Source organism: Saccharothrix sp. CB00851, from assembly GCF_001905065.1.
Taxonomy (GTDB): domain Bacteria; phylum Actinomycetota; class Actinomycetes; order Mycobacteriales; family Pseudonocardiaceae; genus Actinosynnema.
In genome coordinates, this window is the sequence record NZ_LWLC01000034.1 from 261223 (window position 1) to 375669 (window position 114447).

A 114447-nucleotide genomic window follows, 5' to 3' on the forward strand; every position below is an offset into this window, starting at 1 on the left:
TACCTGCGGCGCAAGCTCGACGCGATGGGCGCGGGAGAGGTCGTGCGCACCGTGCGCGGCCACGGTTACCTGGCGTCCACGCCCGACCTCGACGCGGCGCTGGGCGCGGCGGGCACGACAGCGGGGACCAGGCGCAGGTGAACCTGCGCCGGTGGTGGCCGCGCCGGTGGTGGCTGCGGCGGACGCTGCGGTTCCGGATCACCGTCGTGGCGACCGGCGTGGCCCTGCTGTGCCTGCTCGCGCTCACCCTCCTCGCGCCGCGGCTGATCGGGTTGGTGCAGGTCAGCGCGGTCGACTCGGAACTGGCCAAGGCGGGCAACGCGCGCGTGCTCGACACCGCGGGCAACCCGCTCGACGGCGGGCCGCGGCCCGACCTGACCGCGGCGGAGATCCGGGCGCTCAAGGCGGGCGAACCCGTGCTGCGGATCGACGGGCCCAGCGCGCACCGCTGGATCGGCCGAGTCGTGTTCGCCGAGGACGGCACGCCCACGCTGCACGTCGCCGGTGACACGCTGGTCGGCTACCGCGAGGCCAACCGGCTGGGCACGCGGTGGCTCGCCGTGGCCGCGGTGCTGGTCGCGGGCCTGGTCGGGATCGCGACGTGGCTGGCCGTGCGGTCGTCGTTGCGGCCCGTGGAGCGGATGCGGGTGGCCGCGGCGGAACTGCCGCGCGGGCAACGCCTGCCCGTGCCGGCCGCGCGGGACGAGCTGCAGGCGTTGGCGGAGGCGTTGAACGCCCTGCTCGCCCGCCGCGACGAGGCCACCGAACGGCTGCGCCGGTTCACCGGTGACGCGGCGCACGAACTGCGGTCGCCCGTGACGTCCGTGCGGGCCCAGGCCGAGGTCGCGGTGGCGCACCCCGACCCGGACTTCTCCATCGAGGTGCTGGAATCGGTGGTGGAGGAGTCCGAACGGTTGTCCGCGCTGGTCGACGCGCTGCTGATCCTGGCGCGGGCGGACACCGGCGAGCTGCCCCGCGCCGAACCCGTGGACCTGGTGCTGCAGGCGCAGGCGGCGGTGGACCGGCTGGGGGAGACGGACCTGCTGGTTCAGATCGCCGCGCCGCTCAGCGCGTGCCTGATCTCGGCGGCGCGGACCGAGGTCGAGCTGGTGCTGGACAACCTGCTGCGCAACGCCGCCCGTTACGCCCGCACGTTCATCCGGATCTCCGTGCTGCCGGCCGCGCGCGAGGTGCGGTTGCTGGTGGACGACGACGGGCACGGCATCCCCGAGGAACACCGCGACAAGGTGTTCGACCGCTTCTACCGGGTCGAGTCCGACCGGGGACGGGCCACCGGCGGGTTCGGCCTGGGTCTCGCCCTCGTGGCCCACCTGGTCCGTCGGCGGCGGGGGACGATCCGGGCGGGGGAGTCGCCCGAGGGCGGCGCCCGGCTGGAGGTGCGCTGGCCGCTCTACCGGTGACCGTGCTGACAAGATGTGCGACCGTGCCCGCGCTGAGGAACACCACCCTGGTCGACGCCCCGCTGCGGACCGTCGCCGCCGCGCTGCTGGACGCCCGACTGCTGGCCCGGTCCGTGCGCGGGCTCGGGGTGCGGATCACGGGCGGTGCGCCGGTGCTGTTCGAGGGTGCTTCGCTGGCCGGGTCGGTGGGGCCGGTGAACGGGACGCTGGTCGTGACGCGGGCCGACACCACCGGTGTGTCGGCGGAGCTGGTCGGCGGACCGCTGCCGCGGTTCTCGCTGGTGACGGACCTGCTGCACACCGGCGGCGGCACGATGGTGGTCGACTCCGTCGAGTGGTCAAGCCCCGGCGGCCCGTTCGGACGCCTGGCCGACGTGCTCGTGGGCCGTGGCCTGGCCCTGAAGGTGCTCGAAGCGCGTGCCTCCGCCGTTTCGTCACGCAGCATCCAACTGCTCAGCGCACGCGTAGTAGTAGGTGCCGCGATCATCCACAACGGCCTTCTCCTGGCCCAGCAACGCAGCTACCCACCCGAAGCCGCCGGCAAGTGGGAACTCCCGGGCGGACGCGTCGAACCGGACGAAACCGACCACGCCGCCGTGGTCCGCGAGTGCGCCGAGGAACTGGGCGTCACCGTCACCCCCGGCACGCAGATCGGCCCGGACATCCCCCTGCGCCCCGACCTCCTCCTCCGCGCCTACACCGCCACCCTGGTCTCCGGCACCCCGACCCCCACCGACCACCAAGCCGTCCGCTGGCTGACCTCCACCGACCTGGCCACCGTCGACTGGCTCCCCGCCGACCGCGTCCTCCTCCCCACCCTCCACCCCCTCCTCCCCTAAACCCCCGCGAGTCGAACACTCAGGTCCCGCGTGTCCCACGTTCCCGTCCACCGTGTCCTACGTTCAGAACACCCGAGTTGAACACTCAGAACAGTCGATCTTGTTCTGAATGTTCAACTCGGGGTACGCGAACGTAGGACACGCGCGTTCTGAACGTGGGACACGCGGGACCTGGAGGTTCGACTCGCGGGGGTTCAGCCCAGGCCGGACATGCGGAGGGCGGCGTCGAGGCGGTGGGTGCAGCGTTCGCGGGAGCGTTCGGCGCCGTGGGCACGGGCCCGGTCCAGCTCGGCCGGGTCGTCCAGCAGGCCCTGCGTCACCTCCCGCACGGGCCGCAGCTCCTCGATCACCGCGTCCGCCGCGGCCTCCTTCAACTCCGAGTAGTCCTTCAGGGTGGACGCCAGCTCCTCCGGGTCCTTCGCCGTGCACGCCGCCAGGATCTCCAGCAGGTTCGCCACCCCCGGCTGCTCCTCCGGCGCGTAACGCACCACGCCCAAGTCGTCGGTCACCGCCCGCCGGATCTTGCGCCGCACCAGGTCAGGCGGGTCGAGCACGAACACCGTGCCCGCCGCGTCCTTCGCCGACTTGGCCATCTTCCGCGACGGGTCCGCCAGGTCGCGTACCCGCGCCGCGGTCGGCGGCACGACCGACCGCGGCATCACGAACACCTCGCCGTACGTGCCGTTGAACCGACGCGCCAGCACCCGCGCCAGCTCCACGTGCTGCCGCTGGTCGTCACCCACCGGCACCTCGTTCGCGCCCTGCAACAGGATGTCGGCCGCCATCAGCACCGGGTACGTGAGCAGGCTCAACCGGACCGACGACCGGCCCGCCGACTTCTCCTTGAACTGGATCATCCGCGCCGCCTCGCCGTACGTGCAGGTGCACTCCAGCACCCACGTCAACGCGCCCAGCTCGCGGACCAGGTCGGACTGCACGGCCACCGACCGCGGGTCCACGCCGGCGGCGACGAGCACCGCCAACTGCTCCCGGGTCAGCGACCGCAATCGTGACGGGTTGTGCGACGTCGTCATCGCGTGCAGGTCGCTGATGAAGTAGACGTCCTCTTCGGTGCCCTCGGCGGCCCACCGCCTGATCGCGCCGAGGTAGTTGCCCAGCTGGACGGGGCCGGACGGGGTGATCGCGGACAGCCTGATCATGGTGATCCCTTCGGGTGTGCCCGCTCGACGGGCCCCCGAAAGCACGAAGGCCGCCTCAGCGGGCGGCCTGCGTTCGTCTGACGCGCAGTTCTCAGGGCCGCCGGAAGGCGGACCACCAGAACGTGTAAAGAGTGCGCATAGCCGCGATTCTACCGTGTTACCCCGGTGTGTCGCGGGTCTACATTTCTTCCATGTACGTCGTGCTGCTGGAGTACACCGCACCGCTGGACGAGGTCGACTACGCCCTCCCGGACCACGTGGAGTGGCTGAAGAAGCAGTACGAGGCCGGGTACTTCCTGGCCTCGGGCCGTCAGGTGCCCCGCGTGGGCGGCGTGATCATCGCCCGACCGATGGTGCGCGGGAAGCTGGACGCGCTGCTGGCCACCGACCCGTTCGCCATCCGCAAGCTGGCGAAGTACCAGGTGGTGGAGTTCCAGGCCACCCGGACGGCGCCCGAGCTGGCCAGGGTGAACGAAGCGGCGATGGGCTAGCCCGCGGGCACGGACCACGTCCCACCCGGCGTCGGCCGGGCGGTCGCCCTCACGCGGCCACCTTCGCCCTCACGCGGTCACCTTCTTCTTGCCGTCCTTCTTCCCGGGCTTACCGACCTTCGCGGCCTTGCGCTCCTGCTTGGCCGCCTTCTTCGCGGCCTTCTTCGCCGCCTTCTCCCGAGCCTTGAGCAGCACGACCACCGGACAGCTCTTGCACCTCGGCGTCGATCGGCAGCACTTCTTCTTCACCTTGACCTTGCCCACGCGACGTGCTCCACTCATCCGGGTGTCCTCAGAGTAGGTGAGGCTGACCTCACCTGCCGTCCCTGTGTGGTAAAGGCACCCCGACCGGTAAGCTGTACTCAGGCTGCGCGCGATCCACCGTCCGGCGCCTGGCTTCCCTCGCACAAACAGCTCTAGGAGTTCCGCGTGCCCACGGCCACCGCGTCGATCAAGGAAACGCTGGTCCGCAACGACCTGCGCAACGTCGCGATCGTCGCGCACGTTGACCACGGCAAGACGACCCTCGTCGACGCCATGCTCCGCCAGTCCGGCGCCTTCTCCGAACGAGCCGAGCTCGTCGACCGGGTCATGGACTCGGGCGAGCTGGAGCGCGAGAAGGGCATCACGATCCTCGCCAAGAACACCGCCGTGCGCCGCCAGACGCCCGACGGTCCCGTCACCATCAACGTGGTCGACACCCCCGGCCACGCCGACTTCGGCGGTGAGGTCGAGCGCGGCCTGTCCATGGTCGACGGCGTGGTGCTGCTGGTGGACGCCTCCGAGGGCCCGCTGCCGCAGACCCGGTTCGTGCTGCGCAAGACGCTGGCCGCCGGCCTGCCGGTGATCCTCGTGGTGAACAAGGTCGACCGCCCCGACGCCCGGATCTCCGAGGTCGTCGAGGAAGCGCACGACCTGCTGCTCGACCTGGCCAGCGAGGTCGGCGCCGACGACTCGGTGCTCGACCTGCCCGTCGTCTACGCCTCCGCGCGCGCCGGCCGGGCGTCGCTCAACCAGCCCGAGGACGGCGGCCTGCCCGACGAGGAGAACCTCGACGTGCTGTTCGAGGTCCTGTTCAAGCACATCCCGGCCCCGATGGGTGACGCGGACGCGCCGCTGCGCGCGCTGGTGACGAACCTCGACGCGTCGTCGTTCCTGGGCCGCATCGCGCTGTGCCGCATCGAGGCCGGCCGCATCCGCAAGGGCGAGACCGTGGCGTGGTGCCGCGAGGACGGCTCCATCCAGAAGGTCCGCATCACCGAGCTGCTGATCACCGAGGCGCTCGACCGCGTGCCCGCCGAGCAGGCGCGGGCGGGTGACCTGGTCGCCATCGCCGGCATCCCGGACATCACCATCGGCGACACGCTCGCCGACGTCGACAACCCCGAGCCGCTGCCGCGGATCACCGTCGACGAGCCCGCGATCTCGATGACGATCGGCGTGAACACCTCGCCGCTGGCCGGTCGCGGCGGCGGCACCAAGCTGACCGCGCGCCTGGTCAAGACCCGGTTGGACTCGGAGCTGGTCGGCAACGTGTCGGTGCGCGTGCTGCCCACCGACCGGCCGGACACCTGGGAGGTGCAGGGCCGCGGTGAGCTGGCGCTGGCCATCCTGGTCGAGCAGATGAAGCGGGAAGGCTTCGAGCTGACCGTCGGCAAGCCGCAGGTGGTCACCAAGACCATCGACGGCAAGCTGCACGAGCCGTTCGAGCGGTTGACGATCGACGCGCCGGAGGAGCACCTGGGTGCGATCACCCAGCTGCTGGCCAACCGCAAGGGTCGGATGGAGAACATGTCCGGCCACGGTTCGGGGCGGATCAAGCTGGAGTACGTCGTGCCGTCGCGCGGCCTGATCGGCTTCCGGACCGAGTTCCTGACCGAGACGCGCGGCACCGGCATCGCGAACGCGGTGTCCGAGGGCTACGGCCCGTGGGCCGGCGAGATCCGGACCAGGCACAACGGCTCGCTCGTCGCCGACCGTTCCGGCCAGATCACCGCGTACGCGATGATCCAGCTGGCCGATCGGGGCACGTTCTTCGTGGAGCCCGGCGCCGAGGCGTACGAGGGCATGGTCGTCGGCGAGAACCCGCGGGCCGAGGACCTCGACGTCAACGTGTGCCGTGAGAAGAAGCTGACGAACATGCGCACCTCGACCGCCGACGTGATGGAAACCCTGGCCCGGCCGCGGAAGCTGTCGTTGGAGGAGGCGCTGGAGTTCTGCGCCGCCGACGAGTGCGTCGAGGTCGCGCCGGAGGTCGTGCGGGTGCGCAAGGTGACCCTGGACGCCAACCAGCGCGGCCGCGAGCGCAGCCGCAACAAGTTGCGGGGCTAACCGCTTCTCCTTATATATAGGGTCTGCCACGGGCACCCCAGGCTCCGGCCAGGGGTGCCCGTGGCTTTGGCCGCCGTTCCCCCCGTGACCACCGAACACGATCGGGTGAACATAGGCCAAAAATGTACGGAAACACCGTTACCGTCCCTCGGTTGGAACATGAGGAAACCGCGGCCGAACCAGGCCTCATGGGATGCGGGACACGCCACACCCCGCGATGGGTAGGCCGCCAAAGTGGCTACGGGGCGTGCGGGCCGCCGTGGGGGAGATGCTGGGCGCCGTGCGCAGCCGCGTGACCGGCGGGCGCGGTGGCTGGGGTGATCGGGTGGCTGAGGATCGGGTGGGCGGCTGGCGGTCGGCGGTTGCGGGTTGGCGGCGAGGGGAAGTGGCGAAGGGATGGGGTTCGCCTGGGGGTGCGGTGGCGAGGGTGGGCTGCGCGGGGGCGGGCTGTGAGGGGGTGAGCTGCGAGGGGTGCGTTGGGCGGGGAGTGGGTGGCGAGGAGCTGGGGTGGGTGGGGTGTCGTTGGGGTGGGAGTCGTGGGGTTGGGCGTCAACTGTCCGCGTCGTCTGGCACGCTCGTACCCATGGGGACGCGGAAGGTTCTTGCGGTGTTGGCTGCGCTTGTGCTGGCCGGTTGCACGGCTACGCCACCGCCGCCCCTGGTGCCTTCGACGCCGGGGATGACGGTCGTCCCGAAGGAGAAGCAGAACGAGGTCGTCGTCGGGATGGACGACATCAAGGGCGGCTACAACCCGCACACGCTGGCCAGCCAGAGCACGGTCACGACGGCGCTCGCCGCGCTGCTGCTGCCCTCGACCTTCCGGACCGATGCGGACGGCAGTCCGCGGCTCGACCTGGACCTCCTGGTGAGCGCCGAGGTGACCAGCGCGGACCCGTACACGGTTACCTACACGTTGCGGCGTGATGCCAGCTGGTCGGACTCGGCGCCGGTCGCGGCGGAGGACTTCGTGTACCTCTGGCAGCGGATGCGGGAGGAGCCCGGGGTGGTCGACCCGGCCGGGTACCGGCTGATCGACGACATCACCAGCCGCGAGGGCGGCAAGGTGGTCGAGGTGGTGTTCAGCAAGCCCTACCCCGGTTGGCGCAGCCTGTTCCGCAACCTCCTGCCCGCCCACCTGCTCAAAGACGCCCCCGGCGGGTGGGGTGCGGCGCTCGCGGACAGCTTCCCGGCCACCGCCGGGCCGTTCGCGGTCCGCACGCTCGACCAACCGCGCGGCGAGATCATCCTCGAGCGCAGCGACCGCTTCTGGGAGGCACCGCCCGCGCTCGACCGGCTGGTCCTGCGCCGCGCGAACCAGCACGACACGATCGAGGCGCTGAACACCGGTGACGACCAGGTCGCCCTCCTCCGCGCGGACGCCATCGCGACCAAGGACATCGCCGAACTGGCCAAGACCACGCCGCTCACCAGCGTCGTCGTCCCCCGCCCGGAAGTCGTCCAGCTCCTGTTCCGCCCCGCCTCGCCGCGCATGCAGGACGTCCGCGTCCGCACCGCCGTGCTGAACCTGCTCGACCGCGACGACCTGATCGACGCCGGCTCCCGCAGCGGCCCCAGCGAGAACCTCCGCGCGGACGCCCAGGTGATCCCCCCGAGCAAGCCCGGCTACACCCCGACCATGCCCCCCAAGTCGGGTGACCCCGCGCAACTGCTCACCCAGGCGGGTTACACCCGTCCGGAGGGCGGACAGTGGGAGCGGGAGGGCAAGCCGATGGAGTTGACCATCGCCGCACCGGCCGGGATCGAGCCGTACGTCACCGTCGCGAACCGCGTCCAGCGTCAACTGTCATTGTCCGGAATCGCTGTACGCGTCCTGACAACGCAGCCCAATCAGTTGTTCGCCCAAGATCTGTCGGATACCGCCGCTTCCAATGAGCCGGTGGACATTGCCGTCGTGCCGCAGGTCGACACCGGTGATTCCGCGGCCGTTCTGGCTTCCACATTCGGCTGCCGCCCGTCGCCGGACGACGGCGGTACACCCATTCCGGCGAATCTGTCCGGTTTCTGCGACCAGTCGGTCCAACCGGTGATCGAACAGGCCCTCAGTGGCCAGGTGCTGCTCGCCGACGCCCTGAAGACCATCGAGCCGGTGCTCTGGCAGCAGGCCGTCTCGCTGCCGTTGTTCCAGGTAGCGGACCTGTTGGTCGTCCTACCGGAGGCCGTGAACGTCACCGCCGGTGCTCCGTTCGCCGGTCCGCTCAGCACCGCGCGCACCTGGCGCCGGGAAGATCCTTGACAGTTGACTCGGACGAAACACTGGCTTCAAGATGCGTTCGAGGCGCAGTATTGACAGTATTCCCGTCGTCCGGTTAACGAACGCTCCCGCCCGGTAACGACGAAGTAGCGTGCTGCGACCAACGTGTCACCCTTTGGTCACGATCGGCCGATGGGCAGTGACCGTGCCGCGCACGGCTTCTTATCGTGCTGCAACGGTGTGTCGGTTCGGGGCGCGTTTGGCACATCACGGTTATGGGTGGAAGTCGGCCCAAACGGTCGCTCCAACCCAGTGCTAGGAGGGCACGTGTCGATGAGGAGATCAAAGGCTGTCTCGGCGCTTGCGCTGTTGACCGGAGCCGCGCTCGTGCTGAGCGCGTGTGGTGGCGGCGGCTCGAGCAGCGGCGACCAAGGCGGGCCGCAGGACCTCGACCCCGGTTCGATCGGTGGTCAGGACCAGCTGCTGAAGCGTCCGAAGGTAGAGGACATCGGCGAGATCGCGGTCGCCGTGGAAGAGGGCTTCCACAACTACAACAACAACATCGGCGCGACGAACAACTTCTCCAGCACCATCGCGCTGTCCAACGTGCAGCCCTCGCCCTACGTCACCGAGCTGGTCGACGGCAAGGTCGTGATCAAGGTCGACGGTGACCTGATGGAGTCCATCAAGGTCACGTCGAGCGACCCGCAGACGATCGAGTGGAAGGTGCAGAAGGCCGCCGTCTGGTCCGATGGCGAGGCCATCGACTGCGACGACTTCCACCTGAAGTGGCTGGCGGCCACGAGCAAGGCCACCACCAAGAGCGAGAGCGGCGAAGAGGCCTCGATCTTCGACTCGTCGCCCACGGGCTACGAGAACATCGAGAAGCTCGAGTGCTCCGACGGTGACAAGACCATCACCACGACGTTCTTCAAGGACAAGCCGTTCGCGGACTACCGCGGCCTGTTCTCGCAGCCCGGTAGCGACAGCCTGCTGCCGGCGCACATCCTGGAGCAGAAGACCGGCGTCTCGGACATCACCAAGGTGTCGCCGTCGCAGAACGACGAGACGGTCAAGAAGGTTGCCGAGTTCTACACCACGGGCTGGCTGGGCTTCGACCCGGCGGTCGCCCTGTCCGGTGGCCCGTACATCATCATTTCCTCGGACCTCAAGGACCAGACGGTCCTCGAGCGCAACCCGAAGTGGTGGGGCAACCCCGGTGGCCCGTCCAAGGTCATCCTGAAGACGAACACCGACGCCCAGTCCGCGGCTCAGCAGCTGCAGAACAAGGAAGTCCAGGTCATCGCGCCGCAGGCCGACCCCGCGGTCGCCCAGCAGCTGCGCGGCGACAGCGCGTTCGAGGTCTACGCGGCCGGTGGCCAGACCTACGAGCACGTCGACTTCAACATGGCGCGCCCGCTGTTCAAGGAGAACAAGGACCTGCGCCTGGCGATCGCCCAGTGCTTCGACCGTGAGTCCCTGGTCGAGAAGCTGATCGCGGACGTCGACCCGAACGCCAAGCCGCTGGGCAGCCTGACGTTCCAGCCGAACGAGGTCGGCTACGAGGACCACTACGGCGACGTCGGCAAGGGTGACGTCGCGGCGGCCAAGAAGACCCTCGAGGACGGCGGCTGGAAGCAGGGCGCCGACGGCATCTACACCAAGGGCGAGTTCCGCGCGTCGTTCAAGCTGGGCCACAAGATCGTCCAGCGTCGTTCGGACACGGTCCGGATCCTGCAGGACAAGTGCAAGCAGGCCGGTATCGAGATCGTCGCCGACCAGGCGGCGGACTTCAACGACAAGCGCCTCCCGGCGAGCGAGTTCGACGCCGCGCTGTTCGCGTGGGTCGGCCAGCCGCTGAAGGCCGGTGCGTACGGCAACTACGCGCAGAAGGCCAAGGGTGGTTCGGGCAACTACAACAACTACGACTCCGCCGCTCTGACGGAGAAGTGGGCAGCCGCGAACGCCGAGCTGGACTACCAGAAGCGCATCACCATGATGAACGAAGCGGACAAGATCATGCGGGACGACCTGCACAGCATCCCGCTGTTCCAGCTGACCGACTTCGCGGCGTCGAGCGCGGACATCGGCCCGATTTCGTACATCGGTGTCGGCGGCGGTGTGACCTGGAACCTCTACGCCTGGCAGAAGAAGTAACAAAGCCAGGACCGTGAGTCCAGCCAGATAGAGCACGACCCAACCGCCGGGGGGCCGGTGCCACAAGCACCGGCCCCCGGACGGTGTCCGCGTCCGGTAGGCTCCCACGCTTGCACGCGGGGGTGCCTAGGGAGACTAGAGACTCGTCATGTTCCGTTACATAATCCGGCGGTTGTTGATCTCGATTCCGCTGTTGATCGTCGCTTCATTCCTCTGCTTCGGTCTCGTCAACGCCATGGGCGACCCCCTTGGCGAGTGGAAGCTGCAAAAGCCCCGGACACCGGCGGAGATCGCCGCCGCTTACGAGCGGACGGGCTACAACAAGCCGTTCATGGAGCGCTACGTCGACTGGGCGGGCAACTTCGTGACCGGCGACTGGGGTGAGTCCGTCAACCCCGGCAACGCGGGCAAGCCCGTCAAGGACGACCTGATCAAGGCGTTCGGCGTGACGCTGCGGCTGATCCTCGGCGCGGAACTCATCGCGCTGCTGCTCGGTATCGCCGTCGGCGTCATCGGCGCGGTCAGACAGTACTCGATATTCGACTACACAGCGACCGGTATATCGTTCGCGATGTTCTCGATGCCGTTGTTCTGCGTGGCACTGGTGCTCAAGGCCGGTGGTATCGAGCTGAACAACTGGCTGGAATCGATCGGCGCCGACCGGTGGATCATCACGGCGGGTCCGCCGGGTGACGGTTTCGGTGGCAGCTTCGGCGAGCAGGTGTTCCAGTACTCCGGCGCGTACATCCTGCCGACCATTTCGCTCGTGGTCATCCAGTTCGCGCTCTACAGCCGTTTCCAGCGCGCCTCGATGCTGGAGACGCTCAACGCCGACTACGTGCGCACGGCGCAGGCGAAGGGCATTTCGGAGGCGCGGTCGATCTTCCGGCACGCGTTCCGCAACGCGCTCATCCCGATCATCACGGTCTCCTCGCTGAACATCGGCGCCGGCTTCGGCGGCGCGGTGATCACCGAAACGGTCTTCAGCTGGTCCGGCATGGGGAAGTTCATCGTTGACGCGATCACGGACATCGAGCCCTACCAGGTGCTCGGCTTCATGATGCTGACGGCCGTGTTCATCATCGTGTTCAACCTGATCGCGGACATCCTGTACGCGTTCCTGGACCCGAGGATTCGCCTTGACTGAGATCGGTTCCCCCGTGGCGCAGGCGCCCGCGCCCCAGTCGGGCGGCGAGGCGAGCACGTTCGACACGACCACGGCGCGCAAGCAGTGGCAGGTCATCCTGCGCCGGTTCACCCGGCACAAGGCCGCCCTGGTCGGCCTGGTCCTGTTCGTGGTCCTGGTGCTGTTCGCGTTCTTCGGCAGCCTGTTCTGGAAGTACTCCTACACGGACCTCGGCTTCAAGCGGTACCTGCCGCCCAGCGCCGACCACCCGTTCGGCACGGACCGGCTGGGCGGCGACATGGTCGCCCTGATCATCCGCGGCACGCAGTTCTCGCTCCAGATCGCGATCGTGGTGGCGGTGCTGTCCACCGTCATCGGCGTGGTGCTTGGCGCGGTCGCCGGGTACATGAAGGGCTGGGTCGACACGCTGATCAGCCGCTTCATCGACCTGCTGCTGGTGATCCCCAGCCTGATCATCGCGGCCGTGCTGGTGCGCAACAGCTTCGTGGTGTCGGTGGCGGGCGGCAGCGGCGGCAGCAACTGGCTGATCGTGGCGCTCTACCTGGGCCTGATCGGCTGGCTGTCGATCGCCCGGGTGATCCGCGGCATGGTGCTGTCGCTGCGCGAGAAGGAGTTCGTTGAGGCGGCCCGCGCGCTGGGCGCGTCCACGTTCCGCATCGTGTTCCGGCACATCCTGCCCAACACCGTCGACGTGATCATCGTGAACGCGACGCTGGCGATCGCGCAGGCCGTGCTGCTGGAGGCGGCGCTGTCGTTCATCGGCCTGGGCGTGCAGAGCCCGGACACGTCGCTCGGCCTGATGATCAGCCTGAACAAGAACGAGTTGACGCTGCACCCGTGGCTGTTCCTCACCCCGTTCGTGTTCATCGTGCTGATCTCGCTCGCGGTGAACTTCATCGGCGACGGTCTCCGGGACGCCTTCGACCCGCGGCAGAAGAGGGTGAAGGCATGAGTGAGGTGGACGTGATGGGAGCGCCTGGGTCGTCGGCGTGGGAGAACACGACCGGCAGCGGCGAGAAGCTGCTGCGGGTCGAGAACCTGTCGGTCGACTTCCCGACCGACGACGGCACCGTGCACGCCGTGCGGGACGTGTCGTTCACCCTCGGCCCCGGTGAGGTGCTCGGCATCGTCGGTGAGTCGGGTTCGGGCAAGTCGGTGTCGTCGATGGCGATCATGGGCCTGCTGCCCAAGACCGCGAAGGTCGGCGGGTCGATCAAGTTCAAGGACCGCGAGCTCGTCGGCCTGAACTACAAGCAGATGCAGCCGGTGCGCGGCAACGGCATCTCGATGATCTTCCAGGACCCGATGACGTCGCTGAACCCGGTGTACACGGTGGGCTGGCAGCTCGCCGAGGCGCACCAGGCGCACCACGACGTGTCGAAGAAGGCGGCGTGGGCCAAGGCCGTCGAGGCGCTGGAGCTCGTCGGCATCCCGCAGCCGGATCGCCGCGCGGCGCAGTACCCGCACGAGTTCTCCGGCGGCATGCGGCAGCGCGCGATGATCGCGATGGCGATCATCAACGACCCGGACGTGATCATCGCGGACGAGCCGACCACGGCGCTGGACGTGACCGTGCAGGCGCAGATCCTGGACACGCTGCTGCGCATCCGGGACGAGACGAGCGCGGGCATCATGGTCATCACGCACGACCTGGGCGTGGTGGCGGGCATGGTGGACCGCGTGCAGGTCATGTACGGCGGCACGGTCGTCGAGCAGGGCACCGTGGACGAGGTGTTCGAGGCCCAGCGCATGCCGTACACGGTCGGCCTGCTCGGCTCGATCCCGAACCCGAACATGCTGGGCAAGCGGCTCACACCGATCAAGGGCGCGCCGCCCTCGCTGATGAACCTGCCGCGGGGCTGCTCGTTCTCGCCCCGCTGCCCGTTGGCGATCGACGAGTGCCGCGAGACCGAGCCGCTGCTGCTGGAGACCGACCGGGCGGGCCACTTCGCGCGGTGCCACCGCTCCGCGCACCTGGCCACCATCGAGAACCCGCAGCGGCTGTTCGCCCACGAGGAGATCGGCGTGGTCGAGAACCCGGCTTCGCTGACCATGGCGAACCCGGACATCCCGGTGAGCGAGGACCTCGACGTGGTCGAAGCCCGGTTGCACGAAGAGGAGAAGCCGACGTCATGACCTCGACTGACGTGAACCCCCAGGCCGGGGGCCTCGACTCGGGCGGACGTCCGGGCGAGACCCCGCTGCTGGAGGTCAAGGACCTGGTCAAGTCGTTCCCGGTGCGCGGCGGCGGCATCATCCCGCGCACGGTCGGGCAGGTCCAGGCGGTGTCCGGGGTCAGCTTCGACCTGTACCCGGGTGAGACGCTGGGCCTGGTCGGCGAGTCCGGTTGCGGCAAGTCGACCACCGGTCGCGCCATCCTGCAGCTGCACAAGCCGACGTCCGGCTCGGTGAAGTTCCAGGGCCGCGAGCTCACCACCCTGCGCGGCAAGGGCCTGCGCGGCGTGCGCCGGGACATGCAGATCGTGTTCCAGGACCCGTACGCCTCGCTGAACCCGCGCTGGCAGATCAACGAGCTGATCTCCGAGCCGTTCAAGATCCACGGCATGCCCGAGGGCACCGGCAAGGACGTGCAGGCCCGGGTCAACGAGCTCATGGAGCTGGTCGGCCTGAACCCGGAGCACCGCAACCGGTACGCGCACGAGTTCTCCGGCGGTCAGCGCCAGCGCATCGGCATCGCCCGCGCGCTCGCGCTCAACCCGAAGCTCGTGGTGCTGGACGAGCCGGTGTCCGCGCTGGACGTGTCCGTGCAGGCGGGTGTGGTGAACCTGCTGGAGGAGCTGCAGGAACGCCTCGGCTTGGCGTACCTGTTCGTGGCGCACGACCTGTCGGTCGTCCGGCACATCTCCGACCGGGTCGCGGTGATGTACCTCGGCAAGATCATCGAGATCGGTGACCGCGAGGACATCTACGCCCGGCCCATGCACCCGTACACCCAGGCGCTGCTGTCGGCGGTGCCGGTGCCGAACCCGAAGGTCGAACGGCAGCGGCAGCGGATCGTGCTCACCGGTGACGTGCCGTCGCCGGTGAACCCGCCGTCGGGCTGCCGCTTCCGCACCCGGTGCTGGAAGGCGCAGGACATCTGCGCGGTCGAGGAGCCCAAGCTGGAGCGCCGCGGCGACGCCAACGGCACGCTCTCCGCGTGCCACTTCGCCGAGGTCATGCCTGCCCTGGTGGGTTGAGTTCGGCCGATCGGCCGCCGCCCGACCCGCGAGGTCGCGTCGATCGTTCGCGCCTCGTTTCCGGTGATCACGCTTTTCGATCGCCGGAAGCGAGGCGCGAGCGGTCGACTTCCGGGCGACCGAGCCGCCGCCTGCGGAGCAGCGGCAATCGAGCACCGATTAGTCTCTTCCGGTGACGCTCACCGCTCCACCACGGTTGCTGCTGGTACACGCACACCCCGACGACGAGAGCCTGTGGACAGGCGGCACGATCGCCCGCTACGCGGCGCTGGGCGTGCACGTCACCGTGGTCACCTGCACCCTCGGCGAGGAGGGCGAGATCATCCCGCCGGCCCTCCAGGAGCTGACCGCGGACAACGCCGACCAGCTCGGCGGGTACCGGGTCGCGGAACTGAGATCGGCGTGCGCCGCGCTCGGCGTGACCGACCACCGGTTCCTCGGCGGCATCGGCCGCTGGCGCGACTCCGGCATGGTCGGCGTCGAGGCGAACAACCACCCGCGCGCGTTCGTCAACGGCTCGTTCGACGAGCAGGTCGACGCCCTCTCCGAGATCATCTCGTCGGTGAAACCGCAGGTCGTCGTCACGTACGACGCGTTCGGCGGCTACGGGCACCCCGACCACATCCGCGCGCACCAGATCACCACGGCCGCGGCCACCGACGTGGACCGCGTCTTCCACGCCGTCACGTCCCGTGCCGCGACCGAGGCGGGCGCGGCGGCGTTGGCCGAGATCGGGGACCTGCCGTGGCGGCTGCCCGTCGAGGGCGAGCTGCCGGTCACCGACGACGCCGCGATCACCACCACGGTCGACATCTCCGAGCACCTCGTCGCGAAGCTGCGGGCGTTGCGCGCGCACTCCACGCAGATCAGCGTGTGGCAGGACGGCGCGGGCCGGGCGAGCTACGCGCTGTCCAACGGCATCGCGCAGCCCGTCGTGCAGGCCGAGTACTACGTGCTGGCCAAGGGGCCCGCGGAGGGCGCGGAGACGGACCTGTTCGGGGGGCTGGATTGAGCGATCGCCTGGTGCTCGCCGGGATCGCGGTCGCGGCGTTCGTGCTCGCGGTGCTGGAACTGTTCTTCCTGCCGCTGCGGCTGGACGGCACGCTGCTGCCGCGCGCGGACGACCTGCCGTTCCCGATCACGGTGCTGGTCGCGATCGTGACCACGCCGATGCTGGTGCTGGCCGCCTCACGGCACGCGCACCGCACGCTGGCGGCGGTGTCGCCGCTGCTGGTGTGGATCGGCACGCTGCTGCTGTTCGGCCTGTTCGGGCCGGGCGGTGACGTGGTACTCCTCAACGACTGGCGCACCCTGGTGCTGTTCGCCGGGGGCGCGTTGCCGGGCGCCATCGCGGTGGGCGCGCACATGGGGAGGGTCGCCGGTGGCCGAGACGATCACTGACCGGGACGTGGTGCGGGCGCTGCGCCCGTTCGTGCGGGCGACCGGCCCGCTGCTGGACACCCTGCGTTACGCGAACCTGCTCGGGCTGCGCGACCGCGAGGTCGAGCGGGACGCGGACCGCAAGCTGGTCGACAAGCTCTGGGACCAGCTGGCCGCCGTGAAGGTGCCGGGCACGGCCGCGTGGGCGCGCATGGACGTGCACCAGCGCGACGAGTTCTGGCTCAACCGGGTCGGCCGGGTGGTGAACCTGGTGGCGGCGCTGCCCGGCATCGGCGGCGTGCTGGCCGACCGGTTGCCGATCCAGTCCGCGCTGGGTGCCGCCGGGCAAGGGCTGCTGCTGTCGGCGCTCGCGGGGGAGCACGGGTTCACCTCGACCGAGGACCGGGTGCGGCTGCTCGCGCACGTGCTGTTCCAGCGCGAGGTCGACGGGCTGCCCGTGGACCAGCGGAAAGAGGACGAGCAGACCGCCGAGCTGACCGAGGAGCTGCGGCAGCGGTCCACGTTCCGGGCGATCGGCGCCACGATCTGGAAGCTCGCCAAGGTCCTCTGGAAGCTGGAGGACGAGCTGGACAAGCGCCCCCAAGGCAGGCTCTACCACCAGGCGCTGGGCATGCTGCCCGTCGTCGGCGTGGTGGGCGACTACTTCGGTGAGCGCTCGGCGTTGAAACGCGTCCGCACGGCCGCCTACGAGTGGTTCGACACCCAGTAGCGGTAGCGGTGGTGCTCGGTGCAGCCCAGCGACTCGTAGAGCGTGATCGCGGGCTTGTTGTGCTCGGCCACCTGCAGCGCGCACGTCGTCGCGCCGCGGTCGAGGCCCCACGCCGCCAGACCGGCCATGAGCGCGCGTGCCAGGCCGAGCCGGCGTGCCTCGGGGCGGACGGCGAGCCGTGCCACGTGGAGCAGGTCGCCGACGACGGCGCCGCGCACGGCGGCGAGCACCTCGCCGTCCCGCACGACCGCGCCGAAACCGACCTGGTCGCCGGACGCCAGCACGTGCCGCTGCGCCGGGGTGGGGTCCGGTTGGGCGGCCAGCTCCCACCATCCGGGACGCGGCACGTCGAAAACGACCACATCGGCGTGCTTCGGACTGGCGAACCCATCCAGTCGACCGGTCATCACCAGCGACTCGGCGCCACCCGGGTGATCCACGTCGACCCGCCAGCCCGCCGCCTCGACCTCGGCTTCGGAGGGTGCGCCGACGACCACGTGTGCGGCCGGTGCGATGCCGTTGGCGGTCGCGAAGTCGATCACCTCGGCGAGTGCTTCGCGGACCGGTATCCCCGGGTCTCCCGTGGTCAGGGCGCTGTTGGCCCGTCCGGTGAACCCGCCCGCGGCGCGCAGCCGCCACTGCCCGAGCGGCTGGTCGACCAAGGCCGGCCACGCGTCGGCACACCGCTGCTCCAACTCGGTGACTCCCCGCACCCCCGCATCGTGCCCCGCGCAGGTGGACGGCGGTCTGTGAGCTGAAGCACGGTGCCGTTAAGGCAAGCCTGCGCGTTGGACAATCGACTCCGCCGCGTACTCTCCGGCTTGCGCGGTGTGGACCAGAACAAGAGCAGGAGAGCGCAGTGACCTATGTGATCGCCCAGCCGTGCGTGGACGTGCTCGACAAGGCGTGCATCGAAGAGTGCCCCGTCGACTGCATCTACGAAGGCGACCGGATGCTCTACATCCACCCGGATGAGTGCGTCGACTGTGGTGCTTGCGAGCCGGTGTGCCCCGTCGAGGCCATCTACTACGAGGACGACGTCCCGGACGAGTGGAAGGAGTACACGAAGGCGAACGTGGACTTCTTCGCCGAGCTGGGCTCCCCCGGCGGTGCCTCGAAGGTCGGCAAGGTCAGCGCCGACCCGGCGTTCATCAAGGCTCTCCCCCCGCAGGCGTCGCACGAGTGACGTTCAGCAGGAAGCTCCCGGACTTCCCCTGGGACTCGCTGGCCGACCACGCCGCCAAGGCGCGCGCGCACCCCGGTGGCGTGGTCGACCTGTCGATCGGCACACCGGTGGACCCGGTCCCGGAGCTGATCCGGCACGCCCTCGGCGCGGTCGCCGACGAGCCCGGCTACCCGACCACGCACGGCACGCCCGCGTTGCGCGAGGCGGTCGTCGGCGCGTTGGCGCGGCGGCACGGCGTGGTCGGGCTCGACCCGGTGGCGGTGCTGCCGACCATCGGGTCGAAGGAGCTGGTGGCGTGGCTGCCGACGTTGCTGGGCCTCGGGCCGGGTGACGTGGTGGCCATCCCGGCGCTGGCGTACCCGACGTACGAGGTGGGCGCGCGGCTGGCGGGTGCCACGGTGGTGCGGCTGGCCGATGGCGAGCCGCCGCCGGCCGGGACGTCGCTGGTGTGGCTGAACTCGCCGTCCAACCCGACCGGTCGGGTGCTGTCCGAGGCGCGGTTGGCGCAGGCGGTGGCCGACGCGCGGGCGGTGGGTGCGGTCGTCGCGTCCGACGAGTGCTACCTGGCGTTGGCGTGGACGGCGTCGCCGGTGTCCGTGCTGCTGCCGTCGGTGAACTCCGGTTCGCTGGACGGTGTGCTGGCCGTGCACTCGTTGTCGAAGTCGTCCAGCCTGGCCGGGTACCGGGCGGGGTTCGTGACGGGTGATCCGGCGTTGGTGGCGTCGTTGCTGGAGGTGCGCAAGCACGCGGGGATGATCGTGCCGCGGCCCGTGCAGGCGGCGATCACGGCGGCCTTGAACGACGACGTGCACGTGGCCGAGCAGCGTGAGCGTTATCGGGCGCGGCGTGACGTGCTGCTGCCCGCGTTGACGGCGGCGGGCTTCACCGTGGACCACTCCGAGGCGGGTCTGTACCTGTGGTCGACCCGGGGCGGCGAACCCGCCTGGGACACCGTCGCCTGGCTGGCCGACCGCGGCATCCTGGCCGCCCCCGGCACGTTCTACGGCCCGACGGGCGACCGCCACGTCCGCATCGCCCTGACCGCCACCGACTCCGCCATCACCACCGCCGCCACCCGCCTCACCCCCTAACCCCCCGCGCGTGTCCTACACCGGGAACGCGCGTGTCCTACGTTCGGAACACCCGAGTTGAACGCTCAGAACACCGGTCCGGCTGTTCTGAGCGTTCAACTCGGGGTACGCGAACGTAGGACACGCGCGTTCGGAAGGTAGGACACGCGCGGCGGTTAGTCGTTGGAGTGGAGGGCGGCGTTGAGGGCGACGCCCTCGCCCTTGCGGGGCAGGACCTTGACCACGCCGGTGGTCGAGTCGCGGATGAACAGCAGGTTCGACATGCCGGACAGCCGGCCGGCCTTGACGACCGCGCCGTCGGAGCCGGTGACCTTGGTGCCGGCGGTGATGTAGAGGCCCGCTTCGACCACGCAGTCGTCGCCGAGCGAGATGCCCAGGCCGCCGTTCGCGCCGATCAGGCAGCGCTCGCCGACCGAGATGACCTGCTTGCCGCCACCGGACAGGGTGCCCATGATCGACGCGCCGCCGCCGACGTCCGAGCCGTCACCGACCACGACACCGGCCGAGATGCGGCCCTCCACCATGGACGCGCCGAGCGTGCCCGCGTTGAAGTTCACGAAACCCTCGTGCATCACGGTCGTCCCAGACGCCAGGTGCGCACCCAGCCGCACCCGGTCCGCGTCCGCGATCCGCACGCCGGACGGCACCACGTAGTCGACCATCCGGGGGAACTTGTCGACCCCGTACACGGTGACCGGCCCGCGGGCGCGCAGCCGCAGCCGGGTCTGCTCGAACCCCTCCACCGCGCACGGACCGAAGTTCGTCCACACCACGTTGTTGAGCAGCCCGAACACGCCGTCCAGGTTCGCGCCGTGCGGCCGCACGAGCCGCGACGACAGCAGGTGCAGCCGCAGCCACACGTCGTAGGTGGAGGTGGGCGCGTCGTCCAGCGACCCGATGCCGACCCGGACGCCGACGACCTCGACGTCACGTTCGGCGTCCACGCCGAGCTGCTTGGCGGCGGCCTCACCGAGCTCGGCCGAGACCTCCGCGGACGACAGCAGCGCCACACCGGGCTCCGCGGTCCCGAGCGACGGCGACGGGAACCACGTGTCCAGCACAGCGCCGGTAGGGGTGACGGTGGCGAGTCCGACGCCGTACGCGCCGGTGGGGTTTGCGGTGCTCACGGGTGTCAACGGTAACGTGCGCCGGGTGGCCGACACCTTGCACCTCGCCGCCGATCCCGTCGAGCTGACCGCCGCGCTGGTCGACACGCCCAGCGTCTCCGGCGACGAAGCCCTCATCGCCGACCTCGTCGAACGGTCCCTCAAGGAGCAGACCGCCCTGGAGGTCACCCGATCCGGCAACGCCGTGCTGGCCCGCACGAACCTCGGCCGCCCGTCCCGCGTGGTGCTCGCCGGCCACCTCGACACCGTGCCGATCAACGACAACCTGCCGTCCCGCCTGGCGGACGGCATCCTGCACGGCTGCGGCACCGTCGACATGAAGGGCGGTGACGCGGTGATGCTGCACCTCGCCGCCACCGTCACCGACCCGCGCCACGACCTCACGTTCGTCTTCTACGACTGCGAGGAGGTCGAAGCCGTTCGCAACGGCCTCGGCCGGATCGAGCGCGACCTGCCCGAGTGGCTGCACGGCGACCTGGCGATCGTGTGCGAGCCGTCCAACGGCACGATCGAGGCCGGCTGCCAGGGCACGATGCGCATCGACGTCCGCACCAAGGGCGTCCGCGCCCACACCGCCCGCGGCTGGATGGGCGTGAACGCGATCCACGCCATCGGTGACGCCCTGCGCCGCCTGGAGGCCTACGAGCCGCGCCATGTCGAGATCGACGGCTGCCTGTACCGCGAGGGCCTGCAGGCGGTGAAGATCAGCGGCGGGGTCGCGGGCAACGTCGTGCCGGACGAGGCCGTGCTGGCGGTCAACCACCGCTTCGCCCCCGACCGCACCCCCGAGCAGGCCGAACAGCACCTGCGGGAGGTGTTCGAGGGCTACGACGTCACGGTCACCGACAGCTCACCGGGCGCCCTGCCCGGCCTGACCGCGCCGACCACCCGTGAGCTGGTCGAAGCCGCCGGCGGCACCCCCGTGGCCAAGCTCGGCTGGACCGACGTGGCCCGTTTCGCCGCGCTCGGCATGCCGGCGGTGAACTTCGGGCCCGGCGACCCGACGCTCGCGCACACGCGGCAGGAGAACGTCCCGGTGAACCAGATCCGTCAGTGCGTGGAAGTCCTGCGCCGCTTCCTGAGCCACGAGACCGCACCCCACTAGACTCCGGCCAATGACGGACAGCGTGGACGAGCACCCCAAGGAGAAGCAGCGCGGACCGGTCGTCCTGCGCCGCGGGCGCCGCGACGAGCTGACCACCACCGACCAGCGGCTGCTGGACTCGCGCGGCCCGAGCGACTGGGTGCACACCGACCCGTGGCGGGTGCTGCGGATCCAGGCGGAGTTCGTCGAGGGTTTCGGCGCGCTGGCCGAGGTGCCGAGCGCGGTGACCGTGTTCGGGTCCGCCCGCACCGGCCGCGACCACCCCGAGTACGAGATCGGCCGCAAGCTCGGCGGCGCGCTGGCCGAGGCCGGGTTCGCGGTCATCACCGGCGGCGGTCCGGGCGCGATGGAGGCGGTCAACCGGGGCTGCTCGGAAGCGGGCGGGTTCTCCGTCGGCCTCGGCATCGAGCTGCCGTTCGAGCAGGGCCTGAACCCGTGGGTCGACCTGGGCGTGAACTTCCGCTACTTCTTCGTCCGCAAGACCATGTTCATCAAGTACTCGCAGGCGTTCATCTGCCTGCCGGGCGGGTTCGGCACGCTGGACGAGCTGTTCGAGGCGCTGACCCTGGTGCAGACGAAGAAGGTCACCAAGTTCCCGGTGGTGCTGTTCGGCAAGGCCTACTGGCAGGGCCTGTACGACTGGGTGCGCGACTCGGTGCTGGCCAGTGGCAAGGTCAGCGAGAAGGACCTGGACCTGCTGCACCTGACCGACGACATCGACGACGCGGTGCGCGTGGTGAACGACGCGCACAAGGCCTGGGCGGACGCGCATTGACCACGGTGACGGTGTACTGCGGGTCGTTGAAGACGGTCCCGGACAGCTACCTGGAGCTCGCGGCCGAGGTGGGCAGGCGCATCGCGGCCCGCGGCTGGTCGCTCACGTGGGGCGGTGGTCGCACGTCGATGATGGGCGAGGTGGCGCGGGCGGCCCGTGAGGGTGGCGCCCGCACCACCGGCGTGATCCCGCGCGCCTTGGTGGACCGCGAGGTCGCCGACTCCGACGCCGACGAGCTGCTCGTCGTGGAGACCATGCGGGACCGCAAGGCGTTGATGGAGGCGCACGGTGACGCGTTCCTGGCGCTGCCCGGCGGTATCGGCACGTGCGAGGAGCTGTTCGAGGTCTGGACCTCCCGCGTGCTGGCCATGCACGCCAAGCCCGTGGTCCTGCTGGACGTCGACGGCCACTACCGCGGCCTGATCGCGTGGTTGGAGGAGCTGCGCGAACGCGGTTTCGTGTCCCGGTTCGCGCTCGACTCGCTCGTCGTCACCGATGACGTCGACACGGCCTTGGACGCTTGCGCTACCTGACCTGGGCGCTCTCGAGGCCCCGTGCGGCGGCCAGCCGGGCGGCTTCCTCGGCGAACATGTCCACGTCCAGCGGCACGAACGGCGAGACCTTCACGTCCAGGCGCGGGCCCGTCACCCTGGCCTGCCACGTGCCCAGGATCTCGCCGTCCACGAGCAGCGCGCCCCGGCGCCCCAGGATCCGCCACACCTGCTTCTGGTGCGCCTTGTCCGGCACGAGCAGGTCGCGGTCGCGGGCGTTGAGGTAGGGGTCCAGCGGCGGCAGCAGGCGCACCACCTCGGGCTCCGGCGGGTCCTCGAACGCCTCGATCCGGTCGGCGGGCAGCCAGGCCCGCTTGGACACCGCCACCAGGTCGTCCGGCCACGCGTCCTTCACGTCCCGCACCGGCGCGTCGAAGTAGTGCGCCACCTCCGACGGCCCGGCCGGACCGTGCAGCCGCAGGTAGTCCGCGATCAGCCGCCCGAAGCCCTCGGTCCGGTCGGGCACCTCGCGCCTGCCCTCCAGCGGCACGAACGTCACCGTCCGCTCCGCCGGGTCGAACCGCAGCCCGGCCGGCAGCACCGCCAGGCGGAAGACGGGGTCGAGCACGTGCGTGGCGTCGCAGCCGCGGCACCAGCCGGTGACCTCGGGCCGCACCTTCGCCGTGAGCCGGGATGACGCCTCGCCCTTCGTCATCGGCTCGGTCACCACCTCGCGCAACGCCGTCGCGACCTCGCGCAGCACCTCACGCCCGTGCTCCACCGGCGGCCGGTTCATCCGGGCCACCGCGTCGGCGTCGCTCAACGGCCACAACCGGGCCGCGAGCGCAGGCACCTCGTCGGCGCGGTGCCAGTGCGGCGCACCCCGCTCGGTCCACGTCAGCGTGAGCGCGCCGAGGTCGGGCACCCGGTCCAGCCGGGCCGCGAGCGCCGGCACCGCCGACCGCTCGGAGTCCTGCAGCCCGAGGTCGAACACCCGCAGGTCGGACGCCTCGGTGACGGCGCGGTCGAACTGGTGCGCGGCGACGCGGTACGCGATCACCCGGTCCCGGTCAGCCAAGGTCGGCGTCCAGGGTGATCAGCTCGTGCTCCAGCTTGGCCGTGCCCGAGATGCCCGCCAGCTCGCCCGTGCCCGAGCCGGGCACGATGTGGCCCCAGAACCGCGCCTCGTCACCGTCCATGATCGCGCCGTGCTGGAGCACGAACGTCCCGGCCTTGCCGTCGAACGTGCCCACGAACCGCTCGGTGCCCACGTAGCCGGCCGATCCGTCCGACGGCTGGCACATGGTCAACTCGGCCGTGCTGGTCCCCTCCAGGACGCCGCTGTAGGCCTTGTCCACGACCGCCCGGCCCAGCTGCGGCTCCGCGGAGTCGTAGACGGTCTGGTCCCACCGGGTGATCTTGAACGTCGACTTGGATTCCATGCGGGTGATCCTCGCAGGAATTCCTGTCAGGTGCTGTCAGGTGCGCGGCAGCGCCGATCGGCCGCCCTGGTGTCCGGTAGCGGCCAAGCGCCGTTCGCGGCCGCGCGATGCCACCACGCTGGCGGCACTGGACGGATACGGGCGGGGAGGGCCGATGGGTGCCGGGGGCCACGTGCACATGGACGTCGCCGGCCTGCGGGACGCGGTGGGCGGGCTGGAGGAGCGCGGTCGTGGGCTCCTCGATTCCTGGCGGACCCGGCAGCAGGCGATCGGCGCGTTCGAGGCGGGCATCGGGTCGGACGTCCTCGGACAAGCGTTCCGGGGCATCTACACGGCGCCGAGCACCGCACTGCGCGCCGCGGCGGATGGCGTCCCCCGGGCGCTGGTCGAGGACGCGGAGATCGGCCGGCGGTGCGCCGAGGACTACCGCGCGGCCGATCGGAGCGCGGCGGACGCCTTCCGGTCGGCCGGTTCCTAGGAGCGACATGCCCATCGCGGAACCGACGAGCGCACTCGGGCTGTGGCCCCGTGTCCGGGCTGTCACGGGCTGGCCGGAAACCGACGAGGACGCCGTCGACAAGCTGGCCGCCGAGTGGGGTTCGGCCGGCGGGGAGTTCGCCGACGTGCGGCTGTTCGACCTCGCCGCGGTCGGCGCGACGTGGCAGGACCCGGCCGGCGGCGCGTTCTCCGAGCGGGTGCGCCGGCACCTGGAGCTGACCGGGCGGATCGGTCAGGGCATGTTCTCCGTGGCGGAGCTCGCGGCGGGCTTCGCGGCCGAGGTCATCGGGGCCAAGCTCGGCATCGTGCGGGTCATCGAGGGCGGCCTGGCCGCGTTCGGGATGCTCGCCCTGCTGCCCCCTGGGGTCGGCGAGTTGGCTCAACAGGCCTTCGTGGACGGCGTCGCGGAGATGGTCCTCGGGATCCTCCAGGGTGCCGCCGGTCGGATCTCGGGGCTGCTCGACTCCGCCGCGCTGCCCGACCAGGAGCCGGGGATGGCCGATCGCCTCTCGGCCGCGGCGTCGGTCTCGGGCGATCTCCTGGCCTCCCTCGGCGCCGCGGTGATGAACCGCCCGGAGCTGGTGCTGGCGGCTGCCGGTGGCGCGGCGCTGACGGCGGTCTCCAGCGTGGGCGTGCTCGCCGGCGGCGCGGCCACCGCCACCGGGGCAGGCGCGGTCCTCGGCGTTCCGCTCGCCGGGTTGTCGTACGCGGGCATGGCCACCGGGGCGGCGATCGCCGGCCTCTCCATCGCGGCCATCGCGCACGAAGCCGCCATGAACCCGGTCGACTCCTCCGGGTCCACCCCCTCCCGCAGCATCGAACGGCCCACGTCGCTCGAAGGGGCGACACCGGAACAGGTGCGGGAGACGATCCCGGACACCTGGGAGGAGAGGCCCGCGAAGAAGGGGGACGGGACCAGGTTCCTGAACCCGGACCGCCCCGGCGAGTCGATCATCATCGAGAACGGCTGGCCCGGTCACGCCGACCCCGTCCACCGCGGCCCTTATGTGAAGATCAGCAAGGACGGGCAGGTCACGCGCATACCGCTCGAGGGGAACCCGGCACTGGAATGACGGACATGGCAGAAGCTCGGCGCGTGGCCTTGTGGCAGGCCATCGAGGACTACTCGGGGCTGTGGGAGGTGGTGTGGGAGCTGAACACCCTCCACCCGGACGGGTCGGCCCGGTTCCACGGCGACTTGGCGAGGGCCGCGGTGGACGACCTGGTCCGCCGGGACTGGGTGGAGCTGTTCCACAGCCAGGAGCCCGACGTCGGTCTGGAGAAGGTCCGGCCGGAGGACGTCCCGCGGGTGCTGGCCGACCCGGCCAACTGGGAGGAGCCGGCGCGCGACGGCCGGTGCGTGCGGATGAGCGCCACCCCCGCCGGTGAGGACGCGTATCGCGCCCTCACCAGGCCGTCCGGACCTGATCCCGACCCGACGAGCTGATCCGCGCGCCTCAGCCGATCGGCACCACCAGCCGGGAGTCCGCGCCGAACGCCACCGACGAGCCCAGCGCGCTGGAGCCCCGGTACCGGGCGTCCACGGTGTCCACGACGAGCACCAGCCGGTTGCCCGCGGCCACCTGCCACACCACCGGTTCCAGGTCGAGGTCGAGCGTCCGGGCGCCGGCGCCGGTCAGCGTCACGGGCTTGTGCGTGACCAGCGCGCCCAGGCCGAGCGCGTTCACCTCGTACAGGTAGGCGTACAGCGTGGTCTTGGGTGCGCTCGGCGTCACGGTCAGGCGCACCCGCGGCGTGCCGCTCACCGTCATGGGGCTCCACTGCACCGGTCCGCGCCACACCGCCGCCGCGCCCCGGTCGATCAGCGGCGTGGACACGCCCACGGGCAGTTGCAGGAAGCCCTGCAACGCGCCCGACACCAGCACCGTGCCGCTCTCGGCGATGGTCGGCCACCCGGCCCCGATCCGGTCCGCGCTCAACGGCACGGTGTCCGAGCGCGCCGTCACCGCCGCCCAGGACGGGAACGACCGCCACCCGCCGCCGTTGTTCGGCTTCAGCTGCACGGGCTGCTCGCGGTCGATCCCGTTCGCCTCGCCCTTGAGGTGGTGGTCGAACCAGCGCCCCACCGACGCCCAGATCTCGTTCGGCAGCCCGGCCGCGCCGAACAGCTCGGCCGTGGCGTGGTCGCCCGGTGACAGCATCAACCGCTTCGGCCCGCTCAACGCCGTGAAGAAGTCGGTGAGCTGACTGGGCGGGAACAGCCCGTCGTTCCACGCGTTGCCGATCATCACCGCCGCGTCGATGGACGAGGAGAACGTGGCGGGCGACCGTTCCGGCGAGATCGGCAGCACGTCGGCGAACCGGCCGTCCCGATACGCCGCCTCCGCCTCCCGCAGCACCGGACCAGGCCGCCCGGTCAGCTTCCCCGCCGCCAGCAGCAGCTCCACCGCCTGCGCGCTGACCGTCTCGTTCGGGTACAGCGACCGGGCCAGGTCGGTCCACGTGCTCAGCGCCGCCACCGCCTTGATCCGCGGATCGCGTGCCGCGGCCAGCAGCGACTGCCCGGCCCCGTACGAGATGCCGCCGACGCCGATCCGGGCCGGGTCGCTGGCCGCGTTCGCCAGGCCCCAGTCGATCACCCGGCTCACGTCGGCCACCGTGTCGGGCCCGGCCACGTCGATCTCGCCCGCCGAGTCGTAGAAGCCGCGGGAGGTGTAGCTGATCACCGAGTACCCGGACTCGTAGGCGAACCTCGCCGCCGCGCCGACGTACTCGATGTTGTTCATGCCCCAGCTCGACGGCAGCACGACCAGCGGGAACGGCCCGCTGCCCCGGCCGGTGGGCGTGACGACGAAGGCCTTCAACGGCGTGCCGCCCTCGCCGGGGATGGTCCGGTAGGCCACCGCGAAGCCGGGCGCGGCCTGGACGGGCGGTGCGAGCACGAGCGCCACGAGGGCGGCGAGCAGCAGGGGGAGTGATCGGCGCACGAGGTCCTCCTTGACCGTGACCGGGATCACGCAGGGTGTTACCGGGCAGTAAACCCGAAAGCTACTCACTGGTAGTACTGCTGTGTGGTGCAGGTCACTGCGCGTCACCGCATGGCACGATGCGGTCATGCGGTTCGGTTCACGAGCAGTCGCCGGGGATCGCGCGCTGGTGATGGCGATCGTCAACCGGACGCGCGACTCGTTCTACGACCGCGGCGCGACGTTCTCCGACGACGCCGCCATGGCCGCGGTGGACCGCGCGGTCGCCGAGGGCGCGGACATCGTCGACATCGGCGGCGTCCGGGCGGGCTCCAAGGGCGAGGTGGTGGACGCCGCCGAGGAGGCGCGGCGGGTCGTGCCGTTCGTCGCGGCCGTCCGGGAGCGGCACCCCGACCTGGTGATCAGCGTCGACACGTGGCGGCACGAGGTCGGCCGCGCGGTGTGCGAGGCGGGCGCGGACCTGATCAACGACACGTGGGCGGGCGCGGACCCGGTGCTGGCGGAGGTGGCGGCGGAGTTCGGCGTCGGCATCGTCTGCTCGCACACCGGCGGCCTGGCACCGCGCACCGACCCGCACCGCGTCCGGTACGCCGACGTGGTGGCGTCCGTGACGGCGGAGCTGGTCGAGCGGGCCGAGCGGATGGTCGCGCTCGGCGTGCCCGCGGAGGGCGTGCTGATCGACCCGACCCACGACTTCGGCAAGAACACCTGGCACGGCCTCGAACTGCTGCGGCGGCTGGACGAGTTGGTGGCCACGGGGTGGCCGGTGCTGATGGCGTTGTCGAACAAGGACTTCGTCGGCGAGACCCTGGGCGCCGAGCTGGAGGACCGGGTCGACGGCACGCTGGCCGCGACGTCCGTGGCCGCGTGGGCGGGCGCGAAGGTGTTCCGGGCGCACCAGGTGCGGCAGACCCGGCGGGTGGTCGAGATGGTGGCGAGCATCGCGGGCACGCGTCCGCCCGCCCGGGTGCTGAGGGCGCTGGCCTGATGGCGGACTGGTTCGCGGCCAACACGTGGCAAAGTCCACACTGGACCGTTCCGGAACTGTTGACGCGCAAGGGAAGCCGCACGGTGAGCGTGGTCCTGCCCGCGCTGGACGAAGAGGCCACGGTCGGTGACGTCGTCGGCGTGGTGCGCCCGTTGCTCGGCACTCTCGTGGACGAGCTGGTCGTCATGGACTCCGGCTCGACCGACGACACCGCGGCACGTGCCGCCGCCGCGGGTGCGCGGGTCGTGCACCGGACCGACGTGCTGCCCGAGCTGGAGCCGCGTCCCGGCAAGGGCGAGGTGCTGTGGCGGTCGTTGGCGGCCACGACCGGTGACCTGGTCGTGTTCCTCGACTCCGACCTGGTGGACCCCGATCCGGACTTCGTGCCCGCCCTGCTCGGGCCGCTGCTGACCCGGGACGACGTGCACCTGGTGAAGGGCTTCTACCGGCGGCCGTTGCGGCTGGAGAGCACCGGCGGCGGCCGGGTCACCGAGCTGGCCGCCCGGCCGCTGCTCAACGCCCTGCGGCCCGAGTTGGCCGGTGTCGTGCAGCCGTTGGGCGGCGAGTACGCGGGCACCCGCGCGTTCCTGGAGTCGGTGCCGTTCGCGCCCGGTTACGGCGTCGAGATCGGCTTGCTGCTCGACGCGCACGCCCGGTACGGGCTGGACGGGATCGCGCAGGTCAACCTGGGTGTGCGCAAGCACCGCAACCGGGACCTGCGCCAGCTCGGGCCGATGGCGGCTCAGATCACGGTCACCGCGTTGCGCCGGTGCGGCGTGCCGGTGGAGTCGTCCACGTTGACGCAGTTCGTGCCGTTCGACGGCGAGTGGCTGCCGTCGCCGGTGGACGTGCCCGCCGAGGACCGGCCCGCCATGCGCTCGGTGCTCCAGCGGTCGCGGTAGTACCCGGGCACCTCCACCAGCTCGGCGTGCGTGCCGTCCTGGGTGAGGTGGCCGTCCTCGAACACCAGGACCCGGTCGAAGTCGACCAGCGGGACGAGCCGGTGCGTGACGAGCACGACCGTGCCGCGGGCGTGGTCCAGGACCCGGCGCAGCACGGCGTCACCGTGCTCGACGGCCAGGCCTTCGACCGGTTCGTCGAGCAGCAGGACGTCCGGGTCGGCCAGGAGTGCGCGGGCCAGCAGGAGGCGTTGCCGCTGACCGCCGGACAGGGCCGCCCCGTCCTCACCGACCACGGTGTCCCACGGCACGTCCAGGTCCACCAGCTCCGCTACTCGGTCCAGCTCCTCCCGTGACGCGTCCGGCCGGGCCAGGCGCACGTTGGCCTCCGCGGTGGCGTGGAAGACGTGCGCGTCGTCCAGCACGCCCTTGGCTCCGGGGTGCGCGGCGGCCAACGCCCGCAGGAACGTGCTCTTCCCCGCACCGCTCGCGCCCACCACCCCGACCCGGCCGACGGGCAGCTCGACTTGTTCCACAGGGCCCTCCACGGCCCGCAACACCTCCCGCACCCGGCTGACCGATCCCCGCACCTCAGCCCACCGCTGCCCGGCCGACGCCAACGGCACCGCCACTTCCAGCACCGCGACGGAACCGAGCACGACGTGCGCCGGCGCGCCGGTGCGCAGCAACACCACCGCCACCCCGAACTGCACCACCACGGCCACCGCCGCCACCGCCGCCGCGCTGGCACCGCCCCGCCGTTCCCGTTCGGCCAGCGCGTCGACCACCCGGCCGGTCGCGTCCAGCTCGCGGTCCAGCGCGCCGAACGCGGTCAGCTCCGCGGCACCGTCCAGCAGCACGACCGTCCGTTCCGTCAACTCCGACCGCAACGGTGCGAGTGCCTTCAAGTGCCGTGAAGCCAACGTGTAGGCGGCCCACGGGAGGAGGAATACCGTCACCACCAACCCGACCAGCAACGGCCACGCGAAGCCGGTCGCGACCAACGCCACCGCACCCACCACGACCGCCACCGCACCGGGCAACGCGCAACGCAACAACGCCTCCTGCACTTGGTCCACATCGGACACCAGGCGGGTGAGGGCGTCACCGCGGGGGAGGGGGCGGCGCAGCAGCGCGTCGTACACGCGGCCGCGAAGGTCCGCCAGGTGCCGCAGCACGGCGGAGTGCCCGGCCAACCGTTCCGCGTACCGCAGACCGCCACGCGCCAGGGCCAGCGTCCGCACCGCCACGATCGCCACCGTCAACGCCGACAGCGGCGGCTGCTCCGCAGCGCGCATGATGAGCCACACCGCCGTCGTCATGAGCCCGATCCCGGCGAGCTCGGCAGCCACCCCGGCCACCACCGCGAGCACCAGTCGCCTCATCGCCCCACTCCAGCCCCGCTGAACTGCACCACCCGGTCCACCTCACCGAGCATCACCGGCCGGTGTGCCACGACCACCGCCGTCCGCCCGGCCACGAGCCGCCGCGTCGCCCGCAACGCCGCTTCCTCGGTCCCGCCGTCCAAGCGGGACGTCGGCTCGTCCAACAGCAGCAACCGCGCGTCGTCCCGGACCAACGCCCGCGCCAACGCCACCCGCTGCCGCTCACCGGAGGACAACGGGTGTGACACGTCCACCAGGTGCCCCAACCCCATCTCCGCCGCCGCGGCCCGCACGTCACCGGAGGACCCCAGCGCGATGTTCTCGCCGACCGTGCCGGGGAACAGCGTCGGCCGCTGCGGAACCCACGCGACCTGCCGCAACCACGACTCCCGGTCGATCTCGCGCAGGTCCACCCCACCCACCAGCACCCTCCCCGACACAGGCGTCACGAACCCCAACAACACCGCCAACAACGTGCTCTTCCCCACCCCACTGGCCCCAACCAACCCCACCCGCTCACCGGCCCGAACCCGCAACGACACCTCCCCCAACGCCTCCCGCCCGGGATACCTGACCACCACCCGCTCCACCACGACCTCGGCGGACCGCAGATCCGGCACCCGCACCTTCACCACCGACCGCTCCCCGAGCTGTCCACAGCCCGCACCCACCTGACCGAGTTGTCCACAACCCGCCGCAGCCGACGCCTTTCTGTCGTCCCTTCCTGGCAGTATCGAATCCGGGGATCCCCCCGGCGGGGACGCCTGCGCAGCCGATCCCTCGGGTGGGGATGCGTGTGCGGGCGATCCGTCGGGCGGTGATGCGTGCGCGGCCAATCCCTCGGGTCGGGATGCGTGCGTCGCCGGTTCCACGCGCGGGGCCTGCCCCGCCCCGAACCGCCGCGCCGCCACCGCCTCCACCACGGCCAACCCCTCAGCCGACGCGTGGAACTGGGCGCCGGCGGCCCGCAGCGGCATGTAAGCCTCCGGAGCCAGCAGCAGCACCAGCAGCGCGACCTGCAGCGTCACCCCGCCGTGCAGCAGCCGCAACCCCACCGGCACCGCCACCAGCGCCACCGACAACGTCGCCACCAACTCCAACACCAACGCCGACAGGAACGCCACCCGCAACGTCCGCATCGTCACCGCCGCGTGCGCCCCCGCCATCGCCCGCACCGTCCCCGCCTGCGCCGCCGCCCGCCCGAACACCTTCAACGTCCCCAACCCGCGCACCACGTCCAGGAAGTGCCCACCGACCACCGCCATCCCCGCCCACTGCGCCCGCGTCCGGTCGCGGGTGTGCAGCCCGACCAACGCCGCGAACACCGGCACCAGCGGCAACGTCACCAGCACCACCACCGCCGACACCAAGTCGGCGAACGACAGCCGCACCACCACCGCCACCGGCACCACCGCCGCGACCACCACCTGCGGCAGGTACCCGGCGAAGTACGGCTCCACCGCGTCCACGCCCTTCACCACCAGCGTCGCCACCGACCCGGCCCGTCCGCCCGACCCGGCCGAGTCACGCAACACCCGCTTCCGCAACGAAGCCTTCACCGCGGCCGCGGAGCGCTGCGTCACGACCCGCCCGCCCCACACGACGAACCCGCGCGCCACGACCACCGCCACCAACCACCCCGGCGACCACCCACCGGCCAGCACCAACGCCAGCACTTCGGCCTGCGCCACGACCACGACCGCCGTGACGACCGCCAACACGGCCAAGACGACGACATACCGCCGGTCAACGTGCCGCACGGGACATCCGCCAAGTCGCCCACTGGAACACCAGCACCAACGGCACCACCACGACCGCCGCCCACGTCAACACCCGCAACGTCGGCCCATCGGCCATCACCGACACCGTCACCACCGACCGCGCCCCGAACACACCCAGCACCGGCAACGCGCAAACTGCAGCAGTGCAATAAAAAGCGACCAGATGCCGTCGCGCCCGCAACGCTGCCCAAACCCCGCCCAACAACCCCACCGCGACGACCCCCGTCACCCCGAACGCGGGCACCGGCACGGACCCGGCCGTCACCACCGCCGCCACCACGAACACCACCGACGGCAGCACGAGCAAACCCGCGATCCGCACCGCCCGTTCCCGCAACTCGCCGGACAACCGCCACACCAGGAACACCGCGCCGTGCAACGAGAACAGCACCGGCATCCCCGCGCCCCACAACCACACCGGCCCGCCGAGCACCCGCCCCAGCAGCACACCCCACCCCACCGCGACCACCAGCGCACCGCCCACCAACGGCAAGTCCCACCCGGGCGACCGCAACTGCACCGCGACCGTGAAGCACACCAACCCGGCCAACAGCACCACGAACACCGTGTACTGCGACGACAGCAGTTCACCCTCCAACCGGGGGAACGCCCCGAACAGCACACCCACCGCCGCGACCAGCCACACCTCGTTGCCGAGGAAGAACGGCGTCACCGCCCGCAACACCGCCCGCCGCGCCCGCTCGTCCCTCCCGACCAGTCGCAACAACACCCCGACCCCGTAGTCGAACCCGGCCAACGCGAAATAACCGCAGGTCAGGAACGCCAGCAGAAAAACCCAGACACCTTCCACGACACACACCCCTCACAGCACCGGAACAAGTGGCGACACCGGCGCCTCGTCGGATTCGGACGAAGCCGGCCCACGCCGCGCCAGCCGGGCGATCAGCACCCAGTCGGCGACCGTCAGCACCGCGAACACGCCCGTGAACGCGATGAACGACACGAGCACCTGATCGCGGCTGACGTGCGACATCGCGTCCTGCGTGGTCAGCACGCCCTGGACCAGCCACGGCTGCCGACCGATCTCGCGGAACAGCCACCCGCCGATCGCCGCGACGAACGGCAGCGGGATGCCGACCACCATCAGGTAGAGCGGGAACCGCAGCCGCACCACCCAGTCGCGGAACAGCAGCGGCACGGTCACCCAGCTCACCAGCAGCAGCACGAACCCGATCTGGATCATGAACCCGAGGCCCGCCCCGTCGAGCGCGCCGACCGTGTCGAGCTTGTCCGGCTGGTACCGCTGCACGATCGGGAACTGCCCGAACCCGAACCCGATCAACATCGGCGTGGCCAGCGCGGTCAGCACCACGCCCAGCCGCAGCGACCGGCGGAAGAAGTCGACCTCCGCCGTGCGCCGGATGAAGTGGTAGGCGCTCACGCCGGTCAGGAACACCCCGCCGACGGTCAACGACGCGAAGCACACGTGCAGGAACGCCGTGCCGAACGTCGGGTTGGTCACCAGTGCCGAGAAATCGACCATCCGCAGCACGCCGTCGCGCAGCTCGTGCCCGGCCGGGTTCTGCAGGAACGCGTTCGCCATCATGATCCAGAACGCGGACGCGAACGCGGTCAGCGTCACCAGCCAGATCAGCGCCAGGTGGACCCACTTGTTCAACCGGTCCCAGCCGAAGATCCACAACCCGAGGAACGTCGACTCGAGGAAGAACGCGACCAGCGTCTCCAGCGCCAGCGGCGCGCCGAACACGTCGCCCGCGAACGTCGACAGGCCAGACCAGTTCAGTCCGAACTGGAACTCCATGACGATGCCGGTCGCGATGCCGAGCGCGTAGTTCACCACGTAGAGCCGACCCCAGAAGCGCGTCATCCGGGCGTGCACGGGGTCAGTGGACAGCGTGGCCCTGGTCTGCATCACCGCCACCGACGTCACCAGTCCGAGCGTCAGCAGCACGAACAGGAAGTGGAACGACGTCGTGGTGGCGAACTGGAGCCGGGCCAGTCCGAGAGCATCCATGAGTAGGCACGTTATATGTAGGTAGACAACCTAACATCAGGGATGTCCCGGATTCCGGCCCTTGTCCTGATCAGTAGAGTGGCTACTCATGAAGTCCGACGCGTTGCGGGGCCATCTCGACGCGCTCCTGCTGGCCACGCTCGACGGCGGCCGGCTGCACGGCTACGCCATCATCGAGGCGTTGCAGCGGCGCAGCGGCGGTGCCCTCGACCTGCCCACCGGCACCGTCTACCCGGCCCTGCGCCGGCTGGAGACCGCGGGCCTCGTCGCCAGCGAGTGGAGCACCGTCGGCGGCAGGCAGCGCCGCACCTACCAGCTCACCAAGGCCGGTAAGCGCGCGTTGGCCGCCGAACGCACCGCGTGGCGCGAGTTCACCACCGCGATCGAGGGCGTGCTCGGAGGTGGGCCGTGGCCGGCGCAGGCGTGATCGACGACTACGTGACCGACCTGGACCGGCGGCTGCGTGGACCCGACCCGGTCAAGGACGACCTGCTCGCCGAAGCCAGGGACAGCCTCCACGACGCCGCCGCCGCGCACCGCGACCGGGGACTCGGCGAGGAGGCCGCGCAACGCCGCGCCGTCGCCGAGTTCGGCCCGGTGGCCGCCATCGCACGCGAGTACCAGGGGCTCCTCGGCCTCGCCTACGGTGCCCGCACGCTGCGGTCGGTGATGCTGGTCGTGCCGCTGGCGTACGTGATGTGGGAGCTCAACCGCAAGTTCTGGATCGGCGCCTGGAACGACTTCGACGCCCCACCGCCCGACTGGTACCTTACCATCGCCCGCCTCAACGACAACTCGGCGTGGTTCGTGGCCGGCGCGGCGGTCCTCGCGCTGCTCATCGGACGGCGCCTGGCCCGCACGACGATCAGCACGGTGACCCTGGCCCGGCTCGCCGGTGTCGTCGCCGTCGTGGCCGTCGGCGTGTCCCTGCTCGGCAACATCGCGATCCTCGCCGCCACCGCCTACCTGGACGCGGCGAGGCTGCTCATGTCGCCACCGGTGGCCGGCGCGACCGCGGTCTCGCTCGTCATCGCGCTGCGACTCGCCGTCCTCGCCCGGCGCTGTGTGGCGTTCTCGTCGGTTTGACCGGCGGGCATGTGTCACGATCGTCAGGTGACCTCAGCGCTCATCTACATCGTCGTCATGGCGCTCGTCGCGGCCGTGGTCTTCCTGCTGGCCGCGCTGGTGTTCGGGCGGGGCGAGGAACTGGCGCCGCTGCCGCCGGGCGCGTCGCCGACCCGCCTCCCGTCCGACGACGTGACCCCGGACGACGTGCGTGACCTGAAGTTCCAGCAGGTCCTGCGCGGCTACAAGATGACCGAGGTCGACTGGGCCCTCGACCGCCTGGCCGACGAGGTCGACCGGCTGCGCGCCCGAGTGGCCGAACTGGAGGCCGAACAGGGCGTCGACCAGCCGACCGCCAACCCCCAGCCCTCACCCGACCGGGAACCCGAACACGACCCAGCGTGACCTGCGCCGACGCCACCGTCGCGCTGCCACACCCCGGGACTCGCCCGGCGCTCAACCCAAGCACTCCGGAACCGGCGCACCACCCGCACCAGGACCTGCCCTGACCGCGACCAGCACGCCGACGCCCCTGGTTGACGGGCCGCCCACCCATCCGCGCCCGCCAGTACGGAGCCCGGCCCAGCACCGCGCCCGGCCCAGCACCGCGCCTGGGCTGAGCGCCGCTCCCGGACGGCCTCACCGAGCCCGGCCGACACCGGTGGACCCGCACCCGGACCTGGGCCTGTCCGGACCGCTCACTCCCTGCCCAGGGGCCCGTGGAACCCGCGCCTCCGCCCATTCGGCGCCGCCGCCCACCCATCGCCGCCGGCACCCACCGCCGCCGGCACCACCGCCGCCGGCACCACCGCCGTCCACCGCGTCACCGGTCCGTCTGCCCACCGCCGCCATCGCTCCACCGCCCACCGTGCCACGCCCCCACACCATGGCCCCACACCACGCCCCCACACCATGGCCTGACCGTCCAACAGCGCACGCACTTATCCACAGCCGAGGCCGGCCAGGCCGAACTTGTCGGTCCCTTCTGGCAGGATCAAAAACAGGGATCCCCTGGGCGGGGACCCCTGCGAAGCAGCGCCATACCGCGCCGACGTCGACCACAGCGCCAGGTCACGGCGGCCGCCCGTGGCCGGTTGCCGACGAAGCGAAACGTGATCGTCGGGGATCGGCGCGAGCGGTCGGCCTGGGGTGAGCGGGGAGATGTCGGGGCGGCGCGATCCGACACAGCCCGGGAGCACCCCGCATGACCGACCTCGTCCGCTGCCCGTGGGGCGACAGCACGCCCGACTACATCACCTACCACGACACCGAGTGGGGCGTGGAGCTGCGTGGTGAGGCGGAGATGTTCGAGCGGATGGCCCTCGAATCGTTCCAGTCCGGCCTGTCCTGGATCACCATCCTGCGCAAACGCGAGAACTTCCGGGCCGCGTTCGCCGGCTTCAAGCCCGAGCTGGTGGCCGCGTTCGGACCGGCCGACTTCGACCGGCTGATGGCCGACGCGGGCATCGTCCGCAACCGGGCCAAGATCAACGCCACCATCAACAACGCCCGCGCCGTCGCCGAGCTCGACGTGCCGCTGGACGACCTGCTCTGGTCGTTCGCCCCCGAGCACCACGAACGCCCCGCCACGATCGCCGACGTGCCCGCCGTCACACCCGAGTCGAAAGCGATGGCCAAGGAGCTCAAGCGCCGCGGCTTCGTGTTCCTCGGACCCACCACCTGCTACGCGCTGATGCAGGCCACCGGCATGGTCGACGACCACATCGCGACCTGCTTCCGCGCCACCTCCTAGCAGCTACAACCCGTGAGCAGGCACTACTTGCCGGTGAACGTCGGCTTCCGCTTCGCCACGAAAGCGGCCACGGCCTCGCGGTGGTCGGCGGTCGCACCCGCCTCCGCCTGCGTGCGCGCCTCCACCTCCAACGCCGCCGCCAGCTCACCGGAGAACGCCATCGCCTCCTTGATCTTGGCGTAGGCCGTGGTCGGCCCGGCCGCCAGCTGGCGGGCCAGCGCCTGCGCCGTCGACAGCACCTCGCCGTCCGGCACGACCTGCCCCACCAGGCCGATCCGCAACGCCTCCTCCGCACCCACCGGCTGCGCGAGCAGCATCATCTCCATCGCCCGACCGTGCCCGATCAACCGCGGCAACGTCCACGACGCGCCCGAGTCCGCGGTCAACCCCACGTTCGCGAACGCCATCAGGAACTTCGCCCCGGCACCCGCCACCCGCAGGTCGCTCGCGAACGCCAGCGACGCCCCCGCGCCCGCCGCCATCCCGTTCACCGCCGCGATCACCGGCTTCGGCATGCCCACGATCGCCTTGATCAACGGGTTGTAGTGCCGCTCCACCGTGTGCAACGGCGCCGGGTCGCCCGCCTCCAGCAGCGCGACGTGCTCCTTGAGGTCCTGACCGGCGCAGAACGCCCTCCCCGCCCCGGTGACGACCACCGCCCGCACCGCGTCGTCCGCCGCGGTCTCGACCACGGCCTCCAGGAACCGCTCCTTCAACGCCACCGTGAACGAGTTGAACGACTCGGGCCGGTTGAGCGTGAAGGTGCGAACACCGTCAGCGTCGTCGATGAGGAGTTCGGACACGGGGTGACCTCCGGTTAGTGGTGTGCGAGGCAGTCGTCGACGAACTTGGCCACCGCGGGCGCGAGGCGGTTGGTGTGCCGGTCGAAGAACTCGGCCGCCTCCGCGCCCGGCCAGTCGGCGGGCAGCAGCTCACGCGGCAGGCCGGGGTCGCGGAACAGGAACTTGCGCCACGCGTGCAGGAACCGCTGCGAAGCCGCGAACGCCGACGGCGGCGACGTACCGTCCACAGCGGACATCACCGGCTCCCACTCCGCCACGAACCGCGCGTAGTCCCGCCCCAGCGTGCCCAGGTCCCACGCCCGGCCCGCCAGCTCCGCCGGGTCGCCCTCGTGCTCGCCGAGGAACGTGCTCGCCCGCACGCCCTCGCCCGCCAGCACGTCCGCCAGCTCCGGCGACGAGCGCGGCGCGATCCACGTCACGGGCCCCAGCGCGCCGTAGCCGAGCAGTTGCAGCGAGGAGGCGAGCCGGTCGCGCGCCTCACGCGCGGGCAGCTCCTCCAGCACCACCACGTGCCACCGACCGTCCCAGGTGGACGGCCGGGTGCGGTAGATGCGGGCCGCCGCCTCGTCCAGCCGGCGTTCCGCGCGAGGTGTCATCGCGTAGCCGGGACCGTCCGGTAGGCGGACAGGTTCCAGCCAGCCCTGCCGCACGGTGCGCGACACGGCCGTGCGCACGGCGGGCGCGGCGAAGTCCAGCGGCTCCAGCAACCGGACGAGCGCGGCGATCGTCGCCGCGCCACCCCGCTCGCGGAGGTGGCCGCCGTAGACGTCGAAGAGCGCGGAACGGGCTCGCACGAGAGCCGAGTCTGTCAGGGCGACCCCGCGACACGCCACAGAGCCGAGATCGGTCACGACCAGGTGACGGTCGGCGGCCGGACCGGAAGTCGTTGGGGCACGGCGATCCTGGCGCTGATCTGCGACTTGGTGAAGATCGCCAAATGGTCACCGGGCGGCCGGAAAGATCGGTTCGGTTTCGCTGCCGAGTCCGCATAGGGGAGAATGGGCGGAGTATCCGGCCCTGGTCGGACGGGGAAGATGTTGACGGAGGGAGCACGCGATGGCGGCCATGAAGCCCCGGACCGGCGACGGTCCCCTCGAGGTGACCAAGGAGGGGCGCGGCATCGTGATGCGCGTTCCGCTCGAGGGTGGTGGGCGCCTCGTCGTCGAGATGTCGGCGGATGAGGCCAACGCCCTGGGCGACGCCCTCAAGGCAGCCGCCGGCTGACCAGCCGGACCGAGAAAGCGTCGACGCCCCGGTTTCCACTGTGGAACCGGGGCATCGCTACGTCGTGCCGCGCCCCGTGACGCGAGCGCGGGACGTGCCCTGACAACGTGCCCCGACCAGGCCGCTCACCTGCGGCTTGGCTCACCAGCCCCTGCCTGACGGCCCGATCCGGAGGTCCCCCGTGCGAGCACCCCTGCCCACCCCGCTGGTCACCGTCGAGGTGGCCGACACCCTCCGGCGAGGTGTGCCCGCGGTGCTCGTCGCGTTCACCGGCGACCCGGTGCGGCTGGGGCCCGGCGGTGAGGGCGTGGTCGACCTGGACGACGTGAGCGGCAAGGCCGGTGCGACGTCCAGGCAGGGGCGGGCGTGGGTCGTCGGCGTCGGCGACGGTGAGCCGGGTGACTGGCGCAAGGCCGGTGCGTCGCTGGTGCGGGCGTTGCACGCGGACGCCGAGAAGGCGGGCGGGACGACGTTCGACGTGCGGCTGCCGGAGGACGTGACGGCGGCGGCCGTGGCGGCGTTCACGCTGGGCGCGGCGGTCGGCGGGTACCGGTTCAAGGTCAGCGGCGAGGAGCCGCCGAAGCGGGTGAAGTCGTTGCGCCTGGTCGCCGCAGGTGCCGGGTCGGCGGGTGCCGGGTTGGCGGAGGCCGTGCGCAAGGCGAACACGCTCGCCGCGGCGACGTCGCTGGGGCGCGACCTGGCGAACACGCCGTCAAATGTGAAGGATCCGTCGTGGCTGGCCGCGGCGGCGGTCAAGGCGGCCCGGGCCGTGCCCGGTCTGCGGGTCGACGTCCGTGACGAGAAGTGGCTGGCCGAGCAGGGGTTCGGCGGCGTGCTGGCGGTCGGTGGCGGATCGTCGCGGCCGCCGAGGTTCATCGAGCTGACGTGGCCCGGCACCGACTCGGGGCTGCCGCACCTGGTCCTGGTCGGCAAGGGCATCACGTTCGACACCGGCGGCATCTCGATCAAACCGGCCGACGGCATGCACCTGATGCGCACGGACATGTCCGGCGGTGCGGCGGTCATCGCGGCCCTGGTGGGGATCGCGCAGCAGAGCCTGCCCGTCCGGGTGACCGGCCTGGTGCCGACCGCCGAGAACCACGTGTCCGGCTCGGCCTACCGACCGGGTGACGTGATCACCCACTACGGGGGCACGACGACCGAGGTCACGAACACGGACGCGGAAGGCAGGCTGGTCCTCGCCGACGCCCTCTCCTACGCCGTGCGCAACCTGCGGCCGGACGTCCTGGTGGACGTCGCGACGCTGACCGGCGCGATGAAGGTCACGCTGGGCGTGCGCACCGGGGGCCTGTTCGCCACCGACGACGACCTGGCAGGCCGCGTCGCCGACTCGGGCGCGAGGGTCGGCGAGTCGTGGTGGCGCATGCCGCTGCTGGAGGAGTTGGCGGAGGACGTCCGCAGCGACATCGCCGACGTCCGCCAGTGCCCACCGGGCCCCGGCGGCATCACCGCCGCGCTGTTCTTGAAGGAGTTCACCGGCGACGTCCCGTGGGCCCACCTGGACATCGCCGGCCCCGCCCGCGCCGACAAGGTCTACGACGAGGTGGTCGCCGGAGCCACCGGCTTCGCCGCCCGAACCCTGATCGAACTGGCCGAGACCTACACCCAGCCGAACACGATCGGGTGATCATGGCCCGAAAATGTACGGAAACACCGTTACCGTCCCTCGGTTGAATCGAGGAACCGCAACCCCCCAACGACCCCACCACCCAACGACCCCACCACAACGGCCACGGCGGTGACCCGCGACGAGCCCCAGCGACCGGCCCACCGACGGGCACCCACCGACGGGCACCCACCGACGGGCCCCGGGCGACGGGCCCCGGGCGACGGCGCCAGCGGCAGGCCTGAGCGACGGCGCCAGGAGGGCGGGACCCGCGACGGGCTCCGGCGCAGGGCCGCAGCGTGGGCTCCGGCGGCGGGACCCGGCGGCGGGACCGCAGCGGAGGTGGGGAGGCCGGGGGAGTTGCACCCACGTGCAGAGCGGCCGCAGGCGGACCTGGCGACCGGCCTGGCGCGCGGGGTGCAGGGAGACCCGGCGGGGCGGGCGCGCAGGTGTGAACGACCTGGCGGCGACCCTGGGCGTGTGGGTGCGGGAGGCCCAGCGGCCGGTGTGGTGTGACTGTGGGCGAGACCCGGCGGCGGGCGTGGTGTGCGGGTGTGGAGAAGGTTCGGCGGCGGGTTCGGTGTGCGGGTGTGGAGAAGGTCCGGCGGTGGGTTCGGTGTGCGGGTGTGGAGAAGGTCCGGCGGTGGGTTCGGTGTGCGGGTTTGGGCGAGGCCCGGCGGGGCGGGCCAGGCGCGTAGGTGCGGCGGAGGTCCGGCGTCGGGTGTTGCGTGTGGGTGCGGGGAGGTCCGCTGGCCGGTCTGGCGGGCGGGGGTGGGGAAGGTCCGGCGGCGGGCTGGGCATGGGTGTGGGGAAGGGGCGTGGCGGGCGGGGGTCGGTGTGGGTGGGTCAGGAGGAGGGTGGGAGGGAGAGTGCGTGGTCGCGGAAGGCTTGGACGGCTGGGGTGAGTGGGGTGTTGGTCGGCCAGGCGAGGGCGATCTCGCGGGACGCGCGTGGGGTGAGGGGGATTTCCGGCAGGCCCGAGGGTGAGTCGGCGTGTGGCAGGAGGGCGACGCCCAGGCCGGCGGCGACCAGGCCGCGGACGGTTTCGGTTTCTTGGCCCTCGAAGGCCAGGGTGGGGGTGAAGCCGGCTTCGGCGCAGAGGTCGTCGGTGATCTGGCGCAGGCCGTAGCCCGGTTCCAGGCCGACGAACTCCTCGCCCGCCAGCTCGGCGACCTCGACCGACGCGCGGCCGGCCAGGTGGTGGCCCGGGGGGACGACGAGGATCAGTTCCTCCTCGCGGATGACGGCGTGGGTGAACGCGCGATCGGTCGGTGGCGGTGAGACGAGGGCCAGGTCGACGACGCCGTCGGACAGGTCGGTGAGGATGTCCTGGCGGGAGTTCTGGACCAGGCGGAAGCGCACGGACGGGTGATGTTCGCGGAACGTGCTGACCAGGACCGGGACCAGGGACCTGCCCAGCAGGTGCAGGAAGCCGAGCGCGACCTGGCCACGTTCGGGTGACACTTCTTCGGCGGCGGCGCGGTGGCCGGCTTCCAGGGCGGTCAGGGCGCGGTCGGCGGCTTCGCAGAGTAGGCGGCCTGCCCTGGTCAGGCGGATTCGGCGACCCGATCGTATGGCCACCGGTGCGCCGAGCGATGCGCTCAGTGAGGCCAGCCAGCGGCTCACCGTCGGTTGCGGGACGCCTGCGACCTCGGCGGCGTGGGTGATGTGCTCGTCGGCGGCCAAGGCGCGCAGGACCGCCAGTTTCGCGACCAATTCATCCATCACCGCATGGATTCTGGCAAACTGGTGCATTGGACGCATGGATTAGCGTCGAAGACGTGCCAAGCCGCCTCACCACGTCCGTCGCCGCCACCGGCCTGGCCACGTTCGCGCTGCTCTACGCGCCGCAGTCGGTCCTGCCCGACATCGCGGCCGAGTTCGGCCTCACCCCGGCCGAAGCATCCCTCGCCATCAGCGCCGCCACCGGCGCGCTCGCCCTCGCGATCATCCCCATGGCCGCCCTCGCCGACCGCCACGGCCGCGCCCGCATCGCCCTCGCGGGCCTGGCCCTGGCCGCCGCGGGCGCGGTGATCAGCCTCCCCGGCCACGTCGCCGCTATCGCCGTCGGCCTCACCCTGTTCACCGGCGGTTTCTTCGCCGCCCACGCGGTGGCGAGCGGCTGGGTCGGCGCACGCGCCCCCGAACACGCCCGCGGCCAAGCGTCGGGCGTCTACCTGTTCGCGTTCTACGTGGGCAGCAGCACCGGCGGCACCGCGGGCAGCGCCGCCTACCAGGCCTACGGCTGGCCGGGCCTGATCGTGTTGATCATTGCCTGGCTGACACTCGCCGCGGTGGCCGTCGTGGTCGCGCAGAGGGCACAGCAGAGGGCACAGAAGACCCAGAACGCTCAGAAGTCCAGCGGCACCTCGACCCCCGCGCCACCCGCCACCGCGGCCTCACCCAACTGCGGCAACGTCACCGTCCCCGGCGCGACCGACACCGTCGCCGAGCGCACGTCCTCCGGCACCTCGAACACGACCGCCACCGGGAACGCGTCACCGCCGTGACGTGCACCCACCTGCGGCGCCGCCTGCCCGCCCGGCACGGTCAACGTCACCAGCGGCGCGGTCTGGCCGGCACCGACCACGCTCGGCAGGCCGTGGCCCACCAACCGCAACTCCACCAACGCCTTTCCGGCGCCGGCCGTCGCCAGCTCGTACTGCCCGTCCGCCGCCGCCACCGGCCGCTGCCGCCCCAGCCGCGCCCGCACGACCTCCAGCGTCCCGGCCGACGGCCCCACCGTCACGGGCGTCGCCACCGAGATCTTCTCCGGCCCCGGAAGACGACGCAGCACCACCGGCGCCTCCCCGACCACCTGCCCGGACGGCACCTCGACCCGCTGTTGCAGCGACTTCGCCCCCACCGTGTCGAGCACCAGCGACTCCGGCCCGCCCGCGACCGGCACGGTGTAGACGATCAGCGCCGACCCGTTGTCCGGCAGCCGTTCGGCGGGTAATCGGTGCCGCCGCCCGGGCACGTCCAGCGACAGCTCCGGCGGCTGCGGCAGCCAGCCGCGCCACGGTGTCTGCGCGAACGCCGAGTCCACCTCGCCGTGCCGCGTCACCCGGACCCGCAGCACCCGCAGCGCGACCCCGTGCTCGGCCCGCAGGTCACCGTCCGCCGTCGGCCACACCGACGGCGACGAGTAGCCCGTCACCTGCACCTCGAGCTGGTCGTCGCGCACCATCGCGGACGCCGCGTCGAGCATCTGGCCGTCATCGGGCAGCACGGCCAGGAAATCCGGCCCCGCCTGACCGACGCCTTGGTCCGCGTCGGTCACCCGGCCGTCGGTGCGCACCAGCTTCCCCACCGGTGTGCTGCGGGCGCCCTGCGCGGGCACCTGTGGCGGCTGCACCTCCAGCCGGATCCCGGACGCGGTGCTCTCGACCTTCTTCATCGGCACCGGCACCCAGTCGGTGGCCGCGGCTGTGCCCGGCACCTGCACGGGACCGCACCACAGCCGCGTGTCCACCTCGAACTCCTCGCCGGTGCGGGCGAACCAGCAGCTCACCGCGTCACGGCCGGTCCGGGCCACGTACCCGAACGACAGCGTGTAGCTCAACTCGGCCTCGGCCCGCGCCTGCAGGCCGGGCGCGTCCAGCACCGCCTCTCCCTTGATGGTCAACCTGACCTGCTCCGCGCTGAACGCGGGCGTGGCACACCCACCGGCCACCAGCGCGAGCAGGAGCACAAGCCACCGCATACCGCCCCCAGTAGTTGCCCCTACTGGTTAAAGGCGGTCGGCACCCCATACCGTTGCATCACGATCTGGTGACGGGCGTCACAGTCTGCGGTCGAATGATCACTTCACGCTGCTCAACGCCGCCTCGTAGACCGACACGGTCTGCTCGGCCACCGTCGCCCACGAGAACTCCTCGACCGCCCGCACCCGCCCGGCCTCACCGAACGCCGCCGCCCGCGCCGGGTCCCCGAGCACCTCGTTCACCGCGTCGGCCAACGCCACCCGGTACGCGTCGACGTCCTTCTCGTCGTAGTGCACCAGCAGCCCGGTCCGCCCGTGGTCCACGACCTCCGGGATGCCGCCGACGTCCGACGCCACCACCGCCGTGCCGCACGCCATCGCCTCCAGGTTCACGATCCCCAGCGGCTCGTAGACCGAAGGGCACACGAACACCGTGGAGTGGCTCAGGATCTGCCGCACCTCGGCCGGCTGGAGCATCTGCTGGATCCAGAACACCCCCGGCCGCGACGCCGCCAGCTCCGCCACCGCCAGGCGCGTCTCCTCGGCGATCTCCGGCGTGTCCGGCGCACCCGCGCACAGCACGACCTGCGCGTCCGCCGAGATCCGGTGCGCGGCGGCGACCAGGTGCCCGACGCCCTTCTGCCGCGTGATCCGCCCGACGAACGTCACGATCGGCCGCGCCGGGTCGATCCCGTGCCGGATCAGCGCGTCGGTCTCGGAGACCGGGTGGTAGGCGGTGGTGTCGATGCCGTTGCGCACCACGTGCACCCGCGCCGGGTCCAACGCCGGGTAGCAGTCCAGCACGTCGGCCCGCATGCCCTCGCTGACCGCGATCACCGCGTCCGCCGCCTCGTACGCCGTCCGCTCCACCCACGACGACACCCGGTAGCCGCCGCCCAGCTGCTCGGCCTTCCACGGCCGGCGCGGCTCCAGCGAGTGCGCGGTCACCACGTGCGGGATGCCGTGCAGCAGTTTCGCCAGGTGACCTGCCATGTTGGCGTACCAGGTGTGCGAGTGCGCGAGCTGCACCCCGCCCAGCGCGGCCGCCATCTCCAGGTCGACTGACAACGTGGCCAGCGCGGCGTTCGCCTGTTCCAGGCCGTGCGCGGGGTTGTGCGCCCTGGCGTCCGCGCGCGGCCCGCCGAAGGCGTGCACGTCCACGTCCACCAGTTCGCGCAGCCTCGGCACCAGGAAGCCGACGTGCACCCCAGCGCCGCCGTAGACCTCCGGCGGGTACTCCCGTGTGAGCAGTCCAATTCGCACGACGCTCACCGTAACCCGGTAGCCGGGTGCGGCCGGGTGAACGAGCGGAGTCCGGGTCGCTTCGCCGTTGGTGGGCCGGTGGTCACCCGGTTAGGGTCGTTGCTGTGAAAGGGCAACCGCACGTTCTAGGAATTGTCCTCGCCGGTGGCGAAGGCAAACGGTTGTGGCCGTTGACCGCCGACCGGGCAAAGCCGGCGGTGCCCTTCGGCGGTAACTACCGGCTGGTGGACTTCGTCCTGTCCAACCTGGTGAACGCGGGTTTCGTCAAGCTCTGCGTGCTCACCCAGTACAAATCCCATTCCCTGGACCGGCACATCTCCACGACCTGGCGGCTGTCCAATGTGCTCGGGCAGTACGTCACGCCGGTGCCCGCGCAGCAGCGGCTCGGGCCGCGCTGGTACACCGGCAGCGCCGACGCCATCTTCCAGTCCCTGAACCTCGTCAACGACGAGAAACCCGAGCACGTGATCATCTTCGGTGCGGACCACGTCTACCGGATGGACCCGGGGCAGATGGTGGAGCAGCACGTGGCGACCGGCGCGGGCGTCACGGTGGCGGGCATCCGGGTGCCGCGGGCGGAGGCCAAGGCGTTCGGCTGCATCGACTCCGACGCGTCCGGGCTGATCACGCGGTTCCTGGAGAAGCCGTCGGACCCGCCGCACGTGCCGGACGACCCGGAGGTCACGTTCGCGTCGATGGGCAACTACGTGTTCACCACCGAGGCGCTGATCGACGCGTTGCGGTCGGACGCGGCGAACCCCGACTCCGACCACGACATGGGCGGCGACATCATCCCGATGCTCGTCGACCAGGGTCAGGCGCACGTCTACGACTTCGCCGACAACAAGGTGCCGGGCGAGACCGAGCGGGACCGCGGTTACTGGCGTGACGTGGGGACCATCGACGCCTACTACGAGGCGCACATGGACCTGGTGTCGGTGCGCCCGGTGTTCAACCTCTACAACCAGGCGTGGCCGATCCGCACGGCGACCCCGCCGCTGCCGCCCGCGAAGTTCATCGCCGGCGGCAGCGCCGAGGACTCGATGGTGGGGCCGGGGTCGATCATCTCCGGCACCATCCACGGGTCGGTGATCAGCTCGGACGTGGTCGTGGAGTCCGGGTCGGTGGTGCAGGGCAGCGTGCTGCTGCCGGGCGTGCGGATCGGGCGCGGCGCGGTGGTGCGGCGGGCGATCCTGGACAAGAACGTGGTGGTGCCCGACGGGGCGTTGATCGGGGTGGACCCGGCCACGGACCGGCAGCGCTACACCGTCTCGTCCGGCGGGGTGACGGTGCTGGGGAAGGGCGTCACGGCGCTCTAGGTCACCAGCGGGTGGCCGGTGGTCGCGTCGACGTGGTCGGGGATCTCCTCGTGGGGGTCCCCGACGGTCGACGTTCCGGTGGGCTCGATCATCAGGATGCGCGCGCCGGTGCTCGACGACGGCTTGTGGCGTGCGCCCTTCGGGACGACGAACACGTCGTGCGGCCTCAGGTGCACCGTGCGGTCGTCCAGGGCGATGTCGAGTTCGCCTTCGAGGACGAGGAAGAACTCGTCGGTGTCGTCGTGGACGTGCCAGAGGTGCTCGCCGCGGACCTTGGCGACGCGGATGTCGTAGTCGTTGACCGTGGTGACGACGCGTGGGCTCCACAGGGCCTCGAAGCCCGCCAGTGCCTCGGCCAGGTTGATCGGATCCATGACGTCGATGCTGCGCCGCGCGGTCGCGGGGGCGTGAGTGCTAGGAATCGCACATGGCGCCAGGATCCTCGCACCGCGTGGTGATGATCGTCGACTCCGGTTCGAACCCGTTCGAGATGGGGGTGGGGACGGAGCTGTTCGGTCTGCGCCGGCCCGAGCTGGGTGGGCGCCCGTGGTACTCGTTCACGTTGAGCGCGCTCGGGCCGGTGCGGATGAACCACGGCTTTTTCACCCTCACGGGTGTCCCCTCTCTGGGGGAGGTGGAGCACGCGGACACGGTGATCGTGTCCAACCGGCCGGACAGCTGGATCCGACCGCCGGAGCCGTTGCTGGCGGCGGTTCGCCGGGCGCACGACCGGGGCGCCCGGCTGGTGAGCTTCTGCACGGGGGCGTTCACGTTGGCGCACGCGGGGCTGTTGGACGGTCGGCGCGCCACCACGCACTGGCAGTGGGCGGGACTGTTCCGGGAGATGTTCCCGCAGGTGGAGTTGGTGCCGGACGTGCTGTACACGCGGGACGGGCAGGTCTACACGGCGGCCGGGAGCGCGGCGGCGCTGGACCTGGGGCTGCACCTGATCCGGGAGGACCACGGCACCGAGGTGGCCAACGCGGTGTCCCGGCGGCTGGTGTTCGCGGCCCACCGCGACGGCGGCCAACGGCAGTTCGTGGTCCGGCCCGTGCCCGAGGTGCCGGACGACTCTCTGGCCGAGGTCCTGACCTGGGCGCGAGCGCGATTGGACGAGCCTCTGACGGTGGCCGCGATGGCGGGCCGTGCCGCCGTGAGCCAGGCGACCCTGCACCGCCGGTTCCAAGCGGAACTGGGAACCACGCCCCTCGCCTGGCTGACCGCCGAACGGGTGGATCTCGCGCGAAGCCTCATCGAGCGAGGCGAGTCACGCCTGGACATCGTGGCGCGCCGGAGCGGCCTGGGCTCGCCGTCGAACCTGAGAACCCACTTCCACCGCCGCACCGGCCTGACCCCGAGCGCCTACCGCGACCGCTTCGGCCCTGGTCGGGGCAGCCCTTCGCCAGTTATCCACAGCTCGCCGCCGAGCACCGCGAATCGTCGGACCGAGCCGGCAGGATAAAAGCAGGGGTCCCCTGGCGGGGACGCCTGCGAAGCGACGCCGGGATGCGATGCCGGGCACTGGCGCCCGGGAAGTGATCGCTCGAAAGCCAAGGCCCGGGGAGCGACGGCTGGGCAGTGACGCCCGGGAAGTGACGGCTCGGGGAGCGACGGCTGGGCAGTGACGGCAGCCATGGCTCGGAAGCGACGCTGGCAAGCGCTGCGGCGAAGCTCCCGGCCGAGGCAGGTGCCAGTGGTGGCGGGCTCAGCCGGCCTTCGCCGCCACCAGCAGGCCGTCACCCAGCGGCAGGATCACCGGCACCAGGCGGTCGTCCTCGCGCACCGCCCGCGCCACGTCCCGCATCGCGACGGTGTCCGGGTCGCGGTGGGCCGGGTCGACCACGCGGCCGTGCCACAGCACGTTGTCGAACGCGATCACGCCACTCGGCCGCAGCAGCCGCACGCCCTCCGCCAGGTACTTCGGGTACTCCGACTTCGCCGCGTCCACGAACACCAGGTCGTACGCGCCGTCGGTCAGCCTGGGCAGCACCTCCAGCGCCCGCCCCATGATCAACCGGGTCCGCGACACCGCGATCCCCGCCTCCGCGAACGCCACCCGCGCCGCCCGCTGGTGCTCCGGCTCCACGTCGATCGACGTCAGCACCCCGGCCGCGGGCATGCCGCTGAGCAGGTACAACGCGCCGACCCCGGCACCGGTGCCGATCTCGACCACGGCCTTGGCCTGCAACGCCGCGGCGAGGAACCGCAACGCCGCCCCGCCGCCGGACCCGATCGGCACGCACCCCAACTCGGCGCCACGAGCCCTGGCGGCCGTGAGCACGGCGTCCTCGGGCAGGTAGCGCTCCACGTACTCGCGCGTCGGCGCATCCACAGCACGAAGGCTAACGCCGCCGGCGTGGGTTCGGGTGAATCTCGCCGACAACCGGATTCTCAGCCTGCTCTCAGCCGCCTCTCACGATGGTTATAAGCGAAGACGTCACGCTGGTCCCAACGCATGACGAGCAGGACCAACGGGAACACGTCAGGGGAGCCGAGCGTTGACCCGTGCAGCAGGGCAGCCAGCCCAGTGGAGGTGCTTAACCGCCCGATGCCAAAGCAGCCGAACCTCGCACCGACTGCGCCCGCACTGACGGCGCCCATCGACGACGTGGAATGGATCCCGCCCACGTGGGATGAAGTCGTGCGCGAACACGCCGACCGGGTGTACCGGCTGGCCTACCGCCTCACCGGCAACCAGCACGACGCCGAGGACCTCACCCAGGAGACCTTCATCCGGGTGTTCCGGTCGCTGGCGTCGTACAAGCCCGGCACGTTCGAGGGCTGGCTGCACCGCATCACCACGAATCTCTTCCTCGACATGGCCCGCCGCCGCTCCCGCGTGCGCATGGAGGCCCTGCCCGAGGAGACCGACCGCATCCCCGGCGACGACCCGACGCCCGAGGAGATCTACGACGACACGCACCTCGACCCGGAGCTGCAGGCCGCGCTGGACGAGTTGCCGCCCGAGTTCCGCGCCGCCGTCGTGCTGTGTGACGTGGAAGGACTCTCCTACGAGGAGATCGGCGCCACCCTCGGCGTCAAACTCGGTACCGTGAGAAGCAGGATCCACCGGGGCCGCCAGGCCCTGCGGGTCGCACTGGAACGCCGTCGGGGTCTGGCCCAGGAGGACTCTGCATGACCGACCTGCGAGGTTGGCAACTGCCCGAGCAGCACCTGCTGCCCGACGCGGTCGTCGCCTTCGTCGACGGCGAGCTGTCCGCCTCGGCGCACAACAGGGCGGCCGCGCACCTGCAGAGGTGCCCGTTCTGCGCGGCCGAGGCGTATTCGCAGCAGCAGGCGCGGTCCGCCGTGCGTGCCGCCGACGCGCCGTGCGCGCCCGCGAGCCTGCTGGCCAGGCTGGGCGCGATCCCGCAGGAAGTGGAGCTGCCCAGCGCGCCGGACGGCCTCGCGGTCACCGAGGACGGCCAGCTCGTCACGGTCCAGCGGCCCGACCGGGTCGCGTTCGGCAGCGGTCCCGTGCTGGGGTCCGGCCGCCCTTTCGGAACCGGCGGCGGTAGCCGCTTCGGAACCGGGCTCTTCGGGGGCAGGCGAGCCAGGCAGGGCGCCGGCGTCGTCGTCTCCGGTCTCATGCTCGGCGCACTCGCCCTGGTCGCACCGGGCAGCGAGGACACTCCGCCGTCCCCCGCGCAGGGCAACACGCCGCAGCCCTCGCCCGTGGTGGCGCCGTCGTCGGCCGACGACCGCGAACCCGTCGGCGTGCTGCGCCCGGCCGCGAACACCGGTCTGCTGGGCCGCTGACCAGCCCGCTGACGGCAACTTCACCGGTCACCGGGCACGATTGGCCCCGCGACAACCATGGTGTGACGACGTGCGGGGAGCGATGAGCGAGCCAGAACAGGGCAACGGGACCCCCAGGTCGGGCGTGGACGACGGGGCGCACCGCAGGCTCGCACCCCGCCCGCTGCACCGCCCGCCCGTGGACCCCGGTCAGCAGGCCGTGTTCGGCCGGCCGCAGGGCGTGGCGGGCGCGTTCGCCGCGGACCGCCCCGGCCTCAACGGCAACGGCTTCGTCCAGCTCGCACCGCCCCCACCGGAAGCGCTGACCACGGCGTTCGGCCGTCCGCGCGGTGAGGAAGAGACCCGCCTGCAGCGCCCGCCCGTCGACCTGCACGGCGAGCCCGAGGTGGAGCCCGTCTTTTGGGAGGGCAAGCCCGCGGGTGACTCGTGGCGCGACCCGGGCGCCTCGGCCGTCATCGGCCCGCCCGCCGTCACCGAGCAGCCCGACACCGGGCCCAAGCCGGAGCGCGAGCCGGGACCGCAGCTCAGCGTGCCCGAACTGCTGTTCGGGCGGCGCGTCAAGCCGATGGGCCTGGTGCTGCTGATGGTGGCCGCGCTGCTGGTCGGCGCGGGGGGCGGGGTGGTCGGCTGGCTGCTGGGCCGCGTCGGCAACCCGCTCACCGACGGCGGCGTCACGCTCGCCGAGGTCAAGCCGGGCAAGGAACGACCGGTCGGGTCCGTCGCCGAGATCGCCGAGCGGGTCACGCCCAGCGTCGTGTCGATCGAGTTCAAGGGCGCCAACGTGGCCGGCGTCGGTTCGGGCGTGGTCATCGACGGCGAGGGCTACGTGCTGACCAACGACCACGTGGTCGCACCGGCCGTGCAGGACACGTCGGCCAAGCTGACCGTCGTCTTCACCGACGGCGAGCGGGCCGTGGCGCAGGTCGTCGGCCGTGACTCCAAGACCGACCTCGCGGTGATCAAGGTCGAGGTGGACAACCCGACCGTGCTGCAGTTCGGCGACTCCGACGAGCTGGCCGTGGGCGACACCGTGCTGGCCATCGGGTCGCCGCTGTCGCTGTCGAACACCGTGACCGAGGGCATCGTCAGCGCCCTGCACCGGCCCGTGACGGCGGCCGGTGAGAACGGCGGACCGCAGGTCACCTACGACGCGATCCAGACCGACGCGGCCATCAACCCGGGCAACTCCGGTGGCGCGCTGGTCGACTCGTCCGGCGCGCTGATCGGCATCAACTCGTCGATCCGCACCGAGACCGGCGGTTCGGTCGGCCTCGGGTTCGCGATCACCGGCAACTACGCGCGCAAGGTGTCGCAGGCGCTGATCCGCGACGGCCAGGTCAAGCACGCGGACATGAACGTCAACGTGCGGTCGGCGTCGGCGGAGACGGCGGAGGGCGCGCAGGTGCAGAACGTCCCCGAGGGCGGCGCGGCCGACGCGGCGGGCATCGAGGAGGGCGACGTGATCACCCGCGTCGGCGACCGGATGGTCCGCAACGCCGCCGAGCTGACCGTCGCGGTAAGGGAGCGTGAAATCGGCGAGACGGTTCCGGTCGTGCTGGCCAGGCAGGGTCGTGAGCTGACCGTGCAGGTGACTCTGAGGTCCGACTGACGGCTACGCTGGCAACAGGGCTTGGGGCGCGGAAGGTGGGGCACGCGGGTGTTCGACAGCATCGGGTGGCTTGAGATCCTCGTCATCGTCGTGGCGGGGCTGTTCATCCTCGGCCCGGAACGACTGCCGGAGGCCGCCTCGTGGGTCGGCAAGACGGTCCGCAAGGTCCGCGACTACGCGACTGGCGCGCGGGACCAGTTGAAGCAGGAGATGGGGCCGGAGTTCGAGCAGTTGCGCAAGCCTCTCGAGGACCTGCGGGAACTGCGCAACTTCGACCCGAAGCGCGCGATCACCAAGCACTTGTGGGACGACGACCCGATCGAGAAGCCGAACGGCCACCCGGCCGTCCCCCCGGCCCGGGACACCACCACCTCCGAGCGTCCCCTGGAACGCGGCGAACGTCCCCCGTTCGACCCGGACGCCACCTGACGTGCCCGGATTTGTCGGTACCCGTCCGTAGAATGAAAAGCAGGGGTCCCCCTTGGCGGGGACCCCTGCGTCGCGTTCGGGACAGGTGGCCGGGCGATGGCGTGGCCGCGCTGGGGCCGGCTCGTCAGCGGCCGGCGGGGGAGACGTTCAGCAGGCGGCCGGCGAGGCCGCGGGACCGCGTCGACAGCTTGCCCGCGACGGTCGTCAGCACCTGGCCTGCGGCCGACTCGGGGTGCGCCAGCACGATCGGCGTGCCCGCGTCACCCTGTTCGCGCAGGCGAGGGTCGAGCGGCACCTGGCCCAGCAGCGGCACGTCCGCACCCACGGCCTGGGTCAGCGAGTCGGCCACGGCCTGCCCGCCACCGGCCCCGAACACGTCCATCCGGGTGCCGTCCGGCAGCTCCAGCCACGACATGTTCTCGATCACGCCCGCGATCCGCTGCCGCGTCTGCAACGCGATCGACCCGGCCCGCTCCGCCACCTCGGCCGCCGCCTGCTGAGGCGTCGTCACGACCAGGATCTCGGCGTTCGGCACGAGCTGAGCCACCGAGATGGCGATGTCACCCGTGCCCGGCGGCAGGTCGAGCAGCAGCACGTCCAGGTCGCCCCAGAACACGTCGGCCAGGAACTGCTGCAGCGCCCGGTGCAGCATGGGGCCGCGCCACACCACCGGGGTGTTGCCCGGCGTGAACATGCCGATCGAGATCAGCTTCACGCCGTGCGACTGCGGCGGCATGATCATCTTTTCGACCTGGGTCGGCTTCCCGTCGGTGCCCAGCATGCGCGGGATCGAGTGGCCGTAGATGTCGGCGTCCACCACGCCGACGGACAGCCCGCGCGCGGCCATCGCGACGGCCAGGTTCACCGTCACCGACGACTTGCCGACACCGCCCTTGCCCGACGCCACGCAGTACACGCGGGTCAGCGACCCGGGCTGGGCGAACGGGATCACCGGCTCCTCGACGCCACCGCGCAGCGCCTTGCGCAGCTCGGTGCGCTGCGCGTCGCTCATCACGTCCAGCTCGACGCGCACACCGGTGACGCCGTCGAGCGCGGACACGGCGGACGTCACGTCGGCGGTGATCTTGTCGCGCAACGGGCAGCCGGACACGGTGAGGTACACCGCCACGTCCACGACCCCGTCGTCACCGACCACGACGCCCTTGACCATGCCCAGGTCGGTGATCGGACGCCGGATCTCCGGGTCTTGCACACCGGCCAACGCCTTCTGCACGTCGTCAACGGTAGGAAGAGTCACGGGAACGCCTTCGCCAAAGAGGTGGTGGGACCGCCATGCTACGGCGGGTCGTACACCTCCAAGCTACCGGTCGGTCACCCCGGATCCAGGGGCAGCGCGCAGCCGGTTGCGTGCTTTCCGTAACATTGGTATCCGTGCCGGAAACCGGATCTGCCCGGTTGCCCACCCGTACCGAGCTGGGGGTGTGGCGATCCTTCCTCCGGGCGCACGCGAGGCTCACGAGGATCCTGGAAGCCGAACTGATCGCCGAGCAACGCTTGTCGCTCGCGGCCTACGACGTCCTGGTCCAGCTCGCCGAGGCGCCCCAGTACCGACTGCGGATGACCGAGTTGGCCGATGCCGTGCTGCTGTCCCGCTCCGGCGTCACGAGACTCGTCGACCGCCTCGAACGCGCGGGCCTGGTGCTGCGGGAACGCGCCGACGGTGACGGCCGCGGCGTGGTGGCGGTGCTCACGTCACAGGGCCTGGAGCGACTGCGCGCGGCGTCCGGGACGCACCTGACGGGCGTGGTGCGGCACTTCGCGGAGCCGCTGGACCACGCGGAGCTGGAGGCGTTCGGCCGGATGTGCGAGCGGCTGGGCGCCGAAGAACCCTGACGGGCACCGGGCTGTTCAGGGTGAGGACACGTCGTCCTTGACGGGCCGCTTGCGCTCCCGGAACACGCGTTCCAGCTCGCTGCGCAGGTAGTCACGGGTCACCACCTCGCCCACCGCGAGCCGCAGCGCGGCCAGCTCCCTGGCCAGGTACTCGGTGTCGGCCTTGGTCTGCGTGGCCCGCGCCCGGTCCTCCTCCAACGACACCCGGTCGCGGTCGTCCTGCCGGTTCTGCGCGAGCAGGATCAGCGGCGCGGCGTACGCGGCCTGCGTGGAGAACGCCAGGTTGAGCAGGATGAACGGGTACGGGTCCCAGCTCAGCGACACCGCCACCAGGTTGACCGTGATCCACGCGATCACCAGCAGCGTCTGCCAGAACAGGAACTTGCCGGTGCCGAGGAACCGGGCGAGCCGCTCGGAGAACCGGCCGAACGCCTCCGGGTCCAGCGACAGCCGGAACCGGCCCTCCGTGCGCGGCTGGTCGAGCCGTCGACGCGGCAGCTCAGGCATGGGTCAGCCCCGTTTCGCGCCAGTTGTCGGGCAGCAGGTGGTCCAGCACGTCGTCCACGGTGACCGCGCCGAGCAGGTGGTCGCTGTCGTCCACGACCGGCCCGCACACCAGGTTGTAGGTGGCGAAGTAGCGGGTCACGTCGCCCAGCGACGCCGACGGTGACAACGTCGCCAGGTCCGTGTCCAGCACACCCGCGACCAGGTCGGACGGCGGTTCGCGCAGCAGCCGCTGGATGTGCACGCACCCCAGGTAGCGGCCGGTGGGCGTGGCCGTCGGCGGGCGGCACACGAACACCATGCTGGCCAGCGCGGGCGTGAGGTCCGGGTTGCGCACGTGCGCCAGCGCCTCGGCCACCGTCGCGTCCGGCGCGAGCACCACCGGTTCCGGCGTCATCAGCCCGCCCGCGGTGTCGAAGCTGTACTTCAGCAGCCGCTTCACCGGCTCGGACTCCTCCGGCTCCATCAGCCCCAGCAGCCGGTCCTGCTCGACCTCGGGCAGCTCGGAGAGCAGGTCGGCCGCGTCGTCGGGGTTCATGGCCTCCAGGATGTCCGCGGCGCGTTCGTCGTCCAGGTGCGCCAGCAGGTCCTTCTGGTCCTCCTCGGCCATCTCCTCGATCACGTCGGCGAGCCGTTCGTCGTCCAAGGCCTCGGCCACCTCGTAGCGGCGCTTGAACGGCAGGCTGTGCAGGGCCAGCGCCACGTCCGCGGCGCGCATCGTCTCGAAGATCGCCACCAGGTGCTGCGCGCCCTGCGGCTGGCCCGCCAGCTCGGTCACGGTCAGCCCGCTCAGCTCCTCCCACCGCAGCACCTGCACCGGGCCGCGGCGGGCCAGCCGACCGGTGCGCTCCCGGACCGCGACCCGCGTCATCCGCCAATCACGCGTGCGGCTGGGCTCCATCGCCGCGTCGACCAGCACCGCCGCCGCGCCGGAGTCGAGCGTCACGCGGGCGTCGAGCAGCTCGCCGACCACCAGCACCTCGTTGGCGCGCTGGTGGAACTGGCGCAGGTTGACCGAGCCGGTGGCGAGCGTGACGGCGTTCGGCTCGATCGACGTGACCCGCAGCATCGGCACGAAGATGCGCCGCCGGGTGGCGAGCTCCAGCACCAGGCCGAGCACGCGGGGCGGCTGGCGGTCCACCCGCAGGCCGATGACCAGGTCGCGGACCTTGCCGATCGACTCGCCGTCCGGCCCGAACACGGGCAGACCGGCGAGCTGCGCGGCGAAGACGCGGTTCACGGCGACCACGTGATCAGGTTAGTCCGCCCGGTGCGCCGCCGCTGCGTTCCACTGTGGACGTTGTCAGGGGCGGAGGGCGCGGGCGATGGCCTCGACCGCGACGGCCATCTCGTCCAGCTCCTCGTCCAGGCACCACAGCCAGGTGTCGACGGCCCGGCAGAACGTCCAGGCGCGGGCCCGGTCGGCGTCCAGCTCGCCGATGTCGCACAGCGCCGCGAACCGGTCGCGCAGGCCACGGTCGCCGTCCAGCTCGCCGAACCTGTTCCAGAGCAACGGGATCACGCCGAACTCGCGGTCGCCCGCCAGCGGCTTCGGGTCGATCATCAGCCACGGCTCGCGGTCGCCGCGCAGCACGTTCTCGTAGTGCAGGTCCTGGTTGACCAGGGTGTTCCCGGCCGTCTCGGCGAGGTCGCGGCCCAGTTCGCGGGCCTGGTGCACCAGCACCGACGGCAGCGGGTCGCCCAGTTGCGCGTTCTCCGCGACCAGGTCGGGGAACTCGTGTCGGCGGAACCCGGGCCCGGCCGGGACGCGCAGTCGGCGCAGCAGCCCGCCGGTGACGGCCAGCGCCTCCTCGATCGGCGCGTCGTCCAGCGACCTGGTGTGGTCGAGGCGTTCCAGCAGCAGGGCGCCGTGCCGGTCGTCGTGCTCCAGCAGGTCCACGACGCCCTGACCCGCCCAGGCTTTCAGCGCCACCGGCTCCTGCCGGGTCTCCTCGTCCAGCCAGGTCAGCTTGAGCACGGCCGGGTGGCCGTCGGCGCGGCGCACCGGGAGGACGACGGCGACGTTGCCGGTGAGCAGGGCGCCGTCCGGGGTGAGCCGCCAGCGGGCGCAGAACCGGGTGGCCAGGGTGGGCAGGTTCGCCCGCCACTCCCGCGATTGTTCGCCGAGGATCCGGCCGAAGTCGCCCGGGACGGTGATCACGCGAACTCCAGGCGGTAGACCGACTCCCACCGCGGCCTGCCGTTGAGCCGGGCCGCCCGCAACGCCGCCGCGGTGTCGTCGTCCGGTTCGGTCAGGTGGGCGGTCGCGGTCGCGTCGACCAGGTGGGAGTGGGTGGTCGGGGAGCGGACGGTGATGGTGCACGTGACGCCGTCGGCCAGGCCCGGCACTCGCTGTTCGGTGCCGCCGACCGCCACCAGGAGCGTCCCGTCGCGCCACAGCGACCACACCAGTCGCGGCTCGTGGCCGTCCGGTCGGATCCACACCGCGGCGGCCTTGCGCAACGCGTTGTCCAGCACCTGCTCGATCTCCACCGGTTCAGCCTGCCACGAGCCTGTGAAACGTGACTCACGAAATAGCGGGCGGTACGCGTGCGTGCCACCCTTCGCACGACAGGAGTTACCGGCCGGTACGAGGAGGTACCCACAGTGGTCGACCAGCAGCGTCCCCGTCGCTCGTGCCTGGCCGTGCCCGGGTCGAGCCAGAAGATGATCGACAAGGCCCGCACGCTGCCCGCGGACCAGGTGTTCCTCGACCTGGAGGACGCGTGCGCGCCGCTGGCCAAGCCGGACGCGCGCAAGACCATCGTGGCGTCGTTGAACGAGGGCGGCTGGGGCTCTCGCACGCGGGTCGTCCGGGTCAACGACTGGACCACCGAGTGGACCTACCGCGACGTCACCGAGGTCGTCGAGGGTGCGGGCGCGAACCTGGACTGCATCATGCTGCCGAAGGTGCAGACCGCGGAGCAGGTGCACGCGCTGGACCTGCTGCTCACCCAGATCGAGAAGACCATGGGGTACGAGGTCGGGCGCATCGGCATCGAGGCGCAGATCGAGAACGCCCTGGGCCTGACCAACGTCAACGCGATCGCGACGGCCTCGCCGCGGGTGGAGACGATCATCTTCGGCCCGGCCGACTTCATGGCGTCGATCAACATGAAGTCCCTGGTCGTCGGCGAGCAGCCGCCCGGCTACGACGTCGGCGACGCCTACCACTACATCCTGATGCAAATCCTGATGGCTGCCCGTGCGCACGACAAGCAGGCCATCGACGGCCCTTACCTGCAGATCCGCGACGTCGAGGGCTTCAAGCGCGTGGCCGGACGCTCGGCCGCCCTGGGCTTCGACGGCAAGTGGGTCCTGCACCCGGGCCAGATCGACGCGGCGAACGAGGTCTACAGCCCCAAGCAGGAGGACTACGACCACGCCGAGAACATCCTCGACGCGTACGACTACTTCACGTCCGAGAAGGGCGGCAAGCGCGGCGCCGTGATGCTCGGCGACGAGATGATCGACGAGGCGTCGCGCAAGATGGCGCTGGTCATCTCGTCCAAGGGACGTGCCGCGGGCATGTCGCGCACGAACGTGTGGTCGCCGCCGGAGGACTGAGTTCCCGCGGTTCCCGGTCGGCGCGTGGTCGTAGAGTGATCGCGTGGCCGACCGGGAGCTGAAGTCGATCGAGATCGAGGGGTACGCCTCGATCCGTTCGGCGCGAGTGGACCTCGGCCGGCTGAACGTGCTGATCGGCGCGAACGGCGCGGGCAAGAGCAACTTCGTGCGCGTGTTCGAGCTGCTCGGCCGCCTGGTCGAGGAAGACTTGGGCTTCTTCGTCGGGCTGAACGGCGGCGCGTCGGCGCTGCTCAACTCCGGCGCGGATCACCTCCGGCTCGCGGTGACCGGTGCTCCGGGTGCCTACCAGGCCGTGCTGGTGCCGGCGAGCAACGACCAGTTCATCTTCGCGGTCGAAGCCCTCGACCTCGGGGACCACGGGATGGTCGAGTTGCCGAGAGGAGGGCGGGAGACGCAGCTGCCGATGGTCACCGACGCCGTGGGGTCCGCGGCTCGGCTGGCCGACGCGCTGAGCGACTGCCGCGTCTACCACTTCCACGACACGAGCCGGAACGCGCCGGTCAAGCAACTCGTGCCCACGGCGGACAACGTGGCGCTGCGACACGACGCGGGCAACCTCGCGGCCGTCCTGCTGGCGCTCTACGACAGCGACGACCCGACCGACAAGGCGGCCTACCGGCGGATCGTCGGGGCCATCCGCCAAGTCGCGCCGTTCTTCCGGGACTTCGTCCTCCGACCGGAGAAGAGCGACCGACTGCGGCTGCGGTGGCGGCAGAACGACTCGGACGCCGTGTTCTCGGCCGACCAGATGTCGGACGGCACGTTGCGGTTCGTCTGTCTCGCGACACTCCTGCTGCACCCGAGGCTGCCCTCGCTGGTGGTCCTGGACGAGCCGGAACTCGGCCTGCACCCCTATGCCGTCGTCCAGTTGGCAGGGCTCTTGCGGCAAGCGTCCGTGCGCAGCCAGGTGCTCATCGCCACGCAGTCGGTGACCCTGATGAACCAGTTCGAGCTTGATGACCTGATCGTGGTCGAGCGGGTAGACGGGGCGTCGACCTTCTCGCGGCCGGATCGCCAGCGGCTCGGCGCGTGGCTCCAGGAGTACTCGCTGGGTGAGCTGTGGGAGAAGAACCTGATCGGGGGCAGGCCGGGCGGGCACACGTGACGGGTGCCATCCGGCGGGTCCACCTGCTGGTCGAGGGGCAGACCGAAGAGGTCGTGGCCGATGCCGTCATCCGACCTCATCTCGAAGGGCTCGGATGGGTCACCAGCCTGTCGCTCGTGAAGACCAAGAGGCCGGCGGCCGGGCCGTCGCACAAGGGTGGCATCACCGGGTGGGCGCAGGTCCAGCGGGACATCAGGCTGCTGCTGAACGACACGAGCATCGATGTGCTCACCACGCTGTTCGACTACTACGCGTTCCCGCCGGACTGCCCCGGCATGGCGGACCGGCCGTCCGGCGACGTCTACGAGCGGGTCGGGCACGTCGAGCGGTGTCTGGCCGAGGCGGTGGGTGACCGGCGGTTCCGGCCCAACCTGGTGGTCCACGAGCTGGAGGCGTGGGTGTTCGCCGCCGCCGACGAACTGGGGGAGTTCCTCGGTCCCGAACTCGCGGACCGGCTTCGAGGGGACGTTTCGGTCGCGGGTGGTCCGGAGTTGGTCAACGACGGACCGGCGACCGCGCCCTCGAAGCGGCTCCTCGACTACTGCCCCGGCTACGTCAAGACGGTCGACGGGCCGCTCGCGATCCAGGACCTGGGCCTGGCACGCCTGCGTGCGGCGTGCCCGCACCTCGACGGCTGGCTGTGCGCCTTCGAAGAGTGACCGGTCCGGTACGGGCTGGTGACCCCGCCGGTGAGCATGGCCACAGGTCGGGCTGTGGATTGGCGATCATGGGGTGCCGCCTGTGCATGGTGGTGGGCGTGTCCAGACATCGCACCCCGCGCAGGCGGCTGTTCCAGCGCCGCCGTGACGACCTGCTCGAGCGCAGCTTCCGCCCCTGCCCCGCCTGCTCGCACGACGTCCACGTGTTCGCCGACGTGTGCCGGCACTGCGGTGGCGAGCTGGAACTGCGCGCCTCCTGACCCGGAGCGGTCAGCGTGGGGTCGGCAGGTTCGCCGCCTCCCGGTACAGCCAAACCACCAGCACGACCCACAGCACGACGGCCAGCACCCACAGCACGGTGAGCACGACGCCGATGATGAGGCCGGCGGTCGCCATGCCCCAGCCCTCCTCACCGGTCCGCCGGATCTGCTTGCGCGCCACGACGCCCAGCACGATGCCCGCCGGGGAGAACAGGAACGCGGTGATCAGCGCCGCGATCGCCATCCCGTTGGTTCCCCGGGGCGGCGGGTAGTAGCCCGGTTGTTGGTAGTGCGGTTGCGACATGGTGGTCCCCCTCGCCGATCGTGCGGGCGCACAGGCTAACCCGCTGTTTCGGTTCAGCGCGTGGTGATGAGCACTCTCGTGGCGCGAACGGGCGTTAACCGGTCCATACTCGCCGGTAACCCGAGAGCTACGAAGGGAAACGCGATGGCGCGCCTGGCCCGGACCGCAGGACTGACCGACGTCCAGGAGGAGATCCTGTCGACGGTTCGCACCTTCGTGGACAAGGAGATCATCCCGCACGCCCAGGCGCTGGAGCACGGTGACACGTACCCGGCCGACATCGTCGAGGGCATGAAGGAGATGGGCCTGTTCGGGCTCACCATCCCGGAGGAGTTCGGCGGGCTCGGCGAGTCCCTGCTGACCTACGCCCTGGTGGTCGAGCAGATCGCCCGCGGCTGGATGTCGGTGTCCGGCGTGATCAACACGCACTTCATCGTGGCGCACATGCTCAAGCAGCACGGCACGCCGGAGCAGCAGCAGAAGTACCTGCCCCGGATGGCGACCGGTGAGGTGCGGGGTTCGTTCTCCATGTCCGAGCCGGAGCTGGGCTCCGACGTGGCCGCGATCCGCACCCGGGCTGTGCGCGAGGGCGACGACTTCGTCATCAACGGCCAGAAGATGTGGCTGACCAACGGCGGCACGTCCAACCTCACCGCCGTGCTGGTGAAGACCGACGAGGGCGCGGAGAAGGCGCACCAGAACCTGACCACGTTCCTGGTGGAGAAGCCCGAGGGCTACGGCGAGGTCGCGCCCGGCCTCACCATCCCCGGCAAGATCGACAAGATGGGCTACAAGGGCGTCGACACCACGGAGATGGTGTTCGACGGCTTCCGGATCCCGGCGGAGCAGGTGCTGGGCGGCCAGACCGGTCGCGGGTTCCGGCACATGATGGACGGCGTCGAGGTCGGCCGGGTGAACGTGGCGGCGCGGGCGTGCGGCATCGCGCTGCGGTCGTTCGAACTGGCCATCGAGTACGCGCAGCAGCGCAGGACGTTCGGCAAGCCGATCGCGGAGCACCAGGCCATCGCGTTCAAGCTGGCCGAGATGGCTACGAAGGTGGAGGCCGCGCACCTGATGATGGTGAACGCGGCACGGCTGAAGGACTCCGGCGCGCGCAACGACGTCGAGGCGGGCATGGCCAAGCTCATCGCGTCGGAGTACTGCGCCGAGGTGACCCAGGAAGCGTTCCGCATCCACGGGGGGTACGGGTACTCCAAGGAGTACGAGATCGAGCGCCTGATGCGTGAGGCGCCGTTCCTGCTCATCGGCGAAGGTACGAGCGAGATCCAGAAGACCATCATCAGCCGGGGGCTCCTGCGCGACTACCAGTCGCGGGGCTGAAAGATCAGCGGGGCTGAAAGCTTGAAAAGCGTCCTCGCCGGACGGGCAGATCAGCAGGATGACCTCCCGTTCGTTCCGTCTCGGTTTCGTCGCGTCGGGGACGTCCTGTTGCGTTGTGGGTCCGGGCTTCGTGTCATCCCACCGACCTCCCTCCGGGCTACCACACGCGTCAAGGGGGCGGTTCCAGCCCGACGCGCCGGTCATGCCGGAAGGTGCCCCCTTGACCCGTGCGGTAGGGCTGCGCCAGGTCGGCGGGATGACACGAACCCCTCCCTTGTGAAAAGCGAGAGCATCGCGGCCGCACACGCCCCGGGCCCGCTCGTCCCCGCGCTCGTCGGCGACCGCCGTGCCGTCTGACGCGTGAGAGGTCGGCAGCCGGGCGGTCAGGTCACGTTTCGCGAACCCGTTTCGCGCTGGTCGCCCGGTGTTGGCAGGATGGGGTGATCAGCACCGCGAAGAGGTGGTCACCGTGACGAGTTCATTCTCCGGCCAGAACCGACCCGGGGTGCCTCCCCGCCTGCCCACCCCGCCCACCGGCTGGCCCATCGGCTCGTACAGCACCTACGAGGAAGCACAGCGGGCGGTCGACTTCCTGGCCGATGACGACTTCCCCGTCCAAGAGGTCACGATCGTCGGTGTCGACCTGATGCTCGTCGAACGGGTCACCGGCCGGCTCACCTGGGGCCGGGTGCTGGGCACCGGAGCGGCGTCGGGGGCGTGGTTCGGGTTGTTCGTCGGCGTCCTGCTCAGCCTGTTCAACACCAGCCCCGGCGCGAGCCTCGGGCCCATCGTCGCGGGCCTGGTGGTCGGCATCGCGTTCGGCTTGATCTTCGCGGCGGTCGGGTACGGGTCGGCGCGCGGCAAGAGGGACTTCCAGAGCGCCAGCCAGCTGGTCGCGGGCCGCTACGACGTGCTCTGCCAGCCCCGGTCCGCCGAACGCGGCCGCGACCTGCTCGCCAAGCTCGCCATGCGCCCCTCGGACGCGGGCGGGACCGGCAAGGGCTGACGTCGAAGACCGAGGTTTACCGCGCCACCTGATCGGGTAAGGCCGTTCCGGGCTCCGGTGGTTGCGGCACCTGATCACCGGGCCTACGTTCGTTCCACCGGTCGGCCCAGTCGACCGGTGGGCACGACGAGGTGCCGGGCGCTGCGGTCTGGCTCCTCCGTTGTCGGGAAGGAGGCAGGACCGATGAGGGGCAAGGGTCATCGGTTGGCCGCCGCCGGGAGCGCCGCGCTCATCGCGACGTCCGTGCTGGCGGGCTGTGGTTCGGGTGACGGCGGGATCACCATCAACGTCTACAAGTACCCGCAGGAGAACTTCCAGAAGATCGTCGACAACTGCAACGCCCAGGCCGACGGTTACGAGATCGTCTACCACAAGCTGCCGCGCGAGGCGGACGGCCAGCGCGAGCAGATGGTCCGCAGGCTCGCCGCCGGGGACACCGGCATGGACGTGCTGGCCCTCGACGTCACCTGGACCGCCGAACTGGCCAAAGCGGGCTGGATCAAGGAGTTCACCGGCCAGGCCAGGACCGAGGTCGAGGACGGCACGCTGGAGACGCCGCTGGAGACCGCCCGCTACGAGGGCAGGCTGTACGGGGCGCCGGACAACACCAACGTCCAACTCCTCTGGTACCGCGAAGACCTCGTGCCCACCCCGCCGAAGACGTGGGACGAGATGATCCAACTCGGCGAGCGGCTCGAAGCGGACGGCAACGACAAGACGCCGGGCCTGATCGCCGCGCAGGGCAAGCAGTACGAAGGCCTCGTCGTCCTCTACAACACCCTGGTCAGCACCGCGGGCGGGCAGATCGTCGACGAGAACGGCACCAAGGCCGTGGTGGACGACGGCGCGGTGAAGGCGCTGGAGGTGCTCAAGCGGTTCGCCACCTCGGGCGCGGTCGACCCGTCGTTCTCCAACGCCGCCGAGGACGACGCCCGGCTCGCCATGGAGGGCGGCAAGGCGGCGTTCATGCTGAACTGGCCGTACGTCTACGCCGCCGCGCAGAAGGTCGAGGCCATCGCGCCGCACCTCAAGTGGGCGCCCTACCCGTCGATCGACGGCGACCCGGCCAAGGTCACCGTCGGCGGCATCAACTACGCGGTCAGCGCCTTCACCGAGCACACCGAGGAGTCGTTCGACGCGGTGCTGTGCCTGCGCAGCGCCGAGCACCAGAAGTTCGCCGCCATCAACGACGGCGTGCCGCCGACCATCGAGGCCGTCTACGACGACCCGGAGATGGCCGAGCCGTACCCGATGAAGGAAGCGATCCTGGAGACGCTGAAGAACGCGAGCGTGCGCCCGCGGACCCCCGCCTACCAGAACGTCTCCACCGTCATCTCCACGATCCTGTCGCCACCGGCGGGCATCGACCCGCGGGGCACCGCCGAACGGCTGCGCACCGAACTGCAGGACGCGCTCGACTCGAAGGGGGTGCTGCCGTGAGCCACGCCTTGAAGACCCCGGACGCCGAACCCGCGCTCTCGCCGAAGGCCAAGGCCGCGCTCAGCGAGGGCAAGAAAGCCGAACGGCGGCTCGGCCTGCTGCTGTGCGCGCCCGCGATCCTCATCATGGCCGCCGTCGCCGGCTGGCCGATCCTGTACTCGCTGTGGCTGTCGCTGCAGCGCTACGACCTGAAGTTCCCCGACCGCACCGAGTTCGTCGGCCTGGAGAACTACGTCACCGTGCTGTCCAACCCGTACTGGTGGAACGCCATGTGGGTCACGGTGCTGATCACCGTGGTGTCCGTGGCGATCGAGCTGGTGCTGGGCATGGCGCTGGCGCTGATCATGCACCGCACCCTGGTCGGCCGGGGCATCGTGCGCACGTCCACGCTCATCCCGTACGGCATCGTCACGGTCGTCGCCGCGTTCTCCTGGCGCTACGCCTGGACACCGCGCACCGGCTACCTGGCCGAGACGATCGCGGGCGGCGACCCGGTGCTCACCGAGAAGATCCCGGCGATCATGGTGGTGACGCTGGCCGAGATCTGGAAAACCACGCCGTTCATGGCGCTGCTGCTCATGGCGGGCTTGGCGCTGGTGCCGGACGACCTGCTCAAGGCCGCCGCGATGGACGGCGCGAGCGCGTGGCAGCGGTTCACCAAGGTGATGGTGCCGGTGATGAAGCCCGCGATCCTGGTGGCGCTGCTGTTCCGCACGCTCGACGCGTTCCGCATCTTCGACAACCTGTTCGTGCTCACGGCGGGCTCGCAGGGCACGTCGTCGGTGTCGATGCTGACCTACAACAACCTGATCAAAGGCCTGAACCTGGGCATCGGCTCCACCATGTCGGTGCTCATCTTCATCGCGGTGGCGATCATCGCGTTCGTGTTCGTGAAGCTGTTCGGCACCGCCGCACCCGGCGGCGACGGCGGGGGGAGGCGCTGATGGCGGGCATCGGCGGGGCCGTGACCACGGGCCGCAAGGCGCGCTGGACCGTGCTCAACATCCTGGTGGTGGCGTACGCGCTGGTACCGGTGCTGTGGATCGTGTCGCTGTCGTTCAAGACCAAGGAGACCTTGGCGGACGGCAACTTCATCCCGCGCGCGTGGACGTTCGACAACTACAAGGCGATCTTCTCCACCACGGAGTTCGTCCGCGCGCTGGTGAACTCGATCGGCATCGCGCTCATCGCCACGGCCGTCGCGGTCGTGTTCGGCACGATGGCCGCCTACGCGATCGCCCGGCTCGACTTCCCCGGCAAGCGGCTGCTGGTCGGGGTGTCGCTGCTGATCGCGATGTTCCCGCAGATCTCGCTGGTCTCGCCGCTGTTCGAGATCGAGCGGACGCTCGGGCTGTTCGACACCTGGCCCGGCCTGATCCTGCCCTACATCACGTTCGCGCTGCCGCTGGCGATCTACACGCTGTCGGCGTTCTTCCGCGAGATCCCGTGGGAGCTGGAGAAGGCGGCGAAGATGGACGGTGCGACGCCCGGTCAGGCGTTCCGCCGGGTCATCGCGCCGCTGGCCGCGCCCGGCGTGTTCACCACCGCGATCCTGGTGTTCATCTTTTGCTGGAACGACTTCCTGTTCGCGATCTCGCTGACCTCCACCGAGGCGTCCCGCACGGTGCCGGTCGCGCTGTCGTTCTTCACCGGCAGCTCGCAGTTCGAGGACCCGACCGGGTCGATCGCCGCCGCCGCGGTGGTGATCACGATCCCGATCATCCTGTTCGTGTTGTTCTTCCAGCGTCGGATCGTCGCCGGGTTGACCTCCGGCGCCGTCAAGGGGTGAAGCAATGGCCGAGATCGTTCTGGACAGCGTGACCAAGCAGTACCCCGACGGCGCGGTGGCCGTGCGGGACGTGGACATCGAGATCGCCGACGGCGAGTTCATCATCCTGGTCGGCCCGTCCGGCTGCGGGAAGTCCACGACCCTCAACATGATCGCGGGCCTGGAGGACATCACGTCCGGCGAGCTGCGCATCGGCGGCGAACGGGTCAACGAGCGCGCGCCCAAGGACCGTGACATCGCCATGGTGTTCCAGTCCTACGCGCTGTACCCGCACATGACGGTGAAGGAGAACATGGCCTTCCCGCTGCGACTGGCCAAAGTGGACGACGCGACCGTGGAGAAGAAGGTCCGCGACGCCGCCGAGATCCTGGACCTGACCCAGCACCTGGACCGCAAGCCGTCGAACCTGTCGGGCGGGCAGCGGCAGCGGGTCGCGATGGGGCGGGCGATCGTGCGCAGCCCCAAGGCGTTCCTGATGGACGAGCCGCTGTCGAACCTCGACGCCAAGCTGCGCGTGCAGATGCGCACGTCGGTGTCGCGGCTGCAGAAGCGGCTCGGCACCACCACCGTGTACGTCACGCACGACCAGACCGAGGCGATGACCCTCGGCGACCGGGTCGTGGTGATGCGCGGCGGCGCGGTGCAGCAGGTCGGGGCGCCGCAGTTCCTCTACGACAACCCGGCGAACCTGTTCGTGGCCGGGTTCATCGGCTCGCCGGCGATGAACTTCGTGCCGGCCGCGCTGGAGGGCGGCGTGCTGCGCTCGGCGCTCGGCGACGTGCCGCTCACGGACCGGGTGCGCGGGCTGCTGGAAGGCGCCGACGCACCCCGTGAGGTGATCATGGGGTTGCGGCCGGAGCACTTCGAGGACGCGCGGCTGGTGGACGACGCCGTGCGCGCGAAGGGCGTCACGTTCACCAACCAGGTGGACGTGCTGGAGTCGATGGGCTCGGACAAGTTCGCCTATTTCAGCCTTCAGGGTGAACAGGCGACGTCGGCGGAGCTGGCCGAGCTCGCCGCCGACGCGGGCTCGGCCGACGTGCCCGGCGGCGGCGTGTCGCTGGTCGCCCGGATCGCCGCGACGTCCACCGCGGTCGCGGGCGAACCCACCGACATCTGGTTCGACGCGGACAAGGTGCAGTTGTTCGACCCGGGCAACGGCCGCAACCTCACCTACCGCGGCTGACCGTCCGCCCGGAAGGCCGCCCCCACTGTCCACCGGGGGCGGCCTTTCACACTTTCGGGTAAGGCCAAACGGGCGTTTGTCGAGGTCACTGGGAGTTACTGACCAGCCGAGGGGCATCGGCAGGGACGAACTCCATAGGCCATTCAGCGCAGCAAACCCACACCTCGTCGCAATTGCCGCGACCGGACTGCCGCCGATCTCCACGCTGGGCGCAGGCGGAAACGACTCCGGCCGGAAAGGGCCGGGGCAGGGGAGTCCGCCGAGCACAGAGAAGAGCGCGAGATGGGGATTCTTGACGGCAAAGCAGTCGTGATCACCGGGGCGGGACGGGGTTTGGGCGAGGCCTACGCGATGCACGCCGCGCAGGCCGGTGCGGCGGTCGTGGTCAACGACATCGACGCTGAGCAGGCCGAACAGGTCGCCGAGCACATCCGGGCGTACGGTGGGCGCGCGGTGGCGAGCACGGCGACCGTGGCCGATCCCAGCGAGGCCGAGAAGATCGTGGGAATGTGCCAGGCCGAGTTCGGCCGGGTCGACGGCCTGGTCAACAACGCCGGGCTCAACTACGAGACACTGCCGTGGGAGGACGATCCGGAATCCATCCGGCGGACCGTCGAGGTCAACCTACTGGGTGTCATCTACACCGGAATGGCCGCGATGCGCGTGATGCGCGAGCAGGGCCACGGCTCGATCGTGAACATTTCGTCAGGCGCGTTTCTCGGCCAGCGCAAACTCGCCACCTACTCGGCCACGAAAGGCGCGGTCGCCTCGCTCAGCTCGTCGTGGGCCCTGGACCTGGAAGGGGACAACATCCGGGTCAACGCCGTCTGCCCGGTCGCGCACACCCGGATGGTGTGGAAGTCGGAGCGGTCCCTGCGGGCCATCCCGGCCGACCGCACCCCCGGCAAAGTCGCACCGCTCGTGCTGTTCCTGCTCAGCGACGCGGCGCAGGGCATCACCGGCCAGATCGTCCGGTGCAACGGCAGGCAGCTGCACCTGGTCGGCCACCCGTACTTCAAGCAGCCGATCCTGGAGAGCGACGCGTGGGACACCGCGTCGGTGAAGCGGGCGTTCGACGGCGTCCTGCAAGCCCACCTGGAACCGTTCGGCCTGGAGAAGCGCATGCCGCCACGCCTGCGTGAACTGGTCGAACCGGGCCGCACGGCCTGAAGCCAGGTGGATGGAAGTGTTGCCAGGGCCGAGCCAGTTGGCGACACTTCCATCCATGGCGCCGTCTGCCGACGACATGCCCGACACCTTCACGACCGCCACGGCGCTCGCCCGCGGCCTCCACCACCGCGACCTCTACCGGCTTCGGGACGAGGGTGAGGTGGTCGAGCTGTCGCGCGGTGTGTTCCGCCGAGCGGACGCGCCAACGCCGTCCCGGCCCGATCTGCTGGCAGTCGCCTACCGCGTGCCGAACGCCGTGGTCTGCTGCGTGTCCGCCGCCGCCGTGCACGAGCTCACCGACGAGATACCGATCGCCGTGCAGTTCGCCGTGCCGCGCACGCAACGTCCTCCGCGCATCGACTACCCGCCGACCGAGGTCTTCCGCTTCAACGCGGACACCTTCGACCTGGGGCTCGCGAACGTGGAAGCCGCACCGGACGAGACCGTTCGGATCTACTCCCGGGAGAGGACGGTGGTGGACCTGATGAGGCTGCGGCACCGCTTGGGTGAGCCGACCGCGCTGGTCGCCCTGCGCCGCTACCTCGGGCAGCGCTCGGCGCGACCGGGGCGGTTGCTGGAGATCGCGCGCCGGCTCGGGGTGCACGGGCCGGTGCGGACCGCGGTGGAGGTGGTGATCGCCGAGTGAACCGCACGACGAGAGGAACACCCGGCGGGCGTGCCTACCTCGACCTGCAGAACCGGGCCCGCCGGGAGCGGCGCCCGACCGAGGAACTGCTCGTGCTCTACGTCCTCGAACGGTGGCTCGCCAGGCTGGCCGAGTCGCCTCACACCGCGAAATTCGTGCTGAAGGGCGGCATGCTGTTGGCCGCCCTCGGCGCCCGCCGTCCCACGTCCGACGCCGACTTCCTGGCGCGGCACCTCGCCAACGACGAGCGGACCGTGGTCGACCTCGTGGTCGAGGTGGCAGGGCGGGTGCCCGACCCGGACGACGGCGTCGAGTACCTGGTCGACACGGTCACGTCGCAGTCGATCTGACCGCGACGAGGTCCGGACGGCGCTGCGGGCGACGACGGCCTACCGGGGCGTGGAGATCAAACGGCTTTCCGAGGTCGTCGGCGGCTTGGGGGAGCAGCGGGACAGCTCGTACCAGGCGTTCAAGCGCCGACTCGGTGCCGACGGCGACGGGCTGCCGCCGACGTTCGCCGAAGTGGTGGCCGTCGTCGTCGAGTTCGCGGACTCGTTGGTCGGCGAGCCGTGACGGTCACTCGCAGGCCGTGTGGTCACCACTCCTTCGGGTGATCGCCTGATAGGTGGGTTGGCCTGCGACGATGCTGGACATGGGCACGCGCACTCCCCGGATCACGGACTGGCGCCTGGTGGTGCAGTCGCGGCTGGATCGCGTGCGTGCCGACCTGGCCGCGCTCGGTCCGCCGGATCCGCTCGACCAGGAGAGCCAACAGTGGCGCGCCACGGCGGAGCAGGAGGCCGCCGTGGTCGAGGACATGATCACGCGCACCGAGTCGCGGTGGCGGACGGTGGCGTCGTGGTGGTCCGGGTGGCACATCGAGCGCGCCTGGCGGTCGCTGCACGAGGCCGAGATCGCGGTCGTGGCGGCGGGCAGCGGGTTCCTCGGGCGGCTACCGGGGTTGAAGGCGCGGGTCGCCGAGAACCTGCACGAGGACGATCCGCGGCGGGTCGCGCTGGAGGAGCTGCGGCCCGGCGAGTTCCCCTTGGCCGTGGAACGGGAGGTGGTGGTCGACGCGCTGCGGGCCGCGTTCGACGCGTCCGACTTCGCCCACGCCGGGTCGCGAGCGCTGCGCAACAAGCTCATCGCCACCTCGGTGGTCCTGTTCGTGATCAACACCCTCCTGGGCGTCATCGGCCTGGTCGAGCCCGGCCTCATCCCGATGTGCGCCAGCGCGGAGAAGCTGCCCACGGTGTGCCCGTCGGGCAAGGCGGCGACCGGCGCGGACGTGTGGCTGATCCAGGTGTTCGGCGCGTTCGGCGCGGTGCTCTCGGCCGTCGTGCTGCTCCTGCGGCGACGGCCCAGCCTCTCGCCGTACGTGATGGTCGGCTACCAGGCCCTGATCAAGGTCCTGCTCGGCGCGGCGCTCGCGGTGGTCGGCATCCTGGCCCTGGGCGCGGGCGTGACGACCGGCCTCATCGGCGTGGCGTCGCAGGCCGCCCTGCTGCTCTGGGCGGTCATCCTCGGCTACGGCCAGCAGGTCGCCACCCGCCTGCTCGACAGCTACACGGACCGGGTGATGGACCAGGCCCGCCCGCTGCCCCGGCTCGAAGGCCAGCGCTAACGGCGCGACCGCAGGGTCGAGATCACGTCCGGGTCCCACCGGTGCGTGCGGATCAGCCGGTACCGCTCGGCCGCCACCCACAGGTACGCCTCGGTCTCGGTGCGCGTTTCCTCGGGCGGGTCGCCGATCAGGTCCGCCTGCCGCAGCATCCCCACCACCGGCTGGTACTCCTCGGCGTACCAGCGCCGGGCGACCGTGACGCGGTCCAGGAACACGCCCTCGTCCTGCATCAGCCGGAACCCCCACGCCTCCACGTGCTCGCCCAGCCCGGCGTACTCCCACGGGTCCGACAGCAGCACCGCCGCCCGCGCCTCACCGGCCAGCGGCACCCGTTCCAGGAACAGCCGCCGGTAGTCCTTCACGATCAGGTCACCGCGGTGCCGGATGCCGTGCGCCGCGACCCGCGTCACGACCTCCGTCACGTAGGCGTCGATCACCTCCAGCCCCAACGCGTGCGCCACCGACACCCGGTGGTGCCCGTCCTGGACGAAGTGCAGGTCACCGACCCGGTACACCTCGATCGGCGGTACCGGCTCGCCCCGCCGCTGCGCCAGCGCCAGCCGCTGCCACCGCTCGCGCACCCGCGCCGACGTCGGCCGGAACCGGCGGTCGAAGTCCCTGGTCCGGTCCACGCTGCCGACGATCGAGTCCAGCCGGATCGCGCGCAGCCCCAACCGCCGCTCGCTGAGCACCCCCAGCGACTCCACCACCTCGTGGAACGGCAGCATGATGTTCACGTCGTCCGGCTCGCGGCGCAGCCACGCGGCCAACCGCGACAGCACCTGCCGTCGCCGGGCGCGCAGGAAGTCGTTCTCCGCGTCGGCCCGCGGGAAACCGGTGTCACGGGGCACGGGCACTCCTCCTCAGGTCACTCGCGACGGGATGTCCAACACCTGGTACCCCACCACGTTCACCACCCGCGTCCCGTCGAGCGCGCGGTCGGGTTTCACCTGGCCGTGCGGGTGGATGTGGCCGTGCAGCAGGAGCGGGGGCCGCAGTCGCCGCACGGCCTCGTGCAGGCACGCGAACCCGCGGTGCGGCGGGTCCGGCTCGTCACCGCAGCCCAGCGGCGGCGAGTGGGTGAGCAGCACGTCCACCCCGCGCCCGTCGCGCCACCTCCGCCACCGGGCCGCTCGCAGCACCCGCCGCAGCCGCCGCGCCTGCTGCCGCTCGGTCCACTGGTTCGGCCCGCCGCTGTACCGGACGGACCCGCCCAGCCCGGCGATCCGCAGCCCGGCCACGTCCACCACCCGTTCGTCGGCGTTCACGCCGCCCGCCGGACCGGGCCACCGCGCCGGCAGGCCCGCCTTCGTCCACAGGCCCCGCACGGTGGCGTAACCGGTCAAGTCGACGTCGTGGTTGCCCGGCACGAACACGCACGGCCGGTCCAGCGCGCCCGCCAGGAACTCCAGGTAGTCGAACGGCAGGTCACCGGCCGCGACGACCAGGTCGACGTCGTGCCGGCGCACCTGTTCGGTCCACAACGACTCGACCACCTCGTCGGCCACCGCGAGCACCCTCGGCATCCACCGAGCCTAAACGCTGCCGCCGACGGCGACACATCGTCGGTGAAAGGGTGAACAACGCGTTCCTCCCCCTGCCGCACAAGGGAAATCGGGTTAACGTCACAGGGTGCTCGCCGAGCTGTTCCTCGACGCGTCCCGCGCCTGCGAAGTCCACAGCCCGCTCACCCGCACCCTGCTGGTGGCGGCGGCGGACGACCTGGCCCGCGGTGGCGTCACCGCGCGGGTGATGGCGGGCGCCGAGTGCGACCGGCACGGCACCGTGCCCGGCCTGCGGTTCGCGGGCGCGCTGCACCGGTTGGTGCTGGAGGGCCGGGCACCCACGCTGGCCAAGCACTACCCGACCGTCGGCGGCGAACCCGACCTGGACACCCTCTGGGACGACGCGCTGACCGTGCTGCACGAGCACACCGACGAGCTGCGCGCCCTGGTCACGTCCACCGTCGTGCAGACCAACGAGCCCGGCCGCAGCGCGCCCCTGTTCGGCGGCCTGCAGACCGCGACCCACCTGGCCGCCGACGAGGCGGGCCGCCGCGCCACGTTCCCGATCCGGCTGCTGGAGGTCGGCGCGTCCGGCGGGCTGAACCTGCGCCCGCACCGCATCGCCTATCGGGTCGACGGCGTCACCTACGGCGACCCGGGCAGCCCGTTCGCCCTCGACCCGGGGTGGACCGGCAGGCCGCCGGTCGACCTGGGCCACAACCTGCGCCTGGTCCGCCGGGCCGGCTGCGACCCCGACCCGGTGGACGTGTCCACAGAGGACGGGCGGCTGCACCTGTCGTCGTTCGTCTGGGCCGACCAGGTCGACCGCTTCGACCGCCTCCAGGCCGCCGTGGAGCTGGCCAGGCTCGACCCCGTCCCGGTGCGGCGGGCGACCGGCCCGGAGTGGCTGGCCGAGCAGCTCGCCCGCCCGGAACGCGACGTGCTGACCGTCGTCTGGCACTCGGTCGTCTGGCAGTACGTGTCACCGGCCGACCGCGCCATGGGCCGCGCGATCCTGGCCGACGCCGCCGCCCGCGCCACCCCGATGGCACCGCTGGCGCTGCTGGTCTACGAGCCCAGGCGCACGCACACCGGGGGCACCTACGAGTTCCGGCTGCTGCTGAAGCTGTGGCCGGCGGGCATCTCGCTGCGCCTGGGCACGGGTGGGGGGCACGGCATCCCCTTCACGTGGGACACCGCGCCCTGGAACTGATCGGTGTTGGATTGCCGCTGCTCCGCAGACGGCGGGCTCGGTCGCCCGGAAGTCGCAACCTCGCGTGTGGTCCGGTCTGCCGAGAAGCGGTCAGTTCCCGTTGGCGATCAGCAGGGTCACCGTGGTGAGCCAGCCGATCAGGAACGTGAGCACCCAGAACCGCGGGTTGGTGAACATCCTGGCCATGTCGGAACATCCCGTCGCTGGAAGAAGGGCAGGTGAGCGGACTCAGAGCCATTGGTTCCGGCGGAATATTCGGTACAGCGTCAGGCACACCACGAGGATCACCGCGATGACCATGGGGTAGCCGTAGCGCCAGCGCAGTTCCGGCATGTAGTCGAAGTTCATGCCGTACACGCCGACCACCATGGTCGGCACGGAGATGATCGCCACCCAGGCGGCGAGCTTGCGCATGTCCGAGTTCTGCTGGAGCGTGATCTTCGCCAGCACGGCGTTGACCAGCGTGGTCAGCAACTCGTCGAAGTTGATGACGCGCTCGGACACCTCGGTGAGGTGGTCGTCCACGTCGCGGAAGTACGAGCGCACCTGCTCGGGGATCAGCGGCGTGTAGCCCTCCGCCAACCGCCGCAGCGGCACGGCCAGCGGCATCACCGCCCGGCGCAGCTCCAGCACCTCGCGCTTCATCAGGTAGATCTGGTCGGCGCTGACCCGGCTGCGCGGCTGGAAGACCAGCGCCTCCATCTGGTCGATGTCGTCCTCGATGTGGTCGGTCACGTCGAGGTAGTTGTCGACCACGTGGTCGGCGATGGCGTACAGCACCGCGGCCGGGCCGGAACTCAGCCGCTCGGGTTCGGCCTCCAGCTCGCGGCGCACCGCCGCCAGCCCCGAGTGGTTGCCGTGCCGGACCGTCACCACGAACTCGCGGCCCAGGAACACCATGATCTCGCCGCTCTCGACGATCTCGTTGGCCGTGTCCGGTGACGCGTTCTGGATGTACCGAACCGTTTTGAGCACCATGAACAGCATGTTGTCGTAGCGCTCGAGCTTGGGCCGCTGGTGCGCGTGCACGGCGTCCTCGACGGCCAGCTCGTGCAGCCCGAACGTCTCCGCGACGCCCTGGATCTGCTCCTCGTCCGGCTCGTGCAGCCCGATCCAGACGAACCCCTCGCCGCGCCGGCGCACCTCCTCGACCGCGTCGGTGTGCGACCAGCGGCCGGGCAGGCGGGTGCCGTCGACGTAGACACCGCAGTCCACCACGTAGTGCGACAACGGCACGGGGATGGGCACCGCGGGGCGATCCGGCGTGCGGCCTCTCCGGCCGCTGAGCGAGGGCAAGCTGGGCACGAGGTCCTCCAGTGGGGGCGTCGACTCGACGAACGACGACGGCACGTCCCCGACCGGTACCGCTGGGCCTAGCTGTGGAAAGCCGGCTCCCCGATGAGGACGCGCGAGGTACTCACAGGATGGGGGTCGTTACTCATCGGTAGTCCTCACCTCCTCGGGTCGCTTGGTCCCGGCGGTGTAGTCGCTCACAGACCAGTTGCCGAGGGTACTCCCCCGGTGCTCACACTGTCGTCCCGGTCGGTGTCGTCTTCCATCACACCGACTTCACACAGAGCCGGCCAACGGAGGCGTGCGGTGCAGTTCGGGCGTTATTACGAGGAGTTCGAGGTCGGCGCGGTCTACAAGCACTGGCCTGGGAAGACGGTCACCGAGTACGACGACCACCTGTTCTGCCTGCTCACCATGAACCACCACCCGCTGCACATGGACGCGCACTACGCGGCGGAGACCACCGACTTCGGCAAGAACGTGGTCGTCGGCAACTACATCTACTCGTTGCTGCTGGGCATGTCGGTGCCGGACGTGTCGGGCAAGGCCATCGCCAACCTGGAGGTGGAGTCGCTCAAGCACGTGAAGCCCACGTTCCACGGTGACACCATCTACGGTGAGACCGAGGTGCTGGACAAGACGCCGTCGAAGTCCAAGGACGACCGCGGCGTGGTCTACGTCGAGACGCGCGGGTACAAACAGGATGGAACGGTCGTCTGCGTGTTCCGCCGGAAGGTCATGGTGCCCAAGCGCTCCTACGGCGAGGCGCGCGGCGGCGAGCAGCCGGGCAGGCCCGAACCCAAGGAGTGACGTGACCTCGCTGGATCTGGTGCGGCAACGACTGGCCCGGTTCGCCCGCGGCGAGGCGCACGGCGTCTCGCCGCTCTACGAGCACCTGGCCTCGCACGCCGCCGACGATCCGGAGGTCGCCGGGCTGCTGACCGCCGCACCGGAGCGGTTCGCGCACGCGACCCTGCTCCTGGCGGCGGCGCACCGGCTGGTGCAGGCCGAGCCGTTCCACGAGCTGTCCAACTACTACCCGTCGCTCGGCGGCACGTACGGCGCGGACGAGAGCACGTGGCGGCTGTTCCGGGAGTTCGTGCTGGAGCGGGCCGACCGGATGCGCGAGCTGATCGCCACCCGGACCGTGCAGACCAACGAGGTGCGGCGGGCGACCCTGCTGTACCCGGCGCTGGCGAAGGTCAAGGGACCGGTCGGGCTGCTGGAGGTCGGCTGCTCGGCCGGTCTGCTGCTCGGCCTGGACCAGTACGGCTACCGCTACCAGACCCAGCAGGCCGGGCAGTTGGTCGCCGGGCCCGCCAAGGCGGCGCTCGGGCTGCACTGCGCGCTGGAGCTGGCGCCCGGCGCGGAGCTGCCGAAGATCCCCAAAACGGTGAAGATCGCGGCCAAGGTGGGCCTGGACCGGGCGCCCGCCGACCTGACCGACGAGGACACCTACGCGTGGCTCGAAGCGTGCGTGTGGGCCGACCAGCCGGAGCGGCTGAGGCTGTTCGGCGTGGCCGCGACCGTGCAGCGCAAGTCGCCGCCGGAGTTCGTGGTCGGCGACGCGGTGGCCGACCTCGGCAAGGCCGCCGACCGCGTGCCCGAGGACCTGCCGCTGGTGGTCCTGACCAGCAACGTCCTGCCGTACGTCGCGGGGGAGGAGTTCGTCGCCGCGCTGCGCGACCTCGGCCGCCCGGTGTGGTGGCTGAGCCACGAGGGCTACCCGGCGGGCCTGGTCCACGTGCTGCCGGAGCGGGACGACCTGCGGCCCGCGGCGGACGAGGCGGCGGTCGGCGTGGTGGGCCTGGTCCGGTTCGAGGGCGGCGAGGTGCGGTCGGCGCAGGCGTTGGCGACGACGGCGCCGCACGGCCAGCGATTGGTGTGGCTCCCCTGATCGGGGGATGACGATCACGACCGGGGGAGTTGGCCCCAGGCCGCGAGGGTGTCGTGGAGCATCTCGGTCAGTGGGAGTGTGGCCAAGATCGCAGCATCGGCCCACCGCGCGTCCGAAGCGTCGTCGCCCGGTCTGAGGACGCCGGATCGCACCTGGCAGGCGTAGTCGTGGATCTCGTAGACACCGCGTGGCGCCGGTCGGGTGACCGTGCCGATCAACGCGCCGACGGTCACGGAGAGTCCCGTTTCCTCGCGGAGCTCCCGCAAAAGTGCGGTCTCGTCCGATTCGCCGGGTTCGACTCGGCCACCCGGTAACGACCACAGTCCCTCACCTGGCGGATTGGCCCTTCTCACGAGTAGCAGTCGCCCGTCCGAGTCGTGCGCGATGCCGCCGACACAGCGGATCCGGGGCTCACGTTCGGCCGTCACGATCACCAAGCGTAGTCACACCGGGTTGGCGGTGCAGCCCGCTGACCCAAGTGCGGTACAAATCTCCCGACGTGTCGCGGAGTGCGGTACAACGGTTTTCACTGGCGCCAAACGGGTGCGGTAGCGAACGGGGTTGATCACCGTGAATCTGAAGAAGATTCTCACTTTCGCCGGGGTCGGCTTGCTCCTGTTCTTCCTCATCGCGGAGCCACAGCAGGCGGCTCAGCTGGTGCAGAACATCCTGGGCACGCTGCGGGATGCCGCTGAGGCGCTCATCACCTTCGTGAAACAATTGTTCTGAGTCGACCGGCTCCTCCCCCCACGGCGAGAGGTCGAAGCATGTTCGCACCACGGGACCCCGACGAGTACCTGCTCCCCACGGAGCGTCGGGTCATCCGGGTCCGCAGGCACTGGAGCAGTCTGCTCTGGGATCTCCTCGAGGCGGGCGCACTGCTGGCCGGCGCGATGATGATCTCGTACCTGCTGCCCGACAACGCGGGCATCATCCAGAACATCCTCTGGTACGCCTCGCTGTTCGTGCTGCTCAGGCTGGCCTACTTCGTCATGGAGTGGTGGGTGGAGCGGATCGTCGTCACCGACAAGAGGTTCATGATCTCCTCGGGGGTCTTCGAGACCAAGGTCGCCATGATGCCGATCAGCAAGGTCACCGACCTCACCTACGAGCGTTCGGTGCTCGGGCGCATGTTCGGCTTCGGCACCCTGGTCGTGGAGTCGGCGGGTCAGATCCAGGCCCTCAACCGGATCGAGTACCTGCCCAACCCCGAGGAGGTCTACGACGCCATCTCGGAGTTGACCTTCGGTGACAAGAAGGCACAGGCCGAGCGCTTCTCGATGATCAAGGCGCAGCGGGCGGCGCGCGGCAAGAAGATGGTGCCGTAGTTCAGACTGGGCGGGTGCGCATCGACCTGCACACCCACTCGACCGAGTCCGACGGCACCGACACGCCCGCGGAGTTGGTGGCGGCCGCGGCCGCCACCGGCTTGACCGCGGTCGCGCTCACCGACCACGACACCGCGGCCGGCTGGGCGGAGGCGGCCAACGCGCTGCCACCCGGCCTGAAGCTGGTGCGCGGCGCCGAGCTGTCCTGTGCCTCCGACGACGGCCGGGGCCGGGTCATCACCGTCCACCTGCTCGCCTACCTGTACGACCACACCTCGCCCGCGCTGGTCGAGGAGCAGCTGCGGCTGCGCCTGGAACGACGGCACCGACTGCGCCGGATGGCCGAGCGGATGGTCGCCGACGGGTTCCCCATCGACCCCGACGAGCTGATGGCGGCCATGCCGACCGACGCGCCCGCCGGACGTCCCCACCTCGCCATGGCGTTGATCAGGGCGGGTGTGGTGTCGACCGTGGACGAGGCGTTCGCCAAGTACCTGACCGGCGGCCGGTACTACGTGCCGCGCACCGACACGCCCGTGGCGCGGGCGATCGAGATGATCACCGGGGCGGGCGGCGTGACGGTGCTGGCGCACCCCTTCGCGACCTCGCGGGGACCGATCGTGACCGACCAGGTGGTGGCCGATCTCGCCGACCTGGGGCTGGCCGGGGTCGAGGTCGACCACCCCGATCACGACCCGCAGACGCGGGCGCGGCTGCGCGGCCTCGCGGGGGAGCTGGGCCTGCTGACCACCGGCTCCAGCGACTACCACGGCACGAACAAGACCGTGCGGCTCGGCGCGGAGACGACGTCGCCCGACGTGTTGGACGCCCTGGCCGATCGGGCAACCGGGTGCAAGATCCTCGTCGGGTGACGCGAGGTCGCGTCGGTCGTTCGCGTCCTCATTTCCGGCGATCACGCCCTTCGATCGCCGGAAATCAGGGCGCGAACGACCGACTTCCGGGCGACCTCGCCCGCGACGCCGGAGGCGGCGCAATCCAACACTGTCGGATCCTGTGGGTAGCTTGAACCCCGTGCAGGAGCAGCTTGGGTTCGACTTTGGTGCGATGCCGAAGAAGCTGGTGCGGGTGACGCCGGCGAAGCTCGCCACGTGGGCGGACTGCCCGCGTCGCTTTCGCATGGCCTACCTCGACCGGCCGTCGCCGCCGCGCGGTGGGGCGTGGGCGCACAACACCCTGGGCGCGGTCGTGCACAACGCGCTGAAGGCGTTGTTCGACCTGCCCGCCGAGCGCCGCACCCCCGAGCAGGCCGTGGCGCTGCTGCACCGGCAGTGGAAGAACGACGGCTTCCGGGACGCCGAGCAGGCCGCCGTGTACCGGGACCGGGCGGTCGGGTGGGTGCGCGACTACGTCAGCGAACTGGACACCTCGATCGAGCCGGTCGGCATCGAGCGCTGGGTGTCCACGCCCACCACCAAGATCGTCGCCGAGGGCCGGGTCGACCGGATCGACCTGCGCGACGGCGAACTGGTGATCGTGGACTACAAGACCGGGCGGCACGCGCTCACCGTGGACGACGCGCGCGGCTCGCAGGCGTTGGCGCTGTACGCGCTGGCGGCGCGGCGGACGTTGCGCAAGCCGTGCCACCAGGTGGAGCTGCACCACCTGCCCACGGGCACGGTGTCGGTGTGGGAGCACACCGAGGAGAGCCTGGCGCGGCACGTGTCGCGGGCCGAGGAGGCGGCCGACGAGCTGCGGCTGGCCACCGACACGCTGGACGCGGGCGGCGACCCGGAGATCCTGTTCCCGCCGCGCACCGGCAACCAGTGCACGTGGTGCGACTTCCGCCGGTCGTGCCCCGAAGGTCAGCGGGCGGCGCCGTCCCTCGACCCGTGGGCGTTGCTCGCGCCGTAGAGTTGGCCGCGTGACGATGGTGGACAGCGGACCCGAACCACGCCTGGCGAGGCTGTGGCGCGGCGTCAGCGGCGCGCTCGCCGTCGGCTTGGTGCTGCTGGCGTTGGCGATGATCGGCGTGCAGGTCTACGCGGGCACCCGCGACCTGCCCGGACCGGGGTTCGACGTGGTAACCGGCCACGTCGTCGCGGCCGTGGCCGCCGTGGTGGCCCAGGTCGTGGCGGACCGCCGCCGCGGCTGGGTGGTGGCGTTGTGCGGCCTGGCGGTCGTGCTGCTGGTGGCGTCGACGCTGTGGTTCTTCTGGTGGGCCTGAGGCGCGTCGGCCGGACGGGTCCGGCCGACGCGCGCCGCGCTAGACCTTGTGGATGATCCAGCGCTGGTCGTACCGGCCGGGGTTGCACGACGTCACGATCAGTTCCGTGTAGGTGCCGTTGTGCGTGACGCAGTCACCGGTGCCCCTCAGCTCGAACAGCCACGAGTGGTAGCCGTCGTAGGAAGTGCCGTCCCACCGCTGGCTGTCGGAGCCGTCGCAGGGTCGGCCGGCCAGCTTGCCGCCGACCGAGGTGGCGCACCAGTCGTCGTACTGCACGTTCCTGATCGTGCCGTCGTCGGAGATGTACCACTTCTGGTTGTCCCCGTCGTGCCGGGGGTGGGGGATGATCGGGTACTGCGGATCCCAGGCCCAGTTGGTCTGGTCCCACACGTCGTTCGGCACGGCGACGCTCTCGAGCACCCACCGGTCCGGATCCGGGGCGGCGTTGGAGGTCGGTGCGACGAGCAGCGCCGAGGCGGCCGCGACGATGGCCGTGAGGATTCGTCCGAGTGTCATTCCGATGGTCCTTCCGGTGTCCGTTTTATCGGGTGCACCGATAAGTAGAAGCGCCGGGAGGGGCCTGCGAACAGCGGAAACACCGATGGTGGCGGTAAACGACCCGGTCCGGTTGGCCGCACGGCGCGCCGGTCACGGACGCGGCGCGGGAGACACCCCACCGGGCGCGGCACGGGTCGTTCCGTGGGGTGATCCGGGAAGGCGGGTCGCCCCGGTGTTCTCGTCGCGGTGTCAGGAGAGCCAGGCGCGCCACGTCGGCAGGAGCGTGGCCAGCAGGGCGTCCGGTGCCTCGGTGTTCGGGTTGTGCATCACGCCCGAGAGCACGGCGAAGTCGGCGTCCAGGCGTTCGGCCATGTCCCGCTGGCTCGCCGCCGACCAGGCGTCGTCGAACTCGCCGCACACCACCAGGCACGGGATGCCCGTCGTGCGCAGGACGCGGGCCAGCTTGGCGACCAGGTCCGGCTCGGTGCGCAACGCCTCACCCATGCCCAGCAGCCCGACGGGCGACGAGCGGACGAACCGCTCCCGGTAGAAGTCCTTCAGGTCCTGGGGGATCACCTGCCAGCGCGGGTTGAGCGCCTGGCGGGTCTCGTTGACCTGTTGCGACGCCTCGACGCCCTGCTCGCGCAGCACGATCTCGCCGTAGTCCAGGGCGGTGCGGCGCTCGCCCGGCGGCAGCTCGGACGGGCCGGAGGCCATGAGCGTCAACCCGGCCACGGGCGCACCGGCCAGCACCGCGCCGCGCGCCACCAGGCCGCCGAACGAGTGGCCGAGCAGCAGCACCCGCCTGCCCTCGGCGGCCAGTTTCGCGACCAGTTCGGCCACCGCCGCGCCCAGCACCTCGGGCCGGTAGTCGGATTCGACCAGCGGGCCCGGCGACTCGTACTGGCCGGGCAGGTCGATCGCCACGACCTCGACCCCGGCGTCGGCGATCGGGTCGACCAGCGGCGCGAAGTCCTCTTTGGACCCCGTGTAACCGGGGACGAGCAGCGCGGTGGCGCCGAGGTCGCGGCCCGCGGCGGGGGCGTGCAGGGCCGCGATCGGGCCGTGCCTGCCGGGCAGGTCCACGCGTTGCGCCCGGTGCGGGCTGAACTGCGAGTGCACGTCTGGCAGTCTGCCGCACCGGCCGCGCGGGCGCGTGGCGCGTTACCTCAGCGCGACGAGCGTGCCGCCGCGCTGCTCCAGCACGACGGGACCCTCGGTGGCCATCTCGACCGGACCGGTGTGGTCGCCGCGGTCGACCGGGATCGCCGCGACTTCCTCGCCGGAGACCTGGTCGAGCACCTTCAGCCCGTCCTCGACCGGCAGCAGCAGCCGACCGGCGAGCGTGGTGCCCGCGCCGAGGGTGTCGTTCGCGGTCCACAACGGGTTCAGGTCGGCCAGTGACAGCGCCACCGTCTTCGACCCGGTGAACCAGTAGATGTTCGCGGTGCTGGTGAACGTCGACGCCACCCGTCCGGGCGGGTCGCCCGCGAGCTCGTCGGCGGTGACGTCGACCGGGTAGTCGGCGACCGCGGCGCCGGTCTCCGAGTCGAACACCACGATCCGGCCCGGCACGGCCAACGCGACCCGGTTGGCGGTGACGGCGATGACGCGGGCGCCGTTCTGGCCGGTGACCGTGCTGGTGATGACCTGCGGCTCGTCGGACTTCTCGGGGTTGGGCTTGAGGATCGTGAGGCGGTCGGACGGGTCGAGGGCGGGGCAGCGCTCGATCATCGCGATCTTGCCGGCGGTGACCGTGAACGAGTGGTAGGTGCAGCCGGTGCGCGGCTGCTTGTTCGGGTTCACGATGGCGCGCAGGGTGCCGTACTCCAGCGAGCGGACCAGGTCGTCGCGGCGGTAGACCTCGACGTACGTGCCTCCGGTGGTGAGGACGTGCGAGCCCTCGTTGAGCAGGCGGGTGCCGAACTCGGCGTCGCCGTTGCGCTGCGGGCCGCGCTTGCCGGAGGCGTTCTCGAGGGTGGTGACCTCGGAGCAGTTGGTGTCCTTGCGGTGCACGGCGAAGATGCGGCCCCAGGCCGTGGAGACGGTGCACAGGGGCAGGTCGCGGGCGTAGCGCCAGCGGACGTCGCCGGTGAACGCGTCCCGGCCGACGACCTCGCCGCCGTCGCCGGTGACGACGACCGAGTCGAGGTTCACCGGAACGGGGGTCGCCCCGCTGGGGGCGCGCCAGATCTCGGAGAGCGTCGGCGGCATCGCGGTGACGGGCAGCAACGGGGTGACCTCGGACGGACCCGTCTGGCTGACCGTGTTGCGGGCGTCGCTGGTCAACCACACCACCAAGCCGGCGACGAGTACCGCGACCACGACCAGCGCCAGGCCGATGAAGTCGCCCTTCGTCCGCCACGACCTCGCCGGCAGCGGCTCGAATGGCTCGACGTCATCGTCGTCCCGCGGCTGGTCCTGGGCTTCGCCGGCCTCCGCCAGGACATCTTCCTCGTCCAGCACGACCTGCCCGTTCGACTCCGCCTGCTCCGGCTGGCCCACTGCCCGGCTCCCGATGGTCGGTGATCTATCGCGTTCGGTCTGGCGACATGCTGCCACCACCGGGAAGAGGTCGGTGTGAGGCGGCAGCAGGTTCCGTTCACAGCGGCGTTCCGCAACCCCGAGCCAGGCCCCTTTCGCGCCGCCTGCGCGAGGGCTCCGCGCTCGGCGCCGGCGCGCTCCGAACGAGACCCCGTTCCGCGCGACCCTGGCCCTCCGGCACCGACCGCCACCCGGTGACCAGGCCCTTTCGGTGCCTCACAGGCTCGCTCGGTCGCGGTTCGCCGCCGCGCCCACTGGCCCGCGGCTTCCTGCCCCGCACCCGACCCGATCCCTGCCGACCCGCTCGATCCCTGCCAGCCCGCTCGATCCCGGCCGATCCCTGCCAGCCAGCCCGTCTCGAGCTGGTCCGTCGCTGCGGTGCGGGTCGTTCCGGCATGTCACGTTGGCGCGGCTTGGCCCGTTCCGGCTCGGGGGTGGCCGGCCATGGGGGCGGGTGGGGCGGTCGTTCGTTTGGTGGCCCGGTCGCTTGGGGGGCTTCCGGGGGTGCCGGGGTGGTTCGGCGGCTCCTCGATTCTAACCGAGGGGCGGTAACGGTGTTTCCGTACATTTTCGGGGCATGTTCACCCGATTGGGTTTGGGCAGCGCTGGTGGAGAGGCGCTGCCCACCGCGATTGTTCCCTATTCGGCCGAGGCGGAGTCCGAGGACTCGCCGCCGCCCGTGCGGCGACGGCGGCGACGGCGTGGGCGCTCGCCCTCGGCTGACGCGGCCGTCGGCTCCTTGGCCGGTGCGCCTGCGGTGACCTCCGAGGATGCCTCGGTCGTCGTGCCGTTCTCGCCCGCGGTCACGCCGGCGCGGCTGCGGCGGCGACGGCGGGGGCGGGTGCCGCCTTCTTCGCCGGGGCCGGAGGTCGAGCCGGAGGCGTTGGTGCCGGTGCTGGGCTCGGTGGGTTGAGCGCTGTCGCCACCGGAACGGCCGCCGCGGCGGCGTTTGCGGGTCTTCTTCTCGCCCTTGAGGTTCTCCTCGGGCTCGGCGCCCAGGCCCGCGCGCGTGCGCAGCCCCAGCGGCAGCCGACCGGTCGAACCAGCCGGGATGTCCAGGTCGGCGAACAGGTGGTCGGACGTCGAATAAGTCTCCACCGGCTCCGGCTTGCCCAGGTCGAGCGTGTCGCTGATCAGCTTCCACCGGGGCATCTCGTCCCAGTCCACCAGCGTGACCGCGACACCCGTGCGACCCGCCCGACCCGTCCGGCCGATGCGGTGCACGTAGGTCTTCTCGTCCTCGGGGCACTGGTAGTTGATCACGTGCGTGACGCCCTCGACGTCGATGCCGCGGGCGGCCACGTCGGTCGCCACCAGCACGTCGATCTTGCCCGAGCGGAACGCCCGCAACGCCTGCTCACGCGCGCCCTGGCCCAGGTCACCGTGCACGGCCGCCGCGGCGAAACCGCGTTCGACCAGCTCGTCCGCCACCTTCTGGGCGGTGCGCTTGGTCCGGGTGAACACCATCGACAGGCCGCGCTCACGGGCCTGCAACGCCCGCGCCAGCAGCTCCGACTTGTCCAGCGCGTGCGCCCGGTAGACGAACTGCTCGGTGCGCTCGTGGATCGCACCCGCGTCGTTCTCCTCGGCACGCACGTGCGTGGGCTGGTTGAGGAACGTGCGCGCCAGCGTGATGATCGGCCCCGGCATGGTCGCCGAGAACAGCATGGTCTGCCGCTCGTCGGGCACCATGCGCAGGATCCGCTCGATGTCGGGCAGGAACCCGAGGTCGAGCATCTCGTCGGCCTCGTCCAGCACGAGCCCGCGCACCTTGCCGAGCACCAGGTGGCGCTGCTCGGCCAGGTCGAGCAACCGGCCCGGCGTGCCGACGACCACGTCGACGCCCTTGCGCAGCGCCGCGATCTGCGGCTCGTACGGCCGGCCGCCGTAGATGGCCAGCACGCGCACGCCCAGGTGCTTCGACGCGTCGGTCAGGTCGTGGGTGACCTGCAGGCACAGCTCACGCGTCGGCACGACGACCAGCGCCTGCGGCGTGCCGTCACCCGGCACGGTGATCCGCTGGAGCAGCGGGATGCCGAAGCCCAGGGTCTTGCCCGTGCCGGTGCGGGCCTGCCCGATGACGTCGTCACCGGCCAGCGCCAGCGGCAGGGTCAGCTCCTGGATGGCGAACGTGCGGTGGATGCCCGCCTCGGCCAGCGCGCGCACGATCTCCTCGCGCACGCCCAGCTCGCCGAACGTGGGCGAATCGGGCTTGACCGGTGCGTCGGCGACGAGCGGGTGCGAGGTGTCGTCTTCCGGGACACCCGCCTCGCTGTGTTCCAGGGCCACCGGGTCGATATGGGTCTCTTCGTTCGTCGCGGTCAGGGTGATCGCCTCTCTCGTACCAGCGCGCCACGGCCTGTACGGGCCGCTCGACCGCGTCACCGCCACTCGGGCCACCGCAAGGGGCCGGGCGGGTCGCGGGAGGGCCAGCGAGGTGTGTGCGCGCACCCTCTCCTGGCGGCACGGTGCCGCCGCAGTTCAGCCTTCGGCACCGCTAGCGAGCCCCCACTGGGCCGCGCCGCGCCGGGCGTCGTCTGTCGAGTCTACCCGGCGACTAGGCCGATCGGGCTGGTTCGCGAGGTCGAGTGCGGTTTCGCGTGCCTGGGGTGTTGTCAACGACACCCGGCTAGGCTCCGTGGCATGAGCGACCCGGGAGTGGATGCAGCGGTGGGTCAGTCGGTTGCGGTGGGTGACGGGGACCAGGTGGCCGAGGGTGTCGTGGACCTGCTCGGTGCCCTCGCGTACGGCGAGCTGTCGGCGTTCGACCGGCTCGCCGAGGACGCCCGGACCGCGCCCACGCTGGCCGGGCGTGCCGCGTTGTCGCGGATGGCGGCGGCCGAGATCGGCCACTACGGGCTGCTGGAGCGGTACCTGGCCGAGCGCGGCCACTCGCTGGAGGAGGCCATGCGGCCGTTCGTCGCGGGTTTCGACGGGTTCCACGCCTCCACGGCACCGCGCTCGTGGCTGGAGTCGCTGGTGAAGGCCTACGTCGGCGACGCCCTGGCGGCCGACTTCTACCGCGAGGTCGCGGAGTGGCTGGATGAGCCGACCAAGGAGCTGGTGCTCGCGGTGCTGGCCGACACGGGCCACTCGGCGTTCGCCGAGCGCGAAGTCCGGGCCGCCTGCGACGACGACCCGAAGCTGCGAGACCGGCTCACGTTGTGGGGTCGCCGGCTGCTCGGCGAGGCATTGACGCAGGCCCAGTACGTGGTGGCGGAGCGGGACGGGCTCGCGGAGCTGATCGTGCGCGGCTCGGGCGACCTGGCGGGCATCGCGGCGCTGTTCCGGCGGCTCCAGCAGAGCCACACGCGCCGCATGACGGCGCTCGGGCTCGGCTAGGGTTGGTCTTCGAAAGCCATCAACGCCGCACGGAGGTCAGCGTGGAGGTCAGGGTCGGGATCGCGGACAGCCCGCGGGAGCTCGTGGTGTCCAGCGGGCTCACCCCCGAGGAGGTCGAGTCGCAGGTCGCGGACGCGCTGAAGGCGGGCACCGGTCAGCTCGTGCTGGCCGACACCAAGGGCGCCCGCTACGTGGTGCCGGCGTCGCGCATCGCGTACGTGGAGATCGGTCCGAGCGACTCGCGCCGCGTCGGGTTCGTCTCCGGCGACTGAGCGGCGGAAGGGCTGATCACCGCGCGGTCGACGGGATCGAGCGGCCGCGAGGCGTACCGGCCGAACGAGCGTTCTCCGGGCTACCGGACACCGGATCCGGGCTACCGGACACCAGAAGGGGCACCCGATCGGGTGCCCCTTCTCGCGTGTCGAGCCCCTGGTCAGCCGACCGTGAACGGCGGCGTCGAGGTGCCGGCCACGCGGTAGCGCCGCCAGGGGTCGGGGTCGGTGAGCGACCCGGTCGCCGAGCCGTCGGGTGTGCGCAGCAGCGCGGTCCGCGCACCGCCCTCCACCAGCTCGGTGACCTGCTCGTTCGCGCCGACCCGGCCGTACCAGTGGTAGCGGCCGTCGATGGGCTGGAAGTAGCCGCGCAGCTCCACGCTCACCGGCACCTCCCGCTCGTCGAACACCAGCACGGCCTCGCCGGTGTAGCCCTCTTCGTCGTGCTCGTGTTCCTCGCTCATCACGCCTCCTCGACGTCGACGACCCGCAGGTGGGGGCCTTCGTGCAGGTCCGCTGTGGGGAATTCGGTGGTCAGCGGCGCGTCCGGGTCGAGTTCCACGCCCGCGGAGCGGAGCAGGCCGTCGATGGCGTGCCAGATGATCGTGGTCAGGTAGTCGCTCAGGCTCGCCCGCGTCATCGACTGCCGGTCGAGCCACCAGTCGCCCGCGTTCTGCACCATGCCGACCAGCGCGTGCGCCCACGGCTCGGCACCGCCGGAGTCCATGCCGAACGCGCGCAGGTAGTCGCCGAGCAGCCGGGCCAGGGCCGCCGCGATCAGCTCCTTGTCCTCGCTGACCACGTCCTGCTCGACCGGCCGGTCGGTGAACGACTTGCGCACCACGAACCGGTACAGGTTGGGGTGCTCCTCGATCACCGACAGGTACGCGTCCACGATGCGCTTGATGCGGAGCCGGATCGGGCCGTCGTGCTCGATCGCGGGCCCCATCTTGTCCATCAGCATCTCGGTGCCGCGCCGGCCGACGGCGAGGTAGAGGTCGGACTTGTCGGCGAAGTGCCGGTAGAGCACCGGCTTGCTGACGCCCGCCTCGGTGGCGATCTCGTCCATGCCCACGTCCGGGCCGTGCTTGGCGACGGCGCGGATGGTCGCTTCCACGAACTCGGCGCGCCGCGCCTCGCGGTGCCCCTTCCACCGTTCCCGGCGTGCGTCCGTGCCGCCCTTGACAGTTCGAGCCATGTGACGCACGCTACCAGAAGTAACCGTTACCTCAAGTTACAGATAACTCCCGGGGAGGGACCCGATGACGAGGACCTTGAAGGTCGCGGATCGAGAGAAGACCGCCGAGCGTCTGCTCAACTCCTCGGCCGACAAGTTCTACGACCCCGAGGTCGACATCGACTGGTCCGCGCCGCTGGTCGACGGCCTGCGGTTCACGCCGGAGCACCGGTGCTCGCTGTACGGCACCGAGCTGTGGGACCGGATGAGCCCGGAGCAGCGCATCGACCTGTCCCGGCACGAGGTGGCCAGCGTCGCCAGCGTCGGGCTGTGGTTCGAGATCCTGCTCATGCAGATGCTGCTCAAGGAGGTCTACCGGTCGGACCCGACGACCAAGCACGCGCAGTACGCGCTGACCGAGGTCGCCGACGAGTGCCGGCACTCGACGATGTTCGCCCGGATGGTCGAGGCCATCGGCTGCCCGCCCTACGGCCCCCGCCAGTACACCTACCAGCTGGGCAAGCTGCTGCCGGTGATCGGCTACGGGCCCGCGCTGTACGGGTCGATCCTGGTCGCCGAGGAGATCCTGGACCGGTTGCAGCGCGAGACGATGGCCGACGAGACCGTGCAGCCGCTGGTGCGCATGGTCAACCGGATCCACGTGCTCGAAGAGGCCAGGCACGTCCGGTTCGCGCGCGAGGAGGTCGTGCGCGGGATGGAGAAGCTGACCAAGAAGGAGCTGCCCTACCAGCGGTGGCTGATCGCGACCACGTCCATGTTCATCACCCGGTCGCTGATCAACCCGGAGGTGTACGCGGCCGTGGGGCTGGACAAGGAGCAGGCGCACAAGGCGGCGCTGGGCAACCCGCACTGGCAGGAGAGCATCCGCTGGTCCGGCGAGCGGATCATGAAGTTCCTGGACGAGGTCGGGCTGGTGGGCGCGCCGGGGATGCGGGCGTGGCGCCGGTCGTTCCTGCTCGGATGAGCGCCGAGGTCGGGGTGGGTGCCCGGGTGGCCGCGCCGTGGGAGGCCGGTCGGCGGTTCGTGACGTCCGACGGCACGGCGTTGCGCGTGGTGGACACCGGGCCGCCGGACGCCGAGGTGACCACCGTGCTGCTGCACGGCTGGACGTTGGACCACACGTCGTGGGACGCGGTGGCGCCGGCCCTGCCGGGACGCGTGCTGCGGTACGACCACCGCGGTCACGGCGGCTCGGCGCCCGCGCCGGCCGGGACGGCCACGATCGCGCGGTGCGCGGACGACCTGGCCGAGCTGGTCGCGGCCCGCGTGCCGACCGGGCGGCTGGTGCTGGCCGGGCACTCGATGGGCGGCATGACGATCATGGCGTTGGCCGAGCAGCACCCCTCGCTGCTCGACCGCGTCGCCGGCGTCGTCCTCGTCGCCACCTCTTCGGGTGAACTCGCCGGGTCGACGCTGGGCCTGCCGGGTGCGGTCGGCCGGGCGTTTGTGGCGGGGGAGAAGGCGGTCAACCGGCGGATCGCCCGGTTGCGGCGGGCCGAGCTGCTCCGGCGCACCGAGGTGGCCAGGCCGGGGCTGCGGTGGCTGCTGTTCGGCAAGCGGCCGTCGTGGCGGCACGTCGCGATGACGGCCGAGATGGTCGGCCGGTGCCACCCGGTGAGCATGGTCGGGTTCCGCGACTCGCTGGACGAGCACGACCGGCGCAAGGCGCTGGCCGGGTTGGCGGGGATCCCGACGGTGGCGCTGGCGGGCGCGGAGGACCGGCTGACGCCGCTGCGGCACGCCCGCGTGCTGGCCGACGAGCTGCCGCACGCCGAGCTGGTGATCTACCTCGGTGCCGGCCACATGCTGCCTTTGGAGAGGGCGAACGAGGTCACAGCACACATCACCGCGCTGCTGTGACCTGCTTCCGGCAGGTCGGCGAGGTCGCCCGCGGCACCTGACCTGCCGGAGGTCGTGCCTGCGCAAGCGTCCCCCGCCGAAGGGGAACCCTTGCTTTGATCCTGCCGGCAAGCACCGACAATCTCCGCGCGTCCACAGCGACCTGTGGACAACTCGGCGCGGTGGTGATCGCCGGTGAGGGCCGCTGTCGGGGGCGGCCCTCACCGGCACCGTTCTTCAGGCCGGCACCGTTCTTCAGGCCGGCACCGTTCTTCAGGCCGGCACCGTTCTTCAGGCCGGCACGGTTCTCGGTCCGGCGCTGTGATCAGGCCGGCACGGCACTCAGTGCTGCAGCGGGAAGCCGCCGCCGATGCCCCGCCAGGCGAGGTTCGAGATCAGGGCGACCGCGTCTTCCTTCGCCAGCTTCCGGTCGTCGGCCAGCCAAGAACGTGCCGTGACCTGCGACAACCCCACCAGGCCGACGGCCAGCAGCCGGGCGCGGTGCTCGTCGAGGCCCGCGTCGGCGGTGATGGTGTCGGTGATGGCTTCCACGCTGTCCGTCGTCGCCCGCTCCACCGCGCGCGCCACGGCGGGCTCGCCGCGCAGGTCCGACTCGAACACCATCCGGAATGCCTGGCCCTCGCCGTCCACGAAGTCGTAGAACGCGGCGACCGCGGCCTTCACCCGCTGCTTGTTGTCCGTCGTGGACGCCAGCGCGCCGCGCACGCGGTTCACCAGCTCGTCAACGTGGGACTCCAGCAGCGCCAGGTAGAGCTCCAGCTTGCCGGGGAAGTGCTGGTAGAGGACCGGCTTGCTGACTCCCGCGCGCTCGGCGATCTCGTCCATCGCGGCGGCGTGGTAGCCGTTGGTCACGAACACGTCCTGCGCCGCGGCCAGCAACTGGGCACGTCGAGCGGTGCGCGGGAGCCGTACACCCCGCCCCGCCGCGCCGCTGTGGTGCCCGACCGCAGTCTGGGCCGTCTCCGTCATGGTGCCTCCAGCCAACCAATCACTTCGCGCAACCGGGAAAGGGGTTGCCCTTCCGGCTCGCCGGCAACCTTACTCGCTGGTAGCAGCGTTCCCGTAAAGCTTCTCGTTTCGTAGGACGCCCGGGCAGGCATCCTGGGGTGGTGACCGAGACGCTGGAGGCGAGCAGAACCGCCATCACCCACGTGCCCCTGTCCACCGCGCCGCTACCTCCGCTGGACACAACGATCCAGCCGTGGCCTGGTGACTACGTCGAGGTGGGCGGGCACCGCGTGCACGTCCGCCGCACCGCGGGACCGGCCGACTCGAAGGCCGTCTACGTGCACGGACTGGGCGGTTCCTCGACGAACTGGACCGACCTCGCCGCGCAGCTGCGCGAGCACGTCGACGGCCACGCGCTGGACCTGCCCGGGTTCGGCCGCTCGGAGCCGATCGACGGCTACGACTTCCGGATGACCACGCACGCGCGGCTCGTCACCGAGTACATCGAGTCGCTGGACGACGGTCCCGTGCACCTGTTCGGCAACTCCATGGGCGGCGCGATCACGTTGATGGTCGCGGCGTCGCGGCCGGACCTGGTCCGCACGCTGACGCTGGTGTCACCCGCCGTGCCGGACCTGCGGGTGAGCCTGCGCCGGGTGTCGGACCGGCGGCTGCCGTTGGCGTTCCTGCCGGTCGTCGGCCCGCGGGTGCGGGAGCAGCTGGCCGCGGTGACGCCGCGTGAGCGGACGCACCAGATGCTGCGGCTGTGCTTCGCCGACCCCCACTCGGTGCCGGCGAACCGGATCGGGCAGAGCGAGGAGGAGTACACCGAGCGGTCGGCGCAGGCGTGGGCGGGCAACGCGCTCAGCGCCAGCACGATCGACCTGATCCGGTCGTGGCTGGTGCCGAGGTCGAAGTCGATGTGGCTGCTGCCGCCGAAGATCACCGCGCCGACGCTGGTCGTGTGGGGGACCGAGGACCGGCTGGTGAGCGTGCGCAAGGCGCCGCGGGTGGCTCGGCTGATCCCGCGCGGGCGGCTGCTCGTCCTGCCGCGCACCGGGCACGTGGCGCAGATGGAACGGCCGGTGTCGGTGGCGCGCGCGGTGGTGGGCATGTGGGAGGCGGTCGAGCGACACCAGTGGTAGCGACATCACTGGTAGCGACACCGGTGGTGACGCACAGGTCACCTGGAATCCGCCATCCGGGTGCGGTTGTGGCACCCTGGTTCCCGTGAACCGGACGTCGCAGGGCGCGCGTGACACGGCGCCGTCCCACGATGGCCGGCCGTTGTCCGAGGACCGCTACCGCCGCGGCACGCGCCGCACCGGCGCGGAGCCGCTGGCCGCGTCTTGGGAACCGGCTGGTCGCCGGCGTCGCCAGCGGCGCCGGGGCGTGAAGGGCCTGATCGCGGGGTACGGGTGGCGGATCTACGCCATCCCGGTGCTGCTCGTGCTCACGGCGCTGGTCGTGCTGGACACCGCCGCGCCGTCCACGATCGCCGGCGGCCAGACGAACCCGGCCGACCCGGGCGCCGGCACGTCCGCGCCGCCGACGACCACCGGCCCGCCCGAGGCGACCGAGAAGCCGCCGGTCGAGATCGACCTGAAGAACTTCCCGACCGCGCAGCTGCCGGACGGGCCGAAGTTCTCCGAGCAGGGCGCGGGCACGTTCGCCGTGATCCCGGGCACCACGCAGCCCGCGGGCACGGGCGGCAAGCTCTACCGGTACGCGATCGCCATCGAGGACGGCGTCGAGCCCGCCGACTACAACGGCGACCGCGAGGCGTTCGCCCGGACGGTCGACGGCATCCTGGCCGACCCGCGCAGCTGGATCGGCACCGGCCAGGCGACCATGCAGCGCGTCGAGGGCGGGCCGTTCGACTTCACCGTGAGCTTGACCACGACCGCCACCACGCACGCCATGTGCGGGTTCCAGATCCAGTTCGAGTCGTCGTGCTGGCACCAGGGCACCAAGCGGGTGGTCATCAACGCCGCCCGGTGGGTGCGGGGGGCCAAGGTCTACGGCAACGACATCAGCGCGTACCGGACCTACGCGATCAACCACGAGGTCGGCCACGTGCTGAAGAACCCGCACGAGGGCTGCAAGGAGAACGGCAAGGCCGCGCCGGTGATGATGCAGCAGTCGTTCGGCGTGGCCAACGACTACGTCGCCCAGCTCAACTCCGTCGACTCCAGCAACCGGTACGCGGTGGAGGCCAACGGCCTGGTGTGCACGCCCAACCCCTTCCCGGTCGCGCCGCAGTGACATGGCGCAGTGACGTGGCGCCGCCTCCGGCGTCGCGGCTCGGTCGCCTGGAAGTCGATCGTTCGCGCCTGATTTTCCGGCGATCGAAAAGCGTGATCGCCGGAAAATGAGTCGCGAACGATCGACGCGACCTCGCGGCGGGGTAGGGGTGTCCGGTGACGGGCGCGGAAGTTCTGTCCCGAGCCTTGGGACGACTTCCCATCGGGGAAGACGGACGGGCAGGCTGGTGTTGTCCGTCGGTACAGGACATGTTTCGTCGAGGAGGACTCAGATGGCGCTTCCGCCGCTCGTGGAGCCCGCAGCGGAGCTGACCAAGGAAGAAGTAGCGCGCTACAGCCGCCACCTGATCATCCCGGACGTCGGGGTCGACGGGCAGAAGCGGCTGAAGAACGCGAAGGTCCTGGTCGTCGGAGCCGGTGGCCTGGGCAGCCCGGCCCTGCTCTACCTCGCGGCGGCCGGCGTCGGCACGCTCGGCATCGTCGACTTCGACGTCGTCGACGAGTCGAACCTCCAGCGCCAGGTCATCCACGGCCAGTCGGACGTCGGCAAGCCGAAGGCCGAGTCGGCGCGGGACTCGGTCGCCGAGATCAACCCGTTCGTGAAGGTGGTGCTGCACCAGACCCACCTGAACTCGGAGAACGCGCTCGACATCTTCCGCGACTACGACCTCATCCTGGACGGCACGGACAACTTCGCCACCCGGTACCTGGTCAACGACGCGGCCGTGCTGCTGGGCAAGCCGTACGTGTGGGGCTCGATCTTCCGGTTCGAGGGCCAGGTCAGCGTGTTCTGGGAGGACGCGCCCAACGGCCAGGGCCTGAACTACCGCGACCTCTACCCCGAGCCGCCGCCGCCCGGCATGGTGCCGTCGTGCGCGGAGGGTGGCGTGCTGGGCGTGCTGTGCGCGTCGATCGGGTCGGTCATGGTGACCGAGGCGATCAAGCTGCTGACCGGCATCGGCGACCCGCTGCTCGGCCGCCTCATGGTCTACGACGCCCTGGAGATGTCCTACCGGACCATCAAGATCCGCAAGGACCCGGAGAGCCCGAAGATCACCGAGCTGATCGACTACGAGGCGTTCTGCGGTGTCGTGTCCGACGACGCCCAGCAGGCCGCCGCGGGCAACACGATCACGCCGCTGGAGCTGAAGCAGAAGCAGGACAGCGGCGAGGACTTCCTGCTGGTGGACGTCCGCGAGCCGCACGAGTACGAGATCGTGAAGATCCCGGGCTCGGTGCTGATCCCGAAGGACCGCATCCTGTCGGGCGAGGCGTTCGCGGAGCTGCCGCAGGACAAGCAGGTCGTGCTGCACTGCAAGTCGGGTGCCCGGTCGGCGGAGGCGCTGGCCGTGCTGCACCAGGCGGGGTTCAAGGACGCCGTGCACGTGGGTGGCGGTGTGCTGGCGTGGGCGCGTGAGGTCGACCCCTCGCTGCCGACGTACTGATCGGCGCCCGCACACCGGCGCCCCGCTGACCGACGCTTCGCAGGGGTCCCCGCCAAGGGGGCCCCTGCTGTGATTTTGCCAGGTGGGACCGACAGCGGGCGGCGGGCGGGCGCGGGCCTGTGGACAACTGCGTGTTACAGGTCACAGCCGGCGCGTTTCCTGCTGAGACCGCAATAATGCGGTTACGCCGAATGCGTGGACACCGCGTGTTCGAACCCCTCACGTCCACCAACGCGAGCCCCGCTCCAGGTAGCGTGCCGGCCGTGACCACTCCGGAGCCGCCACCGTCGCACGTGCGCGCCGCGTTCGGCGCGCGTGACGCCGAGCCGGAGCTGATCGACGGCGGCCCGGTCTGGCGGTGCGGTGACGCGGCCATCCGGCCCGCGGGCAAGCCGGCCGAGGCCACCTGGGTCGCCAAGACCCTCGACGTCCTCGACGTCGAGAACCTGCGCGTCGCCCGCCCCCTGCGCTCCACGGACGGCCGTTACGTCGTCGGCGGTTGGGCGGCGACCAAGTACCTCTCCGGTCGGGCCGAGCCGAGGCACGACGAAGTGGTGGACGTGGCCGTCAAGCTCCACCGAGCCACGGCCGATCTGCCCAAGCCCCGCTTCCTGGACGCCCGGACCGACCTGTTCGCCACGGCCGACCGCTGCGCGTGGGACGAGGAGAAGGCCGAACTGGACCCCGACCTGGGCGGCCGGTTGTTCGAGCAGTGCGCGGCCTACCGCAAGCCGGTCATGCTCAAGCCCCAGGTCGTGCACGGTGACCTGTTCGGTACCGTCCTGTTCGCCGGTGACGCGGCACCCGCGATCATCGACTTCGTCGCGTACTGGCGGCCCGCGCCCTACGGTGCCGCCGTCGTGGTCGTGGACGCGCTGTCCTGGGGTGGCGCGGATCACGGCCTCCTCCAGCGCTGGTCCCACTTGGACGACTGGCCGCAAATCCTCCTGCGAGCAACCCTGTTCCGCCTCGCAGTCCACGCCCTGCACCCCCGTTCGAGCAGACAATCTCTCGTCGGACTGGAGCGAACGGCCGCACTCGTGCTCGATTCCCTGTGACCTCACCCGCTTCGCGCCAACCACGAGCAGGCAAGTTCGCGTGGACGAAACAATTCGCGTCCTATCGTTAACAGCCGCTTCTTACCGTCGGGCTCGTGACCGCCTCCGCGAGCATCGACACGCACTGCCCGTACTGCGCGCTGCAGTGCGCCATGTCGATCACCAACGGCAAGGTGTCGCCGCGCGAGTTCCCGACCAACCGCGGTGGGCTGTGCCAGAAGGGCTGGACGTCGGCCGAGCTGCTGACCTCGCCCGCCCGCCTGACCACGCCCCTGGTCCGCCGTGACGGCGAACTCCACCCCGCCACCTGGGACGAAGCCCTCGACCTGATCGCGGCCAAGCTCCAAGCCCTCCGCGACACCCACGGCCCGGACTCGGTCGCCGTGTTCGGCGGCGGCGGACTGACCAACGAGAAGTCCTACCTGCTGGGCAAGTTCGCCCGCGTCGCGCTGGGCACCTCCCAGATCGACTACAACGGCCGGTTCTGCATGTCGAGCGCCGCCGCCGCGGGCATGAAGGCGTTCGGCCTGGACCGCGGCATGCCGTTCCCGGTCACCGACCTCGACCGGGCGGACGCGATCCTGCTGGTCGGCGGCAACCCGGCGGAGACGATGCCGCCGTTCGTGCAGCACCTGAAGAACGCCGAGCTGATCGTCATCGACCCCCGCCGCACGGCCACCGCCGAGCAGGCCACGCTGCACCTGCAGCCCGCGCCGGGCACGGACCTCGCGCTGGCCCTCGGCCTGCTGCACACGGCCGTGGCGGACGGCCACCTGGACAAGGACTACCTGGTCGAGCGCACCACCGGCTTCGACGACGCCTGGCGGATCGCCGCGACCTGGTGGCCGGAACGGGTCGAGCGCGTCACCGGCGTGCCCGTGGCCGACCAGCGCGCCGCCGTCCGCATCCTGGCCGAGGCGCACAACGCCTTCATCCTCACCGGTCGCGGCACGGAGCAGCACGCCAGCGGCGCGGACACGGTCTCGGCGTGGATCAACCTGGCCCTGGCCCTGGGCCTGCCCGGCCGCGAGTACTCGGGCTACGGCTGCCTCACCGGCCAGGGCAACGGCCAGGGCGGGCGCGAGCACGGTCAGAAGGCCGACCAGCTCCCCGGCTACCGCAAGATCGACGACCCGGCGGCCCGCGAGCACGTCATGAACGTCTGGGGGGTGGACGACCTGCCCGGATCGGGCCGTTCCGCCTACGAGCTCCTCGACGCCCTCGGCCAACCGAACGGCCCCAAGGCGCTGCTGGTGTTCGGCAGCAACGTGATCGTCTCCGCACCCCGTTCGCAGCACGTCGCCGACCGGCTCAAGGCACTGGACCTGCTGGTCGTCGCCGACCTGGTGCTGTCCGAGACCGCCGCCGTCGCCGACGTCGTGCTGCCGATCACGCAGTGGGCCGAGGAGAGCGGCACGATGACCAACCTCGAAGGCCGCATCCTCCTGCGCCAGGTCGCCGTGACCCCACCCGAAGGCGTGCGCAGCGACCTGGACGTGCTGCGAGGTCTGGCCACCCGGTTGGGTCAACCGGCCGAACGCTTCCCGACCGAACCCGAAGTGGTGTTCGAGGAACTCCGCCAGGCCTCCAAGGGCGGCGCTGCGGACTACTCGGGTGTGACCTACGAGCGCCTGCGCCAGGGGGAAGCCCTGCACTGGCCCGTCGTCCAGGAGAGCACGCCGCGGCCCTTCCTCGACCGGTTCGCCCACCCGGACGGCCGGGCGAGGTTCATCCCGGTCGAGCACCGGGGGCCGGTCGAGGTGCCGGACGAGGACTACCCGTTGCAGGCCACCACCGGCCGCGTCCTGCAGCACTACCAGTCCGGCGCGCAGACCCGGTTGGTGCCCGAGCTGAACCGGGCCGAGCCCGAGGTCTACGTCGAGGTCCACCCGGACACCGCGACCCGCGCCGGGCTGGCCGACGGCGGGATGGTCGCCGTGGTCTCGCGGCGCGGCCGGACGGTGGCGCGGGTGCGCTGCGTGCCGTCGATGCGGATCGACGTGGTGTTCCTGCCCTTCCACTACGCGGGCGAGGGCCGGGCCAACCTGCTGACCAACCCGGTGCTGGACCCGACCAGCCGGATGCCCGAGTTCAAGGTGTGCGCGGTCCGATTGGAGTCGGTATGAGGAACGTTGTCATCGTGGGCTACGGCATGGCCGGTGCCCGGTTGGCCGACGAGATCCGCCGCCGCGACCCGAAGGCGGAACGGGTCTCGGTGACCGTGCTGGGCGACGAGGCGCACCCCGCGTACAACCGGGTGCTGCTGTCCAGCGTGGTGGCCGGGTCGCTGACACCCGAGGCCGTGCGGCTGCACGACCCGGACTGGGCCGCGAAGCACCACGTGGACCTGCGGCTGGGTGGGTCGGTCAGCAAGATCGACCGGACCCGGCGGGTGGTGCACGTGGGCGACCAGGAGGTGCCGTACGACTCGCTGGTGCTGGCCACCGGCGCCCGGTCGTGGGTGCCGCCGACACCGGGGCTGCTCGACGGCAACGGCGACCTGGCGCCCGGAGCGGTGGCGTTCCGCTCGCTGGACGACTGCGCCCGGATCGTGGACCACGCCTCGCCGGGGACGCCGGTCGCGGTGCTCGGCGGCGGGCTGCTCGGGCTGGAGGCCGCGCGCGGCTTGGCCGGACGCGGCTGCCTGGTCACCGTGGTCCACCCGGTCGGGCACCTGATGGAACGGCAGCTCGACGCGGGCGCGGGCCGGGTGCTGGCGACCACGTTGGAGGGCCTGGGCATCGAGTTCCGGCTCGGTGTGCTGGCCACGAAGTACACGCCCGGCGAAGGGCTGGAGCTGGACGACGGCACGCACGTGCCCGCGGACCTGGTCGTCGTCTCGGCAGGCGTGCGCGCGGAGACGAGCCTCGCCGACGAGGCGGGCATCGAGGTCGACCGGGGCATCCTCGTGGACGACGCGCTGCGCACCTCCGACCCCAGGGTGCACGCCATCGGCGACTGCGCCCAGCACGTCGGCACGGTGTCCGGCCTGGTGCAGCCCGCGTGGGAGCAGGCCGCCGTGCTGGCCGACCGGCTCACCGGCGTCGCGCCCGCCGCCCGGTACGCGGGCACGACCGTGGTGACCAGGCTCAAGGCGCGTGATGTCGACCTGGCCGCGTTGGGTGACGTGCACGTGGGCGTCGACTCGGCCGACGACGAGGTGCTGTGCTTCCAGGACCCGGCCCGCGGCCGGTACGCCAAGCTGGTGCTGCGCGACGACAGGGTGACCGGCGCGATCGTGCTCGGCGCGCCGGACGCGGCGGCGGCCATCACCCAGCTGTTCGACCGCGGCCTACCCGCGCCGACCGACCGGCTCGCGCTGCTGCTGGGCCGCGCGCTGCCCGCCGAGAACGAGGCCAGCCCCGCCGACCTGCCCGCGTCCGCGGTGGTGTGCCGGTGCAACACGGTCAGCAAGGGTCAGCTGGTCAGCGCGTGGCGGGCGGGCGCGACGACGCTGTCCTCGATCGCCGAGGTCACGCGCGCGAGCACCGGCTGCGGGGGCTGCAAGGACGCGGTGTGCGGGATCGTCGACTGGCTCGCCGCCTCACAGCCCCAGTCCGCGTGATGTGCAGAGGAGTTGCCGCCGACGACACCTGTCCGAACGTCGGGGTAACGGACCGTTCTTAGTGTTCCCACAACGGGAAATCGGTGTCCGGGAGGGTCCAATGAGCACGGTGATGGAGACCGCGAGCGTTGCGCCTCAGGCGAAGCGCGGTGGTCGGTGGATCGAGCACTGGGAGCCGGAAGACCCGTCGTTCTGGGAGTCGACCGGCAAGAAGATCGCCCGCAAGAACCTCTTCTTCTCCATCCTGGCGGAGAACCTGGGCTTCACCGTGTGGAGCCTGATGAGCATCGTCGTGGTCAGCCTCGGTCCGGTCGGCTTCAGCTTCAGCGTCGGCCAGACGTTCTGGCTGCTCATCGTGCCGAACCTGGTCGGCGCGGTGCTGCGCATCCCCTACACGTTCGCGGTGCCGAAGTTCGGCGGACGCGCGTGGACCACGATCAGCGCCGGCCTGCTGCTGATCCCCACCACGATGCTGGCGATCGCGGTGAGCAACCCCGGCACGCCGTACTGGTTCTTCCTGCTCACGTCGGCCGCGATGGGCTTCGGCGGCGGCAACTTCTCGTCCTCGATGGCCAACATCTCGTTCTTCTACCCGGAGGGCAAGAAGGGCCTGGCGCTCGGCCTGAACGCGGCGGGCGGCAACCTCGGGGTGGCGATGGTGCAGCTGGTCGTGCCGATCATCATCTCCCTGGGCACGGGCATCAACCTGGCCTACGCGGCGCTGTTCTGGATGCCGTTCATCATCGTCGCCTCGGCGTCCGCGTGGTTCCTGATGGACAGCCTCACCCAGGCCAAGCCGGACGGCACGTCGTACCAGAAGGCGATGTCGAACAAGCACACGTGGGTGATGTCGTTCCTGTACATCGGCACGTTCGGCTCGTTCATCGGCTTCTCGTTCGCGTTCCCGTCGCTGATCAAGCTGAGCTTCGTGGACTACAAGAGCTTCGTCGGCCTGGCCTTCCTCGGCGCCCTCATCGGCTCGGTGAGCAGGCCGTTCGGCGGGTGGCTCGCCGACCGGTTCGGCGGCGCGCGGATGACGATGGCGGTGTTCCTGGGCCTGGCCGCGGGCACGGTCAGCCTGCTGGTCAGCATCGAGATCCGCAGCTTCGCGCTGTTCTTCGGCTCGTTCATCGCGCTGTTCGTGCTGGCCGGCGTGGGCAACGGCTCCACCTACCGGATGATCCCGGCGATCTTCATGGCGCAGACCGAGGACGTCCGGTCGGCCAAGCGGCAGGCAGCCGCCGTGGTCGGCATCGCGGGCGCGATCGGCGCGTTCGGCGGCGTGCTGGTGAACCTGGTGTTCAAGTTCTCGCTCGAGGGCAGCAAGACCCTCGCGCCGGCGCTCACCGCGTTCCTGGTCTTCTACGGCCTCTGCATGGCCACCACCTGGTGGTTCTACATGCGGCGCCGGGTGTTCGCCCGCGTGCCGAGCCTCGCCTACGCCGGCGTGTGACGCACACAACGCTCTGAAGTGCGGCGTGAGTCTGCTTTAACGCCTGCGCAACATTCGCGACCTTGGCACGACACGGTGCCCGGTGAGCATTGACCCGGGCAGAAGAAGGGATTGGTCCCATGACGCGAACGCTGGTGGTGGTCGGTCACGGCATGGTCGGTCACCGGCTCGTGGAGGCCCTCCGGGAGAAGGACGTGACCGGTCAGTGGCGGGTCGTCGTGTTCGCCGAGGAGACCCGTCCGGCCTACGACCGGGTCGCCCTGTCGTCCTACGTGGACAGCTGGGATCCCGAGTCGCTCAGCCTCGCGCCGCACGAGGACGAAGCCGTCGAGCTGCACCTGGACGACAAGGTGGTGCACCTCGACCGCGACAACAAGGTCGTGCGCACCGCGAGCGGCCGGACGCAGTCCTACGACGCGCTGGTCCTGGCCACCGGCTCGGTGCCGTTCGTGCCGCCGGTGCCCGGCCGTGACCTGCCCGGGTGTCACGTCTACCGCACCATCGACGACCTCGACGGCATCCGGGCCACGGTCGAGTCGGCGCGGGCCGCCGGTCGGCACGCGGGCATGGTGCTCGGCGGCGGCCTGCTCGGCCTGGAAGCGGCGAACGCGCTGCGCGGCATGGGCATCTCCCCGCACGTCGTGGAGCTCGGGCCGCGGCTGATGCCGTTGCAGGTGGACGAGGGTGGCGGCGGCCTGCTCAAGCGCCTGGTGGAGAAGCTGGAGCTGACCGTGCACACCGGCACGTCCGCGTCCTCCATCGAGCAGGACGGCGAACGGCTCATCGCCAAGCTGTCCAACGGCGTGGAGCTGGACCTGGACGTGGTGGTGTTCTCCGCGGGCATCCGGCCGCGCGACGAACTGGCCCGCGAGTCCGGCCTGGAGGTCGGCCCGCGCGGCGGCGTCGTGGTCGACCAGGGCTGCCGCACGTCCGACGAGCACGTCTACGCCATCGGCGAGTGCGCCAACCTCGACGGCATGGTGTACGGGCTGGTCGCGCCGGGCTACTCGATGGCCGAGGTGGTCGCGGACCGGCTGCTCGGCGGCGAGGCGGAGTTCCCGGGCGCCGACCTGTCCACCAAGCTCAAGCTCCTCGGCGTGGACGTCGCCTCGTTCGGCGACGCGCACGCCAAGGAGGAGGGCGCGCTGGAGGTCGTCGTCAACGACGCCGTGGCGGGCACGTACGCCAAGGTAGTCGTGTCCAGCGAAACCACAGCCGCGAAGTCCGCTCTACTGGGCGGCATCCTGGTCGGTGACGCGTCCAAGTACACGATCCTGCGCTCGCTGGTCGGCCGGCCCGTGCCCGGCGACCCGGTGGCGCTGATCGGGCCGGAGGGCGGCGTCGAGCTGACGATGCCGCACGACGCCCAGGTGTGCTCGTGCCACGCGGTCACCAAGCAGCAGATCGTGGACGTGGTCGACTCCGGTGACGCCGTCGACGTGCCGGGCATCAAGGCCTGCACCAAGGCGGGCACCGGCTGCGGTTCGTGCGTGCCGATGCTGAAGAAGCTGCTGTCCGAGTGCGGTGTCGAGCAGTCCAAGGCGCTGTGCGAGCACTTCGAGCACTCGCGGGCCGAGCTGTTCGAGATCGTCCGCTCCACCGGCGTCACCACGTTCTCCGAGCTGGTGTCCCGGTACGGCCGGGGCCACGGCTGCGACATCTGCAAGCCCGCCGTCGCCTCGATCCTCGCGTCGCTGGACAACGGCCACGTGCTGGAGGGCGAGCAGGCCACCCTGCAGGACACCAACGACCGGTTCCTGGCCAACATGCAGCGCAACGGCACCTACTCGGTCGTGCCGCGCATCCCCGGCGGCGAGATCACCCCGGAGAAACTGATCGTCATCGGCGAGGTCGCCCGCGACTTCGGCCTCTACACCAAGATCACCGGCGGGCAGCGGATCGACCTGTTCGGCGCGACCGTCGACCAGCTGCCGCAGATCTGGAAGCGCCTGGTGGACGCCGGGTTCGAGTCCGGGCACGCCTACGGCAAGGCGCTGCGCACGGTGAAGTCGTGCGTCGGCACCACGTGGTGCCGCTACGGCGTGCAGGACTCGGTGTCGCTGGCCATCGAGCTCGAACTGCGCTACCGCGGCCTGCGGTCGCCGCACAAGCTCAAGTCCGCCGTGTCCGGCTGCGCGCGCGAGTGCGCCGAGGCGCGCGGCAAGGACTTCGGCATCATCGCGACCGAGAACGGCTGGAACCTCTACGTCGGCGGCAACGGCGGCTTCACCCCGCGCCACGCCGACCTCATCGCGTCCGATGTGGACACCGAGACCCTGATCAAGCTGATCGACCGGTTCCTGATGTTCTACATCCGCACCGCGGACCGGTTGCAGCGCACCTCGACCTGGATCGAGTCGCTGGAAGGCGGGCTGGACCACCTGCGCGACGTCATCGTCAACGACAGCCTCGGCATCTGCGCCGACCTGGAAGCCGCGATGGCCAAGCACGTGGACAACTACGCCGACGAGTGGCGCGGCGTGCTCGAGGACCCGGAGAAGCTGGCCCGCTTCACGTCGTTCGTCAACGCCCCCGGCACGCCCGACCCGACGATCTCGTTCCGGGAAGAGCGCGGCCAGAAGGTGCCTGTCCTGCTGGGTGTTCCCACCTTCAACGAGGTGGAGAGTCAGGTGGAGGTTTCCCGATGACGCCTGTGTGCGAGTTGAGCGCCCTCCGGCCCGACCAGGGGGTCGCGGCCCTGCTGCCCGACGGTTCCCAGGTGGCCGTGTTCCTGACCTCGGCGGGCACGGTGCACGCGTTGGGCAACATCGACCCGTTCAGCGGTGCGGCGGTGCTGGCGCGCGGCATCGTCGGCGACCGCGGCGGTGTGCCGGTGGTGGTGTCGCCGGTCTACAAGCAGGCGTTCGAGCTCTCGACCGGCAAGTGCCTGGACGACCCCTCGACCGGGGTGCCGGTGCACCCGGTGGTCGTGACCGACGGCGTCATCCAGGTCGGGTCACCGTGAACGCCGCCCCGCTGGCCGGGTACACGGTCGGGGTGACCGCCGCCCGGCGGGCCGACGAGCTCTCGGCTCTCTTGGAGCGCAAGGGCGCGACCGTGCTGCACGGCGCCGCCATCAGGATCGTGCCGCTGCCCGACGACGCGGAGCTGCTGGCCGCGACGCGGCTGGTGGTGGAGGAACCGGTGGACGTCGCGGTGGCGACCACCGGCATCGGCTTCCGCGGCTGGGTCGAGGCCGCGGAGGGGTGGGGCCTGGGCGCGCGGCTGCTGTCGCGGCTGTCCGGGGCGCGGGTGCTGGCCAGGGGGCCGAAGGCGCGGGGCGCGGTGCGTGCCGCCGGATTGGTGGAGGCGTGGTCGCCGGAGGGGGAGAGCAACGCCGAGCTGCTCGACCACCTGTTGCGGACCGGTGTGTCCGGCAAGCGCATCGCCGTGCAGCTGCACGGCGAGCCGTTGCCGGAGTTCACGTCGACCTTGCGCGCGGCCGGTGCCACGGTCGTGGAGGTCCCCGTCTACCGCTGGACCGGCCCGGCCGACCCCGCGCCGCTGGAACGGCTGCTGGAGGCCGTGCTGGCGGGCCAGGTGGACGCGCTGACGTTCACCAGCGCGCCCGCCGCCGCGTCCGTGCTGCGGGTGGCGGAGGGGATGGGCAAGCTGACCGAGCTGACCTCCGTGCTGCGGCGGGACGTGCTGGTGGTGGGCGTCGGCGCGATCACCGCCGGACCGCTCGTGGCGGCGGGCATCCCGGTGGTGCAGCCCGCCCGTGCCCGGATCGGCGCGCTGGCCCGTGAGCTGACGCTGGAACTGCCCGCCCGGGCGACCCGGCTGCGGATCGCGGCCCGGGACATCGAACTGCGCGGCCAGGCCGTGGTGGTGGACGGTGAACTGCGCCCCGTGCCGCCCGCGCCGATGGCCGTGCTGCGCGTCCTGGCCGCCGCGCGCGGGCGGGTGGTGTCGCGGCGCGAGCTGCTGGCCGCGCTGCCCAGCGGCGGTGAGGAGCACGCCGTGGAGACCGCGATCGGCCGGCTGCGCTCGGCGCTGGGCGAACCGCGCATGGTCGCCACCGTCGTCAAGCGCGGCTACCGCCTGGCCATGGACCCCGCCGGAGTCGCGGTATGACCCTCGTCCTCGTCGCGCACGGCACCCGCGACCCCGCAGGTGCCGTTGTGGTGGAAGAAATCGCGTCCCTGGTGCGTGCCCGGCTGGGTGGCGTGCCGGTGCGGGTGGCTTACGCGGACGTGCGGCAGCCGGACGTCACCTCGGTGCTGTCGTCCGTCTCCGGCCCGGCCGTCGTCGTGCCCGCCTTCCTCGCCGCCGGGTACCACGTGCGGGTGGACATCCCGGAGCAGGTCGAGGCCTCCGGTCACCCCGATGTGGTGATCACGGACCCGATCGGGCCCGCGTTGCTGCCCGCGCTGCTGGCCCGGTTGACCGAGGCCGGGTGGACGCCGGGCGACTCGGTGGTGCTGGCCGCGGCGGGGTCCTCGGACCCGCGGGCGCTGGCCGACGTGCGGGCGGTCGCCACCGCCTTGTCGCACCGGGTCGGCCCGGTCACCATCGGCTACGCCGCGACCGCCGAGCCGCGCATCACCGACGTGGTGGCCGCGGCGTCGGGTCGGGTGGCGGTGGCGTCGTGGTTGCTGGCGCCCGGTCTGTTCCACCAGGTCGTGGCCGAGTCGGGCGCGGCCGTCGTGGCGGCGCCGATCGGGGCGCACCTGCGGGTGGTGGAGGCGGTCCTGCTGCGGTACTACGAGGCCCGCTGCTTCCAGGACGTGGCCTGAAGTCGCGAATCCGCTGACGCGGGTCACTACCGCGGTCGATGATCGCGGCATGGGCGTGAGATGGCTGTCGGAGCTGCTGCAGAACGCGGTCGACCGGCTGCCATTCCGGCTGATCACCCTGTTGCGGGTGCTGGTGGGCGGCGCGGGCGGGCTGCTGTTGGCCGCGGCGACCGCGCACTACGGGTGGCCGCCGTTGGCGCTGGCCTGCGTCCCGGTGCTGCTGTGGGTGTTCACGGCGACGTGGCGGGGGATCGCCGCGTCGAGGGCGCGCTCGCGCTGGCCGGTGGGCTCCTGGCGGCCTGGCAGTGGTGGCAGGCGCACCGGCTGCCGCTGTGGCCGAGGTCGGACTACCGGAAGGTGCGGCGCGAGGGCTACGCGCGCGTGCCGGCGTTCCGCGCGGGTCCGCCGGTCGAGCTCATCGCGCCGGACCTCACCCGGAATAGTTGAGGCCTCAACTAGGTTGACGCGGGTGAGACCGCCGAACCGGGCGGTCACCGCCCGAGGAGGCAGCCATGCCCGCCGTCACCGCCGACACCCTCACCCTCCCGCGCCTGCCCCGGCTGCCCGAGGCCACCACCGCGTGGCGCGGGGTGCGCCGGGTCGTGCGGGCGCAGCGGTTCCTCGAAGGCGAGGGCTTCCAGGTCCGCCGCCCCTTCCCGGGCGTCGAACTGGCCGACGCGGACCCGTTCCTGCTCCTCGACCACATGGGCGCCGTCGAGTACGGCCCCGGTGAGGCGAAGGGCGCGCCCTGGCACCCGCACCGCGGCTTCGAGACCGTCACCTACATGATCGACGGGGTGTTCGAGCACCGGGACTCCACCGGCGGCGGTGGGGTGATCACGAACGGTGGCACGCAGTGGATGACCGCCGGTTCCGGCGTCCTGCACTCCGAGCTGCCGTCGCAGGAGCTGGTGGCCAAGGGCGGGCTGTTCCACGGCGTGCAGCTGTGGGTCAACCTGCCGAAGGCCGCCAAGTGGACCCCGCCCCGCTACCAGGACATCAACGCGGCCGACACCGTGCTGCTGTCCAGTGACGACGGTGGCGCGCTGGTCCGCGTGATCGCGGGCGACGTGGCGGGCTACCGGGGACCGGGCCGGACGCACACGCCGATCACCTATTTGCACGCCACCCTCAGCCCGCACGCCCACCTCACGCTCCCGTGGCCGGAGGACTTCACCGCGATGGTCTACGTCCTGTCCGGTCGCGGCACGGTCGGCACCGACCGCCGTCCGCTCGAAGAAGGCCGCCTGGCCGTCTTCGAGAACGACGGGGCCGCGCTCACGATGCAGGCCGACACGACGTGGGACGTGCTGGTCCTGGGCGGACTGCCGCTGCGCGAGCCGGTCGCGCGCTACGGGCCGTTCGTGATGAACACGAGGGCCGAGATCCTGCAGGCCATCGAAGATTTCCAAGCCGGGCGACTGGGCGTCACGCACGTGCCGCACGTCACCTCGGCGGACGAGGAGCTGTCATGACCGACGTCCTGGAGCTGCTGCGCAAGGGCCGCATGTTCCGCGCGTCCGGCGACCCGAGCGGCGCGGCGCGGTACCTGGCCGAGGCGGCGGAGCACGCGCCGCAGGACCGGACCGTGCTGACCGAGCTGGCGCTGGCGCACTTCCAGTCGGCCGCGCTGGGCAAGGCCGAGGGCGTGCTGACCACTTTGGTCGACCTCGACCCGTCCGACGGCTACGCGCGCCTGCTGCTCGGCCGCACGCTCAGCAGGCAGAGCAGGCACGCCGAGGCGCTGCCGCAGCTGCGACTGGCCGCCGCGATCACGCGGGACCCCGAGGTCGCGTCCGAGGTGGCCCGGGTGCAGGCACGGCTCACCACAGGCCGGGAGGCTCCTCCGCCTTCTCCTTGACCGCGTCCTCCCAGCGGTACGTGCGCAGGTCGACCTTGCCGTTGTCGGCCACCACGCCCTCTTCGCGCAGCAGCTGCAACTGCTCGTCGGCGATGTGGGGCGCGCACGTGCCGTTGGCGCGCAGCACCCGGTGCCACGGCAGGTCGTGCCCGTCCTGGTTGAGCACCTGCCCGACCAGGCGGGGCGACGGCGCGCGGGCGATGTCGGCGACGTCACCGTAGGTCGCGACCCGGCCGCGCGGGATCTTGCGCACGACCTCGCGGACCATCTCGTGCAGCTCTTCGTCCACGCGCACAGCTTTCCACGTGAGTTCGGGCAACTTTCCGCACCCTCGCCGCGAGGTCGACTTCCAGGCGACCTCGCCCGCGACGCCGGAGGCGGCGCAATCCAACACTGTCGGGGGTCTGTGGTTCCATCTGCGGCGTGGCAGTGAACAGGGCGCCGTTGCTGGTGCGCCGGGTGCGGCAGGAGGAGCCCCGGCGCGACTGGGACGCGCCCGCACGCGCCGTGTTCGACCACGCCGGCGGGCCGTTGCGCGTCCTGGGTGGTCCCGGGACGGGCAAGACGACGTTGCTGGCCGAGGTGGTGGCGCACCGGGTGCTGCGCGGCGGCGTGCACCCGGAGAACGTGCTGGTCCTCACCCCCAACCGGCGCGCGGCCGAGGCGATGCGCGCGCACATCACCCGACTGCTCACCGGCGCCCGGACGGACGGCGTCCTGCCGACCACGCAGGAACCCCTGGTCCGCACGGTCCACTCGTACGCCTTCGCGGTCCTGCGCGCCCAAGCCGTCCACCAGGGCGAACCGGCCCCTCGCCTGCTCTCCGGTCCCGAACAGGACGCCGTGGTCCGCGAACTGCTCGCCGGTGACGTGAGCATGGGCGCTCCGAAGTGGCCCGAACGCCTCCGGCCCGCCCTCACCCTCCCGGGCTTCGCCCACGAACTGCGGGACCTGATGCTGCGCGCCACCGAACGCGGCCTCGCCCCGGAGGACCTGACCGAGCTGGGCCGCAAGCACTCCCGCGAGGAGTGGGTGGCGGCCGGTCTGTTCGCCACCCAGTACGAACAGGTCAACCTGCTGGCCAGCAGCGGCCAGGGGCACGCGCCGTCGTTCGACGCGGCCGAGCTGGTCGGCAGTGCGCTGCTCGCGTTCCAGACCGAGCCGGACGTGCTGGCCGCCGAACAACGTCGCGTCCGGCACCTGCTCGTGGACGACGCCCAGCACCTCGACCCGCTCCAGTACGAGTTCATCAGCACCCTCGGCGCGTCCGCCCAGGAGTTCGTCCTGGCGGGCGACCCCGACCAAGCCGTGTTCTCCTTCCGCGGCGCCGATCCCACGCTGCTGGCCGAAGCGGACGGCCCCGCGGTCGTCCTCACCACGGGCTACCGGATGGCGCCGGAGATCCGGGCCGCCGTGGGTCGCCTGGCCGCCCGCCTGCCCGGCGCCTCACCGACCCGCGACGTCTCCCCGGTCGACGGCACGGGCCACGTCCAGGTCCGCCTGTTCGCGTCCGCCGCGCAGGAGGCGAGCTGGGTGGCCGACCAACTGCGCCGGGCACACCTGATCGACGAGATCCCCTGGTCCCACATGGCCGTCGTGGCGCGCTCGGCGACGAGATCCCTGCCGGTCCTGCAACGCGCCCTGCTCGCGGCGGGTGTGCCGGTGGCCGTGCCGCGCGACGAACTGCCGCTGGCACGTCAACCGGCCGTGATGCCGTTCCTGGCGTTGCTGCGGTGCGCGGCCGTGCCGGGCAGCCTGGACGAGGACACCGCGGCGATGCTGCTGTCGTCACCGCTGGGCGGCGCGGACCCGTTGGCGCTGCGGCGGTTGCGGCGCGGCCTGCGCCGGCTGGAGCTGGCCGCGGGCCGCGACCGGCCGAGCGGTGAGCTGCTGGTCGAGGTGATCGAGTCGGACGACCGGTTGGCCGCGCTGGAGGACGCCGAGGTGCAACCGGCCCGGCGCATCGCCGGCCTGCTCCGCAAGGCGCGCAAGGGGATCGCGGACGGGTTGTCGGTCGAGCAGGTGCTGTGGGAGCTGTGGCAGACCACCGGTCTGGAGACGCGCTGGGTGGCGCAGTCCGCGCGGCACGGCACCGTCGGCATGCAGGCCGACCGGGACCTGGACGCGATCGTGGCGCTGTTCGAGGCCGCCGCGAAGTACGTGGACCGGCTGCCCGGTTCGGGCGCCGAGGGTTTCGCGGACTACCTGGCCGCGCAGGAGATCGTCGGCGACACGCTGGCCGCCGCGGCACCCACCGGTGAAGCGGTGTCGGTGCTGACCGCGCACGCCGCCGCCGGTCGCGAGTGGACGGTCGTGGCCGTGCCGGGCGTGCAGGAGGGCAGCTGGCCCGACCTGCGGCTGCGCGGGTCGCTGCTCGGCGTGGAACGCATGGTCGACGTGGTCGCGGGCGTGTCGACCGAGACGGTGTCCGCCGTCGCGCCCATCCTGGCCGAGGAACGCCGCCTGCTCCTCGTCGCCGCGAGCCGGGCCCGGCGAACGCTGCTGGTCAGCGCCGTCCGCGGCGAGGACGAGCAGCCGTCCCGGTTCCTGGACGAGATCGAGGAGCTGTCCACCGGCGAACCGGAACGGCCCACGTTCACCCCCGAGCGCGGCTTGGTCCTGGCTGAACTGGTCGGCGAACTCCGCCGCGTCGTGTGCTCCGACGACGAGCCGGCCGACCGCCGTGAGCGCGCGGCCGTCCAGCTGGCGAGGTTGGCCGCGGCGGGCGTGCCCGGGGCGCACCCCGATTCCTGGTACGGCTTGGCGGACGTCACCACGGAGAGTCCACTGTGGACCGAGGAGCACACGGTGAGCGTGTCGCCGTCCACCGTGGAGACGCTCGCGAAGTGCCCGCTGCGCTGGGTCGTCGAACGGCACGGCGGGCAGGACCCGGCCGAGCTGGCGTCCATCACCGGCACCCTCGTCCACGCCCTCGCCCAAGCCGCCGCGACCGGCGCGGACGAAAAAGAACTGCGCGCCAAGCTGGACGAGGCGTGGGCCGCGGTGGACGCGGGCGCGCCCTGGTTCTCCCGCCGCGAGCGGACCCGGGTCGAACGGATGCTCGACACGTTCCTCGGCTGGCTCGCCTCCAGCCGCTCCCAGCTCACTCAGGTCGCGGTCGAGGAGGAGATCTCCGTCGAGATCCCCCGGCAGGACGGCGGCCCGAAGCTGCGCGTGCGCGGCCGGGTCGACCGGCTGGAGACCGACCGGGACGGGCGACCGGTCGTCGTGGACGTCAAGACCGGCAAGACCCCGGTGAGCAAGAACGACGCCCAGGAGCACCCGCAGCTGGCCGTCTACCAGCTGGCGTCGGCGCTGGGCGGCTTCACGCACCTCGGCCTGGCCACCGACCCGGGCGGCGCGCGGCTGCTGTACGTGGCCAAGGAGGACCGCAAGACCGGTGCCGTCGAACGGGAGCAGGCGCCGCTGGACGAGCAGGGCGTGCGGGTGTGGCTGGAGGCCGTGCAACTGGCCGCCGGGTCGAGCGTCGGGCCGCGGTACCGGGCCGCGGAGAACGCGGACTGTGATCGCTGCCCGGCCCGCACCACCTGCCCGGTGCACTCGTCCGGCCGTCAGGTGAGCCAATAAGGCAGGTCTGACCAGCGAATACGGCTTCCGCCTGCGGGTCGCCGAAGCAGCCGGGGCCCGACCACGGAGAATGCGGGACGTGGTCGTGCCGAGCGGGGTCGAACGGGTGGCGGGTGAGCCGGTGGCGCTCGCCAGCCCGTTCGAGGTCGCCGAGGCGCTCGGCCTGCCCAAGCCCACCCCCGAGCAGGCCGCCGTCGTCGCCGCGCCCACCGCGCCCGCGCTCGTCGTGGCCGGCGCCGGCGCGGGCAAGACCGAGACGATGGCCGCCCGCGTGGTGTACCTGGTCGCCAACGGCTTCGTCACCCCCGACCGGGTCCTCGGTCTGACGTTCACCCGCAAGGCCGCCCGCCAGCTGTCCGACCGGGTGCGGCTGCGGCTGCGCCGGCTCGGCGGCTCGCCCCTGCTGGACCGGCTCGACCCCGGCGGCGAACGGCGGGCCGCCGTGCTGACCACCGAACCGGTGATCCTGACCTACCACGCGTACGCGGGCCGGCTGGTCGGCGAGCACGGCCTGCGGCTGCCCGTGGAACCGGGCGTGCGGCTGCTCACCGAGACCGCCGCGTGGCAGCTCGCGCACCGGGTGGTGTCGACGTGGGCCGAGGACATCGACACCGACAAGGTGCCCGCGACCGTCACCGGCTACCTGCTCGCGCTGGCCGGCGAGCTGGGGGAGCACCTGGTCGAGCCGACCGCGTTGCGCACGCACGCCGAGTGGCTGTGCGGCGTGATCGAGAACGCGCCGAAGACCGCACGGCAGCGCGACGGGCTGCCCGAGTCGCTGAAGGCCGTGGTCAACGCCCAACGCCTGCGCGTCAACCTGCTGCCGCTGCTGGAGGCCTACCAGGCGCGCAAGCGGCGTGAGGCGGCGATGGACTTCGCCGACCAGATGTCCCTGGCCGCACGGCTGGCGTCCGAGCACCCGGAGGTCGTGCGCGGCGAGCGTGAGCGCTACGGCGCCGTGCTGCTGGACGAGTACCAGGACACCGGCCACGCGCAACGCGTGCTGCTGAGGTCGTTGTTCGGGCGGGGCGAGCCGATGCCGGTGACGTCGGTGGGCGACCCGGCGCAGGCGATCTACGGCTGGCGCGGCGCGTCGGCGGCGAACCTGCCCCGGTTCGTGCACGACTTCCCGCCCGCCAAGAAGTACGGCCTGCTCACCAGCTTCCGCAACCCGCCGGAGGTGCTGGCGCTGGCCAACGCCGTGTCCGCGCCGCTGCGCGCCATGGGCTTGGACGTGGACGAGCTGCGCGCCCGGGACGGCGCCGGGCCGGGTGACGTGCGGGTGGCGTTGTTCGACGACGTGCGGCAGGAGCTGGACTGGGTCGCCGACACCGTCGCCGCGCAGTGGGAACAGCACCTGGACACCAGCGACGAGCCGCCGACCGCCGCCGTGCTGGTGCGGCGCCGTTCGGACATGGCGAACATCGCGGCGGCGCTGCGGGAACGCGGCCTGCCGGTCGAGGTCGTGGGTCTGGGCGGGCTGCTGGACGAGCCGGAGGTCCGTGACCTGACCAGTGCCCTGCGCGTGCTGGTCGACCCCTTGGCGGGCACGGCCGCCGCCCGGCTGCTCACCGGTTCCCGCTGGCGGGTCGCGGCGTACGACCTGGCGGCGTTGTGGACGCGGGCGCGTGACCTGGCGGGTTCGCCGAGCCGGCAGTCCGTGGCGAACGACCCGCTGGCGGTGATCGCCGACGCGTTGCCCGGTGAGCACGCCGAGCAGGCCGGTCTCGCCGACGCGTTGGACGACCCGGGCGACCCGACCGCGTACTCCGCCGAGGGCTACCGGCGGATCCGGCGGCTGGGCGCGGAGCTGTCGGCGCTGCGGCGTCGGCTGGACCAGCCGCTGCCCGAGCTGGTCGCGGACGTGGAGCGCACGTTGCTGCTGGACATCGAGGCGATGGCCCGGCCGGGAGGGGTCGGGCGGGCGCACCTGGACGCGTTCGCCGACGTGGTCAACGACTTCGCCGCCGCCAGCCCGTCGGCCACCCTGCCCGCGCTGCTGGACTACCTCTACACCGCCGAGCAGGCCGAGGACGGGTTGGAACCCGGCGAGGTGGAGGTCGCCGAGAACCGGGTGCAGGTGCTGACCATGCACTCGGCGAAGGGCCTGGAGTGGCACATCGTCGCCGTGCCGCACGTGGTCAAGGACGTGTTCCCCGGCCGGAAGAAGTCGTCCAGCTGGCTGCGTTCGGTGGCCGAGCTGCCCGCCGACCTGCGTGGTGACGCCGAGGACCTGCCGAAGCTGCGCATCGCGCCCGACGCCAACCGCAAGGAGGTCGAGGAGGCGCTGGTCCGGCACGAGGAGGACTTCGACGAGCGGCGGCTGGTGGAGGAGCGGCGGCTGCTGTACGTGGCGCTGACCAGGTCCGAGCACAGCCTGCTGGTGTCGGGGCACTGGTGGGGCGAGACGGGCGACAAGCCGAAGGGGCCGTCCGCGTTCCTGACCGAGATCCGGGAGGCGGTGCAGGCCGCCGACCACCCGCCCGCCGACATCGCGCACTGGGCGCCCCGCCCGGCCGAGGACGACCCCAACCCGCTGGCGTCGCAGACGAAGACGGCCCAGTGGCCGACCGACCCG

General features: G+C 71.3%; 115 protein-coding genes and 1 pseudogene (2 of these 116 cut by a window edge). 81 read left to right on the plus strand and 35 right to left on the minus strand.

Going from position 1 to position 114447, the window contains the following annotated elements:
* The 3 genes in view from A6A25_RS30010 to A6A25_RS46695 are tightly spaced (at most 23 nt apart) and all read left to right on the plus strand, a layout consistent with a single transcriptional unit that may run on beyond the window.
* Positions 1 to 141, plus strand: partial view of a response regulator transcription factor gene (locus A6A25_RS30010; protein WP_073895872.1) — the 3' end only. Its footprint begins 606 nt before the window's first position; only the last 141 of its 747 coding nucleotides appear in the window; the start codon falls outside the window, past its left edge; its stop codon occupies positions 139 to 141.
* Entirely contained in the window at positions 138 to 1421 is a 1284-nt protein-coding gene (locus A6A25_RS30015) for a sensor histidine kinase (protein WP_073895874.1), read from the plus strand. The genes A6A25_RS30010 and A6A25_RS30015 overlap by 4 nt, the downstream gene beginning before the upstream one ends.
* A 23-nt stretch (positions 1422 to 1444) precedes the next feature.
* Positions 1445 to 2260: an NUDIX domain-containing protein gene (locus A6A25_RS46695; RefSeq protein WP_338013238.1), complete on the plus strand. Its 816-nt coding sequence runs from the start codon at positions 1445 to 1447 to the stop codon at positions 2258 to 2260.
* 194 nt (positions 2261 to 2454) lie between these two features.
* On the opposite strand, the gene trpS is transcribed toward A6A25_RS46695, so the two are convergent.
* A complete protein-coding gene (trpS, locus tag A6A25_RS30025; protein WP_073895877.1) occupies positions 2455 to 3420 on the minus strand; it encodes a tryptophan--tRNA ligase in 966 nt (321 codons plus the stop codon).
* 191 nt (positions 3421 to 3611) lie between these two features.
* Here trpS and A6A25_RS30030 point away from each other — a divergent pair, with 191 nt between their 5' ends.
* Positions 3612 to 3911: a YciI family protein gene (locus A6A25_RS30030; protein ID WP_073895879.1), complete on the plus strand. Its 300-nt coding sequence runs from the start codon at positions 3612 to 3614 to the stop codon at positions 3909 to 3911.
* A gap of 69 nt (positions 3912 to 3980) precedes the next feature.
* On the opposite strand, the gene A6A25_RS30035 is transcribed toward A6A25_RS30030, so the two are convergent.
* Positions 3981 to 4193: a hypothetical protein gene (locus A6A25_RS30035; protein WP_143193490.1), complete on the minus strand. Its 213-nt coding sequence runs from the start codon at positions 4191 to 4193 to the stop codon at positions 3981 to 3983.
* Between the two features lie 147 nt (positions 4194 to 4340).
* On the opposite strand from A6A25_RS30035, the gene typA reads away from it, so the two are divergent.
* The 10 genes from typA (at position 4341) to A6A25_RS30085 (ending at position 17068) form a co-directional block, all read left to right on the plus strand.
* Positions 4341 to 6242, plus strand: coding sequence for a translational GTPase TypA (gene typA / locus A6A25_RS30040; protein WP_073895883.1), 1902 nt, complete (start codon positions 4341 to 4343; stop codon positions 6240 to 6242).
* 583 nt (positions 6243 to 6825) lie between these two features.
* On the plus strand, positions 6826 to 8496 hold the full coding sequence (locus A6A25_RS30045) for an ABC transporter family substrate-binding protein (RefSeq protein ID WP_073895885.1): 1671 nt from the start codon (positions 6826 to 6828) through the stop codon (positions 8494 to 8496).
* Between the two features lie 291 nt (positions 8497 to 8787).
* Entirely contained in the window at positions 8788 to 10611 is a 1824-nt protein-coding gene (locus tag A6A25_RS30050; protein WP_073896183.1) for an ABC transporter family substrate-binding protein, read from the plus strand.
* A gap of 148 nt (positions 10612 to 10759) precedes the next feature.
* A complete protein-coding gene (locus A6A25_RS30055; RefSeq protein ID WP_083668785.1) occupies positions 10760 to 11758 on the plus strand; it encodes an ABC transporter permease in 999 nt (332 codons plus the stop codon).
* Positions 11751 to 12710 (plus strand): ABC transporter permease, encoded by a 960-nt coding sequence (locus A6A25_RS30060; protein ID WP_073895887.1) that lies wholly within the window; start codon positions 11751 to 11753, stop codon positions 12708 to 12710. Before A6A25_RS30055 ends, A6A25_RS30060 begins: the two co-directional genes overlap by 8 nt.
* Positions 12707 to 13894 (plus strand): ABC transporter ATP-binding protein, encoded by a 1188-nt coding sequence (locus A6A25_RS30065; protein WP_073895889.1) that lies wholly within the window; start codon positions 12707 to 12709, stop codon positions 13892 to 13894. The genes A6A25_RS30060 and A6A25_RS30065 overlap by 4 nt, the downstream gene beginning before the upstream one ends.
* Positions 13891 to 14958: an ABC transporter ATP-binding protein gene (locus tag A6A25_RS30070; protein ID WP_073895891.1), complete on the plus strand. Its 1068-nt coding sequence runs from the start codon at positions 13891 to 13893 to the stop codon at positions 14956 to 14958. Before A6A25_RS30065 ends, A6A25_RS30070 begins: the two co-directional genes overlap by 4 nt.
* Positions 14959 to 15130: 172 nt before the next feature.
* The gene (gene mshB / locus A6A25_RS30075; protein ID WP_073895905.1) at positions 15131 to 15970 is read left to right on the plus strand and encodes an N-acetyl-1-D-myo-inositol-2-amino-2-deoxy-alpha-D-glucopyranoside deacetylase; all 840 of its coding nucleotides are present in this window, start codon (positions 15131 to 15133) and stop codon (positions 15968 to 15970) included.
* Positions 15967 to 16359: a hypothetical protein gene (locus tag A6A25_RS30080; RefSeq protein WP_073895907.1), complete on the plus strand. Its 393-nt coding sequence runs from the start codon at positions 15967 to 15969 to the stop codon at positions 16357 to 16359. Before mshB ends, A6A25_RS30080 begins: the two co-directional genes overlap by 4 nt.
* Positions 16340 to 17068 carry a hypothetical protein gene (locus tag A6A25_RS30085; protein WP_073895909.1) on the plus strand — a complete coding sequence of 243 codons (729 nt, stop codon included), beginning with the start codon at positions 16340 to 16342 and terminating at the stop codon, positions 17066 to 17068. Before A6A25_RS30080 ends, A6A25_RS30085 begins: the two co-directional genes overlap by 20 nt.
* Here the strand turns inward: A6A25_RS30085 and A6A25_RS30090 are convergent.
* Positions 17044 to 17781: a GNAT family N-acetyltransferase gene (locus A6A25_RS30090; RefSeq protein ID WP_073895911.1), complete on the minus strand. Its 738-nt coding sequence runs from the start codon at positions 17779 to 17781 to the stop codon at positions 17044 to 17046. The two genes, A6A25_RS30085 and A6A25_RS30090, sit on opposite strands and share 25 nt — an antisense overlap.
* 146 nt (positions 17782 to 17927) lie before the next feature.
* On the opposite strand from A6A25_RS30090, the gene fdxA reads away from it, so the two are divergent.
* Positions 17928 to 18254, plus strand: coding sequence for a ferredoxin (fdxA, locus tag A6A25_RS30095; RefSeq protein WP_073895913.1), 327 nt, complete (start codon positions 17928 to 17930; stop codon positions 18252 to 18254).
* The gene (gene dapC, locus A6A25_RS30100) at positions 18251 to 19345 is read left to right on the plus strand and encodes a succinyldiaminopimelate transaminase (RefSeq protein WP_073895915.1); all 1095 of its coding nucleotides are present in this window, start codon (positions 18251 to 18253) and stop codon (positions 19343 to 19345) included. Before fdxA ends, dapC begins: the two co-directional genes overlap by 4 nt.
* A gap of 155 nt (positions 19346 to 19500) precedes the next feature.
* Here dapC and dapD read toward each other — a convergent pair whose 3' ends face one another.
* Positions 19501 to 20472 (minus strand): 2,3,4,5-tetrahydropyridine-2,6-dicarboxylate N-succinyltransferase, encoded by a 972-nt coding sequence (gene dapD / locus A6A25_RS30105; RefSeq protein ID WP_073895917.1) that lies wholly within the window; start codon positions 20470 to 20472, stop codon positions 19501 to 19503.
* A gap of 25 nt (positions 20473 to 20497) precedes the next feature.
* Between dapD and dapE the strand changes: the two genes are divergently transcribed.
* Genes dapE through A6A25_RS30120 form a run of 3 tightly spaced genes read left to right on the plus strand, consistent with a single transcriptional unit; the run spans position 20498 to position 22885 of the window.
* A complete protein-coding gene (dapE, locus tag A6A25_RS30110; RefSeq protein ID WP_073895919.1) occupies positions 20498 to 21577 on the plus strand; it encodes a succinyl-diaminopimelate desuccinylase in 1080 nt (359 codons plus the stop codon).
* A gap of 10 nt (positions 21578 to 21587) precedes the next feature.
* Positions 21588 to 22352, plus strand: a complete 765-nt coding sequence (locus A6A25_RS30115; protein WP_073895921.1) for a TIGR00730 family Rossman fold protein — start codon at positions 21588 to 21590, stop codon at positions 22350 to 22352.
* Positions 22349 to 22885 carry a TIGR00730 family Rossman fold protein gene (locus A6A25_RS30120; RefSeq protein ID WP_241828987.1) on the plus strand — a complete coding sequence of 179 codons (537 nt, stop codon included), beginning with the start codon at positions 22349 to 22351 and terminating at the stop codon, positions 22883 to 22885. Before A6A25_RS30115 ends, A6A25_RS30120 begins: the two co-directional genes overlap by 4 nt.
* Here the strand turns inward: A6A25_RS30120 and A6A25_RS30125 are convergent.
* On the minus strand, positions 22878 to 23921 hold the full coding sequence (locus A6A25_RS30125; RefSeq protein WP_073895923.1) for a DNA glycosylase AlkZ-like family protein: 1044 nt from the start codon (positions 23919 to 23921) through the stop codon (positions 22878 to 22880). The two genes, A6A25_RS30120 and A6A25_RS30125, sit on opposite strands and share 8 nt — an antisense overlap.
* Entirely contained in the window at positions 23914 to 24285 is a 372-nt protein-coding gene (locus A6A25_RS30130) for a DUF3224 domain-containing protein (RefSeq protein ID WP_073895925.1), read from the minus strand. The genes A6A25_RS30125 and A6A25_RS30130 overlap by 8 nt, the downstream gene beginning before the upstream one ends.
* A 154-nt stretch (positions 24286 to 24439) precedes the next feature.
* Here A6A25_RS30130 and A6A25_RS30135 point away from each other — a divergent pair, with 154 nt between their 5' ends.
* The 3 genes from A6A25_RS30135 to A6A25_RS30145 are packed head-to-tail and all read left to right on the plus strand — an operon-like array spanning position 24440 to position 26230.
* Positions 24440 to 24763 carry a hypothetical protein gene (locus A6A25_RS30135; RefSeq protein WP_073895927.1) on the plus strand — a complete coding sequence of 108 codons (324 nt, stop codon included), beginning with the start codon at positions 24440 to 24442 and terminating at the stop codon, positions 24761 to 24763.
* A gap of 7 nt (positions 24764 to 24770) precedes the next feature.
* Positions 24771 to 25856, plus strand: a complete 1086-nt coding sequence (locus tag A6A25_RS30140) for a WXG100-like domain-containing protein (RefSeq protein ID WP_073895929.1) — start codon at positions 24771 to 24773, stop codon at positions 25854 to 25856.
* A gap of 5 nt (positions 25857 to 25861) precedes the next feature.
* Positions 25862 to 26230, plus strand: a complete 369-nt coding sequence (locus A6A25_RS30145) for a hypothetical protein (protein WP_143193491.1) — start codon at positions 25862 to 25864, stop codon at positions 26228 to 26230.
* Between the two features lie 10 nt (positions 26231 to 26240).
* Here the strand turns inward: A6A25_RS30145 and A6A25_RS30150 are convergent, their stop codons facing one another.
* The gene (locus tag A6A25_RS30150) at positions 26241 to 27731 is read right to left on the minus strand and encodes a CocE/NonD family hydrolase (protein WP_073896186.1); all 1491 of its coding nucleotides are present in this window, start codon (positions 27729 to 27731) and stop codon (positions 26241 to 26243) included.
* 127 nt (positions 27732 to 27858) lie between these two features.
* Between A6A25_RS30150 and folP the strand changes: the two genes are divergently transcribed.
* The gene (folP, locus tag A6A25_RS30155; protein ID WP_073895933.1) at positions 27859 to 28719 is read left to right on the plus strand and encodes a dihydropteroate synthase; all 861 of its coding nucleotides are present in this window, start codon (positions 27859 to 27861) and stop codon (positions 28717 to 28719) included.
* Positions 28719 to 29621, plus strand: coding sequence for a glucosyl-3-phosphoglycerate synthase (locus A6A25_RS30160; protein ID WP_073895935.1), 903 nt, complete (start codon positions 28719 to 28721; stop codon positions 29619 to 29621). The genes folP and A6A25_RS30160 overlap by 1 nt, the downstream gene beginning before the upstream one ends.
* Before the next feature lie 197 nt (positions 29622 to 29818).
* Here A6A25_RS30160 and A6A25_RS30165 read toward each other — a convergent pair.
* The 4 genes and pseudogenes from A6A25_RS30165 to A6A25_RS30180 all read right to left on the minus strand — a co-directional run.
* Positions 29819 to 31003: pseudogene (locus tag A6A25_RS30165) on the minus strand (ATP-binding cassette domain-containing protein); the annotation flags it as partial.
* Entirely contained in the window at positions 31000 to 32763 is a 1764-nt protein-coding gene (locus tag A6A25_RS45915; protein WP_073895939.1) for an ABC transporter ATP-binding protein/permease, read from the minus strand. The gene A6A25_RS45915 and the pseudogene A6A25_RS30165, both read right to left, overlap by 4 nt.
* Positions 32750 to 33595 (minus strand): cytochrome d ubiquinol oxidase subunit II, encoded by an 846-nt coding sequence (locus A6A25_RS30175; RefSeq protein WP_073895941.1) that lies wholly within the window; start codon positions 33593 to 33595, stop codon positions 32750 to 32752. Before A6A25_RS30175 ends, A6A25_RS45915 begins: the two co-directional genes overlap by 14 nt.
* Before the next feature lie 12 nt (positions 33596 to 33607).
* Positions 33608 to 34780, minus strand: a complete 1173-nt coding sequence (locus A6A25_RS30180; RefSeq protein WP_073895943.1) for a cytochrome ubiquinol oxidase subunit I — start codon at positions 34778 to 34780, stop codon at positions 33608 to 33610.
* Between the two features lie 88 nt (positions 34781 to 34868).
* On the opposite strand from A6A25_RS30180, the gene A6A25_RS30185 reads away from it, so the two are divergent.
* From A6A25_RS30185 to A6A25_RS30200, 4 genes are all read left to right on the plus strand, one after another.
* Positions 34869 to 35207 (plus strand): PadR family transcriptional regulator, encoded by a 339-nt coding sequence (locus tag A6A25_RS30185; protein ID WP_073895945.1) that lies wholly within the window; start codon positions 34869 to 34871, stop codon positions 35205 to 35207.
* On the plus strand, positions 35189 to 35866 hold the full coding sequence (locus tag A6A25_RS30190; RefSeq protein WP_083668788.1) for a permease prefix domain 1-containing protein: 678 nt from the start codon (positions 35189 to 35191) through the stop codon (positions 35864 to 35866). The genes A6A25_RS30185 and A6A25_RS30190 overlap by 19 nt, the downstream gene beginning before the upstream one ends.
* A gap of 27 nt (positions 35867 to 35893) precedes the next feature.
* The gene (locus tag A6A25_RS30195) at positions 35894 to 36250 is read left to right on the plus strand and encodes a DivIVA domain-containing protein (protein WP_073895947.1); all 357 of its coding nucleotides are present in this window, start codon (positions 35894 to 35896) and stop codon (positions 36248 to 36250) included.
* Between the two features lie 799 nt (positions 36251 to 37049).
* Positions 37050 to 37598: a DNA-3-methyladenine glycosylase I gene (locus tag A6A25_RS30200; RefSeq protein ID WP_073895949.1), complete on the plus strand. Its 549-nt coding sequence runs from the start codon at positions 37050 to 37052 to the stop codon at positions 37596 to 37598.
* A gap of 23 nt (positions 37599 to 37621) precedes the next feature.
* Here A6A25_RS30200 and A6A25_RS30205 read toward each other — a convergent pair whose 3' ends face one another.
* Together A6A25_RS30205 and A6A25_RS30210 are read right to left on the minus strand one after the other, a co-directional pair.
* Positions 37622 to 38401 (minus strand): enoyl-CoA hydratase-related protein, encoded by a 780-nt coding sequence (locus A6A25_RS30205; protein ID WP_073895951.1) that lies wholly within the window; start codon positions 38399 to 38401, stop codon positions 37622 to 37624.
* 14 nt (positions 38402 to 38415) lie between these two features.
* On the minus strand, positions 38416 to 39195 hold the full coding sequence (locus A6A25_RS30210) for a PaaX family transcriptional regulator (RefSeq protein WP_073895953.1): 780 nt from the start codon (positions 39193 to 39195) through the stop codon (positions 38416 to 38418).
* 262 nt (positions 39196 to 39457) lie between these two features.
* Between A6A25_RS30210 and A6A25_RS30215 the strand changes: the two genes are divergently transcribed.
* On the plus strand, positions 39458 to 39625 hold the full coding sequence (locus tag A6A25_RS30215) for a DUF3117 domain-containing protein (protein ID WP_012783412.1): 168 nt from the start codon (positions 39458 to 39460) through the stop codon (positions 39623 to 39625).
* Positions 39626 to 39806: 181 nt separating this feature from the next.
* The gene (locus tag A6A25_RS30220; RefSeq protein WP_083668789.1) at positions 39807 to 41273 is read left to right on the plus strand and encodes a leucyl aminopeptidase; all 1467 of its coding nucleotides are present in this window, start codon (positions 39807 to 39809) and stop codon (positions 41271 to 41273) included.
* Between the two features lie 825 nt (positions 41274 to 42098).
* On the opposite strand, the gene A6A25_RS30225 is transcribed toward A6A25_RS30220, so the two are convergent.
* Complete coding sequence (locus A6A25_RS30225) at positions 42099 to 42977, minus strand: LysR family transcriptional regulator (RefSeq protein ID WP_073895955.1); 879 nt, start codon at positions 42975 to 42977, stop codon at positions 42099 to 42101.
* Positions 42978 to 43033: 56 nt separating this feature from the next.
* Between A6A25_RS30225 and A6A25_RS30230 the strand changes: the two genes are divergently transcribed.
* Positions 43034 to 43762, plus strand: a complete 729-nt coding sequence (locus A6A25_RS30230) for an MFS transporter (RefSeq protein ID WP_073895957.1) — start codon at positions 43034 to 43036, stop codon at positions 43760 to 43762.
* 1295 nt (positions 43763 to 45057) lie between these two features.
* On the opposite strand, the gene glgA is transcribed toward A6A25_RS30230, so the two are convergent.
* Positions 45058 to 46221 (minus strand): glycogen synthase, encoded by a 1164-nt coding sequence (gene glgA, locus A6A25_RS30240; protein ID WP_073896191.1) that lies wholly within the window; start codon positions 46219 to 46221, stop codon positions 45058 to 45060.
* A 104-nt stretch (positions 46222 to 46325) separates the two neighbouring features.
* On the opposite strand from glgA, the gene glgC reads away from it, so the two are divergent.
* On the plus strand, positions 46326 to 47540 hold the full coding sequence (glgC, locus tag A6A25_RS30245) for a glucose-1-phosphate adenylyltransferase (protein WP_073895961.1): 1215 nt from the start codon (positions 46326 to 46328) through the stop codon (positions 47538 to 47540).
* Here the strand turns inward: glgC and A6A25_RS30250 are convergent.
* Entirely contained in the window at positions 47537 to 47914 is a 378-nt protein-coding gene (locus A6A25_RS30250) for a cupin domain-containing protein (protein ID WP_073895963.1), read from the minus strand. The genes glgC and A6A25_RS30250 overlap by 4 nt on opposite strands.
* Before the next feature lie 53 nt (positions 47915 to 47967).
* On the opposite strand from A6A25_RS30250, the gene A6A25_RS30255 reads away from it, so the two are divergent.
* A complete protein-coding gene (locus A6A25_RS30255; protein WP_083668791.1) occupies positions 47968 to 49002 on the plus strand; it encodes a GlxA family transcriptional regulator in 1035 nt (344 codons plus the stop codon).
* 243 nt (positions 49003 to 49245) lie between these two features.
* On the opposite strand, the gene A6A25_RS30260 is transcribed toward A6A25_RS30255, so the two are convergent.
* On the minus strand, positions 49246 to 49872 hold the full coding sequence (locus A6A25_RS30260) for an O-methyltransferase (RefSeq protein WP_073895964.1): 627 nt from the start codon (positions 49870 to 49872) through the stop codon (positions 49246 to 49248).
* Between the two features lie 216 nt (positions 49873 to 50088).
* Between A6A25_RS30260 and sigE the strand changes: the two genes are divergently transcribed.
* From sigE to tatB, 4 genes are all read left to right on the plus strand, one after another.
* A complete protein-coding gene (gene sigE / locus A6A25_RS30265; protein WP_073895966.1) occupies positions 50089 to 50679 on the plus strand; it encodes an RNA polymerase sigma factor SigE in 591 nt (196 codons plus the stop codon).
* A complete protein-coding gene (locus A6A25_RS30270; protein ID WP_073895968.1) occupies positions 50676 to 51299 on the plus strand; it encodes an anti-sigma factor family protein in 624 nt (207 codons plus the stop codon). The genes sigE and A6A25_RS30270 overlap by 4 nt, the downstream gene beginning before the upstream one ends.
* A gap of 82 nt (positions 51300 to 51381) precedes the next feature.
* Entirely contained in the window at positions 51382 to 52908 is a 1527-nt protein-coding gene (locus tag A6A25_RS30275) for a S1C family serine protease (protein WP_073895970.1), read from the plus strand.
* Between the two features lie 48 nt (positions 52909 to 52956).
* Positions 52957 to 53337: a Sec-independent protein translocase protein TatB gene (tatB, locus tag A6A25_RS30280; protein ID WP_073895972.1), complete on the plus strand. Its 381-nt coding sequence runs from the start codon at positions 52957 to 52959 to the stop codon at positions 53335 to 53337.
* Positions 53338 to 53461: 124 nt separating this feature from the next.
* Here the strand turns inward: tatB and A6A25_RS30285 are convergent, their stop codons facing one another.
* Positions 53462 to 54595, minus strand: coding sequence for an Mrp/NBP35 family ATP-binding protein (locus A6A25_RS30285; RefSeq protein WP_073895974.1), 1134 nt, complete (start codon positions 54593 to 54595; stop codon positions 53462 to 53464).
* A gap of 134 nt (positions 54596 to 54729) precedes the next feature.
* Here A6A25_RS30285 and A6A25_RS30290 point away from each other — a divergent pair, with 134 nt between their 5' ends.
* On the plus strand, positions 54730 to 55191 hold the full coding sequence (locus A6A25_RS30290; RefSeq protein WP_073895976.1) for a MarR family winged helix-turn-helix transcriptional regulator: 462 nt from the start codon (positions 54730 to 54732) through the stop codon (positions 55189 to 55191).
* Positions 55192 to 55206: 15 nt separating this feature from the next.
* Here the strand turns inward: A6A25_RS30290 and A6A25_RS30295 are convergent, their stop codons facing one another.
* Genes A6A25_RS30295 through A6A25_RS30310 form a run of 4 tightly spaced genes read right to left on the minus strand, consistent with a single transcriptional unit; the run spans position 55207 to position 58188 of the window.
* Positions 55207 to 55698, minus strand: a complete 492-nt coding sequence (locus tag A6A25_RS30295) for a DUF1003 domain-containing protein (protein ID WP_073895978.1) — start codon at positions 55696 to 55698, stop codon at positions 55207 to 55209.
* Positions 55691 to 56944 (minus strand): magnesium transporter MgtE N-terminal domain-containing protein, encoded by a 1254-nt coding sequence (locus tag A6A25_RS30300; RefSeq protein ID WP_143193493.1) that lies wholly within the window; start codon positions 56942 to 56944, stop codon positions 55691 to 55693. The genes A6A25_RS30295 and A6A25_RS30300 overlap by 8 nt, the downstream gene beginning before the upstream one ends.
* A 54-nt stretch (positions 56945 to 56998) precedes the next feature.
* Positions 56999 to 57856 carry an aminoglycoside phosphotransferase family protein gene (locus A6A25_RS30305; protein WP_073895980.1) on the minus strand — a complete coding sequence of 286 codons (858 nt, stop codon included), beginning with the start codon at positions 57854 to 57856 and terminating at the stop codon, positions 56999 to 57001.
* Positions 57853 to 58188, minus strand: a complete 336-nt coding sequence (locus A6A25_RS30310; RefSeq protein WP_241828988.1) for a hypothetical protein — start codon at positions 58186 to 58188, stop codon at positions 57853 to 57855. Before A6A25_RS30310 ends, A6A25_RS30305 begins: the two co-directional genes overlap by 4 nt.
* A gap of 114 nt (positions 58189 to 58302) precedes the next feature.
* Between A6A25_RS30310 and A6A25_RS30315 the strand changes: the two genes are divergently transcribed.
* The 4 genes from A6A25_RS30315 to A6A25_RS44330 all read left to right on the plus strand — a co-directional run bounded on the left by A6A25_RS30315 (position 58303) and on the right by A6A25_RS44330 (position 61307).
* Positions 58303 to 59262, plus strand: coding sequence for an HpcH/HpaI aldolase/citrate lyase family protein (locus tag A6A25_RS30315; RefSeq protein ID WP_073895982.1), 960 nt, complete (start codon positions 58303 to 58305; stop codon positions 59260 to 59262).
* A gap of 43 nt (positions 59263 to 59305) precedes the next feature.
* Entirely contained in the window at positions 59306 to 60388 is a 1083-nt protein-coding gene (locus tag A6A25_RS30320; RefSeq protein WP_073895983.1) for an AAA family ATPase, read from the plus strand.
* Complete coding sequence (locus A6A25_RS30325) at positions 60385 to 61047, plus strand: DUF4276 family protein (RefSeq protein WP_198932906.1); 663 nt, start codon at positions 60385 to 60387, stop codon at positions 61045 to 61047. The genes A6A25_RS30320 and A6A25_RS30325 overlap by 4 nt, the downstream gene beginning before the upstream one ends.
* 98 nt (positions 61048 to 61145) lie before the next feature.
* Positions 61146 to 61307 (plus strand): hypothetical protein, encoded by a 162-nt coding sequence (locus A6A25_RS44330; RefSeq protein ID WP_158073844.1) that lies wholly within the window; start codon positions 61146 to 61148, stop codon positions 61305 to 61307.
* Between the two features lie 10 nt (positions 61308 to 61317).
* Here A6A25_RS44330 and A6A25_RS30330 read toward each other — a convergent pair whose 3' ends face one another.
* Positions 61318 to 61611, minus strand: a complete 294-nt coding sequence (locus A6A25_RS30330; RefSeq protein WP_073895985.1) for a DUF4190 domain-containing protein — start codon at positions 61609 to 61611, stop codon at positions 61318 to 61320.
* A gap of 144 nt (positions 61612 to 61755) precedes the next feature.
* Here A6A25_RS30330 and A6A25_RS30335 point away from each other — a divergent pair, with 144 nt between their 5' ends.
* The 11 genes from A6A25_RS30335 to A6A25_RS30380 all read left to right on the plus strand — a co-directional run bounded on the left by A6A25_RS30335 (position 61756) and on the right by A6A25_RS30380 (position 71813).
* Entirely contained in the window at positions 61756 to 62952 is a 1197-nt protein-coding gene (locus tag A6A25_RS30335) for an acyl-CoA dehydrogenase family protein (protein ID WP_073895987.1), read from the plus strand.
* Positions 62953 to 63421: 469 nt separating this feature from the next.
* Complete coding sequence (locus A6A25_RS30340; RefSeq protein ID WP_073896197.1) at positions 63422 to 63958, plus strand: general stress protein; 537 nt, start codon at positions 63422 to 63424, stop codon at positions 63956 to 63958.
* Between the two features lie 183 nt (positions 63959 to 64141).
* Positions 64142 to 65398, plus strand: a complete 1257-nt coding sequence (locus A6A25_RS30345; protein WP_073895989.1) for an ABC transporter substrate-binding protein — start codon at positions 64142 to 64144, stop codon at positions 65396 to 65398.
* Positions 65395 to 66342, plus strand: coding sequence for a carbohydrate ABC transporter permease (locus A6A25_RS30350; RefSeq protein ID WP_073895990.1), 948 nt, complete (start codon positions 65395 to 65397; stop codon positions 66340 to 66342). The genes A6A25_RS30345 and A6A25_RS30350 overlap by 4 nt, the downstream gene beginning before the upstream one ends.
* The gene (locus A6A25_RS30355) at positions 66342 to 67187 is read left to right on the plus strand and encodes a carbohydrate ABC transporter permease (RefSeq protein ID WP_073895991.1); all 846 of its coding nucleotides are present in this window, start codon (positions 66342 to 66344) and stop codon (positions 67185 to 67187) included. The genes A6A25_RS30350 and A6A25_RS30355 overlap by 1 nt, the downstream gene beginning before the upstream one ends.
* Positions 67188 to 67191: 4 nt before the next feature.
* Positions 67192 to 68373: an ABC transporter ATP-binding protein gene (locus A6A25_RS30360; RefSeq protein ID WP_073895992.1), complete on the plus strand. Its 1182-nt coding sequence runs from the start codon at positions 67192 to 67194 to the stop codon at positions 68371 to 68373.
* Between the two features lie 282 nt (positions 68374 to 68655).
* Positions 68656 to 69543: an SDR family NAD(P)-dependent oxidoreductase gene (locus A6A25_RS30365; RefSeq protein WP_073895993.1), complete on the plus strand. Its 888-nt coding sequence runs from the start codon at positions 68656 to 68658 to the stop codon at positions 69541 to 69543.
* Positions 69544 to 69598: 55 nt separating this feature from the next.
* Complete coding sequence (locus A6A25_RS30370; protein ID WP_073895994.1) at positions 69599 to 70189, plus strand: type IV toxin-antitoxin system AbiEi family antitoxin domain-containing protein; 591 nt, start codon at positions 69599 to 69601, stop codon at positions 70187 to 70189.
* A complete protein-coding gene (locus A6A25_RS30375) occupies positions 70186 to 70539 on the plus strand; it encodes a nucleotidyl transferase AbiEii/AbiGii toxin family protein (protein ID WP_073895995.1) in 354 nt (117 codons plus the stop codon). The genes A6A25_RS30370 and A6A25_RS30375 overlap by 4 nt, the downstream gene beginning before the upstream one ends.
* A 49-nt stretch (positions 70540 to 70588) precedes the next feature.
* Positions 70589 to 70762, plus strand: a complete 174-nt coding sequence (locus A6A25_RS44335) for a hypothetical protein (protein ID WP_158073845.1) — start codon at positions 70589 to 70591, stop codon at positions 70760 to 70762.
* Between the two features lie 79 nt (positions 70763 to 70841).
* Positions 70842 to 71813 carry a hypothetical protein gene (locus A6A25_RS30380; RefSeq protein WP_073895996.1) on the plus strand — a complete coding sequence of 324 codons (972 nt, stop codon included), beginning with the start codon at positions 70842 to 70844 and terminating at the stop codon, positions 71811 to 71813.
* On the opposite strand, the gene A6A25_RS30385 is transcribed toward A6A25_RS30380, so the two are convergent.
* Entirely contained in the window at positions 71810 to 72670 is an 861-nt protein-coding gene (locus A6A25_RS30385) for a chromosome partitioning protein ParB (RefSeq protein WP_143193494.1), read from the minus strand. The genes A6A25_RS30380 and A6A25_RS30385 overlap by 4 nt on opposite strands.
* Before the next feature lie 6 nt (positions 72671 to 72676).
* Positions 72677 to 73339, minus strand: a complete 663-nt coding sequence (locus A6A25_RS30390; RefSeq protein WP_073895997.1) for a metallophosphoesterase family protein — start codon at positions 73337 to 73339, stop codon at positions 72677 to 72679.
* A gap of 106 nt (positions 73340 to 73445) precedes the next feature.
* Here A6A25_RS30390 and A6A25_RS30395 point away from each other — a divergent pair, with 106 nt between their 5' ends.
* Entirely contained in the window at positions 73446 to 74531 is a 1086-nt protein-coding gene (locus tag A6A25_RS30395; RefSeq protein ID WP_073895998.1) for a DUF2332 domain-containing protein, read from the plus strand.
* 228 nt (positions 74532 to 74759) lie between these two features.
* Here the strand turns inward: A6A25_RS30395 and corA are convergent, their stop codons facing one another.
* Positions 74760 to 75836, minus strand: a complete 1077-nt coding sequence (corA, locus tag A6A25_RS30400; protein WP_073896200.1) for a magnesium/cobalt transporter CorA — start codon at positions 75834 to 75836, stop codon at positions 74760 to 74762.
* A gap of 294 nt (positions 75837 to 76130) precedes the next feature.
* On the opposite strand from corA, the gene A6A25_RS30405 reads away from it, so the two are divergent.
* Both A6A25_RS30405 and A6A25_RS30410 read left to right on the plus strand, forming a co-directional pair.
* Positions 76131 to 76634: a MaoC family dehydratase gene (locus A6A25_RS30405; RefSeq protein ID WP_073895999.1), complete on the plus strand. Its 504-nt coding sequence runs from the start codon at positions 76131 to 76133 to the stop codon at positions 76632 to 76634.
* A 1-nt stretch (position 76635) separates the two neighbouring features.
* Positions 76636 to 77721, plus strand: coding sequence for a DUF2332 domain-containing protein (locus tag A6A25_RS30410; RefSeq protein WP_073896000.1), 1086 nt, complete (start codon positions 76636 to 76638; stop codon positions 77719 to 77721).
* A 14-nt stretch (positions 77722 to 77735) separates the two neighbouring features.
* Here A6A25_RS30410 and A6A25_RS30415 read toward each other — a convergent pair whose 3' ends face one another.
* Positions 77736 to 78149, minus strand: coding sequence for an NUDIX hydrolase (locus tag A6A25_RS30415; protein ID WP_073896216.1), 414 nt, complete (start codon positions 78147 to 78149; stop codon positions 77736 to 77738).
* 142 nt (positions 78150 to 78291) lie between these two features.
* Between A6A25_RS30415 and A6A25_RS44920 the strand changes: the two genes are divergently transcribed.
* From A6A25_RS44920 to A6A25_RS30435, 5 genes are all read left to right on the plus strand, one after another.
* On the plus strand, positions 78292 to 78450 hold the full coding sequence (locus tag A6A25_RS44920) for a hypothetical protein (RefSeq protein WP_198932907.1): 159 nt from the start codon (positions 78292 to 78294) through the stop codon (positions 78448 to 78450).
* Between the two features lie 38 nt (positions 78451 to 78488).
* A complete protein-coding gene (locus A6A25_RS30420; protein ID WP_073896001.1) occupies positions 78489 to 79049 on the plus strand; it encodes a PH domain-containing protein in 561 nt (186 codons plus the stop codon).
* A 14-nt stretch (positions 79050 to 79063) separates the two neighbouring features.
* Positions 79064 to 79921, plus strand: a complete 858-nt coding sequence (locus A6A25_RS30425) for a PHP domain-containing protein (protein WP_073896002.1) — start codon at positions 79064 to 79066, stop codon at positions 79919 to 79921.
* A gap of 160 nt (positions 79922 to 80081) precedes the next feature.
* Positions 80082 to 80921: a RecB family exonuclease gene (locus A6A25_RS30430; RefSeq protein WP_073896003.1), complete on the plus strand. Its 840-nt coding sequence runs from the start codon at positions 80082 to 80084 to the stop codon at positions 80919 to 80921.
* Between the two features lie 10 nt (positions 80922 to 80931).
* The gene (locus A6A25_RS30435) at positions 80932 to 81234 is read left to right on the plus strand and encodes a hypothetical protein (protein WP_083668794.1); all 303 of its coding nucleotides are present in this window, start codon (positions 80932 to 80934) and stop codon (positions 81232 to 81234) included.
* Between the two features lie 39 nt (positions 81235 to 81273).
* On the opposite strand, the gene A6A25_RS30440 is transcribed toward A6A25_RS30435, so the two are convergent.
* The 4 genes from A6A25_RS30440 to A6A25_RS30455 form a co-directional block, all read right to left on the minus strand.
* Positions 81274 to 81750 (minus strand): ricin-type beta-trefoil lectin domain protein, encoded by a 477-nt coding sequence (locus A6A25_RS30440; RefSeq protein WP_073896004.1) that lies wholly within the window; start codon positions 81748 to 81750, stop codon positions 81274 to 81276.
* A 231-nt stretch (positions 81751 to 81981) separates the two neighbouring features.
* Positions 81982 to 82854 carry an alpha/beta fold hydrolase gene (locus tag A6A25_RS30445; protein WP_073896005.1) on the minus strand — a complete coding sequence of 291 codons (873 nt, stop codon included), beginning with the start codon at positions 82852 to 82854 and terminating at the stop codon, positions 81982 to 81984.
* 42 nt (positions 82855 to 82896) lie between these two features.
* Positions 82897 to 84237 (minus strand): Rv3212 family protein, encoded by a 1341-nt coding sequence (locus A6A25_RS30450; RefSeq protein ID WP_241828989.1) that lies wholly within the window; start codon positions 84235 to 84237, stop codon positions 82897 to 82899.
* Between the two features lie 678 nt (positions 84238 to 84915).
* A complete protein-coding gene (locus A6A25_RS30455; protein ID WP_198932908.1) occupies positions 84916 to 86565 on the minus strand; it encodes a DEAD/DEAH box helicase in 1650 nt (549 codons plus the stop codon).
* Between the two features lie 354 nt (positions 86566 to 86919).
* Between A6A25_RS30455 and A6A25_RS30460 the strand changes: the two genes are divergently transcribed.
* Both A6A25_RS30460 and A6A25_RS30465 read left to right on the plus strand, forming a co-directional pair.
* The gene (locus A6A25_RS30460) at positions 86920 to 87618 is read left to right on the plus strand and encodes a ferritin-like fold-containing protein (protein ID WP_083668796.1); all 699 of its coding nucleotides are present in this window, start codon (positions 86920 to 86922) and stop codon (positions 87616 to 87618) included.
* A gap of 41 nt (positions 87619 to 87659) precedes the next feature.
* Positions 87660 to 87890 (plus strand): DUF3107 domain-containing protein, encoded by a 231-nt coding sequence (locus A6A25_RS30465; RefSeq protein WP_073896008.1) that lies wholly within the window; start codon positions 87660 to 87662, stop codon positions 87888 to 87890.
* 161 nt (positions 87891 to 88051) lie between these two features.
* On the opposite strand, the gene A6A25_RS30470 is transcribed toward A6A25_RS30465, so the two are convergent.
* Positions 88052 to 88354, minus strand: a complete 303-nt coding sequence (locus tag A6A25_RS30470) for a DUF4873 domain-containing protein (protein WP_073896009.1) — start codon at positions 88352 to 88354, stop codon at positions 88052 to 88054.
* On the minus strand, positions 88354 to 89088 hold the full coding sequence (locus A6A25_RS30475) for a TetR/AcrR family transcriptional regulator (RefSeq protein ID WP_073896010.1): 735 nt from the start codon (positions 89086 to 89088) through the stop codon (positions 88354 to 88356). The genes A6A25_RS30470 and A6A25_RS30475 overlap by 1 nt, the downstream gene beginning before the upstream one ends.
* A 64-nt stretch (positions 89089 to 89152) precedes the next feature.
* Between A6A25_RS30475 and A6A25_RS30480 the strand changes: the two genes are divergently transcribed.
* Complete coding sequence (locus tag A6A25_RS30480; RefSeq protein ID WP_073896011.1) at positions 89153 to 90052, plus strand: AurF N-oxygenase family protein; 900 nt, start codon at positions 89153 to 89155, stop codon at positions 90050 to 90052.
* Positions 90049 to 90948 carry an alpha/beta fold hydrolase gene (locus tag A6A25_RS30485; RefSeq protein WP_073896012.1) on the plus strand — a complete coding sequence of 300 codons (900 nt, stop codon included), beginning with the start codon at positions 90049 to 90051 and terminating at the stop codon, positions 90946 to 90948. The genes A6A25_RS30480 and A6A25_RS30485 overlap by 4 nt, the downstream gene beginning before the upstream one ends.
* A gap of 321 nt (positions 90949 to 91269) precedes the next feature.
* Here the strand turns inward: A6A25_RS30485 and A6A25_RS30490 are convergent, their stop codons facing one another.
* Positions 91270 to 91917 (minus strand): TetR/AcrR family transcriptional regulator, encoded by a 648-nt coding sequence (locus A6A25_RS30490; RefSeq protein WP_073896013.1) that lies wholly within the window; start codon positions 91915 to 91917, stop codon positions 91270 to 91272.
* A gap of 140 nt (positions 91918 to 92057) precedes the next feature.
* Between A6A25_RS30490 and A6A25_RS30495 the strand changes: the two genes are divergently transcribed.
* The 14 genes from A6A25_RS30495 (at position 92058) to A6A25_RS30560 (ending at position 108281) form a co-directional block, all read left to right on the plus strand.
* Complete coding sequence (locus tag A6A25_RS30495; protein WP_073896221.1) at positions 92058 to 93041, plus strand: alpha/beta fold hydrolase; 984 nt, start codon at positions 92058 to 92060, stop codon at positions 93039 to 93041.
* Between the two features lie 85 nt (positions 93042 to 93126).
* Positions 93127 to 94161 carry a DUF3152 domain-containing protein gene (locus A6A25_RS30500; RefSeq protein ID WP_073896014.1) on the plus strand — a complete coding sequence of 345 codons (1035 nt, stop codon included), beginning with the start codon at positions 93127 to 93129 and terminating at the stop codon, positions 94159 to 94161.
* A 271-nt stretch (positions 94162 to 94432) separates the two neighbouring features.
* Positions 94433 to 95605, plus strand: coding sequence for an adenylyltransferase/sulfurtransferase MoeZ (gene moeZ / locus A6A25_RS30505; RefSeq protein WP_073896015.1), 1173 nt, complete (start codon positions 94433 to 94435; stop codon positions 95603 to 95605).
* A 263-nt stretch (positions 95606 to 95868) separates the two neighbouring features.
* The gene (locus tag A6A25_RS30510) at positions 95869 to 96663 is read left to right on the plus strand and encodes a TIGR02569 family protein (protein WP_073896222.1); all 795 of its coding nucleotides are present in this window, start codon (positions 95869 to 95871) and stop codon (positions 96661 to 96663) included.
* A gap of 152 nt (positions 96664 to 96815) precedes the next feature.
* On the plus strand, positions 96816 to 98789 hold the full coding sequence (locus A6A25_RS30515; RefSeq protein ID WP_073896224.1) for a molybdopterin oxidoreductase family protein: 1974 nt from the start codon (positions 96816 to 96818) through the stop codon (positions 98787 to 98789).
* Positions 98786 to 100228 carry an FAD-dependent oxidoreductase gene (locus tag A6A25_RS30520; RefSeq protein ID WP_073896017.1) on the plus strand — a complete coding sequence of 481 codons (1443 nt, stop codon included), beginning with the start codon at positions 98786 to 98788 and terminating at the stop codon, positions 100226 to 100228. The genes A6A25_RS30515 and A6A25_RS30520 overlap by 4 nt, the downstream gene beginning before the upstream one ends.
* A 100-nt stretch (positions 100229 to 100328) precedes the next feature.
* The gene (locus A6A25_RS30525; protein WP_073896019.1) at positions 100329 to 101681 is read left to right on the plus strand and encodes an MFS transporter; all 1353 of its coding nucleotides are present in this window, start codon (positions 100329 to 100331) and stop codon (positions 101679 to 101681) included.
* A 119-nt stretch (positions 101682 to 101800) separates the two neighbouring features.
* Positions 101801 to 104329, plus strand: coding sequence for a nitrite reductase large subunit NirB (nirB, locus tag A6A25_RS30530; protein ID WP_073896021.1), 2529 nt, complete (start codon positions 101801 to 101803; stop codon positions 104327 to 104329).
* Complete coding sequence (gene nirD, locus A6A25_RS30535) at positions 104326 to 104646, plus strand: nitrite reductase small subunit NirD (RefSeq protein WP_073896023.1); 321 nt, start codon at positions 104326 to 104328, stop codon at positions 104644 to 104646. The genes nirB and nirD overlap by 4 nt, the downstream gene beginning before the upstream one ends.
* Complete coding sequence (locus A6A25_RS30540; protein ID WP_073896025.1) at positions 104643 to 105758, plus strand: uroporphyrinogen-III synthase; 1116 nt, start codon at positions 104643 to 104645, stop codon at positions 105756 to 105758. The genes nirD and A6A25_RS30540 overlap by 4 nt, the downstream gene beginning before the upstream one ends.
* On the plus strand, positions 105755 to 106420 hold the full coding sequence (locus tag A6A25_RS30545) for a sirohydrochlorin chelatase (protein ID WP_073896027.1): 666 nt from the start codon (positions 105755 to 105757) through the stop codon (positions 106418 to 106420). Before A6A25_RS30540 ends, A6A25_RS30545 begins: the two co-directional genes overlap by 4 nt.
* A gap of 222 nt (positions 106421 to 106642) precedes the next feature.
* The gene (locus A6A25_RS30550) at positions 106643 to 106867 is read left to right on the plus strand and encodes a hypothetical protein (RefSeq protein ID WP_073896029.1); all 225 of its coding nucleotides are present in this window, start codon (positions 106643 to 106645) and stop codon (positions 106865 to 106867) included.
* 65 nt (positions 106868 to 106932) lie between these two features.
* A complete protein-coding gene (locus A6A25_RS30555) occupies positions 106933 to 107895 on the plus strand; it encodes a pirin family protein (RefSeq protein WP_073896031.1) in 963 nt (320 codons plus the stop codon).
* Positions 107892 to 108281, plus strand: a complete 390-nt coding sequence (locus A6A25_RS30560; RefSeq protein WP_073896033.1) for a tetratricopeptide repeat protein — start codon at positions 107892 to 107894, stop codon at positions 108279 to 108281. The genes A6A25_RS30555 and A6A25_RS30560 overlap by 4 nt, the downstream gene beginning before the upstream one ends.
* Here the strand turns inward: A6A25_RS30560 and A6A25_RS30565 are convergent.
* Positions 108244 to 108570, minus strand: a complete 327-nt coding sequence (locus tag A6A25_RS30565) for an MGMT family protein (protein WP_073896225.1) — start codon at positions 108568 to 108570, stop codon at positions 108244 to 108246. The genes A6A25_RS30560 and A6A25_RS30565 overlap by 38 nt on opposite strands.
* A gap of 134 nt (positions 108571 to 108704) precedes the next feature.
* On the opposite strand from A6A25_RS30565, the gene A6A25_RS30570 reads away from it, so the two are divergent.
* Together A6A25_RS30570 and A6A25_RS30575 are read left to right on the plus strand one after the other, a co-directional pair.
* Entirely contained in the window at positions 108705 to 111869 is a 3165-nt protein-coding gene (locus tag A6A25_RS30570) for an ATP-dependent helicase (protein WP_073896035.1), read from the plus strand.
* Positions 111870 to 111939: 70 nt separating this feature from the next.
* A protein-coding gene (locus A6A25_RS30575) for an ATP-dependent helicase (protein WP_073896037.1) crosses the window boundary here: on the plus strand, positions 111940 to 114447 show its 5' portion. It continues 945 nt past the right edge of the window; 2508 of the gene's 3453 nt are visible here — the first part of the coding sequence; the start codon lies at positions 111940 to 111942; its stop codon lies off the right edge, out of view.

Coding starts and splice junctions, on each gene's coding strand:
- A6A25_RS30045 (WP_073895885.1), top strand. CDS start 6,826: ATGGGGACGCGGAAGGTTCTTGCGGTGTTGGCTGCGCTTGTGCTGGCC.
- A6A25_RS30135 (WP_073895927.1), top strand. CDS start 24,440: ATGGGTGCCGGGGGCCACGTGCACATGGACGTCGCCGGCCTGCGGGAC.
- A6A25_RS30145 (WP_143193491.1), top strand. CDS start 25,862: ATGGCAGAAGCTCGGCGCGTGGCCTTGTGGCAGGCCATCGAGGACTAC.
- A6A25_RS30295 (WP_073895978.1), bottom strand. CDS start 55,698: ATGCCTGAGCTGCCGCGTCGACGGCTCGACCAGCCGCGCACGGAGGGC.
- A6A25_RS30030 (WP_073895879.1), top strand. CDS start 3,612: ATGTACGTCGTGCTGCTGGAGTACACCGCACCGCTGGACGAGGTCGAC.
- A6A25_RS30270 (WP_073895968.1), top strand. CDS start 50,676: ATGACCGACCTGCGAGGTTGGCAACTGCCCGAGCAGCACCTGCTGCCC.
- A6A25_RS30065 (WP_073895889.1), top strand. CDS start 12,707: ATGAGTGAGGTGGACGTGATGGGAGCGCCTGGGTCGTCGGCGTGGGAG.
- A6A25_RS30520 (WP_073896017.1), top strand. CDS start 98,786: ATGAGGAACGTTGTCATCGTGGGCTACGGCATGGCCGGTGCCCGGTTG.
- A6A25_RS30180 (WP_073895943.1), bottom strand. CDS start 34,780: ATGGATGCTCTCGGACTGGCCCGGCTCCAGTTCGCCACCACGACGTCG.
- A6A25_RS30380 (WP_073895996.1), top strand. CDS start 70,842: ATGGGCACGCGCACTCCCCGGATCACGGACTGGCGCCTGGTGGTGCAG.
- folP (WP_073895933.1), top strand. CDS start 27,859: ATGCGGTTCGGTTCACGAGCAGTCGCCGGGGATCGCGCGCTGGTGATG.
- A6A25_RS30440 (WP_073896004.1), bottom strand. CDS start 81,750: ATGACACTCGGACGAATCCTCACGGCCATCGTCGCGGCCGCCTCGGCG.
- A6A25_RS30330 (WP_073895985.1), bottom strand. CDS start 61,611: ATGTCGCAACCGCACTACCAACAACCGGGCTACTACCCGCCGCCCCGG.
- A6A25_RS30275 (WP_073895970.1), top strand. CDS start 51,382: ATGAGCGAGCCAGAACAGGGCAACGGGACCCCCAGGTCGGGCGTGGAC.
- A6A25_RS30555 (WP_073896031.1), top strand. CDS start 106,933: ATGCCCGCCGTCACCGCCGACACCCTCACCCTCCCGCGCCTGCCCCGG.
- sigE (WP_073895966.1), top strand. CDS start 50,089: ATGCCAAAGCAGCCGAACCTCGCACCGACTGCGCCCGCACTGACGGCG.
- A6A25_RS30365 (WP_073895993.1), top strand. CDS start 68,656: ATGGGGATTCTTGACGGCAAAGCAGTCGTGATCACCGGGGCGGGACGG.
- nirB (WP_073896021.1), top strand. CDS start 101,801: ATGACGCGAACGCTGGTGGTGGTCGGTCACGGCATGGTCGGTCACCGG.
- A6A25_RS30490 (WP_073896013.1), bottom strand. CDS start 91,917: ATGACGGAGACGGCCCAGACTGCGGTCGGGCACCACAGCGGCGCGGCG.
- A6A25_RS30255 (WP_083668791.1), top strand. CDS start 47,968: ATGGCGCCAGGATCCTCGCACCGCGTGGTGATGATCGTCGACTCCGGT.
- A6A25_RS30470 (WP_073896009.1), bottom strand. CDS start 88,354: ATGAGCGAGGAACACGAGCACGACGAAGAGGGCTACACCGGCGAGGCC.
- A6A25_RS30560 (WP_073896033.1), top strand. CDS start 107,892: ATGACCGACGTCCTGGAGCTGCTGCGCAAGGGCCGCATGTTCCGCGCG.
- A6A25_RS30420 (WP_073896001.1), top strand. CDS start 78,489: ATGTTCGCACCACGGGACCCCGACGAGTACCTGCTCCCCACGGAGCGT.
- A6A25_RS30485 (WP_073896012.1), top strand. CDS start 90,049: ATGAGCGCCGAGGTCGGGGTGGGTGCCCGGGTGGCCGCGCCGTGGGAG.
- A6A25_RS30545 (WP_073896027.1), top strand. CDS start 105,755: ATGACCCTCGTCCTCGTCGCGCACGGCACCCGCGACCCCGCAGGTGCC.
- A6A25_RS30160 (WP_073895935.1), top strand. CDS start 28,719: ATGGCGGACTGGTTCGCGGCCAACACGTGGCAAAGTCCACACTGGACC.
- A6A25_RS30370 (WP_073895994.1), top strand. CDS start 69,599: ATGGCGCCGTCTGCCGACGACATGCCCGACACCTTCACGACCGCCACG.
- A6A25_RS30200 (WP_073895949.1), top strand. CDS start 37,050: ATGACCGACCTCGTCCGCTGCCCGTGGGGCGACAGCACGCCCGACTAC.
- A6A25_RS30360 (WP_073895992.1), top strand. CDS start 67,192: ATGGCCGAGATCGTTCTGGACAGCGTGACCAAGCAGTACCCCGACGGC.
- A6A25_RS30130 (WP_073895925.1), bottom strand. CDS start 24,285: ATGGAATCCAAGTCGACGTTCAAGATCACCCGGTGGGACCAGACCGTC.
- A6A25_RS30050 (WP_073896183.1), top strand. CDS start 8,788: ATGAGGAGATCAAAGGCTGTCTCGGCGCTTGCGCTGTTGACCGGAGCC.
- trpS (WP_073895877.1), bottom strand. CDS start 3,420: ATGATCAGGCTGTCCGCGATCACCCCGTCCGGCCCCGTCCAGCTGGGC.
- A6A25_RS30215 (WP_012783412.1), top strand. CDS start 39,458: ATGGCGGCCATGAAGCCCCGGACCGGCGACGGTCCCCTCGAGGTGACC.
- A6A25_RS30460 (WP_083668796.1), top strand. CDS start 86,920: ATGAGCGACCCGGGAGTGGATGCAGCGGTGGGTCAGTCGGTTGCGGTG.
- nirD (WP_073896023.1), top strand. CDS start 104,326: ATGACGCCTGTGTGCGAGTTGAGCGCCCTCCGGCCCGACCAGGGGGTC.
- A6A25_RS30345 (WP_073895989.1), top strand. CDS start 64,142: ATGAGGGGCAAGGGTCATCGGTTGGCCGCCGCCGGGAGCGCCGCGCTC.
- A6A25_RS30070 (WP_073895891.1), top strand. CDS start 13,891: ATGACCTCGACTGACGTGAACCCCCAGGCCGGGGGCCTCGACTCGGGC.
- A6A25_RS30115 (WP_073895921.1), top strand. CDS start 21,588: ATGACGGACAGCGTGGACGAGCACCCCAAGGAGAAGCAGCGCGGACCG.
- A6A25_RS30390 (WP_073895997.1), bottom strand. CDS start 73,339: ATGCCGAGGGTGCTCGCGGTGGCCGACGAGGTGGTCGAGTCGTTGTGG.
- A6A25_RS30140 (WP_073895929.1), top strand. CDS start 24,771: ATGCCCATCGCGGAACCGACGAGCGCACTCGGGCTGTGGCCCCGTGTC.
- A6A25_RS30335 (WP_073895987.1), top strand. CDS start 61,756: ATGGCGCGCCTGGCCCGGACCGCAGGACTGACCGACGTCCAGGAGGAG.
- A6A25_RS30225 (WP_073895955.1), bottom strand. CDS start 42,977: ATGGATGAATTGGTCGCGAAACTGGCGGTCCTGCGCGCCTTGGCCGCC.
- A6A25_RS30480 (WP_073896011.1), top strand. CDS start 89,153: ATGACGAGGACCTTGAAGGTCGCGGATCGAGAGAAGACCGCCGAGCGT.
- A6A25_RS30185 (WP_073895945.1), top strand. CDS start 34,869: ATGAAGTCCGACGCGTTGCGGGGCCATCTCGACGCGCTCCTGCTGGCC.
- A6A25_RS30250 (WP_073895963.1), bottom strand. CDS start 47,914: ATGGATCCGATCAACCTGGCCGAGGCACTGGCGGGCTTCGAGGCCCTG.
- A6A25_RS30525 (WP_073896019.1), top strand. CDS start 100,329: ATGAGCACGGTGATGGAGACCGCGAGCGTTGCGCCTCAGGCGAAGCGC.
- A6A25_RS30475 (WP_073896010.1), bottom strand. CDS start 89,088: ATGGCTCGAACTGTCAAGGGCGGCACGGACGCACGCCGGGAACGGTGG.
- A6A25_RS30355 (WP_073895991.1), top strand. CDS start 66,342: ATGGCGGGCATCGGCGGGGCCGTGACCACGGGCCGCAAGGCGCGCTGG.
- A6A25_RS30515 (WP_073896224.1), top strand. CDS start 96,816: ATGTCGATCACCAACGGCAAGGTGTCGCCGCGCGAGTTCCCGACCAAC.
- A6A25_RS30035 (WP_143193490.1), bottom strand. CDS start 4,193: ATGAGTGGAGCACGTCGCGTGGGCAAGGTCAAGGTGAAGAAGAAGTGC.
- moeZ (WP_073896015.1), top strand. CDS start 94,433: ATGGCGCTTCCGCCGCTCGTGGAGCCCGCAGCGGAGCTGACCAAGGAA.
- A6A25_RS30055 (WP_083668785.1), top strand. CDS start 10,760: ATGTTCCGTTACATAATCCGGCGGTTGTTGATCTCGATTCCGCTGTTG.